Here is a 115,343-nt window from a genome sequence, read left to right as displayed (position 1 = left end):
CTCCCTGCAATGGTACGTTAATGTCGGTTCTCTCTATTACTGGAAGGACCTTCTGCTGGCGTTTGGCGTGTATTCGTTCGTCGGACTGTATGCCGAAGTGCTCGGCGCGGCCAGGCGGCTGCCGCTGCGAATCGTCAAAATCGGACTGCTCCTCTATGCGTTCGCCTGCCTGATCGCCGGTCTGAACCGTCCGACGCTCTATTGGAAAATGCTGACCACCGGCTTTCCCTGGCTCGCGCTGCTTGCGGTCGGGGTCGTCACGTTCGCCATCGTCCGGTATCCGTCCGAAGGACAGTCGGCGGGCGAGAGAAGATGGCTGCTCAGAGGGTACGCGGTGCTGGTCGCCGGCGGCCTTGGGCACATCCTCGCCAATTACGCCGCGGAATTGAACCTGCTTTCGTCCGCTTACTCGTACTCTATCCTCGTGCTCACCAATGTGCTGGCGAACGGCCTGTTTCTGTTTATGCTCGGCATGACCATGATTTTGGTTCATCGGGTAAGCCGCGTCTATGTGGAGTCGGAGCGGAACGCCAGGGACCTGCTGGAAAAAAATAACGAGCTGGAGCAGTTCCATCACAATCTGGAACGGTTGGTGGAGAGACGTACGGAACAGCTGGAGGAAGCCAATCGTTTCCTGTCCGTCACGCTGCGCGAGAAGGCGGAGACGCTGGCCGAAGTATCCGTGCTGGAGGAGCGCAACCGGATCGCCCACGAGATGCACGACGTCGTCGGACATACGCTGACCGCGGCGATCGTGCAGCTGGAGGCGAGCAAAAAAATAGCCGAACGGGAGGACAAGCTCCCGCTCGGCAAGCTGGACACCGTCGGCGGTCTCGTGCGCAAAGGTCTCGACGACATTCGCAAAACGGTGCGCAGGCTCAAAAACGAGAAAATACCGGACAAGCTGGAGGACGCCCTGCGCGAGCTGATTCGCGAAACGATCGAGACGATGGAGGTGGAGATCGAAGCGGAAATCGTGATTCCGCTGCCGCTGGGCAAGCCGGCCGAACAGGTCGTCTACCATGCGCTGCAGGAGGGACTGACGAACGGCATCCGGCATGCGCAGTGCAGCAGATTTCGCTATTCGCTGCTTCCTGTCGGCGACGCGTTGGAAATTCGGCTGTGGAACGACGGGAAGCCGTTCGCCGATGCGAGGCCCGGCTTCGGCCTGACCGCGATGACGGAGCGTATCCATCTGCTCGGCGGCGCTCTCTCCGTCCGTTCGTCCGAGAATGCCGACGGAGAACCGATGGGCTGCGAGCTCGCCATCACGCTTCCCCTGCCGGAGCCGAACGCCGCGGGTTAAGCCGCGGCGGCCGCGCCGCGATCAGACCGCGGTCCTCCGGGTCCGCGGCAGAAGCTGAATGACGATCGCGCCGAGAAGCTGCATGCCGATCTTGACGAAGATTTGTCCGGCGACGGCGTAGCCGACCAGGCTCCAGGGCAGGAAACCGGCGCCGAGCGGAGACAGTCCGACGACAACGAAGACGACGCTGTCGACCGCGCCCCCGACGATGCCGCTGTACATGACCCGCAGCGACATCGGCAGCTTGAGCCGGGTATAGATTTCGGTGTCCGCCGTCTCCGAGAACAGGAAGGTGAGAGCCGAAGCGCCCACGATCCACAGCGTGTCGTCCAGCAGGAACGAGCTGAGCGCGGAGATCGCCATCGCCGTCACGATGACGATGTAGGTGTTGCGGCGTCCGATGACGTTCTGCACGAGATCGCGGAAAATAAACGTCGCGCCGATCAGGAACGAGCCCGCGGGAATGATCAAGTAGCCGAGCCGGACGGGCGCGTATGCCGCGGTGACGACGTTGGCGGCGACGATGGCGAGCAGGTAGAGCGCGATCAGCGATACTTTTACCCCATAGCCTCTCTTCATCGGTTATCCACCTTCTCCGGGTACAGGTCGTGGTTGAGCAGCCGGTGCTCGGCCATCCGCTCGTACTTGGTGTCCGGCTGTCCCCAATTGCAGTAAGGATCGATCGAAATGCCGCCGCGCGGCGTAAACTTGCCCCACACCTCGATATAGCGCGGATTCATCAGGGCGATCAGATCGTTCATAATGATGTTCATGCAGTCCTCGTGGAAGTCCCCATGGTTCCGAAAGCTGAACAGATACAGCTTCAGCGACTTGCTTTCCACCATTTTCCGGTCCGGGATGTACGAGATGTACAGCGTCGCGAAATCGGGCTGGCCCGTGATCGGGCACAGGCTGGTGAATTCGGGGCAGTTGAACTTGACGAAGTAGTCCCGTCCCGGGTGCTTGTTGTCGAACGTCTCCAGAATGCCCGGATCGTACGCGAACGCGTACTTCGTTCCCTGATTGCCGAGTTGCGTGAGGTCCTGCATTTGTTCGGGCTTGCGCATAAAAAAATCCCCTTCCTTGTGTGAAGAAAGAGAATTCGCTGGTCAACCGTTCCGCTACAGCAACATGAAAAAAACGGCGCTATACCGACGGCTAAGGGCTATCCCGCGAGCAGGCCGGTGGCTTCGGGTCTATCGCCGATCCCGGCAGGCGCTTGCTTCGCCTGCCGTTCAACGATCCTCCGCGGCCGTTCTGCTCGCAAGACAGCCTTCTGTCGGCAATCATGCGTTCGTTTTCCTTAGTTTTTTATAGAGGGAGTTCGCGAACCTCTCCCGGCGCGCCGCCAGGGCGTTCCGGATTTTCTTCTTCGGTTATGGTTATTGGCGTTACCTACGTACTATACCACAGAGAACTTCGGCAGCCAATCCCCGTGCGCCTCGATCAGATCGTCGCACAAGGAGACGATGTCGTCCATCGACAGCTCGGCGGACGTATGCGGATCCAGCAGCGCCGCATGGTAAACGTGCTCTCTCTTGCCCGTGATCGCGGCTTCGATCGTCAGCAGCTGCGTGTTGATGTTCGTGCGGTTGAGCGCGGCGAGCTGCGGCGGCAGATTGCCGACATACGTCGGGTTCACGCCGGAGCGGTCGACGAGGCACGGCACTTCGACGCACGCTTCGCGCGGCAGGTTGGCGATCAGGCCGCCGGTGTTCATCACGTTGCCGCCGATCTTGAACGGCACGTCCGTCTCGATCGCCTCGAGAATGTAGGAGGCGTATTCGTGGGAGCGCTCGTGCGTCAGATTGGAATCGTGCAGCAGCTCCTCGCGCATTTTCTCCCATCTGCTGATCTGCTCGACGCAGCGGCGCGGATATTCGTCCAGCGGAATGTTGAAGCGCTCGATCAGCTCCGGGTAATTGCGCTTGATGAAGTACGGATGATACTCGGCGTTGTGCTCGGAGGATTCCGTAATGTAGTAGCCGAATTTCAGCATCAGCTCCAGGCGGACCATGTCGTGATGCTTCTCCTTCTGCTTCTCCGCCGCGCGGCGCTTGATCTCCGGATACAGGTCCACGCCGTCCTTGGTCACTTCCAGCAGCCAGGCCATATGGTTGATGCCGGCGATCTTCGACTTGACGCCCGCCGTATCCATGCCAAGATTATCGAACAGGTCGCGCACGCACACCTGCACGCTGTGGCACAGGCCGACCGTGTTGACGCCGCCGTAGGTGTTCATCACGTTCGTCAATACGGCCATCGGGTTCGTATAGTTCAGGAACAGAGCGTCCGGACATACCTCGCGCATGTCCTTGGCGAAGTCGAGCATAACCGGGATCGTGCGCAGGTTGCGGAAAATGCCGCCGATGCCGACCGTGTCCGCAATCGTCTGGCGCAGGCCGTACTTTTTCGGCACCTCGAAGTCGGTGATCGTGCACGGGTCGTAGCCGCCTACCTGGATCGCGTTAACGACGTATTTCGCTCCGCGAAGCGCTTCCTTGCGGTCGCTGAAGGACTGGATGACGCAGGTGCTTCCGGATGTCTTTTTGATGTTATTGAGAATATTCTCGGAGTCCTTCAGACGGACCGGATCGATGTCGTAGAGCGCAATTTCGAAGCCTTGCAGGGCAGGCGTAAGCATGACGTCTCCGAGCACGTTTTTGGCGAAAACCGTACTTCCTGCACCGATGAAAGTAATTTTGGACAAGTTCATAACCTCCGGTTGAGAAAAGTGATTGGCTACTCCCAATGTAATGCAAGCGCACCCGTAAGAGTATGGAGGCATCGCGCATCTATATGGACATTTGTCGTTTGTTTGCTATAGTGAGAGTAAACCTTCGAGGCAGGTGGCCGCGATGACTCCGGAACACGACGATTACGTCGTCAGCATCAATCCTTCCCCTTCGGACGGCGAGCTTGCCGTGCTGTTCAGCGGGGAGGCCCAACCGGTTCCCCTTCATAAGATGGGCCCGACCATTCACGATTATTATTTGATCCATACCGTGCTGTCCGGGCACGGGGATTTCACGATCGGCGGCGCCCGTTACCGCTGCGGAACGGGGGATTCCTTCTTTATCTTTCCCGGCGAGCTGTTCTCGTACCAGGCCGACGAACGCGCGCCGTGGCGTTACGCCTGGTTCGCCTTCAACGGCCCCGGCGCGGCCGCGGCGATGGAAGCGATCGGCGTCACTCCGGAATCCCCCGTCGTTCCCGGCAGCCTGAACCCGCACCTCCGCAACGCCTACGAGCAGCTTCGCCGCTGCTTCGAGGCTTCGCTCGGCGCGGAGCTGTCCAATCTGGAGGCCGAGGGCTGGCTTCGTCTTCTGCTGCACCAGCTCGGCGCCGCCCGCGCCAAGAACCGGCTCTCGCCTTCCGCTGCCGCCTCTTCGGATTCGGATCACGTCGTGAAGCAGGCGCTGCAATATTTGACGCTGCAGTACGCCCGGCCGATCTCCGTCTCGGGTATGGCGAGCATGCTCGGCTATCATCGCACCCATCTGTGCAAGCTGTTCAAGCAGTCGACCGGCTTGTCGCCGATGCAGTATTTGCTGCGCATTCGCATGCAGCGGGCCGTGCTGCTGCTCGCCTCGGACATGACGATCGAGCAGGTCGCCTCGTCCGTCGGCTACGGCGACGCGCTGTACTTCTCCAAGAAGTTCCGCTCGTGGAGCGGACTCTCTCCTTCGGAGTACCGCAAGGAGCTTCGTAAGATTCCGTGAAAAGAGGAGCGGTTCTATAGAAGAAATATCGCGAGGGGCGGGAGGGGGCCGACGCTTCCCTGGCTGGTTCGCATCGTTGGGACGGATCGTTAGGGGGAGGCAAACAAAACGCTCGCGCACACCGAAGGCTTGCAAGGTGTGCGCGAGCGCCGTGGTCAATCGTGCAGAACGGGCCGTCTCGCCGAGATTATTCCCCGATCGTCTGGCGGTCGGGCGCCGAATACATGATCATCATGCGGCAGGGCTCCCAGCTCGTGACGGTCGCGTTGTGCGGAACGCCGCGGGGAATGCGCAGCATCATGCCCGGCTCGAGGTGAAAGCTCTCGTCGCCCAGCGTATGATCGCATTCGCCGGACAAGACGAAGATGTACTCTTCGCAGTTCGGGTGAACATGGCGCGGATTCGTCTCGCCGGCGTTAATGAACACCATCCCGAAGGTCATCTCGCAATCCGGATCGATCTCCTGGCCGCAAAGCCATTGAATTTTGCCCCAGTCCATGTCCAGCACATGCCGGTGTTCTCTTAAATCGGTAACTGTAGCCATCTTGGATGCACTCCTATCTCTATTTTGGTCTATACGCTCTTCAGCTTCAGCCCCGAGAAGCGGCGAATCTGTTCTTCGATCGCGAGCTCGGTCGGAAGCCGTTCCATGCTCGACGCGCCGTAGAAGCCGTCGACGCCCGAGGTGCGCTCTAGGACGTACGACACGTCCTCCGGCTCGGACAGCGAACCGCCGTGGCAGAGCACGATGACGTCCGGGTTGATCCGGCGCGCGGCGTCGGCGATCTCCTGCACTTTGGCCGGCGTATCCTCCAGCGACAGCGCCGTTTTGGCGCCGATTGCGCCCTTGGTCGTCAGTCCCATATGCGCGACGATAATGTCCGCGCCCGCGTCGGTCATCCATTCCGCCTCTTCGGGATTAAACACGTAAGGCGACGTAAGCAGGTCCAACTGTCTGGCCTTGCGGACCATGTCGACTTCCAGCTTGTAGCTCATGCCGGTCTCCTCCAGGTTCTGGCGGAACAGACCGTCGCACAACCCGACCGTGGGGAAGTTCTGGATGCCGGCAAAACCTCTGTCCCGCACCTCCTCCAGAAACCGTCCAATATCCCGGAACGGGTCCGTTCCGCACACGCCGGCCAGCACCGGCGTCTGCTTGACGATCGTCAGCACCTCGCCGGCCATTTCCATTACTATGGCGTTCGCATCGCCGTAAGGCATCAGCTCGGCCAACGATCCTCGTCCGGCCATGCGGAATCGACCCGAGTTATAGATGACGATCAGATCGACGCCGCCCGCTTCCTCGCACTTGGCCGACAGCCCCGTGCCCGCGCCGGCTCCGATTACCGGCTCGCCCGCCGCAATCTTCTTTTTTAACCGATCGATAATTTCCTGTCTGCCAGAAGCCATGATCTTCATCCTTTCTTCAATGCCGCCATTCCGTCCGGCTTAAGCCAGCATCTCCAGCAAAGCTTCGACCGCCCTGGCGGAAAACCGGGGGTCGTTAATGTTAATGTCCAGCTCTTCGACGGGAATCCGCTTGTCGAGGCCGCTCTTGAGCGCCTCGAACATGGCCGAATCCGCTTCGGGCCACCAGAACGGCTGGTCTTCGCCGTCCAGAATGGAGACGCCTTTCAGCGGAAGCAGCACGCGAACCTTCCCGCCGGAAGCATTAAGCTTCTCGGCGAAAATCTCCCCGAGCCGGCGGTTCTCCTCGACGTTCGTGCGCATCAGCGTGACGGACGGATTCCATACGACCAGGTTGCGGTCGGCGTAACGGCTCGGAACGGTGTCCCTGGCTCCGAAATTCACCATATCGACGCAGCCGGGCACGACCAGATGGGGGATGCCCGCTTGCCCGGCCGCATCCAGACGGTCCTCCCCGGCGGCGAACACGCCGCCGCACAGCTGGTCGGCCCATTCCGTCGTCGTAATATCCAGCACAGCGGCGATCTTGCCGTCGCGCACAAGATCCTCCATCGTCCGACCGCCGACTCCCGTACAATGGAAGACGAGACATTCGTACCCCGCTTCGGTCAGCTGCTCGACGCAGCGATTGACGCATTCGGTCGTATTGCCGAACATCGTCACCGCCACGATCGGCTTGTCCTCGCGGCTCTCCTCCGGCTGCTGCTCGACCATGCCGCATACGGCGCCCGCCGCCCGGCTGTAGATCACCCTGCTTATGCTGTTCACTCCGGCAACGTCGACAACGGACGGCACCAGCGTAATATCCTTCGTTCCGACCATTGCCCGCGTATCTCCGCTGGCCGCGGTGGACACAAGCACCTTCGGAACGCCGACCGGCAGCGCCCGCAGCGCCGCGCTGATCACCGAGGAGCCGCCCGTGCCGCCCATGCCCAGCACGCCGTCGAATCCGCCGCTGTCGTACAGCTCCCTGGCCAACGCCGCGGCCCCTTCGCTCATCACCGTCATCGCATGACCGCGATCCTTGCGGCCGCGCAGCTCCTCCAGCGTCGAGCCTCCGGCCGCGGCCACGCGGTCCGCGTCCCAGTCGGGGACGATGCCGCGCGGCTCGCCCATGACGCCGATATTCATCGCCGCCGTCTCATGTCCCCGGGCTTCGATCAGCCCCTGAACGAAACGGTATTCCTCCCCTTTCGTGTCGAACGCTCCGATCAGCAATATTTTTCCGCGTCTCGTCATTGCGCCCCTCCAGATGTTGAATTATTTTAATCAATATTTAATTTAATTCAACTTTATTGAATTGTCAATCCGGAAACTTTATTGAACAACCTTCAATTATGAAATATACTCAAATGAAAATATCGCAAGGATTCAGGAGGATTCATATGGATATCGGAAGCCGGATCAAATTGATTCGCAAGCAGCAAAATCGAACGCAGGACGAGATCGCGCTTCAGTGCGGATTCACGAAAAGCCTGCTGTCCAAAATAGAAAACGGCAAAACGATGCCCCCCGTCGCCACCTTGATGAAAATCTCCGAGGCGCTGGGCATCCGGGTATCCGACCTGCTGGAGGAGCAGCCGCGGCCGGGAACGATCTTCAACACCGCGGACCAGACCCGCGACCCGAACCGCTGGGTCAAGACGGACAAGGGCTATTCCTTCTATGCGTACGCGTCGGAAAGAAGGGACAAGGCCATGCAGCCCTACCTGTTCCGCGCCCGCAAGGACGAGGTCAAAGCCCATTCGCTGTCCCATCGCGGAGAAGAGTTTATCTATATGCTGTCCGGCATTATGAAATACCGGATCGGCCAGGTCGAATACACGCTCCATCCCGGCGACGGCATCTATTTCAATTCCCTGGAGGACCACATGCTGATCCCCCAGACGGACACCGTGGAATATTTGGCGCTGTTCGCGGACGACCGGGATTAACGGAGCCCGCCCCGGCGGCGGCCGAACAGAAAAGTCGGCAAGTCGATTCCATTGACAATTCAACATTATTGAATTAAATTTTATTGTATTGAATTATAGTCAATGGAGGCTGACCAATGGTCAAGTTCACGATGTTGAACAGCATGGCGTCCGCGGACTTTGCCGAGTCCCTGGACATTCAGCAAGCGCTCGGAATCGAAGTGCTGGATCTGAAGGATTCCATCTTCGGCAAGCCGCTTGCCGATCTCACCGTATCCGAAGCCCGGCAAGCGGCCGAAATGATCGCCGCCCGCGGGCTGTCCGTCTATTGTCTCTCCACGCAGCTGTTCCACGAGCCCGCCGACAAAGGGAAGGACGCCTTCGTCCGGCACGATCTGGAGGGCGTCGACCGCGCGATCGCGATCGCCGATATTTTGCAGCCGGTCTGCATTCGCCTGCTGCCGGCCATCGTCCGGCCGGAGCGTCCGGGAGGGCACGTCGAGCAGGTGCGCAAGCATTACCCCTGGCTGCCGGGCCTGTATCGGGAAGCCGTCGACCGCATTGCGGGCTCCGGCTACCGCGCGGTCATGGAGAACGAATACGGCTCTCTGCTCGCGTCGCCGGAAGAGATTCTGGAATTTTTCGAACTGGTGGACCGGCCGGGCAAGCTGCACCTGACGTACGACGTGCAAAATCTATGGCAGATGGGCACGTACCCTTCGCTGGAGGCCTACCGCACGCTGAGGCCGCTCATCTCTTATCTTCACGTCAAAGGCGGGCAGGAGGACCCGGTCTCCAAAAAGCTGAAATGGAAGTCGTCGCTCGAGGACGCGACGTGGCCGATCGCGGACATCGTGCGGGAAGCGATCCGGGACGGCTGCAGCCCGGTCATCTGCCTGAATCCGTCGCACGGAGAGCTGCGGGACGGCTACGATTACCGGAATTTGGAACGGCGGGATTTCGTCTATTTGAGAGGAGTCGCGTCTTCGATATAGAATAGAAACGGAGATCGGACAGCGAGGCTGTCTCAAAAGACGGGATCCTTTTGAGACGGCCTCGCTGTTTGCACTGTCCGGTCGAGAACCGGGCGAACGGATCATATACCCAACGGTTAAGGGGGAGGCCGCGGCCGATGAAGAGAAAGAGAAACAACCGCCAAATCCGGCAAAGCTACTACAGCAAAATCTTCCGCATTTATTTCTTGTTCCTCATTCCGATCGTCTTCATCAGCTTGTTCTCGTACAGCTATATCAAGCGCAGCTTCATCAGCGAAACGAACAGCTTCAACAACAACAACTTGCGCAATATCGCCGAGAATATCGAGAACGATATTTACGAGCTCGAGCGGCTCAGCTATTTGGTTATCAAAAGCATGCATCGCGACAATATCGAGAATCTCACCATCGGCTACGAAACCCAGAATCCGAACAACATCTACAAGCTGCAAAATACGCAAAACCTGCTCATCTCGCTCAAGTCGGCCAAGGAAAACCTGCAGCGCGTGCTCATTCATTTACCGAAAAGCGATCGCCTTATCTCGGACGACGGCGTGTACAGAGTCGGCGAGTATTACGATATTTTCCCCAATTTTCGGGAAGCGGACGAGCCCTTCATCCGGCACGAAACCGACTCGATCGAATATCTCAAGGTGCTCGGCACGACTCGCATCGCTTACGACCGAAGCGACGATTACGCGGACGTCGTCCCGATTACGATCTCCTACAAAACCTTCGAAGGCATCCATGCGAGCGTGTTGATGAACATGAAGGAAGCGTACCTTGCGGGCGTATTGAACAATACGAAAATGATTCAGGGCACGCAAACGTTGATTATGGACGATACCGGACGGCTTGTCTCCCATACGAACCACGAGATGCTGTACAGCAACGAGACCTACGAGAAGCTTGTCGGACTGACGAATCTGGAGGAGAAGGAAGGACAAGCGATCGTCGTCGACGGCAAAAAATTTATGCTGTACGGCAGCGAGCTGTCCTTTCCCCGTTGGACGGTTTACTCTCTGGTGCCGCAGGACGAATTTTACCGCCAGCTCAACTTCATCAAGGTGCTGCTCATTTTCGTCAACGCCGCCCTGCTCGGCTCCGGATTGATCGCGGCTTATTTTTTCAGCAACAGGCTGTACAGCCCGATCCGGAACTTTATCGCCATCTTGGCGAACAACGAGACGAAGGTCGATTTCGACGAAATCGAATTTATCAACGAGAATATGAAAACGCTTAAAAGCGCAAAAAAAGAGCTGGAGGCCAAGCTCGACAACATTAGGCCGATGATCAAGGAAAATATCGTCAAAAACATCGTGCTGTACGGAGACGCCTCGGTCACGGAGCAGGAGGTGCTCCAGCTGCTCAGCGAGCACGATATCCGCATGGACCTGCCCTTCTATTTGCTGGGCGTCTGCCGCCTGTACTACAGCAGGGCGTTCGGCATCGATTTTCCCGACGAGGCGCAGAAGTCGATCCGCAAGAAGATGGCTTCGATTATCGGCAGCTTCATCCGCTCGTCGGTCTCCGGACAGGCCATGGTCATCGAGATGGAGGATTTCCGCTTCCTCATCGTGATCAACAGCGACGATGCCCGGCTGCGGGAACGCTTGCTGGCCGCCTTCGACGAAATCAACGAGCTGATCCAGGCGGACCGCGATTATTTGCGGCTGACGCTGTCGGTCAGCGAGCCGCTCCCCAGCTTGCTGGCGCTTGCCGACGTCTACCGCGAGATCGAGGCCAGAATCCAGTATGCGCATCCGGACGAATTTCTCGTCGACGAGAACGCGCTGAACCGCAATCCGGCGCTGCATTGGCCGCACAATTTCGAGGAACGGCTGAAAAACGTCATCGCCTACGGCTACGAGCAGGATATCCGCGAGCTGGTCGATCAGGCGCTGGAAGCGAACCTGCGCCAATCCTGGACGCCTTTTACGTTTAACCGCGTCGTGAACGTGCTGTTCTACGAAATCGAGAAGGCGATGCAAAATTGCGGCTTGTCCGTCGAGCTCGGCTTCCAGTACCGGCTGGACCCGCGGCTCCAGCAGTACGACAAGGAGGAGGCCAAGGCGCTGTTCGTCTCTCTGCTGACGGACATGAACCGGCTGCTCCAGAGCAACAACCCGGCAGCCACAAAAAAAACGCTGCTCGAGGAGTACATCGAAGCGAACTACGCGAACGAAAATCTGGATCTGCAGGTAATGGCGGATACGCTCGGCTTTAACCCGAACTACCTGTCGCGTCTGTTCAGGGAGCAGACGGGCAAGACGTTCACGGATTACGTCGTCGAAGCGCGCATCGACAAAGCCAAAACGCTGATGTCGGAGACCGACCTGTCCGTCGAAGAGATCGGCAGGCTGGTCGGCATCGGCAACCGCCGGACGTTTAACCGCACGTTCAAAAAAATAACCGGGCTGTCTCCCAGTCTGTATCGGATTATGAAAAAGTAAGGTCATCAAATGACCGCTCCAAGGTCACCAAATGTCCCCATGACGCCCGAATCCCCCTTCCGGACCGCGCAAGTCACATGCTGACCGACGGGTGAAGGACTGTCTATTTTGCCCGCGGCCCGGCTGTGACATACTCAAGTCATTGGCTGGCCAGCCGATCAACGACCACGAAAGCCAAAGGGAGGATCCGAATGAAAAAGCTCCATAAAAAAGGCGCGGCGCTCACGCTTGCACTCGCCCTGCTGACCGCCTTGCTCGCCGCCTGCAGCGGCGGCAACAACGCCAAATCCGGCAACGAAGGAGGAGGCTCCGCCTCGTCTCCGGCCGCAAGCGCTTCGGAAGAATGGCAGAAGACGGCGCCGGGCTCCGGCGGACAGGCGCTTCCCGTCACGCAGCAATTAAAGGAATATACGTTTATGGCTCGCGAATTGGGCGGTGTGCCCTTCAAGGATTCCTTCGTCGTGCTCCCCGAATTGGAGAGACGGACGAACGTCAAGCTGAATTTGATCAAAGTGCCCGAATCCAATTACGGCGACAAACTGAACGTAGTCATGGCTTCCGGAGAGCTGCCGGACCTGATCGCCGGCGTCAACATCAACGTGGCCAACGAATTCGGACCGAAGGGCCTGTTCCTCAATCTGTGGGACTATATCGACATTATGCCCAACATGAAAAAGGCGTTCGAGACGTATCCGGAGTTCAACGATTACAAGTACAGCGACACCGAGCTGTATCAGGTGCTGAACCAATGCGCGCCGGATTCGGACCCGCAGGGCTTCGGATTCTACAAACAAATTCCGATGATCCGCACGGACGTGTTGAAAACGCTTAACCTCGAAGCGCCCAAAACGTTCGACGAGCTGCGCGACACGCTTGTCCGCATCAAGGAAGCTTATCCGGACTCCCGTCCGTGGATCAGCGACGGCCGCGGCTTCGAATTCCTGCAGCAGGTGCTCGCGGGCTGGAACGGCAAAATTCTCGAGCCGAACTATTATTATTCCGCTTTCGATCCGGAAGCCGGACAGTGGGGCTTCGCTCCCGAGCAGGAAGGCTTCAAGGAGCTGGTGGAATATATGCACGGCCTGTACGCCGACGGCCTGCTGGACAACGAGTTTTTCCTGACCAACAACTCGCAGTCGACAGAGCGCGCCGTGAACGACAAAGGCTTCTTCTACTACTCTTACTGGAACAACTCGGCGACGATGACGCTCAGAGGCCAGGAGAACGGAAATCCGAACTTCTTGATGTCGGGCATTCTGCCGATCGTCAAGGACGGCCCGAGCGCGGCCGTCGTCCGCAACGCCTGCAGCAACTTCTCCGCCGTGAACGCCAAAGTGTCCGATCCGGAACCGCTGCTGAAGGCGCTGGACTACTGGCTGTACAGCCAGGACGGCACGATGCTGGCCAACGCGGGCATCGAAGGCGTGAACTTCGTCTGGGAAGAGGACCAGAAGATTTACAAGCTGGTCGATCCGAAGCTGGAGAAGCCGGACAACGAGACGCACAAAGCCGAATTCGGCGTGCGCTACGACTTCATGACCGGCTTGCGTCCGGACCACTTCGACATTCACAACAAGCTGGAAGATCCGGATAACGACATGTACCACCAGCAGTTCCTGCTCTACAAGGATCATGCGATCAGCCCGGGACCGGTGAAAATTTTCAAGGACCCCGAGGATTCCAACACGATGAGCGAGATCGGCGTACCGATCCGCGACTACGTAGAGCAGCAGTTCATTAAATTCGTCATGGGCGCGGCCAACATGAGCACCTGGGATCAATTTATCGAAACCTGCAAAAAGATGGGCTCCGACAAAATGATCGAGCTGCTGAACAAATAAGCGATCACGAAAGGCCGGGTCCCTGCGCGACAGGCGCATACCCGGCTCTATAAGGCAGGTGCTTCGAATGAACCGACAGGAAGTTTGGAAAAAATTGCGGCAAGACAAAGTGCTGTACTTGCTGCTTCTCGTTCCGCTGCTCCACATTTTCGTATTCCGATACTTGCCGATCTTCGGACTCTCGATCGCGTTTAAGGATTTCAACATTATCGACGGAATCTTCGGCAGCAAGTGGGTAGGCTTCAAGTGGTTCCAGAACCTGTTCGCCAGCGGCAACTTCGAGCAATTGCTGCGCAACAGCCTGCTGCTCAGCTTCGCCACGCTGCTGTTCACCTTTCCCGCGCCGATCGTTCTGGCCATCAGCTTTAACGAATTGGGCGGCAAGCTGTTCAAGCGGTTCGCGCAGACGGTCAGCTACCTTCCCTACTTCATCTCTCCCGTCGTTGTCGTCGGGCTGATGTCCGAGCTGCTGTCGCCGAATTCCGGCGTCGTCAACGCGCTGCTCGGCAAGCTCGGCATTGATCCGATCTTCTTCATGTCCGAGGCCGGCTGGTTCAGAACGCTGTACGTTTCGTCCGAGGTGTGGCAGACGACCGGCTTCATGGCGATCATCTACATGGCCGCGATCTCCGGGATCGCGCCCGATCTCTACGAAGCGGCCGACATGGACGGCGCGGGGCGTCTGCGGAAAATCTGGCACGTCACCCTGCCGGGCATCGCGCCGACAATCGTTATCCTGCTGCTGATGAAGCTGGGCAATTTCATGGACGTCGGCTTCGAGAAGGTGCTGCTGATGTATTCCCCGGCCACTTACGAAACCGCCGATATTTTCGACACGTTCGTCTATCGCCGAGGGCTGGGCGGCATGGATTACAGCTTCGCGACCGCGACCGGCCTGTTCAAATCGCTGATTGCCTTCGTGCTCGTGGTGACGGCCAACCGGATCAGCAGAAAAGTGACGTCCTCCGGATTATGGTAGAGGGGAAGGAATCGAGATGAAAGCTTTATCGATACGCAACGCGCTGTTCCATACGGTGAACATTCTGTTTATTCTGTTCGTCATCGCGGCGGCGCTGCTGCCGTTCCTGAACGTGCTCGCCACGTCCTTCAGCAGCTCGGCCGCGGTCATCGCCAACAAAGTCACGGTATTCCCGGTCGACTTCTCGCTCGACACGTACGCGACCGTCTTCGATAACCCTTATATTTGGGGCGCTTATCGCAACACCATTCTCTATACGGTGCTGTTCGTGTGCAGCAGCATCGTGCTGACTACGCTGGCCGCCTACCCGCTGTCCAAGCGGGGGCTGCTGTTCCGCAAGATCATTATGTTTTACATCGTGTTTACGATGATTTTCTCCGGGGGCTTGATTCCGCTCTATCTGGTCGTCAAAGCCGTCGGTCTGATCAACTCCATGTGGGCGGTTATCCTCCCCTATTCGTTGACGGTATTCAGCATCATGCTGCTGCGGACGTTCTTCGAGAGCTTGCCCGTCGAGCTCGAGGAGGCGGCGAAGATCGACGGAATGGGCGACCTGGGCATCATGCTCAAAGTGTTCATTCCTCTCGCCGTCCCGATCTACGCGACGCTTGTGCTGATTTTCGCCATCGATCAGTGGAACAGCTTTTTTCCCGCCCTATTGTATTTGAACCACCGCGAGATGTACCCGCTGCAGATGGTGCTCAGAGACATCGTCCTGATCGGCAATATGGATTCTTACCGGGAATTCACGGAGGACGTCACGCAGCTGCCGGTCACCCAATCGCTGAAGGCGGCGACCATTATCGTCGTCATTACTCCGATTATTATGATCTACCCGTTCCTGCAAAAATACTTCATGAAAGGCATGATGATAGGAGCGGTCAAAGGCTGACGCAGGGAACTCTCGTTCATTCGCATAGAGAAGGAGCTTATCGATGAGAATCGGATTTAAAGGCAGATTGGTAGACGAAAAAGAGATTCGCGCGGCCGTCATCGGATGCGGCTCGCACTCGTTCCGCAACATATTCCCGACCTTTCAATTCGCGCCCGTCCGGCTGGTCGCCACCTGCGACTTTGTCGAGGCGCAGGCCAAGGCGTTCGCCGAGAAGTTCGGCGGCGCGGCCTGGTATACCGATCACCGCGAGATGCTGGAGAAGGAGGACCTGGACGCGGTGTTCATCATCGTCGGCAACGACGAGCGCGGGCGCCCGATGTACCCCAAGGTGGCGGTCGACTGTCTGCGGGCCGGCTGCCACGCCTGGATCGAGAAGCCTCCGGCCGCTTCCTGCGCCGACATCGAAGCGATGATGGCAGCGTCCCGGGAGTCCGGCAAAAGCGTCATGGTCGGTTATAAGAAAATGTTCGTGCAGGCCAACCGGAAAGCGAAGGAGCTCGCCTATTCGGAGGACTTCGGCGGCATTTCCATGGTTACGTTGCAAAATCCGGAAATCATCCCTTCCCTGGAAGACCTGCGCCTCTTCCTGGTCGAGGAGCGGAACGTCGCCGACGTCCGGAATTTCCTGGAGCATCTCTGCCACCCGGTCGCACAGATGCTCAGCCTGCTGGGCGCTCCCCGGACGATGATGTACGACCGGAACTCCATCGGGGCCGGCGTCGTCGTATTCAAGTTCGATTCGGACGTCATCGCCACCATCAACCTGACGGCCGGAATGGCCTTGAACGGCGGCGTGGAACGCACCTTCATCATCTCCAGAGGCGGCGTCGAAGGCGGCGGCCGTGGAGCCGGACGGCATATTATTGTGGACAACAACCTGAGAGTCAGCTACTGCCGCAACGCCGATTTCGGTTACGGCGACGAGCCGAACTTTTACAAGGGCACGCCCGATCAGAACACCGCCGTCTGGGAGCCCGAGTTTTCCCGCGGCCAGCTGTTCAACAAAGGCCTGTTCCTGCTGGGCTACTACGAGGAAATCAACGAATTCGCACGGTCGATTCTGGAAAACCGGCCTTTGAAGGACGGCACGCTGGAGCAGGCCTGGCAAGCGACGCAAATCTTCGAGAAGTTCGTCGAAGGCCCCGGCAAAGTCATTGCGCTGAAGGAGGGACCGGCATGATCGCGGACGTTCTGACGAATTATCGGCTGTATACAGGGATGCACCCGAATCTGGAGAAGGGCTTCAAGGCGATCGAGCATTGTCTTGCGCAGCCTCTGCCCGAAGGCAATCAGACGATCGAGGTGGACGGCCTGTCGGTTGTCGTGCAGCATTACCGCACGGTCGACCGTTCCGAGAAGAAGATGGAAGGCCATCGGCGGAACCTGGACATTCAATATATGGTGCGGGGCAAAGAAATCATCTATTGGGAAAATACCCGCGGCCTGACGCCGATCACCCCCTACAACGAGACGAGGGACCATCTGAACTACGGCGACGGCACGGGCAGCAGTCCGATCCATCTGGCCGACGGCTTCTTCGCCGTCTTCTGGCCGGAGGATTCGCACAAGACCGGCTGCCAGTGGGACGAACCGGAAGACATCGTCAAGCTTATCGTCAAGGTACGGTTGGATCAGGAATAGAGAAAAGATAGATTCGCTCATCAGGAGAGGATGGATACGGAATGGTAAACATAGTTATCGTCGGAGCGGGCGCGATCTCCCGGGCCCATATTTCCGCACTTCGCCAAATCGCGAACGCCAACGTCGTCGGCGTGGTCGACGTCAATCTCGAGAACGCGCAGGCGGCGGCCGAAATGTGCGGCGCAACCGCCTACGGGAAGCTGGATGACTGTCTCGACCAGGCGGAAATGGTGTTCGTGCTGACGCCTCCGTCCACGCACAAGGATATCGCCGTGCAGGCGATGCGGGCGGGCAAGCACGTCGTCGTGGAGAAGCCGATCACCGCGTCCGTCGAGGACGCCGAGATCATGGTCGAGGTCGCGCAGGAGTGCGGAGTGAAGCTGATGGTCGGCTTTAATATGAGATTCCGGACGGGATTCAAGCGGCTTCGGGAGATTACGGCTTCGGGCAAGCTCGGACAGCCGCTGACCTACTGGTGCCAGCGCATGGGCATGCGCGTGGACCCGAACAACAAGTGGAGCACCGATCCGCTGCTGATGACCGGCATGAGCATCCAGTCGCTGTCGCACGACATCGACATGATGAGATGGGTTGCGGGCGAGGTGAACGACGTCAAAGCCCATGTGCTGGAATCCCGTCCGCAGCTGCCCGGCTTCGACGACTTCGCCAATGCGGTGTTTACGCTGGCCAACGGCGGAACCGCCGTCTTCCAGGCCAGCTGGACCTCTCACCTCGAGATGAATTCGCGCGGCGTCATCGGCACGAAGGGCACCGCTTATATTCGCGGCGCCAGCCTGTGGAATATCGACAGCTTCCACTGGAAAACGGAGGATATGGAGTACGAGCAGAGTGAAACCCTCAACGACATCCACGACGTTCGCTCGTTCCTGGCGGAGGACACGTACTTCATCGACTGCGTGGAGAACGACATCGAGCCGACGATTACCGGCGTGGACGGCCTGAAGGCGTTGAAGGTTTCCTACGGCATCCTGGCGTCCAGCCGGGACAATGCCGTCGTCCGCCTGGACTATTAAGCCGTCGTATACGCGACAATTACCGCAAAAGATGTTCCTCAAGCCGATCGGCGCTCTTCTCCGACGGCTTGGGGGCATCTTTTTTTCTATCTGGCGATGGATCGGATACGGGCTGGGCTGTCGACTGTGTCGACTGTGTCGGCTGTGTCGGCTGGCGTTCCTCTAACGGCGACCGGCTTGACACAAATAGATTACAACTGTAATCTATTATCGTAGACTACAGTTGTAATCTTAAATCCGATCGTCGCCGGCGACGATCGAACGGAGGAATCGACATGCCCGAAGCTCCTCCCATTACGGACGCGGAATGGGACATTATGCGAATCGTCTGGCAGGCCTCGCCGTTGACGGCCGCCGACGTCATTTCCCGCCTGAGCGGGACGAAATCCTGGAAGCCGAAGACGGTCAAGACGCTTATCGGCAGACTGGTTCAGAAGGGAGCGCTCGGCTTCCGCAAGGACGGGCGGGAATACGCCTACTTCCCTCTGGTGAACGAAGAGGAATGCGTAAGGGAGGCAAGCCGTTCCTTCCTCGACCGCATCTACGGCGGCGCGCTTAAGCCGATGATGGTGCATTTCCTGGAATCCGGCAAGCTCTCGCCCGAGGACATCGAGGAGTTAAAGGAACTGCTCCGGGAAAAGGAGAAGTGACCGATGGAGCATGCTGTCCATTTGTTCGGGCAGGTGCTGGCCGGCTCGGCGGAGGCCGCCCTGCTGGCGCTGCTGATCGCGGCGGCGCTGCGGCTTGGCCGCAAGGCGCTGTCTCCGGCCTGGAGCTATGCGCTATGGTTTCTGCTGCTGGCGAAGCTGCTGCTCCCGCTGCTGCCCGGCGATATAGGCAGCCAGCTCCGCTGGCTTCCTCTGGCCGATGCGGTCGAAGTCCGCTGGCCGGCCTTCGAGGCGGTTGACGCGTATGCCGGCGGCGTATCTCCGCCAGAGGGAGCGGAAGCTTCGGAGCGGAACGCCGGTCTCTTCGCCGTCGAAGACGACGGAGACGCCGCCGCCGAGCCGAACGGGATCGGCCGGACGACAGCCGGAGCTGCAGCTCGAACCGCCGCGCTCGTATGGCTGTCCGGCATCGTTCTGGCGCTGCTCCTCCCATTATGCGAACAGCTGAGGATGGCTCGCGCTCTTCGACGAGAGCCCGTCTTCGCCGTCCCGCCCGAGCTGGAGGCGCTGTTCCTGAAGATTCGTTCGGACAGCGGCATACGGTCCCGCATCGGGCTGCGCCTGACGTCCCTTGTGTCCGGGCCGGCCCTGTACGGCGTCTTGTCTCCGGTCGTGCTCGTCCCCCGGGATTTGGCCGGCCGCCTGAACGAAGCCGAGTGGGAGTGCGTCCTCCGGCACGAATTGACTCACCACAAGCGCCGAGATATTCCGGTCAACCTGCTTGCTTACGCGCTGGCTGCCGCGCACTGGTTTAATCCGCTGGCGTGGTACGGACTGGGAAGAATGCGCGCCGCCCAGGAAAACGCCTGCGACGCGAGCGTACTGAAAGCCTCGGACCTTCGGGCCGCGTACGCGGCCTGCATGGTAAAACTGCTGGAAATCGGCGCCGCGCGGCAAACGGCGTTATCGGGAGTCGGTTTCTTCGGAAGCAAAAAACTGATCGCGAGGAGAATTGTGATGATCCGAGACTACAAACCTGCTGGAAGAAGAGCCTCCTATATCGGGGCGGCCCTGTTCGTTCTGGCCGGAGCGTTAATGCTGCCGTCGGCCTTCGCGGCGGACAAGAGCAAGCCGGAGACGAAGCCGCAGCCCGTTCAGGTCGTCAGTTCGAACGGGAACAGCGCGGCGGCCGAGATTGAGCTGTTCCTGCGGATTCCCGAAGATGCCAAAATCGGCTCGCGCTACGGCTACCGCATCCATCCCGTCACATCCGCCAAAACGCTGAACGACGGCATCGACGTCGTCGGCAAAGCCGGAACGGATATTTTCGCCGCGGGGGCGGGCAAAGTCGTGCAGGCCGAATACGATACCGCCAAAGGCTTGACGGTCACAATCGCACACAACGAGGCATGGAGCACGGAATACCGGCACCTGGACAAGCTGGAAGTCGAAGCCGGGGACGAAGTGAAGGCCGGAGATTTGATCGGAAGGATGGGCGGCACGGGCCAATCCACCGGCTCCCACTTGCATTTCTCGGTGCTTAAGCAAGGCGAGTACGTCGATCCCTTGACCGTTACCGTAATCGGAACCAAGGCGCAATAAAAAAAGAAGGAGCGGTCCGCGATTACGGCGCCGCTCCTTCCGTCGTTTCCATGCGCGTCAGAGCCGGGGCGGGCTCGCGCTTCTTCTCCGTGCTGATCCAGACGAGTCCCGCCGCCATGCAGACGGCTCCGACGATCTGCCAGCCCGAGATCGACTCGTCGAAGAACAGCAGTCCGGCGATCACGGCCGTGGCGGGCACGACGTAACGGAAGAAGTTCGCGCGGGCCGCACCGATCTTGAACATGCTGGCGTTCCATACGATAAACGCGGCAACCGTGCAGACGATCACGTTATAAGCGACCGCCGCGTAATGTCCCGCTCCCAGGCCGCTCCAATCCACCTTCCCCCAGCTCCCGAGCGTAATCGGAATCATGAACAAGGCGCCGAACAGAATAAACCACGCGCTTACGCGCAGAGGAGAATACCGCTTCATCAGCGGCATGCAGCTCAGATTAAACAGCGCTCCGACGGCGCTGACCCCAAGTGCCAGCAAGTTGCCGACCATGTGGCCGGAGGACAGGTCGAGGCCTTCCTTGCCGCCCAATATAATGAAAGTAACGCCGACGATCGCCGCGGCACCTCCGACCGCAAGGCGGCGGGTAAAGCTCTCCTTCACGAACAGCGGCGCGAACAAGGCGGCGAAGATCGGCCACGGGGCCACGTTCAGCAGAGAGGCGTTGGCCAGCGTCGTATACTTGATCGAATACATGACGGCGATCTCCAGTCCGGTAACCCCGACCAGGCCGATCGCGGCCAATTGAAGCATCACTTTCGGCGGCAGGCCTACGCTGCCTTCCTTCCATTTCAACAACAAAAAGAAACACGGCACGGCCAGGCCGAACCGCAAAAAAACAAAAAGCGCCGGATCGAAGGTCTCCATCGCGTTGCGGGAAACGCCGAAATTCGCTCCCCATATCGCGGCGACCGCCACAAGTCCGGCATAGGATTTCCATTTTCCGTCCATCTGAATCTATCGTCTCCGTTCTCTCGCCAGCGCGTCATGGATGCGACGGAAAGGCGGCTGCCGCCGCCTTTCTCATACCGCATCGATTGTACCACAATCGCGGCCCGAACGGATCAATCCAATTCAAAATCGGCCAACCCGAGCGGCAGCGGAGCCGGCGTGTCGCACGTGCTCTTCATGACGTAATGCGCGCCTTGCTCCGACGCGTCGTGGAAGCCGTGCATCGCCTCCAGCACGTGGAAGGCCAGCTCGCCGCTCGCGCGATGCTTGCGGCCCGTCTGAATCGCCCGGGCCATATCCGCGGCGCCTACGCCCCGTGCGTTCTCGACTTTGCCATGCGTATGCGGAAGTTCCGACCATTGCTTGGCCCCCGCCCGCCAGACGCTGACGGTGCCCCCGAAGCCGTTCGGGTCCGGCACAAGCAGCGTTCCCCCGCTCCCGTACACCTCGATGCGCGGCAGCGTGGAGGCGCCCTTCGTATCGAAGCTCGTGAGCAGCGTGCCGATCGGTCCGGCCGCGAAATCCATAATGCCGGCGACATGCGTCGGCACCTCCACCTTCACCTTCTGGCCGAACTTCGGCTGGCTCGTAATCGTTCTCTCCGGGTACGAGATGCGCGCCGAGCCGGTGACCCGCGAGATCGGCCCCAGCATGGCGATCAGGGCGGTCAAGTAGTACGGCCCCATGTCGAACATCGGTCCGCCGCCCTTCTGATAATAAAATTCCGGGGCAGGGTGCCAGCTCTCATGGCCGCCGCTCGTCATAAACGCCGTAGCCCCGATCGGTTCACCGATCCAGCCGTCCCGAATCATCTTGATCGCCGTCTGAATGCCGCCCCCGAGGAACGTATCCGGCGCGCTGCCGACGAGCAGCCCTTTGCGCGCGGCCAGCTCCAGCACCTTCTGCCCTTCTTCCCGGGTTGCCGCGAGCGGCTTCTCTACGTAGACGTGCTTGCCCGCCTCCAGCGCCTGCAGGCAGACCGAGGCATGGGCCAGCGGAATCGTCAGATTGATTACCATCTGAATGTCCGGATCGGCCAGCAATTCCTCGACCGAGCAGCCGCGCACGCCGAATTCCTCCGCCCTTGCCTTGGCCCGTTCCACATCCAGGTCGGCGCACGCGACGACCTCCATCGAGTCGAACCGTTTGCCGTTCTGAAAATAAATGCCGCTGATATTCCCGGTACCGATGATGCCGACTTTGATTTTCTCCACGTTGACTCCTCTTTCCCGCGATTAAAGTTGGTTGTCCTGCATGCCCGTGTAGGCCTGCGCCGATTCTCCCGCAGGAGCGAGCGCCTTGCCTTCCGCGCACCAGTTAAAGCCTCTGCGCATCAATTCCTTGACGACCGGAATTTCCATGATGTTCGCTTGATGGCCGAGCGAATTGTAATAGACGCGGCCATGGCCCCAGCGCTTCGTCCAGACGACCGGCATATCGACCGCCTTGTTCGTCGTATGCGGTCCCGGCGCTACCGGAAAACGCGTCGTGGCAAGCACCTCATTCGCCGGATCGACGTGCAGGTAATACTGCTCCGTCGATACCGTGAAATCCTCGATCCCGTCGACCAGCGGACTGGAGCCCGCCTTGATCTCGATCGTGTGCTCCGTGCCATCGTTGCCCGGATGCGCGATCCATTGTCCGCCGGTCATAAACTGCCAGTCCGTGTTTTCGCGGAACGAGTCGCACATGCCGCCGTGGCAGCCCGCAAGCCCGACGCCGCTCTGCACGGCGGCCGAGACGTTGTTCACCCACTCCTGCGAGATGCGCCCCATCGTCCATACCGGAACGATCAGGGCGAGCCCCTTCAGCTTCTCTCCGTCGGCGAAAGCTTCCAGCGTATCCGACACCTCGACATCGAAGCCCTCTTCAACGAGCTGGCCGCGGAAAATTTCCGCCACTTCCTTCGGCTGGTGTCCGTCCCAGCCTCCCCATACGATCAATGCTTTTTTCATCCGTCTTCCTCCTGTTGAATTAGTTGCCGCTCGATTTGCGGATGACGAGCTCGGTCCGCAGCTTCTCGCGAATAAGCGGCGCCGGAGCGTCGGTCTTGTCTCTGTCGGCAAGCTGCTTCAACAGACAATCCGCCGCCAGCCTGCCCATTTCGTAGAACGGAACCCTCACCGTCGTCAGCGGAGGCTCCGTAAAGCTCGCCGCGTCGGAATCGTCGTAGGCGACGATCTTCAGATCGTCCGGCAAGCTGCAGCCCAGCTCCCGAAGCCCCTGCATCAGCCCGATGGCCATCCGGTCGTTGCTGACGAAGACGGCGTCGAGACGGCCGAGATCCCGATACACCTGACCGGCCGCCCTGCGGCCGCTCGTGCGGCTGTAATTGCCTTCGTAGACGAGCATCTCGTCCTCGGCGACTCCGGCCTCCAGCAGCGCTCTCCGGTAACCCGCCAATCTGTCCCGACTGTTCGAATACTGCGGAGCGCCGTTCAGAAACCCGATTCTCCCGTACCCTTTGTCGATCAGATGCCTGACCGCGTCGTAGCTGCCCTGTTCATGGTCCGCGGCCACGATGTTCAGCAGCGGGTGGTCGAACCTCTGGTCCATCACGCAGTACGGCAGCCTCTCGTCCGCCAGCCGGTGCACGGCCGTCCTCTCCGCTTCGACGGCGCTGGAGCCGAGGATGATGCAGGCGTCCACGCGCTGCGTCCGGTACAGGGAGACGTAGTCGTAGACGGCGGTCGGGTCCCGGAACAGCAGCAGCAGTCCGTACCCGCCGGAATGAACGGCTTCCCCGATGCCTCCGAGCAGCTCGGAAAAATAATACGTCGAGAACAGATGAACCTTCGGCACATGGGGCAGCACGACGCCGAGATTACCGCTTCGGCCCCTGGCGAAGCTGGACGCCACCGCGTTCAGCTCGTAGTTCAACTGCTTGGCCGCCTGCAGCACCCGCTGTCTGGTGGAATCCTTCATCGGCCCGATCCCGTTCAATACCCGGGATACGGTCGCTTCGGACACGCCGGCCAGCTTCGCGACTTCTTTACGGTTCGTCAAAATGATCTTCCTCTGAAAACGATTAATGTACGCGTGTACATTATGGCACGACGAGCCGGGAGCGTCAAGTGAATTTCGCGAAGAGAGTCGGAGGACAAACAGCCCGCTCCGGCATCAGATGGCCGGAGCGGGTATGGAGGGCCAAGCGTATGGTCAACAATGAGTTTAGACCCTATAGAAAGCAGGAAAATCCGATGAGCAGACGGCGCAGCTGGGCGATCGCACTCTCCGCCTTATTCATAGCCGGCATAATCCTTTTTCGGGATGCGTTCTCCGATCGCGGGAATGCGGAGATGCGAGTATCCGGGGAGACCGTCGCGGCGCTTCCCGAGAAGCCGGAGATCGGCTACCCCGCTCCGGGCTTCTCGCTGACTGCGCTGGATGGCGGCGCCTATTCGCTCGAGACGTCGAAAGGCCGTCCGATCGTACTCAACTTCTGGGCCTCGTGGTGCGGACCTTGCCGGGACGAAGCTCCCTTGTTCGCCAAGCTGCACGAGCAATACGGGGAGTGGCTGAGCATTGTGGCCGTAAACCTGACGGCCGTGGACAGCGAGCAGGAAGCTCGGCGGTTCGCCCGCGAATACGGCTTCAAGTTCCCCGTCCCGCTCGATTCCGACGGCGCGGTCGCGGCCAAATACCGGATTCGTCCGATTCCGACCACGATCTTCATCGACAGCCGGGGAATCATCACCGGCGGCGTCCTGGGCGCGCTGGACTGGGACCTGCTCCATGGACGCGTTCTCCGTCTTCTCGAACCCTCTGCGCCTCTCGCTACGCCTCCCGCCGACCGCAATCGGAACGCCCGCCAATAAAACGTGCTGTTACGACGATGCTCGAATGGGGCCGTATCGTGGGACGTTACTCGAAAACATCGCACATCGGCGCTCGAATGGGACGGAATCAGGGGACATTACTCGAAAGAATAGCACATCGCACCTCGAATGGGACGGAATCGGGAGACGATACTCGAAAAATCCGCACATCGGGCCTCGAATGAGACTGAATCGGGGGACGATACTCGAAAAATCCGCACAACGGGCCTCGAATGAGACTGAATCGGGGGACGATACTCGAAAAATCCGCACATCGAGCCTCGAATGGGGCGAATAGCTCCCAGATAATTTCCAGATTCTATCCATACTCCATCGTTTGGGCCTAAATCGAACTAAGTTGTATGATTTTTCACACAAACGTCCGTCGTTTAAGCCTGAATCGAGTTAAGTTGTATGATTTTTCACACAAACGTCCGCCGTTCGAGCCTGAATCGAACTAAGTTGTATGATTTTTCACACAAACGTCCGCCGTTCCAGCCTGAATCGAGTTAAGTTGTATGATTTTTCACACAAATGTCCGTCGTTTAAACTTGACTCAAGCTGCGTTGCACGATTCTCCGACTGCCGCCCCCTCGCGGAAGTCCCTTTGTAAGGCGTAGACTTGCAGATGCAAGCAAGGCGCCGTAAAAAGTTAGCCGGGAACTTCGGGAGACGAGATGATGCGGTCGATAATGCCGTACTCCAGCGCCTCTTCGGCCGACATGTAGTAATCCCGCTCCACATCCTTCTCGATCCGCTCGAGCGGCTGACCGGTCCGGTCCGCGAATATGCGGTTCAACTTGTCTCTCGTCCGCAAAATTCGCTTGGCGGTAATCGCGATGTCGCTGGCCTGCCCCTGCGCCCCGCCGCTGGGCTGGTGAATCATAATCTCGCTGTTGGGAAGGGCGAACCGTTTGCCCCTGGCTCCCGCCAGCAGCAGGAAAGCGCCCGCGGACGCGGCCATCCCCATGCAGATCGTATGAACCTCCGGTTTGATAAACCTCATCGTATCGTACATGGCGAACGCCGACGAGATCGAGCCTCCCGGCGAGTTGATGTACATGCTGATCTCCTTGTCCGGGTCTTCCGCCGCCAGAAACAGCAGCTGGGCGACAACGCTGTTGGCGACTTGATCGTCGATCGCCGAGCCCAGGAAGATGATGCGGTCCTTCAGCAGCCGGGAATAGATGTCGTACGACCTCTCCCCCCGGTTCGTCTGCTCCACGACATACGGCACGTAATTCGACATGCTCATTCCTCCGTTTTCCTGTTCGTATTAAGAATCGCGATTCACCCCGTAGACGAACGGATAACCGGAAAAGATACGGGCGGCCCCGCCGTCGTCTTTGCCCCGCGGCGAAAATCGAATACACTGTAAGGAACGGAGGCGTTCGATTTTTGCTCGTTCGGCCGTTCTTTTTGCTCGTTCGCTCGTTCGCTTCCCCCTCGCCATTTTTTTGCGATGGCGCGTATCCTTTCGCGCACTTCGTTCGTTTACGATAGCAAGACGAATTCCGCCCTATTCCAAGGAGGGACCGACATGAACGCGAATCCATCCGCAAGCGCGCGCGACTCCGAAGCGCCGGAGGCGACAAGAGACATTGCCGAGCTTCACGCCGCGCTGCGAAAATATTGCCTGTCCCTGGCCGAGTCCGCATGGGAAGCGGAGGACCTGGCCCAAGACGCCTGGCTCAAGGCGCTCGACGGCCCCCGCTTCGACGCGCATCCGAACCCGGAGGCGTACTTGCTGCGGATTGCGAAGAACGCGTGGATTGATCGCGCCCGCCGCAGCGCCAAGCTGGCGCGCATCCTGAGAGCCGAGCGCCCGCCGGAAGCGGAGGCGGCCGAGGGAGGCACGCTGGAGATCGAAGCCGCTTTCCGCGCGCTGGCCGAGCATCTGCCGCCTCTGCAGAGAGCGGCGTTCCTGCTGCGGGACGTGCTCGGTTATTCGAGCGCAGAGACGGCCGCGCTGCTCCGCGTAACGGAAGGCGCGGCCAAAGCCGCCCTGCATCGGGCCAGAAGGAACCTGCCGCGCGTCCGCGAGGAGCTGGAGACCGCGCCGGACAACGTTCAGCCCGGCTTGGCCGCCTGCCTGCGGGCGATTGCCGCCGCCTACGAGTCCGGCGACGCGGAAGCGATGCTGGCCCTGTTCCGGGTGATCGACTCCGAGCCGGCCGCGGCGATCGGGATGCTGCATTCGAGGCGGCTTCGGGCATACGGCTCGCGGCGGACGGAAGCTCCGCAAGCGACCCTTCGGGCATATGGCGCGCGATGGACGGAGGCTCCGCAAGCGACCCTTCGGGCATACGGCTCGCGACGGACGGAGGCTCCGCAGGCGATCCTTCGGGCATACGGCACGCGATGGACGGACGCTCCGCAGGCGATCCTTCGGGCATACGGCTCGCGATGGGCGGAGGCTCCGCAAGCGACCCTTCGGGTATATGACGCGCGATGGACGGAAGCTCCGCAGGCGGCTCCTCGGATTCCCGGATCGAGATGGGCGGACTCACCGCAGGCAGCCTTGGCCATGGGGCTGCTCGCCGCCTAATCCTTGCCGGCTTGCAAGCAATCGCATATTTGTCCAAACGCTCCGACGCTTATCCGCATAGTCTACAGCGAGGTGAGCGCCATGCCGTTAAACAACGGAACGGTCGTCTGGTTCGTCGGGCTGTCCGGCTCGGGAAAATCGACGATCGGCAAAATCGTGGAGCGGCATCTGCGGCAGCACGACATCCCGCACGCCCTGCTGGACGGAGACGAGCTGCGCCGGGTTCTGAGCCCGGACCTGGGCTTTTCTTACGAGGACAGAATGCGGCATATCCGGCGCACGCTGCTCGTCGCCAAGCTGCTGTCCGGCAACGGAATCGTCGTCCTGGCGTCGCTCATTACGCCCTACAGGGAAATGCGCGAGGAATGCCGCAGAGAGCTGCCCGCTTATGAAGAGGTCTACGTCAAATGCCCGCTCGAGCGCTGCGTCGAGAGAGACGTAAAGGGGCTGTACCGCCGGGCCATCGCCGGACAAATCCCCCGGTTTACGGGCATTACCGACAGGTTCGACGAGCCCGACAATCCTTCCCTGATCATTGAGACGGACAAGGAGTCGCCCGAATCGAGCGCAGATCGGGTCATTCGGCTGCTCCGGAAACGCGGGGTGCGGCTAACATGAAGAACGTACTCCCGGGCCGCCCCCCGCTGCTCTTCTTTATCCACATTCCGAAAACCGCCGGCTCGAGCATCCACCAGATTCTGCATCGGGCGTACGGCGCACGGCTCGGCATTTACTACGATCGGTCCCCGGCGGAATGGGAAATGACGCTGGCGCGCCCCGATCACGGACTGGACTGCGTGTTCGGCCATTATTGGTTCGGGCTTCATGCCCATTCCGCCCGCCCCTACGAATATGCGACCATGATGCGGCACCCCGTTGAAGCGATTCTATCCTATTACTTTTACATCGCCCGTCAGCCCTCCCACTGGCTCCATCCTTATGCGCTGCAGCTGTCGATGAAGGATTTTTTCCAGCTTCCGGGCGGCATTCTGGATCCTTTTTTCCGCAATTATCAATCGGTCTACCTGCTCGGCCGGGCCCCCGCCTCATGGGAGGCGACGCTGCGAATCATAAACGGGCATTATCCGATCATCGGGGTATCCGAGCTGTATCACGAATCGGTTTATTTGTTGAAAGACAGATACGGCTGGGCCTCTGCGGAAGTATTCCGGGTCAATGCGACGCCGAACCGTCCAACCCTCGACCAGATCGATCCCGAGGTTATTCGCCTGATCACGGGCTTGGTCGGGCATGATCTGCAGCTGTACAGGTTTATCCGCAAGCGTCTGGAAAAAACGATCGAACGCTTGCCCCGCTGGAAAATGAAGCAGCTCGAGCGCTTCAAGAAGGAAGATCGTCTGGATTAAGTCCAATTCCCTCAAGCTACTGCAGGATCTTGACCGCTACCGTCGCCCTCCGGAATCGCAAGGACTTGCCGAGAGCGGTCCGTCTCTTTATGATGAGGGGAAAGACAACGAACGAACGAAAGAGGCGGAGACATGACGATCCGGTCGCTTGACGAGCTTATGCCTACGGTTAATTTCGCCGGCAGGGCGACGACGTCCGCAGATTCGACGTGGGGGCGGCGCGTCATTCCCGACAGCCAGCTTTTCTACGTCGTGTCCGGCTCTGCGGAGCTGATCATCGGAGAAAAAACGTACGGAATTCGCAGCGGAGAGTGCGTGCACTACGGACCGGAATGTCCGCACGAGCTGTTTGCGGCTAGAGGGACGGACTATTACAGCATTCATTTCCATTGGCGGCACGAATCGACGGCTCCGGTCCATCCGGGACTGTCGATTCGCGCCGCCGACCGGGAGGAGTCCGCCGGACGGCCGCTTCGTCCGGCCCCGGACATTCCGCCTTACGGACCGACGGCGCTGCCTACCCATTTTACCGTGTCGGGGCTGGAGCCGGTTCTGACGAAGATCGTTAAGGAATACGAGCTGGAGCAGCCGGGATACGGAGCCGCGCTGAGAGGGCTCATGACCCAGACCGTGACGGACATCTTCAGGCAGCTGCTGAACGTGCGGGCGGCGTCTTCCGTCTCCGGCGGCAAGATCGAGCCCGCCATCGCGGCGATGCGGGAGGAGCCCGGTCGAAATTGGACGGTAACCGAGCTGGCGGCGATGTGCGGCTACCATCCGATTCATTTCTCCAAGCTGTTCAAGGAGGAGATCGGTCTTCTTCCGAAGCAGTACGTCATCGGGGAACGAATCAAGCAGGCCAAGCGGGCGCTGCTTCAAGGGGAGAAAATCGAGGCGCTGGCCGAACGGCTGGGGTTTACGAGCATTCACTATTTCAGCCATCGGTTCAAGAAGCTGACCGGGCTGACTCCGACCGAATTCCGGATGCAGGGCAAGGACGCTTAGCGGCCGGCCGCGAGCCTGAGCCCCTCTTCCCGGCGATCCGGCGCTTCGATCGGTCGATGCGAGCCTTGCGGGACATGGATCTCCTCTCACTGTTCTCCGGGAGATCCGTGTCCCTCTTTTCCAATCGATAGGTCTTCCTATTCCTTCTTCTGCACGACCGGCATCATCATGCCGTCCTCCATGCCCATCATGCGGACGCTGTCGCCATCCTCGCTGGCTTCGGACAGGAACACCTCCGTGCCGAATACAGGCTCCGCGTAGGGCAGATGGGTGCGGCCGCGCGCCAGAATCTGCCTGTAGTTGCCCGATTCGCCTTCGTAGCCGTCATGATCCCAGGGCACCCAGGAACGGGCGTTGCAATAGTGGCATACATAGGAACGGCGGAACCGGTCCGCCGTCCGGTTCGGATACGACCGATGCAGCAGATGCGAATGAAAAAACAGCACGTCGCCGGGCCGCAGCGGAACCGAAATCGGCGGCGGATACTTCGCCACCACCCGCGACAGCGTGTTCGCTTCGTCGTCGAGATGGCTGACGTTCTCCACGCCGTGCAGATCCTTAAACGCGTCGACGGCGTGAACGCTGCCTGAATACTGCCCCTCCGGGGGATAGATCGGCTCGTGATTCGAGCCGGGAACGACCCACAGGCAGCCGTTCTCCTCGTCGGCGTCCTCCAGGGCGATCCATGCGCCCAGCATCGTGTCCGGGTGCGTCTTGATGTAGTACGAATCCTGATGCCAGCCCTGCCCGCCTCGTCCGGGAGGATTCAGGAACATCATCGATTGCAGCGCATAGACGTCCGGCCCGATCAACGCTTCGGTCACGTCGAGGATGCGCGGGTGCAGCATGCCTCGCTCGGCGGCGGCGTCCCGTCTCGAAACCATATGAACCCGGGTCTGCTCGGCGAACTCCCGCTTGAGCGGATCGTCGTCCCGCGCGGCCGCTCCGTCCGTCTTCGCCGGACCGAGCCGCGTGCGCTCCGCCAAATCGTACAGCTCCGCGATATCTTCTTTGGACAGCAAACCCCTTACGATCAAATAGCCGTTGCGCTGATAGTGGACGTAATCGTCCACGCTGACCAAATACCGGTTATCGTGCTCGCGCGATTTCGGCGTATAAGGAATTCCCATTTGCTCAACCTCCATGATCGACGTTGCCTTTATTGTGCAATAAGGCGAGTGGCCCCTCAATGGACGGAACCTCGATTACGGGGTGTTTATTTGATCTGTTCGTTCACGAGCACATATCGGTTGGCGGATACGGAAGCTACCGTGTCGGGAGCCGGCAGCGCATGCCTGGCCAGAGAGCTCTCGCAGCGCTCGATATAAGCGGAAGCTGTCATTCCCCGCAGACGCTTGTACATTTTGGAGAAATGATGCTCGTCCCGGAAGCCGACCCGATACGCGATCTGCTTGACGTTCCACCGCCCGCTCTGCATCAGCAGCTCCGCCCGCCGCAATCTTCGCTCGAGCAAAGCCCGCTTCGGGGACATGCCGACGGAAGCGACGAACACGCGGGTGAAATGCTCGTGGGACCACCCCGACTGGCGGGCGATCGCTTCGATCGTAATCGGCTCTTCGAGATGGTCCTCCATATACGCCAACGCCTGCGAAATCGGCAGCGGAAGCGGCCGGGCCAGCTCCTCCAGCGCGTTGTCGGCGGAAGCGCACAGCTCCTCCAACGCCGTCGACAGCAGCGCGGACAGCCTACGCCTCCAATAGGCGAGCTGGAAGTCGGCGATTCTGACCATCTGGCCGAGCAGCGCGGGCAGCAGGCTGTTGCCGCTGACCGGAAGATAAGACGAGCCAGCGAGCAGCGAATCGAAGCGCGCGTCGCCCCGCCGAAGCTCCTCGTAATCGAAGTGAACGAACAGATGCCGGACGTTCCGGTCCGGATCGAAGCGGTAGCAATGCCGCTCGCCCGGCCGGCTAAAAATAAAGCACGGCTTGTCCAGCTTGCAGGTCTCGCCGTCCGTGTCGTAGACCGTCGACGATCCCTCCGGAAAGTAGACGAGCTCGTAGTCGGTCAGCGTTCTTTCTCCGAGAGTCGAGCCCGCCGCGGCCCATACGTCCCCGACGCTGTGAACGAACGGCCAAGCGCGCGGCATGCCCTCTCCGTCTCCGTTTCTTCCCGTCATCCCGTTCGCTCCCTTTTCTCTCTATTTTCTCTATCGTAAGGAATAAAATCCGTTCCCGCAAATGGCAAAAGCCCTCCGTCCCGAGCGGGAGGAGGGCTCCGGTCCGCGGTCAGTCCGCGCCGACGGACGAATAGACGACCGGGAAGTGCTGCCCTTGCAAAATATCGCCCTCGTTCACGCCGACGTAGGACAGCATGACATGGCCGCTGGACGGCACGTACCGCGTATGGCCCGGCATGTAGTGAACGGCGATCGCCCGGCGCTTCCTGTCCGAGCGGTTGTTCGGGCTGCCGTGCCAGGTCAGGCTGTGATGGTAGCCGACCTGGCCTTTCTTGATCTCGAACGGCACGGCTTTGACCTCCGCGCCTTCCGGCAGCAGCTCCGGGCGGCGGTGATAGGGCATGAACTCCTTGTCGCTCGCCAAATATTTCTGCTGATCGCCCCACTTGTGGCTGCCCGGCACCATCCACATGCAGCCGTTCTCGATGACCGCGTCGTCGAGGGCGACCCAGGCGCTGACGAGATCGGCCGGCTGGATGATCGGCCACAGCGGGTGATCCTGATGCCAGGCGGTCGGCCCGCCCGTCACCGGCGGCTTGTACTGGATCTGGTCGTGCCAGATGCGCACCGTATCGGTGTTGCACAGTTGGGCGATCTCCTCGACGATCGTCTTGTTCGCGGCATGCTGGAAGAACGCGTCGCTGGCCATCCAGATGTTGACGATCTGAATGACTTTCTCGTTCACGATCATTTTCATTCCGTCGTAGGGGGTTGCTCCCTCATCTCCGGCGCCCAGCATGTTGTGGGCCAGCACGGGCTTTTTCACCGATTGCCCGGCCATGACCAGCTCCAGCTCTTCGCGCAGCGTCTCTACCTCGTCGTCGCTTAGCACGACCCCGCCTTTCAGAAAACCGTCGCGCTCGAATTCGGCCAATTGGCTATCGTTCAACATCGGACTTCACTCCTCAGCTCTATTCGGATGCTTAGATCCATGGCTTTATCATAAGAGCTTTGCGAGCCGGTGTATTTCCGATAAACCAAGTTTCGTTTGCGTTTTTCTTGTCTCTTGGGATATTCAGCCGACAATCCGGTAATCGGGCTTGACCTTGTCGAAGTTGGGATTTTCGCCGCTGATCATCAGCCCCATGCCCCAATCGAAGTGCACGTTCTCTGTCGGAAAATCGGCCGGGTCGCGGTATTGGAACAGCACGTTCCGCCGCGTCCGCTCGCTGCGGTTGGCCGACGAGCCGTGAATCGTCAAATAGTTGAAGAACAGCACGTCCCCGGCTTCCGCCTCGCACAGCGTGCCGTCCGAAAGCGGATACGCCTTGTGATCGAGATAATATTTGCCGACGTGCGGAAGCGGTCCTTGCTTGTGCGAGCCCGGCACGACTCTCAGACAGCCGTTCTCCTCGTCCGCGTCGTCCAGATGAATGCTGGCCGCCAGCATCGTATGCTTCTCGTGCGGGAAATACGGCTGATCCTGGTGCATCGGGAAGGCCGCGCCGTTCTCCGGCGGCTTCACGAGCATTTTGGAGTGGTGGAGCTGCACGTTCGGACCGATCAGCTTCGACAGGGTCGCGGCCATGTTCGGATGGATCGCCGCGCGCATGAACGCCGCGTCGTGGTAATGAACGTCGTGAAATCCTTTCAGCACGAGCTTCTTCAACTGCTCCGGAGGCAGATAATCGCCCTGCCAAGCCGCGTTCTCGTCCCGGTTCGCCGAGGCCGCCCTCCGAATAATGCCGTCCACCGCCTTGCGCATCTGCGCGACCTCTTCCGCGTTAAAGACGCCTTTGACCAGCAAATACCCGTTTTCTTTGTAAAATTCCGCATCCTCCGTACGAATCATGCCGATTCCTCCCTGGATCAAGATGAGCTTGATTGGTTTCGTATTCGGCTTTATTGTATAGCTATCGGATGGGATCGGTCTTTGACCGCAGACGACCGGTTTTTGCACAATGAGGCCATAAGATTTGAGCGGAGGCGTGAAAATGGAGCCGGGAAACGAAACGCCCGCGCTGCTGAACGAACTGGCGGCGAAGGTGACGACGGGGAACGGGGCGGAATTCAAAATTCATTACTGGGACGTCAATCCCCGGCATTTCAGCAATTCGGTGCATAGGCATTCCTTCTTCGAGATCTGCTACGTTATGGAGGGGGAAGGAGAGTATTCGGAGAGGGGCAACGATTATTCTCTGCGGCCGGGAACCCACTTCTGCTCCAGACCCGGCATCGATCACCAGATCCGCTCGCGCGACGGAATGTACTTGCTGTACGTCGCCTTCGAGCCGGATGAACGCGGCTCGCGGGATGAAGCGGTCGAAGCGTTCCAAGCCCTTGCCGGACACGGCGAAACGTGCGTATACGACGACGGCGGGGTCATGCCCGCCTCGCTGTTATGGAAGAGCCTGCTGCTGCGCGAGGACGGCCGGGGCCGCTTGTCTCCGGACGCCCTGAGGGCGGTGGCGGGGGCGTTGCTGCTGAGCTTTCCCGGCCTCTTCGGCAGCGAAGCCCCCGCGCCGGCCCGGGCCGCCGGGAGCGCGGACGTTCTGCTTCGCCAGGCCAAGCTGTATATCCGGGACAACTTGGCCCGCGATCTGAGCCTGCGGGAAATCGCCGTTAACCTGAACGTCTCCGAACGCCATCTCTCCCGCCTGTTCTCCGGCGGCATTGGGGAGAATTTCACCCATTACGTACGGAGCGAGCGCGTTCGAAAGGCGGCGGAGCTGCTGGCCGCAAGCGATCTCCCGATCAAGGAAATCGCCGAACGGACGGGCTTCTCGTCGGTCCACTATTTCTCGCGCGTCTTCCTGCGGGAGAAGAGGCTTCCTCCCGCGCAATTCCGGCGCAAGCATGGCGGTTCTCCCTCGGCGTTCTAGGGCGTGTATGCAAACCCGCTCAGAGGCATCTATCACCGCCTTTTCGCCCCCTGCTTCGACCCTTTGACGTACCCCCGGTACGCCTTCTCAAAAGTTCCTTGCATGAAACGAAAATTCGGCAATATCTGCTATCCTCGGAGTAGGCATACACGCCCTATCGGCGACTGGAGACCCGACCGGGAAAGTTCAACGGCCTCTTCTTGGCGGCGTGGGAACCGCGTACGGCTCCAGCTCGAGCGCCGCGTCCGAACGAGGAAAGACGCTGCGGGCCTGCTCCTCCAGCAGGGCGAGATCCTCCCGTCCGTACCGCGAGCTGAAATGGGTCATCAGCAGCCGGGAGGCGCCTGCGGCCCGGGCGATTTCGGCGGCCTGCACGGACGTGGAGTGGCCGTACAGCTCGGCCTTCTCCGCCAGATCGGCGCCGAACGTCGCCTCGTACACGAGCGCGTCGGCCCCTCTGGCCAGACGGACCGCGCCTTCGCACGGCCGGGTATCGCCCATCACGGCGACGACGCGCCCCGGAATCGGGTCGCACAACACGTCGGCGGCGCGAACGATCCTCCCGTCCTCCAGCACGAGGTCTTCCCCCGCCTTCAGCCTGCCGTACGCCGGGCCGGGCGGAACTCCCGCGGCCGCGAGGACGTCGACGCAGAGGGCGCCGGCGCGCGGCTTCTCCGCGACCCGATAACCGAGGCAGAAAATCCGGTGATCCAGCGGAGCGCATTCGACGGTATACCCTTCGCCGTCCAAAACCAGGCCCTCCTCCTCGATCTCGCGAACGTTAAGCGGATAGTCGAGATGGGTGCCGGACAGCCTCAGCGCGGTATCGATAAATTCGCGCAAGCCCGGAGGCCCGTACACGTCGAGCGGCTCGACGCCGCCGAGCGAGGATCTGCTGCTCAGCAGGCCGGGCACTCCGAACAGGTGATCGCCGTGCAGATGCGTTATAAACAGCTTTGTCAACCGGCTGAGCTTGAGCGGAGATTGGAGCAACCGATGCTGCGTTCCTTCCCCGCAGTCGAACAGCCAGAACGTCCCTTTGGGCCGGGTCAGATTCAGCGCGACGGACGTGACGTTCCGCTCCGCGATCGGCATTCCTGCGCTCGTTCCCATAAACCACAGCTCCATATGTACCGCCTCCTTTCTTAGATCAGCATTGACGAACGATTTCCGCTTTAACCCGCGCGGCCGCCCGCCTTGAAGCAGGCGGTTCAGCCTGCCAGCTTTAATCCGACGACAGAGAAAATAATGCCGAGAATGCAGCCGATCCGCAGCCAGCTTTTCGATTCCTTGAAGAAAAGCATCCCGACGATAGCCGCGCCGACCGTTCCGATCCCGGTCCATACCGCATAGGCCGTCGCCAGCGGGATCGTCTCCATGGCTTGCAGAAGCAGCTGAAAGCTGATCACGAATCCGCCTATAAGAATGAGATTATTCGTCCAATTGTTATTTTTCGCCACGCGTTTGATTCCGATCACCCCGACGACCTCCAACAGCCCCGCCGCAACGAGCCAGATCCAATCCATTACCCTTCACTGCCTTTACCCGATAATTTCAAGCCGATGATGCACGCCAGCAGCGTTGCGATAAACACAATCCGCAGCGCGCTGACGTCGCCTCCGGACATAACGATCTCCACAATCGTAGTACCCAAAGTTCCCATCCCCGCAAACACGGCGTATACCGTACCTACCGGCAGCGTCTTGGTCGCCCGGATAATCAGATCGAAGCTGACAAGCAGAGAGGCAAGAACGACAATGCCCGGAATTGCCTCGTATTTGAATCCGCTGGCCCATACAATCTCCAATAATCCGCCCAGCACGACATAAGTCCACGCTCTCTTCTCGCTGATTGGCTTAGCCGTTTTTTCCGCCTTTTCCACCTTGTCCGTCATCCTCGTTATCCCCCTCGACCATTCGATCGACGTAATCCTTTCGAAAACCAGTATACATTCTCCAGTATACGTGAGAGTCGAGCTTTTCACTATGGCGCGAAAACAACGCAAAAACCCCGGTCATCCACATGACCGAGGTTCTTAATTACGCCACGCAATTTCGGCAGGTTCGTCAGGCTTGATCAGCTCGACGTCTTCTTGCGTCCCCAAGGCGTGCCAAGGAGCGGCAGCGCCCATCTGTCCAGCCCGTACCAGCCCGCTACTTTCCAGCCAAGCACGATCCACGTCGCCAGAATGAACAGCAGCGGATTGGAGCTCAGCGTTCCCGCGAACAGGAAGCTCGCGTTCATGAAAGCTCCGAAGAACGCCGCCACTCCCGTAAGCAGACCGAGGATCAGGCCGAGGCCGACCAGCAATTCTCCGAACGCGACCATGTAAGAAAATACTTTGGCGTTGGGCAGCACGGCATTTTCCAGGAACGAGGCGTACCATCCGGTTACGTCCTTGCCATCCGCGGCTTTGCCGAGCGCGCCGTTAATGAATCCGGTCAGTCCCGCTCCGGCATTGCTTCCGACCCAGGCGTCGCTCGTCACCTTGTGCCAACCGGCGTCCACCCAGGCATAGCCCAAGTACAGGCGCACGATCAGCCACAGCAGGCCCGATCTCGTGTTGTTGAATAGAAAGTTCGATACCGGGTTATCGGGGATGATGATGTTTTTACCCTTCAATTCCTCTTTAATCGTCACAGTCTTCATCTCCTCATAGGCTTATATACCCTTACGTTAGCATAGAAAAATCGCGCAAACTGTAAACAACTTCTCATTTGGGCGATTACCCAAATTATACACAACCGTCCGGGAATAATCGACTGAAATCGTATTCAAGGCCATTCCGCTTTATCCCGGCGGCTAGATCGCTTGCGCGGCCCACAGCCCGGCGTTCAAAATCAGCCGGCGGTAATCCTCCGACTCGAACGCGGACCGTCTATGCCCCGGCATGAGATAGACGACTCTCCCGAGCCCGAAATCGTGAGTCCAGGCCGCAGGCCAATACGCTCCGTCATGCTCGTATTCGGCGAAAATCGTCGTGCGAATATGCGGGTTGAACTCGAAGCGATAGGGCTCGTCCTCCACCGTAAACGGCTTGACGCGGTCCGTGATCCGATGGTTCGGCTCGCGAATGCGGATCGGGAGAGCCGTATATTCGGGATGGCTCATGAATTTGCCGCCGAGCAGCGCCGCAAGCTCCTGATTCCTCTGCAAGGAAATGCCGTTATGAATGGCCAGCAGGCCTCCCCCTTTGGCCACGAACGACAGCAAAGCCCCGGTGCGCCCGGCCGACAGCTTCTCCTCCAGAAATTCCGTATACGAAATAAATAGCCGGTAAGGGGCCAAATACTCCTCCTTCAGCATCCCGTAATCTCCCGTGCATCTGACGTCGATTCGCTCCCGGAAAATTTGCCGCAGCTCCTCGTCCACGCCCGCGAACGGATGATAGATCGCATCCGAGTAGTTGCCCAGCGCCAAAGCCTGTATTTCGTTTCCCATGAATCCAGCTCCTCTCGCATTCAAGCCTGTCTATTCACTTATACCCGCATATCGATTGCGGAACCTGCGTCTTCGTCCGTACCTCCGCCCCCGCCTCCCGGATTGCCGGCGATCTCCCGGCCGGCCTGCCGAGCCAGCCCCAGAACGAGCAGCTCGGAGACGATCGTGCATACGGCCAGCGCAAGCGCGATCGGCAGCATCTCCCGCAAGGACCGATTCATCTGAAAAGGAAGCAGGAACAGCATCGCGGCGCCGGCCGCGAAGGCGAAATGCCAGCGAAGCCTCGCGAGTCGAGCCAGCCGGTTCCTGCCCCGCTTCAAGGCGTCCAAACGAATGCCTTCGCACAAGCCGTAGAGCATTGTCAATTCGACGACAAGCGTCGCCGCGCTCAGTCCGAGCATGTTAACGGAAGGCGTGCCGCCGCCCGTTAACGAGAAGCCCGGCTGCGTCCATCCCAGCAGCGCCAGAACGGACAAGACAAGCTGAACGACCGCCGCGTTCCGGGCGAGCCGATAGCGGCCGTTCCTCGGGCCAAGCTTCGATAGCCCCGCCGCCAGCAAACCGTAGCCGATGACATCGGGGAACAGATCGAACGAGTTGATCGTAAAGTCGATCAGCGCGAATCCCAGCCCCCAAGCGATCCGGGCATAAGCTCTCCTCAATCCTTCCTCCCCCTTATCTCCCGGACGTAAGCGCGCATCTGGGCATCGGTCGGATACGGCGTGTAGTTGGCGAAGACGGTATAGATGTAGGAATCTCCCCCGGGCTCCTCGTATCTCTCTCTAAGCTGCACGTTGTAGACGGACAGAGCGTCGCTTGTCCCCTGCATGCGGAACCGATAGTCCAGCGTCACCGCCTGGCCCTCGCTCAGCTCCAGCGGGGGAGAAGCGTCGCTTGTTTGGGGCGTTTCGCTCGCTGCGGTCTTAAGCTCGTATCGGAACGAATCGCCCAGCTTCTCCAGCCACGCGGAAGTCAGCCCGGTCAACGTTACCTGCCGGTTTACCGATACGACGGCGCGGCCTCCGTGATCGCTTGAGCTTCCCGCCATGCTCATCCGGACCGGAGGCTCCTTCGACGTCTCCGGAGGCCAGACTGGACGATAGACGATAATCTCGCCCACGTTTTCCTCGCTCATGGTGCCGTCGCTATAATAAACGGTTACCGAGTTCAGCCTGAGCGGCTCCTCCGCCTCCTCAGACCTCTCGCTCATCCGGTTCACGTCGAAATACCCGCGCAAAATGTAGATCGTGTGGCTGCTCAGCTCCTGATGAACCTGTACGGGGTAAAACAGCAGCGCCTCCAGCCCTTTCGCAGTCACCGACGTCGGCTTGCGCAGATCGTCCTTGTTGGCGACGTACAGCAGATCGAAGGCAACCGAAGGCGTATACGTCGTCTCGATGTAATGGCGGAGAAATCCCGGCTCCGGCAGCCGGTAATACCGATAATAACCGTAATTGGCCAACCAACTGCCCGCAATCAGCATAACGACGATCAGATAAACGGCTTTGGCTCTCATCGGCTTCTCCTTTCCGGATAATTCCTCTTCTGTATCAACTATACACGATAACGCGATGTCGAAGGGGAGTTTATCTGGAAATTTGATTCCTCACCTTACCCTCTCAAAGCCTCGCATTGCGAAAACGATAGGGGCCAATTGCCGTTCCGAGTCGAACGTTTCCGTTATTCCCCAACATTATGAGTTCATGCATGCCAATCGGAATTTGGTTTGTTTGACATAACAAAAAAATTTGAGATATTGGAGATAATGAAAAAAGGGGATGGTGTTATAGTGTCAAATCCAATAAACCTTCGCGTAATAGCTATGATTACATTCTTATTAGCTATTATATTATTCCTATTGGACGGGTTTTATTTTGATCATAGTCAATGGTTTGATGGAATAGGATTAATCTCTACTTTTATATTGCCGCCTGTCGGTATTATAGTATCGTATATACAATTAAGAAAATCGAATTCCAAATATGACCTCATACTCATTATCTTAAATGTCATAGCCCTTTTAACGTTTTTTCTATACATGTTTTTTGGAACATTATTTTTAGGTCCGTGAAACCGATAAAAATGGCCCAGTCAACGCCAATGACTAGGCCATTTTTAATATCAATCGACTTAAAGCATCCTTTATCAGTCGCAAACACCAACAACTTGAGCTTCAATGAAATGCTCTTACCATAAGCATCCATGGTCTATCTCCGCGAACGGGCTGTTCGCTCCGCGTTGTTTTGTTACAATAAACCTATCCGCACACCTATCAGCCTGCCTGATTGGATAGACGACACACTTCACTCGCCGGAAGAAGGATGGAGCCGATGAACCGTTTTCTCACCTTTAAGCAAAAGCTCATTTTGACGTATATGGTCTTCATCGTTCTGCCCATGTCCGTGCTCGGTCTGGGCGCTTACGGGCTGTACAGCAACGCCATGGAAAAAAAGGTCAGCGGCTTCGCCCAGCAGGTGGCCGTCAGCACCGCCTCGAACATCGAGATGTACATTCGCGAGCTGGAGCAGTTCACGCTTATGCCTTACTATAATCCCGATTTTCAAGATCTGCTGACCGACGACAAGCAGCTGGATTCGCTGCTAAGCCTCGAGCTTAAAAAAACGGTCGAGAAAAACTTCAGCTTCTGGCAGTCGCAGCGGGACAGCGTGGAGAACATCTCCTACTTCAGCAAACCCGGAGTGGGACAGAAGCGCATCTACAGTCTCGGCTATCTCCCGCCCGATCTGACCGCCGACAAGCTGCCGTGGTACGATGCGTTCGGCAGCACCGATCAGCGCGTCACCTTTCTCAGCCTGCATCAATCCGCCCAGGATGAGCCGATCCAGAACACGCCGCCGCCCAAGGTATTCTCCCTGATCCGCAAAATTTACAAATCCTCTACTCTCCTGGTCACTTCAGGTTATTTTCAGGTCGATTTTACGCTGGAGGATATCGAAAGAATTATGGGCCGCGTCAATGGCGAGAAGAACGGCTCCTTCCTCCTCATCGACCAGGACGACCAGCTGGTCTACGCCGGCGATCCGGTGGACGAACGGCTGATGTCCCACATCGCCGAGCTGCCGTCGGACAGCCAAGAGCCGCAGATCGTCACCGCGGGCAAGCAAAAAAATATCGTCGTGCATCATCCCGTCGGCAAGATGGGCTGGACGGTCGTTGGCTACGTACCCGTATCGCAGCTCGTATCGGGCATCATCCAGGTGCGCAACTCGATGATTCTGATCGGCGTCGTCTGCATCGTCTGCGCGCTGCTCGTCTCCACCGGCATTTCCTATCAGATTACGAAGCCGATCTATAAGCTGATCTCCCTGATCAAGCGGGTCGAAACGGAAGACTTCCAGATCGAATACGACAATCCTCCGCGCAATGAAATCGGCCAATTGATTCGCAGCTTCATCCGCATGAGCCGCAAGCTGGACGAGACGATCCGCAACCTGTATCAGGCGGAGATCGTTCGCAAGGAGAGCGAGCTCCGGGCGCTGAAGTCGCAGATCAATCCCCATTTCCTCTTCAATACGCTGGAGACGATCAAGATGAAGGCGGAGATCGACGAGGCGGACGCCACGGTGGATATGATCACCGCGTTGGGCAAGCTGGTCAAAACCTCGCTGAACGCGGGCAACGACTTCAACACCTTCCGGGAGGAAAAGGATTATCTGATCAACTACTTCTACATTCAGGAAAACCGCTACTCGTCCCGCCTGGGCATGACCATCGACGTGGAGGAGGGGTTGATGGACTTCTATATTCCCAAGCTGCTGATTCAGCCGCTCATCGAGAATGCTTTCTATCATGGACTGGAGATGAAGCAGGGCAAAGGAAAGCTCGCCGTCTCCATCGCCCGGGAAGGAACGTTCGTGAAGGTGACCGTCGCCGACGACGGACTGGGCATGCCGCCGGAACGGCTGCAGCGGCTGAGGCAGAGCTTCGAAGCCGGCAAGCGCGGACTCTCCCAGAACGAGCAAAGCATCGGACTGGTCAACGTATTCTCCCGAATTCGCCTCTATTTCGGCGATCCCTACACGATGCTCATCGACAGCCGTCCGGGCGAAGGCACCGAAGTCGTGCTGCTGCTCCCCCTGATCAAAAGCGAAAGCGAGGTTAACGTCTATGTATCGCGTCATAATCGTTGATGACGAAGCTTATATCCGCCAGGGCCTTCGTAAAATTTTGCAGCGCTTCGCCCCGCAATGGGAGCTGGTCGGAGAGGCGGAGGACGGCGAGTCCGGACTGCGGCAAATTTTGCGCCTGCAGCCGGATCTGGTCATTCTGGACTTCCGCATGCCGGGACTGAACGGCATCGAGTGCTGCGAGCGGATCGTCGAGCAGGCTCCCCGCATTCACCGGATTCTGTTGACGGCGTACCAGGATTTCCAGCTGGCCAAGCAGGCGATCCGCTGCGGCGTATTCGAATTCATCACCAAGCCGCTGGACCGCGGCGAGCTGCTGGAGACGCTCCGCAAAGCCGAGGCGCTGATCGACAAGGAGCGCAGCGAGCAGGCCCGCGTCCTGTCGCTGCAGCAGACCGTCCGGAAAGCCGCCCCGCTCGCGCAGAAGCTGTATTACCAGCACTTCATCTTCGGACAGGATTATCACGAGCTGACGCAGTTTATCGTGGAGGCCGGCTACCCGCCGTTAAACCCGGACAGCGGCGCGCTTATTCTGCTGGCCGTCAGCCCGGACTGGATCGAAAACAATGCGTACAGCACCTTTGACGTGGAGCTGTTCCGCTACGCGCTGACGAAATTCATCCAGGAATGGTATGCCAAGCACGATTATGCATACGTGCTGCAGGACCATGTCGGCCAAGTCGTGGTCGTGCTGAATTATGCCTCCGGCGAAGCTTCGGCTTCCCTGAGCGCCCGCGAGTCGGCGTGCCGACTGCAGCGGGACATCGAGCGGAGCTTCAAGCGAACGGTTACGATCGGCCTCAGCGGTCTGCGTCCCGTGGCCGACGCGTCCCGAGCGTATCAAGACGCCTCTCTTGCCGTCACCTACAGATTGATCTGTGGAGGCGGACAGATTCTGTCGCTGCCCGCGCTTCGCGCCGACAGAAGGATGTCGGCCCCCGTGCTGGAGCAGGTGGAGAACTCGCTCGAGCAGCTGCTGCTCGGCAACGAGCAGGCCGCCTTCTCGATCCTCGACGACCTCGCCTCCTCCGAGCTGGTCATGCCCGCCGAGCTGCAGCGGATGATCACGCACTATATGCTGCGGCTTGGCGCGCAGTTAAAGCTGATGGAGCTGGACATCCGCCGGATCAGCGGCAAATCTCTGGAGGAATGGGTTCACGAGCTGGAGGGAACCGTCCTGCGCTCGTCGCTGATGGACAAAATCGGCCTGCTCCTCCGCGACCTGTGCCGGACGATCCGCCAGGAACGCAGCTTCTCCGACACGCCGCTGATCGAGAAGATCAAGCAGCACGTCGCGCAATATTTGGCCGAGGGCGTCAGCCTGCAATCGGCCGCGGACCGCTTCGGCATGAATCCGAGCTACTTCAGCCGCTGGTTCAAATACGAGACCGGCCGGAACTTCGTCGCCTTCCTCAAGGAATGCCGCATCGAGAAAGCCAAACATCTGCTCGAACACAGCTCGCACAGCCTTCAGGAAATCAGCGAGCTGGTCGGGTACGCCGACATCAAGCATTTCTACCGGGTGTTCAAGGAATTCACGCATTGCTCCCCGTCCGAATACAAGCGGCTGCATACGCGCTAGGGCGTGTATGCATACTCCGAGGAAAGCAGATGTTGCCGAATTTTCGTTCCATGCAAGGAACTTTTGTGAAGGCGTACCGGGGGTACGTCAAGCAAAAGTGACGAAGCAGGGGGCGAAAAGGCGGTGATAGATGCCTCTGAGCGGGTTTGCATACACGCCCTAAGAAGGCCAAAGTAAAGAAATTCATCCGAATGTAAAATCTACACCCCTATTGACGCCTCCGACCGTGAATTAAGATAAGACAGAACGCACGAATACGCTTGCAACAATCACTTTGGGGGGATTGCAATGAGCTTGACGACGAATGCCAGAAAACTGCCCGCGGCTCTGCTCGGACTCGGACTTGTTCTCGGCGGCTGCGGAGGCGCCAACAACGCCGGAAGCAGCAGCAGCCCAGCGGAATCGGCTCCGGGAACCTCTTCCGCTGCCGCGCCCGCCGGCTGGCAAGGCACGATTACGATGTACGCGCAGGTGTACACGCCCAACTCGAAAAACATCGCCGGCCTGAAAAACCAGACCCAGCTTCGCGAGGTCGCCGACGAATACGAGGCCGCGCATCCCGGCATCAAAATCGAATTCATAGACGAGGAGTTCAAGGATTACACCCAGACGGTGCGGGTCAAAGCGGCGGCGGGCGAAATGTTCGACGTATTCTGGGGACAATGGGCCGAGCTGAACAATACGTTCCCGAAGGGAATCGCCGAGGACCTGACGGAATACTTCGACAAGCCCAACCCCTACATTCCGGACAAGCCGACCTGGAGAGAAGCGATGAATCTGACCGTCGTCAGCGAGACGAGGTCCCCGGACGGCAAGAGCTACAACATTAACGGCGACTATGTCGCGACCGCTTTCTTCTATAATAAGGACCTGTTCGAGAAGGCCGGCATCTCGCAGGCGCCAACCAGTTGGTCCGAGCTGATCGCCGCCACGCAGCAGTTGAAGGCGGCCGGCATTACGGCGATGTCGCAGGCGCCCGATTACGACTGGTTCCAGCGCCACTTCCTGTCCGACTTCTTCGCCAAGGAATACGAGACGATCGCCGCCTTCGACGACAGTCCGGGGGTATCGTCCCTGGACCAAAGCGTCGCCATCGTCAAGGGGATGCTGAACACCTCCGACGAACGCTTCATGGGCTGGTGGCCGCTGTTCAAGTCGCTGACCGACAACTGGAAGCCGGATCATCTGTCGTCCGATCCCGGCGTCGTCGGCAGCAGCGCGAGGAACGACTTCCTCGCCGGGAAAACCGCCATCTTCTACGACGGAAGCTGGCTGCCCGAGAATGCCAAGGACGCCAACGTCGCCTTCGAGCTCGGCTCGTTTAACTTCCCGGTGCTCACGCAGGCGGATACGCCGTACACGACGGGAGAAGACGTCTCCGGCGCGGTCGGAGGCCCGAATGCCGCATTCCAGTTCGCCGTCGCTACCAAGGAAGCGAACGCGACGATGAAGGAAGCGGGCAAGAAAGAAGCCGTCATCGACTGGCTGCAATTTCTGGGCACGCCGGCCAACGTGGAGAAAATCGTGAACGAGCACGGCACCTTCGTCCCGACCTGGCCGGATACGAAGCCTTCGGAAAGCATGACCGAGCTGGCCAATCAGGCCTCGAACAAGCTGAAGGCGCTGGGCGTAGGCGGCTCCTCGCCGAACCTGACCAAAAACATGCAGCGCATCTTCGGCCTGTACCTGAGCGGCAATATCGATTTCGACAAAGCCAAGGCCGACGTACAGAAGGAGCTCGATGCGGCGATCAAGGAATACCAGTCCAAAAACAGCATCGACTTCAGTCAATACTAGAGCTGGCCGCGAATCGCAATACAGTAGAAGGGGAGCCGCTGCCTGAAAGCGGCTCCTTCTTTTTCATCCCCTATCGAGAAAGGATGATTATCCGATGGCCGGCAAAACGAAAGCCAAACTCAAAAGCGCGCTTACCGGGTACGGCTTTATCCTGCCTACCTTCGTCTTCCTGATCTGGTTTATGTATTACCCGGTCTACCAGGCGCTGAACGGAGCGTTCACGGATTGGGACGGCTTTAACGCTCCGAACTACATCGGTCTGGACAATTTCGTCCGCATGTTCGACGACGAGGCGCTCCGGCAATCTGTCGTCAACGCCTTGATCTGGGTCGTCCTGTCCATCGTGCTGGCGGTAATCCCGCCCTTCTTCGTGGCGGAGCTGATTTTCCATCTGAAGAACGAGCGAGCCCAGTATCTGTACCGGACGTTGTTCGTCGTGCCGATCGTCATTCCCGGCATCGTCACCATTTTGCTGTGGCGGTTTCTGTATCAGGGAGACGGCGCTCTGAACCAACTGCTGGACCTCGTCGGACTCGGCTCCCTGAAGCAGCTCTGGCTCGGCGATCCCAACATCGCTTTATATTCGATCATTCTGATGGGCTTCCCCTGGATCAGTGCGTTTAACCTGCTCATTTTCTATTCCGGGCTGCAGAGCATCTCTTCGGAAATTATCGAAGCGGCCAGGCTGGAAGGCGCCACCGGCTGGAAACGGGTGCGGACGATCGACATTCCGCTGTCTTACCCGCAATTGCGGCTGATTGTCATTCTGACGCTGATCGGCAGTCTGCAAAACATCATTCCCCCGCTCATCATGACGAACGGCGGACCGGGATACTCCACCTACGTGCCGATTCTTCATATGTACAACGTATCCACCGTGAACGGAGAGTTCGGCTACGGCATGTCCATCGCGCTCGTCATGTTCGTGATCATCCTGCTGCTCACGCTCCTGAATATGCGGCTGATCAAATCCGATTCCTGATCCAGAGGAGGTTTAACCGATGCGTATCTTCCGGCTTACCGGCGCGGGACAGTGGTGTTTGCTGCTATTGCTCGTGTTCAACTTGCTGCCCATCTATTTTATTATGGAAAATTCCGTCAAGTCGCCGATCGAGTTCGCCTCCAGCACGCTGAACTTCCCGCAGCAATTCCAGTGGAGCAACTATGCGGTCGCCTGGGATAAAATCAGCACGTCCCTGCTGAACTCGACGCTCATCATCGCGGCCAGCGTTGTAGGCATCGTCGTATTCGCCGCCATGAGCGCCTACGCTTTTTCCCGGCTGCGTTTTCCGCTGCAAAACACGCTGTTCCTGCTCGTGTTCGGCCTGCTGCTCATTCCCGGCTTTCTGACGCTGATTCCGCTTTATTTGCAGATCAAGAAGCTCGGTCTCACCGACAGCTACTGGGCGTTGATTCTGCCCTATATCGGGGGCGGCCAAGCGTTCAGCATTTTCGTGCTGAAAACGTTCTTCGAGCAAATGCCCGACGAAATTTTCGAAGCCGCCCGCATCGACGGCGCCGGCAACATTCGCATTTTCTCGACGATCGTGCTGCCGCTGTCCGTCCCGATCTGTACCACGGTCGCGATTATCAACATCACCAGCCTGTGGAACGATTATTTGCTGCCCTCGCTCCTCCTGAACCGTTCCCACCAGACGGTCACGATGGCGCTCGTCTCCTTCGAGGCTTCCGCGGGCAACTACGGGCTAAGCGATTACGGCGGCATGATGGCCGCTTACCTGCTCGCTTCCATCCCTCTGCTGCTCCTGTTTTCCTTGCTGATGCGGAATTTCGTGGAGGGGATCTCCAGCGGCTCTATCAAAATGTAACAATGGAAAACCTGCTCCGCAAGGTGAGGCGTGCAAGATGATCGATGGAATAAGGCAAGTCGCATCTATCTCCTTCCGCTGCAAGATCGGAGCTGTCTCATAAGTATTTCAAGTTGCTCTAAAGGATAATCGATGAACAAGGGGCAAGGGGGATGTATCTCCTTACGATGCTATACGCGCCCGAAATGGGAAGGGTTAACTCGTTAATCCGTGATTTCAGGAGCGTATGAGGCTTCTCCAGGAGATACATCCCCATTATCTTTGTCTATCGATCTTTTCCCTGCCGCTCCTGATTCTGACCCGGTTCTCCCCTCCCCCTTTGTAACTTTTTCGTGACATTCACGACTTTTTAACAAATTGCTGCTTTCCAACTAACACCCCATTGATACGGACCCGCTATGCTGGTGGTGATGGCCCAACTTGTCCAAAATGGGAGTGTGTAAAAACATGATCGAAAACCAGAAAATGGACCGCCGCAAATTTTTATCCTATCTCGGAACGGGCGCAGCCGCATTGGCCGCCGCATCCGCCGGGCTGGGCACGCTGGAGGGCAAAGCCTCCGCCGCCTCCAAGACGGCCGATCATCTCTTCGGCTTCCAAACGAATCGGGTAAGCGGGTTTTTCGAGCCGATTCAGCCGTCCGACGTTGACCAGCTCGTCCTGCCGAAGGGCTACCAGTACGATGTCGTAGCCGCGTTCGACGACGTGATCAACGGCGCGGGCGACAAGTTCGGCCAAGGCGCGGACTACAACGCCTACTTCCCGATCAACGGCTCCAATTCGCACGGCCTGCTGGTGACCAACCATGAATACACAAACCTTTTTCTCCACGGGGAAATCAAAGACGGCAAAATGACGGCGGCGCAAATCCGCAACGAGCTCTACTATCAAGGCATGTCGGTCATCGAGATCAAGCAGGGCGAAGACGGCGTATGGAAGCTGGACGCGACGTCCAAGCACGCCCGCCGCATCAACGGCTTCAGCAAATTCGAATTGACCGGTCCGGCCCGCGGCGCCAAAGCGGTCGGCGGCGTTTCCTCCGTAACCGGAACATTCGCGAACTGCTCGGGCGGCGTTACGCTGTGGAACACGGTCATGTCCTGCGAGGAGAACTTCGAAGCGACTACCGAAGCCGCAAGCCTGAACGCGGCGCATTACGGCTGGGTCGCGGAGATCGATCCGTTCGACGGCACGTTCCTGAGAAAGCATACGGCTCTGGGCCGTTTCCATCATGAAAATACAGCCATGGGCATCGCCAAAGACGGCCGCGTCGTCGTGTACATGGGCGACGATGTGAAGGACGCGTGCGTCTACAAATTCGTCTCCAAAGGCAAGTACGATCCGGCCGCGGGACGCCGCAATTCCGACCTGCTCTCCGAAGGCACGCTGTATGTCGCCAATCTGAAAAGCGGTCAATGGATGGAAGTTACGATCGAGGCGGTACGCAAGGCTGTGGAGAAAGAAGGCTTCAAAGCGCCAAGCGGCGTTAAGGGAACTCAGGAAGAGCTGCTGAAAAAATACCAAACCCAAGGCGACGTCGTGGCCAACTGCGCGGAAGCGTCGCTGCTGGTCGGCGGAACGCCGACGGACCGTCCGGAGGACGTGGAGATTTCTCCGTTCGACAACACGATCTTTATTTGCCACACGAACAACGACAACCACGGCAACATTCACGGACATATTACCCGCATTTTCGAAAAGGACGACGATCTGGGCGCAACGGCGTTCGACTTCGAAATTTTCGCGGCAGGCGGCCGCCAATCCGGGTTCAGCTCCCCGGACAATCTGGCGTTCGATTCCAACGGCAGCCTGTGGGTCGTGACAGACATTTCCTCCGGCAGCCTGAACAAGGGCGTGTACACGCATTTCAAAAACAACGGCCTGTTCGTCATCCCGACGGCCGGACCGAGCAAGGGCGAAGCGCTGCAGTTCGCTTCCGGGCCCCGCGAATGCGAGATGACCGGTCCTTTCTTCGCGCCGGACGAGCGCACGCTGTTCCTGTCCGTCCAGCACCCCGGCGAAAACACGACGGACGTCGGCAAGCCGACAAGCATGTGGCCGCACCGCAAGGGCGACAAAATTCCGCGCGAAGCCGTCGTGGCGATCCGCGGCTTTAAGCTCGGCTAGCGCGGAGTATGCATGCACACCTAATCTATCAATAGCGAGGAGTCTTGATTATGCCATTCGGAAATATCGGGATCGGCGGTCTTATTCTTATTCTGGTCATCGCGCTTATCATTTTCGGACCTTCCAAGCTGCCTGAGCTGGGTCGGGCCTTCGGCCGCACGCTGAGCGAGTTCAAAAGCGCCACGCGCGGCATGATCGACGGCGACAAGGACGACAAGGACAAAGCGGAGACGCCCGAGCCCCCCGCCAATTCGGAACAGAAGCCGCGCCTGACCGCGGTCGAGTCCAACAAAGGCTGAGGAGGCGCGCCATGAAGGCCGAAAGCTCTGAAAGCAGCTTCGTCGGCCACTTGGGCGAAATGCGCCGCAGAATCATTTTTACGCTGGTCGCGTTTGCGGCTTCGCTCTGCGGCGCTTTCGTGTACGTGAAGGAGATCTATCGCTGGCTCGTCCGCGATCTGGATTTCAAGCTGGCGATTCTGGCTCCGTCCGACGTCATCTGGGTTTACTTGAAGCTGGCGGGCGTTGTCGCCATCGCCGTCACCCTGCCGGTAGCCGCCTACCAGGCCTGGCTGTTCGTCAAGCCGGCCTTGCAGCCTCGGGAACAGCGGGCCGCGCTGGCGTATATTCCCTGGCTGCCCGTTCTGTTCGCGGGCGGGGTCGTCTTCGGATATTTCGTCATCTATCCGATGGTGCTGCAGTTTCTGGAAGGCATGTCCGGCGAATTCGCCACGATGTACACGGCGGACCGGTACTTCTCCTTTATGCTGAGCATGACCTTGCCCTTCGGACTGCTGTTCGAAATGCCCGTCACGGTCATGTTCCTGACCCGGATCGGCCTTCTGAGTCCGGCCCGGCTGGCGAAGGCGCGCAAGCTGTCTTACTTCGTCCTGACCGTCACCGCCGTCATGATCACGCCGCCGGATATTATGTCCGACATACTTGTGATCATCCCGCTTTTCATTTTGTACGAGGTGAGCGTCGGGCTGTCCAAGTGGGTATTCGCCCGTTCGGGTGCGGCTCTTCGATAAGCCGGCCATCCGAACACTGCCAAATGAACAAGAGGCTGTCCCGGAAGAAGTTAGAGGCTCAACCCAATAAAATGATCGATTTAATACCATGGGGATATATCTCCTTCCGCTGCAATGTACCCCAGAAAGTGACGAGAAGCTTCGCAGCTTATTCCGATTACTTTCCGGGGACCCCGAAGCGCGGTCATGAAATCAGGATTTGTTTAAACCGCAACAGGGTAATTTCATGACCGTATGAGGCAGGCGCTTCGCTCTACAGGAGATATATCCGCATTCTTTTGTGATCATTTTAGTTGCCCTCGCTTGCTTACGGGAAAGCCTCTTATACCTCGTGCAAGTTGTCCGCGAGAATGCCGGACCGTCACCGTCCTCGGAAGGCGCTTTCCGTTATCCGTGCCGCTCCCCTCACCCCGGAGTAAAGCTTTGCAGCCCGTATCCGTAAGGGAATAACGGATTCCCGAACGTCGTCGGCACCGGCTGGTTGTTATTGATCAGGTTGCGGATTTGCGTCCTTTCCGCTTCGGTCGCGCCGAGATCGTAGGGAAGATCCCACTTCTCCAACTGATTGCCGACCGCGTCGGTGCCGATCTGATCGACCGAGCGCGGCAATTGGAACGGCAGCCGCCCCTTCGGCAGGAAGTCGCCGAACAGCAGTCCCGCCGTGGCGACGCCGCCTCCGTTGCCCGGACGATACAGCAGGACGACAGCCGAGCATTTGTCCATAATGTCCGTCAGCACGTAAGGACGCGGAGAGATGACGGCGCAGACGACCGGAATATTCCGGTTGTAGAACTTGTCGATCTCCGCCACCTGGTCGGCCGGAATGTTCGGATTTTTGTCGAGCCATTCCGTGCCGTGCGTGTAGCTTCTCTCGCCGATCACGACGACTGCGGCTTTGGCTGCCGCCGAGTCGTTCAGCACGACGTTGACGCCGGTTCCGGCCCGATCCCGAATCGCTTGAAAATACGATTTGGCGGCCGGGTTGTCGTGATAGATCGATTGCCAGATGACGTTGGCGATATTGTCGTTGGCATTATCGTCGCTCGTCGCGCGCGGTCCGGCTACGACGATCGTCTCGCCCGCGTTCGGCCTCAGCGGCAGAACGCCGTTGTTCTTCAGCAGCGTCAGCGACTGGCGCGCCGCCTCGGTCACGATATTGTTGCTCTCGACGCTGTGCCAGATCGTCGTCGGATAATCCGGGTCCCCGTAGGGATTCTCGAACAGGCCCAATCTGAACTTAAGATCCAGCACTCTTCTTACCGATTCGTTCAGCCTCGGCCAGCCCACAGCGGCGATCAGCGTATTAAAGTCGGTGCCGGAAGCGACCGCTCCGCCCATGACGTCGCTGCCCGCGCCTATGCTGCGAACGGAAATGTCCGTCGAAGAGGCAAGCCAATCCGTCATGACAATCCCGTTGAACCCGATCGTATTCCGCAAATAATCGAGCGTCGGCTTGCTCGTGCCCGCGCCGTTGCCGGCCGGATCCAGGTACGGAGAGCCGCCGTAGCCCGGCATGACGGTGGCGGCGTTCGCGTCCATCGCCGCGTACCACGGCTTCATGTGCCACTTGATTGTCGCGCTGTCGTAGACGATGGACTGCTCCCCGCCCGCGCCCTGACTCGGCCAGTGTTTGACCGTGATCATCATCGATTTGGGATTTACCTCCGGGCCTCCCTGCATGCCCGCGATAATGGCCCGCATCATCGCCGCCGAATAATCGGCGTTCTCGCCGGTCCCTTCCTGGAACCGGGGGTACAGCACCTTCGTGTTCACTTCGGACACCGGAGACAGCGAGCCGGTGAAGCCCCATGCCTTATGCTCCCTGCGCTGAAGGTCGCCGACCTGCCAAGCCAGATCCAGGTTGCGCGTAGCGGCGAGACCAAGCTCGGTCGGGAACGCCGTCTTCCAGCCGTCAATCTTGTCGCCGGTAAAGGCGATCGGGATGCCGAGCCGCTGGGTGGCGGAAACCTTCTTCTGGGCGTCCGTAATGAAACCGGTGACGCCGTAGGAGAACACGAAACCGGCCATCTGGTTCAACCCGTCCAGCGATTCGGGCGAGAAGAAGAGCTGGTTGATCTTCTCTTCGTTCGTCATCCGGGACATGAGATCGTCCACCCGCGCGGCGATCGGATTGTGCCAGTCCTCGTAGGGCTCGATCGTTCCGTTCTTGTTCAAATCGCGTATGCCGTTGATCAGATTGATGCCGTCCGCCACCTGCTCCACGTAGGGCAGATAGACGCTGAATTGGCCGATGGAAGAGGTGCTGCGTCCGCCGCCGCCATCGACGGCGACGACGTACCATTTGTACGTCCAACGGTCGACGAGCGAAGGCGCGGCGATCGTCGTGCCCGTTGTCTCGCCGATTTTGGTGTAGCGATCCAACAGGTTGCCCGAAGCGCTCCAGTCGTAATCGGTTCTGGACAAGTTGACCCACACTTCGTATTTGGCCGTGCCGGGCTTCGCCTCCCACGCGAGCGTCGGCGTTCTCGTGCTCGTCACCATCTGGCCGTTGGCGGGCGAAAGCACTTTGAAGGCGCTAATCGTATACGTCGAGCTGGACACCGCCGAATTCGTCATGTCGGCTTTCGTCGCGATCGCTTTGATCGTTGTCGTGGCCGTGACGGGGATCGGTCCCGTGTAGGTCGGAGAAGCCGCCGTCGGCGTGGAGCCGTCCGTCGTATACTTGATCGTCGCGCCCGCCGTCGCGCTCGACAGCGTTACGCTCTGCGGAGTCGTGAACTCCCCTCCCGCCGGCGAGAAGACGGGGGCCGACGCTTGCGGCGGCAGCGGCGTCGTCTGACCGTATATCTCGAACTCCCACAGGGAATAGCCGTAGACCGTGCTTCTCTCCGTGCCGTACATCCTCACGTAACGAGCGGTGACGGGGGCAATCGGGATCGTCTCGATGCCGCCCGTGCCGTATGCCTGGGTATAGACGTCGTCCCAAGCGTCCGCGTTGCTCGATACTTGAATTTTGTACGCTCTCGCGGCGGCCGTCTCCCAGTGGAGCTTGACGCCGGTCACCGTATGGTTCGAGCCGAGATCGACGTAAATCCATTGCGGATCGCTGAACTCGGACTCCCAGCGCGTCTGGCCATTGCCGTCTACGGCTGCGCCCGCCCCGCTGCCCGCGATGAACGAACTGGCCCTCGCCGTCTTGTTCAACGCGAGATTGACGTTCGCGGAACCTATCGTATACGTCCCCGTCGAGACAAGCGAATCTGCCAGCCCCGACTTGATCGCGACCGCTTTGATCGTCGTCGTGGCCGTGACGTTAACGGGTCCCGTATACGTCGGAGACGCCGCGGTCGGCGTCGAACCGTCGGTCGTGTACTTGATCGTCGCGCCCGTCGTCGCGGTTGTCAACGTTACGCTTTGCGCGGACGAATACGCGCCCGGGGCCGGAGAGAACGCCGGCGTTTCCGCCCGTTCCGTCACGATGACGGCAATCGCCGAGCCCGGATGAACGGCGAACGTCAACGGATTGCCTTGAACCGTATGGCCTCCGGCATCCGTCGTGCGAAACTCGACCTGCTTCTGTTCGACCATGTAATTGACGCTGAGGGTGACCGTCGTCCCGACGTTGTACCGGAGCGTGTGGTTAATCGTTGTGTTTTGCGTTTTTAATGTCGTCGTTTGGTTGAGATCGGCGGGAGACAGCCCCATTTCCAAATATTGCGCATAGGGCCCCGCAACCGGAATATCGACTGCTTGAGGCTGCGCCGTCTGTCCGTAGACCTCGAACTCCCATAAGGAATAACCAAAGCCCGTATTGCGCGTCAAGCCTTCCATTCTCACGTAGCGCGCCGACACGGGAGCGAACGATGCGGTCTCGTAGCCCCCCTGTCCGTTCACTTCGGTATGCACGTCCGTCCAGGCATCCGTACTGTTCGAAACCTGGATTTTGTACGATTTCGCACTGGCGGTCTCCCAGTGCAGCCGAACCGAGCTAACCGTCTGCGCGCTTCCCAGGTCGACGTAAATCCACTGGGGGTCCGCAAACTGCGACGACCAGCGCGTCTCCTGATTGCCGTCGAAGGCAAGTGCAGGGACAAAGGCCCCCTCGGTGGTATAGGCATACCCGGTCTTGCCGAGAGCGAGGTTTACATTGCCGCTTCCCGGGTTGATCGTATACGTTGCCGCAGACACCGCCGAATCGGTCAGCCCGGCTTTCGTCGCGATCGCTTTAACCGTTGTAGTCGACGATACGGGGATGGCTCCCGCGTATGTGGGGGAAGCCGCCGTCGGCGTCGAGCCGTCGGTCGTATACTTGATGATCGCGCCTGGCGTCGCGGAAGCCAGCGTCACGTTCTGCGCGGCGGCGTAAGCTCCTCCGGCCGGAGTGAACGTCGGCGCGGACGCTTGCTGAGTCGGCGCGGCGGATGTTACGTTCAGCCAGTTGAAGTTCCAGCCGTTCGTCACCGCATGGACGCGCAGCGTCTGGCTGCCCTCGGCCAAATTCACGCTGGCCGTCACCGTCTGCCAATTTTGCCAGCCTCCCGTATTCGGCACCGTGACCGCGGCCAGCGTACCCGCGCCGCTGCGCAGCTCCAGCTTCGTCGCGTCGTACGGACTGGATACCCGCAAATCGATGGTGTACGCTCCCGCGGCCGGGACGTTGATCGCGTAGTCCATCCAGTCGCCCGCATCGATATAAGCGACATTTAATCCGCCCTCCGAGCACGTCTCCGTCTGAATGCCGTTCATCGCGGAGTAGTTCTCCGCTTCGATCCTGCCCGGATCTCCCGGGGCCGCCCAAGTCGGACCGACAGAAGCGAACAGACTGGCGACCATGGCCGCAATCAAGAGCGGCATTAACGCCTTTTTTCTCCTCAACGTAACTGCCTCCTTTATTTTTTTCGCTCCGCGTCTCTCGTTAAAAATCGATCGATTACCAACCGACAGTGACGATCAGGGCCGTCGGGTCGTTATGCTCCAGATAGGCGGCTTGCGTATACACGTCGTCGTAGCAAAATCCGTAGGACAGTCCGTCGATGCTGTGGTCGTGCCAGAACTTCGCATAATAATTGCTGGGCGCAATTTTGTAATATTCGCTTGTGTCGGTCCATGAAGCCGGAGTCGCGAATACGCCCCTGTTCAGAGCCGCGCAGATCTCGGGATCGGAGGCGGCGCCGATGCCGAGCAGAATATCCTGGGTCGTCGGCTTCGGTCCCGGCCTGTTCCACACTTGATTCACATAGCTGTCAAAATAGTCCGCATAAGGGCCGCCGGCTTTGAAGCCGCCCTTCGCGGGAGCCAGAATTCGGTAAGGCGCTTGCACAAGCGTCTTGAATTCCGCGGGCACCTCGTTCAAATAAGCGGCGAACAAGGCGGCGCGCGTCTCGGTCTCGCCGACGGTCCGGTCGTAGCCGTCCGCGCAGATCAGGCGGTGCGTGATCGGGAATCCGAAGGCGTCGACCCGGGTCGTATTGCCGTGGTATCCGCCCGCGTCGAGCGTGAACTCGATAAAGTCCCAGTACACGTCGTTGTTCGGATCGGTCGGGTTGTTCACGTCGGGACCCGCATAGCCGTCGTTGTACAGCTTGATGTACAGCGGGCTGCCGATGCTCAAGAACATCCGTCCCGAGCTGATGGCGGGCACCGATACGATCGGAACGTCGCTTACCTTGTGGTAGATGTTTGCGTAATTATTGCCGTTCTTGGTCAAATGTCCGGGGGCGTCGTTCAACGCGGTCGATGTCGGAACCAGGTTTCCGTTCGCGTCCAAATAGCTGAGCTGATTGGCCGCATTCAATCCCAGTACCGCCCAATAGATTTCGTTGTCCGCGAAGTTCCCTCTCGTGCCGTTCTGAATGTGGAAGTCCATCGCTCCGCCGTTGACGGATATTTTATAAGCCGCGCTCGCCAGGTCCGAATCCGTCATGCCGGCCTTCATGGCGATCGCTTTTACGGTGGTTGTCGTCGAAACCGAGATCGGTCCCGTATACGTAAGCGAGGCGGCAGTCGGCGTAGAGCCGTCCGTCGTATACTTGATCGTCGCGCCCGGCGTCGACGTCGCCAAGGTGACGTTCTGCGGCGTCGCATAGGTGCCGCCGGCAGGCGCGAATGTCGGGGACGCAACTTTGGCCGGCAGCGTTCCCGGCGTAAATTGGAACCAATTGATATTGAAGCCGCCGGCACTCGCGAATAGAGTCAACGTTTGACTGCCCGCTTCCAGCGTCACGATCGAATCAACCGTCGTCCAGGCTTGCCAGCCCTCCGTGTTCGGGACGGCCGTCGTCCCCAGCACGGTCGATCCGGACTTTAATTGAAGCTGGCCCGTCGCGTTCGGACTGGATACGCGATACTGCACCGTATACGTTCCCGCTGCCGCCACGTTGACGTTATAGCTCATCGAGTCCCCGGTATCGATCCACCCGACATTTAACCCGCCTTCCGAGGAAGGCTCCGTCGCCACTCCGATCATGGCATCGAAGCTTTCCGCTTCGATCTTGCCGGGAATCGATTTACCGTTGGGCAGATTGATCGTGTACGCGGCCGTCGACACCGCCGAATCGGCAAACCCGGCCTTCATCGCAACGGCTTTAATCGTCACGCTCGCCGCCACGTTGATCGCTCCCGTATACGTCGGGGAAGCCGCCGTAGGCGTCGAGCCGTCCGTCGTATACTTGATCGTCGCCGCCGGTGTTGCGGACGCCAGCGTCACGCTCTGCGCGGACGTATACGTTCCGGCAGCCGGACTGAACGTCGGCGCGGACGTCATCTGCGTCGGCGCAGCGGACGTAATCTCCAGCCAGTTCAAGTTCCAGCCGTTCGTGACCGCATACACGCGAAGCGTCTGATTGCCCGCCGTCAGATTAGCCGTAGTCGCAACCGTCTGCCAGCTTTGCCAGCCGCCCGTGTTCGGCACGGTCGCCGCAGCCAGCGTCGTTGTCCCGCTTCGCAGCTCCAGCTTCGTTCCGGCATAAGGGCTGGATACCCGAAAAGAGACGTTGTACTTTCCGGACGAAGGGATGTTGACCGCATAATCCATCCAGTCTCCCGCATCGATGTACGCGACGTTCTGTCCGCCCTCCGTGCTCGCCTCCGTCTGAATGCCGCTCATCGCGGAGTAGTTTTCCGCTTCGATCCTGCCCGGATCTCCGAGCGCAGCCCAAGCGGCAGGCGTAAGCGCCAGCATTTCGACCAACAAAAACAAGATCATGAAATAAGCGCGCGCTTTTTTCCCGTTCATTATCTCGCCACCCTTTCGTGTACGCTCTATGAGCGAAATGATCAAGAACCCTCTCTTTTTGGGCCTGAAGCCCGATCGACCGACAGTGCGCACGTGCTTTTTCCGACACAAAGAAAACGGTTTCATTTCGGGCCGTTCCCGGATACAATCAAAGGCACCACCTCCTTCATATCGCATCTTTTCTTTCGGTTTACCGGAATCTGTCTCGCGAGAATCGATTGGAAGGTTGAGAGAGCGCGCATGCATGGCATTGCAAGCAACGGGTTAGAGAGTGTGAAGGGATTACGAAACGTCGGATTGGAATTCGCAACGTTATGGAGGTTCCAGAGAGGAAATCAGCCGTGGCCGAAAGACGTCGCGAACGACAACTATTCACCCTAACCACAATGAATTACCCATTAGGATGGAATATTGTGAAAAAATTGTTATTCGTGCGTTCATTATACCGCTCTCCCTGCAAATTGGAAGATGACAAACTAAAGAATGTTATGACGTTTTTTCAATATTGTCGAAATAAACAGAGACCCGAGTGCGGAGACTTGAAATCAGTCTTCCTTCTCGGGCCTCTTGCTTCTCCTGCCGGCATGTCCGCATGCCGCAACTACTCGGCCTGCTATGGCCTTCGCTCAATCGAGCGCCTTGTCTTCAAGCAGAACCCCGGCGGACGGGACCGTTCACCGGTTGTTGATCGGCTGGCCGAATACGCCCTTGAACGCGGTTTGCTCCAGCGGACGGCGCGGCGACGGAACCTCGCGCGCAGCCATCGCTTCGGGAAGCGCGTCCTTGTCCCCCTGGTAGCCCAGAGCGACGGCCGCCTGAATCGCAAAATCGTCCGGAACGTTCAGCGTCTGGCGGGCCAGCTCGAAGTCGAAGCCGGTCATCGCATGGGTTGCGAGACCTTTGCGCACCGCCTCGTGCGCCAACGCGCCCCAAGCCGCTCCCGCATCGAACGCGGCCGACGGGAACGGTCCGTTCTCCGAGGAAGTTTGAGAGACGATCAGGATGAGCACCGGCACTTTCGCGCACCAGCCGCGATTGAATTCGTTCAGGAACGGCAAAAACCTGGCGCGCTCCTCGGGCGTGCGCGCCACGATAAATCTCCAAGGCTGAAAGTTAAACGCAGAGGGCGCATAGCCGGCCGCTTCCAATACGGCGAACAGCGTTTCCTCGGGAACCTCCTTCTCCTGAAAGGAACGCGGCGACCAACGGTTAACGTTGATCGGATCGATGTCGTAAACGGTAGGACGGACTTGGGCGGCGGCTTCTTGAACTGTGGTCATTTCGTTGTGTTACCTCCTGCGTTTGCATGGTCTAGTTGGATAAACTCCACTTTCTTTATTTTAGCGCAAAATTCGATAAAACCCTAATTTTCAGAGACCGCATCCGTCTAAGAAACGAGCCAACTGCCCCAGAAATCCGCCGCTTGCCCCACCTGACCCGAGACACGCTAAGTAACCTGCTATTATCCACCGTTGCCCCGCCATTTGACACGAGATGCTCGAAGAAACCTGTTATTGCCCTTCGAAAACCCGTCGCTTACCCCGTGATGTTCTACAGAATCGGTTATCCCCACGCGAAAAGCTCATTTCCGGGCCGCGATGTTCTACAGAATCGGTTATCTCCGCGCGAAAAGCTCATTTCCGGACGGCGGTGTTCTACAGAATCGGTTGAGACGATATTGCTGGCCAGCCTCCAGCCAGTACGTTAGAACCGCAGCGTCAGCTCGCGCCCGTCCGCGCGAAAATCGATGCCGTTCGAGACGGCCGTCATCCGGGCGGTCGAATGCACCCGGTACGAGTGGCCGTGATACGTGTAGTCGATCGCCCCGGGACTCAGCTTTATGCCCGGCAGCTCGGCCGTTTCTCCCCATGACAGCCGAAGGCCCCAGCTCGGACGCTCCGAGATGAAGCTTACGCTCCTCTCCGCGCAGCGAATCCGCAGCTCTTCCTCCCCATCCAGACGGATGAGAATCGTCAGCTCTCCCGGCACGGATTCGTCCGTCTCCATCGAGCGGGCAGAGAGCGGCGCTTCCTTCCCTTCGTCGTCGTACAGGACAGGAGCGATTCCGGCCGCCCCCTCTCCGACACTCCAGAGGGCGCTGTCGACAACGGGTAGCGTGTCGTACCGGCTATACCTGTCCGGACACGTCTCCCGCAAATATCGTTCCTCGTAACACTCGTCGAACAGATGAATATCCCGAATCCGGATCTCGCCATTATTGTTCAGCAGATTCAGCCGGTAATAGCGGTTATAGAACCAGACCGATTGCCGCCCTTCGTCCCTCCAGTCGGTCAACGCGCTGATCGAGGAGGCCGGCGTAAGGGGATACCGCCTCCTGAACCAGCGGCCGGAATCCGCCAGCGTCTCGACGCGCAGCTTCCCTTCCGTCCGGGCGGCCGCGAGCAGCTCGACCTGATCGGTCAGCCCCTCTTTCATCGCCGCCCAGCCGAAAGAATTTTCCTGGCCGACCTGCGTATAACCGAAGGAAACCTGCTCCGGGCGAAAGTTCACCTCGTAAAACCACCGCACCCACTCCGGTATGCCGCCTCCGCCCTCGTCGCCCGAATATACCGGCTCCAGAGTGATGACGCTCTGCCCGTTGCCGCCCAGCCGGGCGTCGTATTGATAGATCGGATCACTCCCGAGCATGCGGAACACGGGGACCGGGATTTGGCCCGCTTCGGTCTGTGCCGGCATAAAGCCGTTCCTCCGGCTGGGGTAATACGCCTGATTGTAGTAGCCGCCCCACAGCGTATATCCGTCGGTCCCCCATTGATCCTTGCAATTGCAGGACGCGACAATGCCGTACTTGTCGGACAGGTAGGCCAGCGTGTGCGCATCAAGGAACCAGGAGCCGACCGACTGCGGATAGGCGCCGAACCGGGCCCGAAACTCCTCCATGAGCGCGTCCGCCAGCTTCTCCCGCTCCGGTGGCGTATAGCCGACGGTAAAGGCGATATGCGCGTGCCAATCCCAGGCATAACGCCCCCGCCACGGAACCCCGGCCTTGTCGGCCAAAGGCTGCACGACCTCGAACCAGACTCCGATCTCCTGGGTTTCGTCCGCCTCGCGAAGAAGCAGATCGGCGAAAGCCGGATCGATCAAGGCGTCGTACTGGAGCAGCCACGTCGCCGGGAGCCCATGCTTGCGTACGAGCGCCAACTGCTCCCGGACCGGCTCGAGCAGATCGATCGGCTCTCTCGGCTCGAAGCCGCGGATAAAGTTAATGATGTTGACGCGATTCGGATACAATGCCGCTGTGTTATTCATTGACCGCTCCTCAAATTTTACTCCCCGATAACGACCGGACTGTCGTTATAGACGTTGCGGGGAACCGTTCTCTTGATATCGACCGTGATTTTGCCCGCCGGCGTTTCGCTGTAAGCCTGATATTCCTGATTGAATTCGGCAATCGTCTCCTCGTCGTGGCCGCGAACCTTCATCTCGTTCAGAAATTGCTCGTAAGCGCTCTCGAACTCCTTGTCGCTCTTCGCCAGCAGCATTTTCGCGTAATACTGCATGCGAATATCGCTCTGTACCGGAGTGTACTTCTCTACCATGCCGCCGATGACCGGCTTGATACGGCTTGCCGTAGTCGTAAGTCCGAACGTTCCTTGCTCGTGATTGATCTCTTCGGCCTTGTACAGCATCGCGTTGTACGCCGGCCAAGGCGGTTCCACCGTCTTGATATGCGTGCTTCCGACGCTGGCGAAGTTTTTCCACCACCAGAAGCCGTATTGGGTGACGCTCGCCATGCCTCCGTTGTCTCCGCCCCAATACTTGGGTCCGCGGAATACGTCGTAAACCTCGGCTGCGGCTCCGTCTTCCATTTTATACGCGCCCATCTCCTCCGTCCCGTACTCCATGAGCAGGAAAGCCTCTTCGGTCTGCATCCAGTCGATTCCCTTCATCATGCGATCCGGGTCCTTGACGTTGGCGCTGATTCCCGTGCCGTTGGAACCGAACGGATTGTAGTTGGCATATTGGGCCAATTTCACCCCGGACTGTGCAGGAAGCGGCGTCGGGAAAAACCATCCTTCGGGAAAACCCCTCTTTTCCAGCTCGTTGTAGGTAATCGCTTCGGGGATGCCGCTGCCTTTCAGCGTCGTCGTATTGGGATTGTCCCATCCTCCGAACAGCATGGCGCCGAAACGCAAATTGTTGACCTTTTCCTTAAACAGATCGTTTTTCTGGAACGCCGTCTCCGGATCGAGCAGACCGTTCAGATACTGGCGGTTCAGCCACAGGAACGCCTCCTTGAAGCCCGGCAGCTTGTAGTCCGGAACGACCGTGCCGTCCGCCTGCTCGTTGTAGCCGTTGTCCGAGCTGCGAACGCCGAACATCGACATGACGATCTCGAGACCCGCGAAATTTTCCCCGCCCAGGGACAGCGGAATAATGCTCCGTCCTTGACTGTCCTTGAATCCTTTCATGGCGTTCAGATAGCTCTCGAAGCCGTCAAGCGTCTGCAGGTCGTCCGGGGTCATGCCCGCCTTCTCCAGCAGCGTGTTTTGCACCCATAGTCCCTGCGCGTTGCCCTGCCATGCGGACGGCTCGTCGATGACCGGCTCGTAGGCGGAAGGCACGAAGTAGATGTGACCGTCGCTTGCCCGCCAGTAATCGATAATGCGCTTGTCGATCTTGGCCAGATTCGGGTACTCCGCCGAATTGTCGAAATAATCGTCGAGCGGCAGCAGCTTCTTCTCGTCGACCAGGCGCGACCATACGAGACTGTCGGAGGGCAGCATGATCGCGTCCGGAAAGTCGCCGGCGACAAGCTTGAGATTGATCTGCTGGGACAGATCGGCGCCGTTGCCGATCTCGACTTTGTCCCAATTGATGCCCGATCTTGTCATGACTTCCTGCGTAATGGGACCGTCCAGGTTGATCGGTGTCGTCATCGCCGGAGCGTACAGCTTGTAATGCGTCAGCGACTCCGTAACGGGGGAATTGGCGCTCGGGCTCTCTCCTCCGCTGTCCCTCTGGGTCTCGTTCCCCTTGCTCGCGCAGCCCGCAAGCAGCGCCGCCGCCAACGTCAGCGATAATACCGATTGGGTTCCGACTTTCCATCCTTGCTTCATATCGATGAATCCCCCTCATATTGGAATGGCTTAACATCGCCGATCATTGATTTTCTTCCTCTATGTGATCAAAGAACGCGGCGAGAGGAGCCGGCCGAGCGACAGGATCCATGCCGCCCGCGGGTACGCTCCCGCATTCGTTGGTTATCCGCGCCATAGCGCTATTCCTTGACGGAGCCGATCAATACGCCCTTCACGAAAAAACGCTGGAGAAACGGATAAACGAGCAGAATCGGCAGTACGGCAATCATGATCGTCGCCATGCGGACCGACTTGGGCGTAATCGCGTCCGGGTTGTACAGGCGGGCCTGATTCATCGTTGTCATCTGGCTGGCGCTGATCATCTGACGCGCTTCGATCGTGCTCAGCATCCGCTGCAAGTAGGTCGGAAGCGGCTGCAGGTCGATATCGTGGACGAAAAAAGCGCCGGTATACCAGTCGTTCCAATGTCCCACGGCCGTAAACAGGCCCAGCGCCGCAAACAGAGGCATAGAGAAGGGCAGCACGATGTAAAAATAAATCCGCATATAGCCTCCCCCGTCCAGTTTGACCGATTCGACGACGCTTTCCGGGATGTTGTTCTGAAAGGAGGTTTTCATGACGAACATATTCCAGATGCTGAACAGGGACGGGACGACGTACACCCAAAAGTTGTTGATCAACCCCAGATGAATTAACTGAATGTAGAAAGGAATAAGACCGCCGCTGAACAGCATCACGAACAGGAAGACGAGCAGCAGCGGCTGCCTGCCCGGCAATTCCTTGCGGGACAAGGCGTAGGCGACAAGCGAGGTCACCAGCAATGAGCCGAGCGTGCCGATGACGGTCCGCTGCACCGTAATCCAGAAAGCGTTGAGAATCGTGCGATCGGACAGCATTACGTAATAGTTGTCCAACGTGAAGGTGCGGGGCCACCAATAGATGCCGCCGAGGCTGGCATCCCTGCCTTCATTGACGGACAGGATCAAAATGTACCACAAAGGATAGACGCATAGAAAAGCGAACGTTGCCAGCACAACAGCGTTGCCGATTGTAAATGCTCTGTCCCCCAATTTGTAACGTCCCATACCTAGCTTCACTCACTTTCTACCAGAGGCTTTCTCCGCCGATGCGCTTGGACAGCAGGTTGCTGAACACCAGAAGGATTGTCGCGATCACGCTCATGACGAGCCCGATGGCGGTCGTCTGGGAATATTGCGCCTGCCCGATGCCAAGCCGCAGAACGTACGTATCGATAACCTCCGCCACACCGATATTCGCCGGATTGATCATGGCGTAAATCTGATCGACCCCCACGCTGAGCAAGCCGGGAACCGTCAAAATCAGGACGACGGATATGATCGGAACGATGCTGGGCAGCGTAACGTAGCGCATCTGCGCGAATCGGCCCGCTCCGTCGACGACGGCGGCCTCATACAGCACGGGATTGATGCCGGAAATGGCGGCCAGGTACAGAATCGTGCCCCAACCTACTTCCTTCCACATGCTGCTAAGCACGAAAATGGGGCGAAACCACGTCTCCGAGCCCATAAAAGCGATCGGCTCCATCCCGAAGCTGCGCAGCAGCGAGTTCGCGCCGCCCCCGTCGATCGACAGGAAGGCGTCCAGAAAACCAACGACCACGATCCAGGAAATAAAGTGCGGCAGGTAGCTCAGCGATTGAACGACGCGCTTGAACAGGAACGACCGGACTTCGTTGATAAGCAGCGCGACGACGATCGTAGTGGGAAAAACGAACAGCAGCCGCAGAAAAGTCAGCAGGAACGTATTCCCGGTCGCCCGCCAGAAGTCGTTGCTGGCCGCGAATTCCCTGAAATTCTGCAAGCCGATCCACGGACTCCGCCAAATGCCGTCGCTGAAGCTGTAATCCCGAAAAGCAATCTGCAGCCCCAGCATCGGAATGTAGTTAAACAGCACGATCAGCGCCGCTCCCGGCAAAATAAACAGGTACAGCGGAAGATAACCTTTCTGCTTCAGCATCCATAAGCGATGCATGGCTCCGACCTCCTTTCTCTCGATGTCATAATGCTTATCCTGAATATAAGCCAGCCCTGAAGCGCTTACAATTGTCGGAATGCACGATTAGTTCTGCTCAGACGCTTTCATGTTTTCACGCAGGCAAAAGAGGCTGTTCCCTAAGCGCTTCAAGCTGCATTGAAAGATAATCGATGAACAAGGTGCCAGGGGGATGTACCTCCTTCCGATGCTATACGCTCCTGAAATGAGAATGATAAACCCGTGATAGGGTGATTTCAGGAACGTATGAGGCTTCTCCAGGAGGTACATACCCCTTCTTTGTCTATCGATCCTCTCCAGCAGCTCTGCTTAGGGAACAGCCTCTTCGCCGGTCGAATCAATCGGAATCGGGGGCAGAATCGGCGTCGGGGCCAGAGCCGGATTCGGAAAATCCGTGAAAATCCCGATATTCCTTGGGGCTGAAGCCCGTTATCCGCTTGAACAAGCCGGTAAAATAGCCGATATTCTGGTAGCCCACCCGTTCGGCGACCTCGTACAGCTTGAGCTCCGGCTGCTGCAGCATCTCCTTGGCCTTCTGGACGCGAATGCGGATAAGCTGGTCGGTGAAGGAAATGCCCAGCTCGGTCCTGAACAAGGCGCCCAAGTAGTTGGGACTCAAATAGACGGAGTCGGCGACCGAACGCAGCGAGAGATTGTCGGAATAACGCTCGTTCATATGGTCCAGCGCTTTCTGCACGACGAGGAGCGTATGGCTCTTTTTTCTCGCCGCGATAAACTCGCACATCCCGCTTACGATATGGATCGTCTCCTGCAGCATCTCCGGTTCCTCCCGGCATTCGAGAAGACGCTCCCACAGTTTCTTCTCCGGGCCGAACTGGCGGCCGACGTCTCCGATCTCCGCCGCGGTCCGATAGGCTCCGCTGACGAGCTGCAGACAGAGACTCCTCAATTCGGCGCCATGGACTTGGAGCTTCCCGGCGACGCCGCTCAAAATTTCTCCGAGCAGACTTAAGCTGCTTTGGCTGTCCCCGGCTCCGAGCACGTCGCAAAACTCGCCGACCCATTCCTCCGGACTTTTCTCCGGGCCGTCTCCCCGCTCCGTCAGCAGCTTCCAGCTGTACGCACTCTCGCCGCCGCCCAGCAGTCTGTGGTTAACCGCCCGCTGCGCCAGCCGGAAGCTCTCGCTCAACCGGCTCAGCTTGGAGACAAACGGTCCGATCCCGATCGTCGCCTTGCACCCGGGAAGATGGGCGAGCTCGGCGCTCAGACGCCGGATGCAGGGCTCCGTCTCGCGCTCCGCCTCGTCGTCGAAAGATCCAAAACGCAGGATCAGCACGATATTGCCCCGCGGCGATGTCGTTCTCTGCTCCAGCAGCGACCCGCAGGTGGCTTCGACCGCTTGATCCAGATTGCCCTTCACGCGCTCCAACTGCGCCTCCCTCGGAAGAGGAGAGGAGGGATCGGTATCGACAACCAGAGTAAGCACGCAGCGCAATCCTTCGGCCGCGAACAAGTCCAGCGCATCCGCGCGAGCGCGGATCGTCTCCTCGCCGACGACGAGTCCGTTCAGAATCTCCTGCAGCAGCTGCTCCTGCGCAATCGGCTTAAACGTGTCGAGCTGCGCTTTCATCTGCTCCTCTTCCCTCGTTTTCGACTGCTCCGTCCGCTCCGAGAGAGCGATCCGATCCAGAACCGCGTTTAATTCGTCGAACAGAATCGGCTTGACCAGGAAAGCGTCCACTCCGATATCCAGCGCCGTCTTGGCGTATTGAAACTCCTCGTAACCCGTCACCATAATGACGCGCAGACGGGGATTCAGCTTTCTCATGCGGGAGGACAGTTCGAGTCCGTCCATCCCCAGCATGCGAATATCCGTGATCAGCAGATCGGGGGGACAGCGGCCCGCCTTCTCCAGCGCGCCGTCGGCATCCTCCGATTCTCCGATCACGCGCATATGATGCCGATCCCACTCCACATGTCTGACGATCGATCTCCGCTGCCGTTCTTCGTCATCCACCACGAGCACTTTGATCTCCATCTGTGTCCCTCCTTAACCGGTCGGCGCGACCTGCCCGGCGTTCTGCGGAATAAGCAGCTGAACCGTGGTGCCCTCGCCCGGCGCGCTCTGAATGCGCAGCCGGCAAGCCTGTCCGTAGTGGCGCCTCAACCGCTCATTCACGTTGTATATTCCGAAGCCCTGGCGATCCGTGCCGCTGTTCGCGTGCTTCGTCAAGCTGTCCAACTGCTCCTTCGTCATGCCGGAGCCGTTATCGGCGACCGTTACGCACAGCATGTCCCCGAGCAACCTGCTGGTCACGGTGAGACAGCCTCGACCGCCGGTACGCACGAAAGCATGCAGCAAAGCGTTCTCCACGATCGGCTGCAGCGTAATTTTCACAATATTACATGAAAGCGTCTCTTCCTCGATATCGAACACCGCCGTAAGCCTGCCCGGATACCGCGATTCGTGGATATCCAGATAAGCTTTGACATGCTCCAGCTCTTCCCTGAACGTCAACATGTCGACGCCCCGATTCAGCGCCAATCTGAAAAATCTGGCCAAGGCGTCGACGGTGCTGCCGATTTCGGAGGAGCCGACGTCCATGGCCATGCTTTTGACCAGCGCGAGCGTATTGTAGAGAAAATGGGGATTGATCTGCGCTTGCAACAGGTTCAGCTTCTCCGTCTCGGTCCGGCTTCTGGCCTCCGAAATCTCGCTGAGCGAATGCTCCAGCCGGCTGGACATATTGTTGAATTCCACTTCGAGATCGGCCAGCTCGTCCTTGCCGTGAACTTTAATCGTAAGTCCCATGTCTCCGTCTCGTACCCTTCTCATGCTTCGGATCAAGGAATTGAGCCGCTTCGTCGTTCTTAGCCCGAACCCGGCCAGCACGGAGAAGGTCAGGAGCACGAACAGGACGCTGACGGTGATGGCCGCGTTCTTGACGAGCTGCAGCCTTTTCCATAATTCCTCCTGGCCCACGATGGTCACGATCTTCCATCCCAGACGGTTCGTATCGTAGACGACCATACTTTGCAGGCCGTTGATTTTCGCCGAATACCAGCCGTGCTCCGACTCGTAGATTTTCTCCAGGTAGGGCAATTCGCCGATATCGCCGCCATCCCTGCGGTCCATATAGTTGGACAGCACCTTCCCCTTGGCGTCCAGCACCAGAAACCCGCCCTTTTTCGCGGTTAACGGGTTCGTAATTTGATCGAACAGCGCCCTGTTCGTCACCTCGACGTGGATCAGCCCGAACCTCTCGTTCGACAAGTAATCCACCAGCCACTTGCTGATATGCAGGGAGGGCTCGGAATGATCGTTTTTCCATTCGTAATACCAGTAAAATTGCCGGGTCTTGTCCTCCATCGGCGCGTACCAGACTTCCTGCTCGGCCTTCTCCAGGTTCAGGACGGTTCCGCCATCCTCGTGCAGACTGGCGTTGCTCTTATAGAATTGAATCGTCTTCATCGGAAAATAGGAGCGGATTCTGTTGACCGCGGAATTAATCTGCTGCAGCCCCGTCACTTCCTCCTGAAGCGACTGATACTGCTGCGTAAGCGTCGTCGTAATTCCGGAATCGAGCGAGAGCTGCATCAGAATGTTCTGATAGCCAATAATCCGATACTCGATATTCTCGTTCAACTGGTAGGAAACCTTCTCCAGCATCTCGCGGCTTTCCCTCTGAGCAAGCAGCAGACTGCTGGAAAACAAGTAGTAACCGATGATCAGAACCGGAACGATCAGGAACAGAATCACGATCAAAATCAGCTTTTGCAGCAGTCGAACCCGGTTCCAATAATCGGCAACCATCCTCGTTCTCCCCTTTTTTGCAAACGCTTTCTAACAAGTCGTTTCGGACCGGCTCGACGTGGATTCAAGGTAGAAAACCTCCCGTCCGGCTGGATGTTTTGTTCTTCATTTACACTTTACCAGAGGAGGGGAGGTTTTTCTATTGGGAGTTCAGAGCGTGTTTTTGTACACCGCCGCGTCCTTCATGATAAAACGAATATTGTCGGGATCCGCCAAGATGGCCAGATCCTCGACCGGATTTCCTCGAACGATAAGCAAATCGGCGAACGCCCCTTCCTCCAAGACCCCGATTTTGCCTTCCGGATACGGGTTCAGAAAAGAAGACAGCTTCAGCATTTCATGCGCATTGCCGGTTGCCGCCACGAGACCGCGGAAGCTGCCGAACCGCGCCTTGTACAAGCGGAAATCGTCAAGCTGAATGGCCGCGGCTTTGCCGATGTCGCCGAGGACGTCGGTTCCGTACAGAATAGGCAGGTTGTACTTGTCGATCCACTCGGCCGAGCGTCTTTCGCCTTGACGAAAATCTTCGAACAGCTTGACAACGGCTTGCGGAAGCCCTGTCAGCGGGTATTCCCGACCGAGCTGCGGACCCGGCGTGAGCCAAATCCCTTTGTCGGCGACTATTTTCGCGGTTTCTTCGTCAAGCAGCGTAGCGTGCTCGAAGCACTTCACGCCCGCTTCGGCCGCGCGCCGCATGGACTGCGGGGTATACAGATGGGCCATCACATAGGTGCCGTAGTCGGCGGCGGCACCGACGGCGGCTTTCATTTCCTCCAGAGTAAACTGCACGGTCGGAATCGGATCGTAAGCGGAGCTGAAGCCGCCTCCCGCCATGAGCTTGATCTGGGAGGCTCCGAGAAAAAGCTGCTCCCTCACCGCCCGGAGCACCTCGTCCGCGCCGTCGGCAATGACCGATATTTTGCTATTCAGATCGGCGGAGGCGTAGATGCCATCCGTGATTCTCTCTTCCGCGCGGCTTGCGCGAATGTCTCCGTGTCCGCTGGTCTGCGAAATCATGGCGTTGGAGGGTAAAATTCGGGGCCCTTCGAGAAAACCGTTATCGATGTTTTTCTTCAGACCGTAGGTGATGCCGCCTGCGTCGCGCACGGTCGTGAAACCGCGCAGCAGCATTTCCTTCGCGAACCGGACGGAACGAACCGCTTTCTCGTCGATCCGCCAGCCGTCCGACAGCGAATGACCCGTGATGGACAAATGCACGTGCGCGTCGGTCAATCCGGGGATCACGGTTTGGTACCCCGCATCGTACACCGCCGCGAAGCCGTCTTCCGGCAAGGCTGCGTCGACAATATCTGTGACCAGCTTGTCCTCGATGACAATGCTGGCGTTGTGCCGCAACTCGGCATGTTTGCCGTCGAATACATTGGCGTTCTTAATGAGCAGCCGCATCATACGCACCTCCGAAAGGTTGTTCCCCGTTCCGCTGCGGATAAGGGTCGTCCAGCAAACGACGCCAGCGGAACGTTCCGTCCAGCGTCTGGTACAGTTGAAGCAGCGCGGCGGCAATGCCCGCAGAGCCGTGCATATACCCTTTGTTCAGCGTAATTTTGTCCGGCTCCAGCCGGGTTTCCGCGAGGGGCCAGGCAATCGCGCCGTTGCCGATGTCTTCGGCTTCCCCGAGCAGCACTTTGGCGCAGCGGATTGCCGCATCGAGATAATGCCGGTCGCCGAACGCCGCGAATAGCGCAAGCTGGAACTGCAAAATCGCAGCCGTGCCGCAGCAGATGCAAGTGTTGTTCCAGTAGCCGGAAGATTGCGTTTCCGGTGCGCCGAGACTGAGAAGGCCTTTGCTCATGTCCTCGATCGCGCGCTTGTAGCCGGCATCCCCCGTCATGCGGTAAAGCTGATAGAACACTTTGGAGGTTCCTCCCGCTCCGTGACAGGCGCCTAAATAAAAGGTGCTGTCCGCCGGATCGTCCGTCAGCGGAACGAGCGCCCCTTCCTTCAGCGGTACGGATATGGCGTTCAGATAGTCCGCCGCCGCCCGGGCGGAAGCGAGAAATATTTCGTCGCCGGTATAGGCGTGGAATACCGCCATCGCATATCCGATGCCGGAGGTGCCGATGACGAAATTGGGAAAGCTGTGCGGATAATCGGGAGGTTTAATCGCCCACGCTTTGCCTCCCCTTACGCTCGGGGTCTGATTCTTTACGATGGTTTTAGCGGCGGCAACGGCCAGCGAACGCCATTGCGCCTCATTCAGCGCAACCGCAATCCTTAGCAGCAGAAGGGCGATCCCCGAATCTCCCACGGCAAAGTAAGGCAGCCCGGTCCAGCTCACATCGCCGTCCTTCCGTTCGGCGGACAAGGCCAAATGCTCGGCGATTTCCCGCAAGGCAATCCGGCTGTCGGCATCTTGCGTTTCTTCATAATAAGCCAACAGCGCGACGGCGATGCTGCCCACTCCCGAATTGACATTTAACTCGTAACCTTTCGCGGTCAGGTTTGCTATTCGCAATTGACTCCGCCAGTGCCGGCCAACATAACGAAAGCCTTGCTGCGCAATCCGCAGATCGGCATCGTGCCGGGTGGATTTGTACCGCATCAAATAAAAATAGGCAAGACCCGCCGCTCCGTTCTCGAATCCGAGGTCGGGGTCCGTATCGACGGACGTGTCGATCCAGCAGCAGCCGTCGGAGCCGGACACGCGAAATCGCTCGATGTACCGGTGCGCTTGTTCAACCGCCGCAAGCAGGTCGGACGCTTCCGTCCGCTCGGCAGTCGCAAAGGATTTTCCAATGGCATGCGTATGGTCGCTCATCTGGCAGCACCTCAAATGTTGAATTCTATCGGTTCCAAAATTCTGCGCAAAAACTGCCGCGTTCGTTCTTCTTTAGGGCGAACCAACACTTCTTCCGGCGCGCCTTGCTCCACAATGACACCGCCGTCCATATAGATGACTTTGGATGCCACATCGCGGGCAAACGAGATTTCATGCGTGACGATGATCATCGTAATGCCTTCGCTGGCGATCTTCTTGATCAGCGCAAGCGTCTCGCCGATCAATTCCGGGTCCAAAGCCGATGTCGGCTCGTCGAACAGAATCACTTCCGGGTTCAGCGCCACCGCCCGGGCGATGCCGACGCGCTGCTGCTGTCCGCCCGAAAGCTGGGACGGATAATAGTCGTTCCGGTCGGACAAGCCCACTTTGGCCAGCGCGTTCCGGGCGATGGCCACCGCTTCCGCTTTCGGCATCTTTCTCCCGACGATCAAGCCCTCGGTCACGTTCTCCAGGGCGGTTTTATTGATGAACAGGTTGTGGTTCTGAAAAACGAAAGCCGTTTTTTTGCGAAGCGCCAGAATATCCCTTTTTTTCGCTTTGCCGAACGAGACGGTTTGATTGCCGATCGTCAGCGTCCCTTCTTCCGCGCTTTCCAGAAAACAGACGCATCTGAGCAGCGTCGTTTTGCCCGAGCCGCTGGCGCCGAGAATGACGACCACCTCGCCTTCATCGACATGAACGTCCACGCCGCTCAGGATCTTGTTTTTCCCGAACGATTTATGCAGATTGGCAATGCTGATCATGCGGCTTCACTCCTGTACTTTCCGATCTTCTTTTCCAACGCTTTGCCCAGAAACTCGATGCCGGCGCTCAGTCCCCAATACACGAGGGCGGCGGCCAAATACGCTTCAAAATAACTGAAATAGAGATTGGCGTATTTTAACGCGCCGTTCAGCACATCGACGACGCCGATCAGGATCACAAGGGACGTCGCCTTCATCAGCGCAATGACGATTCCCGTCAGGGAAGGCACAAACACAAGCATCATCTGCGGAAACACGATACGCCGGAAAGTCTGAAAAAAAGTTAATCCGACGGTATACCCAGCTTCGTATTGGCCTTTCTCGACCGACAATAACGAACCGCGTATATATTCGCTCATATGGGCAATCGCAGGCAAAGAAAGAGCGAAAATACCGACGTAAACGCGACTTACATCCCGCACGGTTACGGTCAAATGCAGGAATTTCGCAATGCTGGCAAAATGCGTGACAAACAGGATGCTCGCTACGACCAAAATCAGGTTGATCGGAATTGCCTTGAAAGCGACGACAAAAGCATCGGCCGCATGCGAGACGACCGGAATGCGGTAAGTCCGCAGGGCGGCGACAAAAATCCCGAACACGAGGCCGATCGCGACAACCGCCAGCGTCAGCAGCAGGGTTACGTGAATATAGGAGAGGGCGCTCTTGAAGGCGGCAATAATAAATTCCGGGTTAATATTCATGCCGGCCCCTCCGCCGGGTTCCTCCCATAGTTCATTTTCCGGATCAACAGGGAAATGCATTTCTCAAGCACGACGCTGGCAGCGACAAAAATGATCGCGGCGTCCGCATACCCTTCCAGCGAATGGTACGAGCTGTAGCTGATGACGGTGACCATGCCCATCATATCGATAATGCCAAGCAAATAGGCGAGCGCAGTTGCCGGCAGCAGCCCGACGACCATCGCGCCGAGCCCGGGCAGCAAAACCCGAAAGGCTTGCGGCAGTACAATCCGGCGAAAGGTCTGCAAGCTGGTCAGCCCGACCATGCTGCCGGCTTCCGTCTGGCCGCGGGGAACGGACAGAATGGCCGCACGGATATGTTCCGCCAGATAGGCGCTCTCGTTGATGCCGTAGGCCAGAAACACAAAGATCAGCTTGTTCCAGCCAGATACGAGGTTGCTGCCGAACAAGGCGTTCGAAAGCAGAGGAATGCCGTAATAAACGAGAAAGATTTGAATCAGAATCGGCGTCCCTCTGAAAAATGAAATATAAATACTGGCCAATTGATGCAGCGCGGGCAGTTTTTTAATCCGAATGACCGCAAGCACCGTTCCCATGACAAGCGCCAATGCGGTCGAAACCGCGACGATGTACAGCGAAATCGGAAACTTGGACAGGATTTTGGGAAAATAGTCGATCATTCGTTCCAAGGAGAAAAAATCGTCGTTCATAGCGGCTTGACCGTGACGTCGATGCCTAAAATCTCCAGGGACAGCTTGCTGAGCGTTCCGTCCGCCAGCAGCTTGTTGATTGCGGTATCCAGTTCCTGCTGCAAAGATTCGCTGCCATAGTTGTATAGCAGATAAGTGCCGTTTTTCTTGGCGGGATCGTAAAACAGATTGTCGCCGGTCACATCGAATGCATCTGGCCCATAGGCTTCGAGCGTCGCTTGGTCGTTCAGCTTCTCGCCGAACAGCCCGTCGACCGCTCCGCTTTTCAGAATGGCCAGCTGCTGCTCGAGCGTTCCGGAATCCCAGACGATTTCGATCGGATTGTCGGAATGCGTTTCGTTGAATTTTTCAGAGAGGCCGGCAACCGAAGTGCCGGGCGGTACTGCGATTTTCAAGCCCCCCAGATCCTCGTCGCTGTTGACGACAATGCCGGATCCCTTTTTGACCCTGAGTGTATAACCTGAATTCTCGTAATGACTGGCTTCGCCCAGAAGGTATTTTTGCGCGCGTTCTTCCGTCCAACTGGCATGGATGGACAGTATATCGTACGCTTTCGTATCCAGTCCGACGAAGGCGGCCTGGAAATCGGTGATCGGTTCGTATTTGAACACATACTGCGGCAAAATTTCGTCGATTTTGGTCAACACTTCATAATCGTAGCCCTGCCATTTGCCGTTCTCGTCCAGCACGCTGATTTTCGGAATGCCGTTGGCGAGAGCGATGACAAGCGTTCTGGGTTCGGCATTGTCGTTGTTCGCGCTTGCCGAGCCGGATGCGCCGGATTTGTTGCTGCTTGGAGACGAATTGCCGTTATTGCCGCAAGCGGCGACGGCAAGCGTCAGTGTCAGTGCGAGAGCAAGTCCTATTCTTCTTTTCATCATTCGGTTCCTCCACCTGTCGTTTGTCATTAAACTTAGTGTTCGAATAAATTTACTTGGTTTTAGAATACACCGATATTATTTTCGCATGAGCTCGTAGCGATTTGGGATTCTAGAAAGAATGATATTACCGTGAATAAATAAAGTCAATACCAAAATAAACAAAAACATTACCAAAGTAATGTATTACTGTTTCTCCGTTAAATGAATTATAATAAGGGCAAAGGAGTTGGGGGCAGCAGATGAGTGCGAGAGGCGCAACCAAAGAAGCCATATTGTCCACAAGCATCAGCTTGTTTAATCAATACGGCTTCGAGCAGGTCACGATCAATCAGATTTGCCAGGAAATCAATGTGACCAAAACCGCGTTCTACTACCATTTCAAATCCAAGGACGAGTTGATTTCCGAGGTTTTCTCGATTGACAATATCGTTTCCAACGACGATTTGTTGAACATCCTCACCGTGACCGATTTTGCCGATCAAGTCATGAAAACGATGGGGATTTATGTGAAGCATATGGTTCGGTTGGGAGTTGAAATGACAAAGGAAAATTACAGGGTTCATTTGCGCAATCAGATCCTTCCGCTGGATAAAAGCAAATCGCCGCTGCTGAGCGATATTATTCCGACGCTGATTCAACGGGCCAAAGATGAGGGGCAGATCCGCAATCCGGCAAGCGCCGAAGATTTGCTTGAATCGATGTGCAACCTTGCCAATGGAGTTATTTTGAAGTGGGCCGTCGAGGGCGGCAGCTTCGATGTGCTGGAAGAAACCCGCAAACGGTTTGAAATATTGCTGGTCGTGAACAGAGAATAAAGTCGTAAATGGAATGCCTGTGGAATGCCTGACGCGCCGCTCAAAGGGGCGCGTTTTTTTGTTGTTCTTATCGGCCGACGCAAAATTATATTTACCTTGGTATTTACTTATCTTTACCACGGTAATATAATATGGGCATTCGTTCATCCAGAAGGAGAGATATCGCATGGCAATCGATGAATCAAGGACAATTTTGGTCGTAGGCGGCACAGGCACCCAAGGCGGCCGTGTCGCACGGGAATTGTTGAAGCACGGCCATCGTGTGCGGGTTCTGACCCGCAGCCCGGAGTCGGCCGCGGCCAAAGCGATCGCAGCGCAAGGAGCGGAATTGATTCGCGGGGATATGGCCGATGCGGCGTCGCTGGAAGCGGCGATGGAAAATGTATCGGCGATTTTCTCGGTGCAATACGCCGACCCTTACGATCAGACGGTCGAGCCGCGCAACGCCGCGAACATGGTGCAGGCGGCAAGAAAAGCCGGCGTCGGGCAAGTCGTCCACACCTCCGTCGCCGGCAGCAATCTGTTCCCAAGGTGGGACAAATACCCGTATTTGACGCAAACCTGGGAGAACAAATATGCCATCGAAGAGCTCATCCGTCAGGGCGGCTTCCGATATTGGACGATTTTGCACCCCTGTTGGTTTATGGAAAACTTCTTGCCGCCTCTCGCGGCGTTTATGGCGCCGGAGCTGAATGGCGGAGTGTTGTTCGGCACACTTAAAGGAGATACCCCGTTAAAGCTGAATTCCGGGGAGGATACGGCCAGATTCGCCCGCGCGGCTTTCGAAGACCCGGCGAAGTTTCACGGCCAGGACATCAATATTGCCAGCGACGAGCTGTCCATGACGGAAATCGCGCAGACGCTAAGCCGCGCGCTGAACAAAAAAGTGATTTTCGAATCCGTAAGCGCCGAGGAAACCCGAAAGCGAGGCATGCTCGAGGGAACGGTTTATTTTATGGAATGGCTGGAGAGCGTGCCCGGTTACGGCTTCGATATTCAGGAAACCAAGCAATACGGGGTTGAACTGATTTCCTTCTCGGAGTGGGCGGAGGCGAGCAAGGAGCGGTTTGTTTCGTCCATAGGAGGATGATCGCATGACCCCCCTTCGCACGCTGCGGTTCTCGTCGATCGCCCTCCCGCCCGGCGGCCATTTCGCCGCATGGCGGCACCCTTCAGCGCAGCGGGACGCTGAGCTCAACCTGGCCACCCTAGCCGCCTATGCACGACGAATCGAAGACGCCGGGTTCACCGCCTTGTTCGTCGCCGACGACGCGGCGATGCGGGGCGAACAGTTCGATTCGCCCAACCGCTCGACGCAGGCGAACTCGTTCGAGCCGCTGACGCTCCTGTCGGCCCTCGCTGCACTCACCGGCCGAATCGGGCTCGTGGCCACGGCCGCTACGAGTTTCAACGAGCCGTTCCACGTAGCCCGTCGCCTCGCGAGTCTGGACCATATCTCCGGCGGGCGGGCCGGATGGAACGTCGACACGAGTGTCGTGCCGCGGAGAGCCGGCGGATTCCTCCGCGATGAGCACGATGCGCACGAGGACCGCTATGAGCGCGCCGAGGAGTTCGTGCGCATCGTGCGGGAGCTGTGGGACAGCTACGCCGACGACGCGATCGTCGCCGACAAGAGTTCCGGGCTGTACTTCAGGCCCGGAGGGCGGCGTGCGCTCGATCACGTGGGCAAGCACTTCCGGGTCGCAGGCCCCCTGAACGTGTCGCGGTCGCCGCAGGGGTATCCCGTCGTCTTCCAGGCCGCCGCGAGTGCCGCCGAGATCGCGCTCGCCGGCCGGCAAGCCGACGTCGTGCTCACCGCCGCCCGGTCGATCGACGACGCCCGTGCCTTCCGGGCACGGCTTGATGAAGCGCTCGTCGCCGCCGGCCGAGCGCCGGGAAGCGTCCAGGTGTGGCCGAGGCTTATTCCCATCGTCGCCTCGACCGAGGACGAGGCGGCAAGGCGGCGCGACGAGCTGCAGCATCTGCTTCGCGACGACACGCAGCGCCCGGTCGCACCGGACGACGCCGGCGGGCTATTCGTCGCGGGCACGCCCGAGCAGGTCGCCGGCCGGATCGGGGAGTGGTACGAGGCGGGCGCCGCCGACGGGTTCGCCGTGCGCTTTCCGCTGATTCCCGCCGACGCCGATCCCTTCCTCGACGAGGTGCTGCCGATCCTCGCTCGCCGCGGCGTATTCGCCCCGCCGGAGGGCGCGACGCTCCGCGACTCACTCGGCCTATCCCGACCGGAGAGGAGTGTCATATGAGCGTGAAGAAACAAGCGCGTCTTGTTGCAGCCACCCATTCGACCGGCTCGCACCTGCGCGGATGGCGGCATCCGAACAGCCCGGACCGACCGGCCACCGACGTGCAGGCGTTCATCGAGGTCGTACAGGAACTGGAACGCGGTCTCTTCGACGCGTTGTTCCTGGGCGAAACTACCGGGACGATGCCCGGCCCCGACGAAGCGCACCAGCACGACTCGATGGTGAACGATTCGCTCGATCCGACGCTGCTCCTTTCGGCGATTGCAGCGGCGACGAGACACATCGGTCTCATCACGACCGCGTCGACGAGCTTGACCCAACCCTACTCGCTCGCGCGGCTCCTGGCCTCCCTCGACCATCTCTCCGGCGGTCGAGCCGGCTGGAACGTCGTCACCTCGCGCTTCGAAACGGAGGCGCGCAACTTCGGAATCGCCCCCAGGCTGCTGCGCTCCCCGGTGCGTTACGACGTTGCCGCCGAGTTCGTCGACGTCGTCAAGCGCCTGTGGGACAGCGTCCCCGACCTGGAGCCGGGACAGGAGTTCAATCCCGAGAGGACCCGGCCGCTCGACCACCGCGGCGCGAACTTCCGGGTGACCGACTCACTCGGCATCGCCCGTCCGCCACAGGGGCACCCCGTCATCCTGCAAGCCGGGATGAGCGAGGAGGGACGGGAACTCACGGCGCGCGAGGCCGACCTGGTGCTCGCACCCGGCGGCGCCCGGCACGCGCGGGAGGTCCGCGAAGACATCCGCCGGCGCGCCGCGGCGAACGGGCGCGATCCCGACATGCTCGTCGTGCTCGCCGTGCTCCCCTCGGTGCTCGTGGCAGACACACGCGCCGAGGCCGAGGCGCTGCTTCGGGAGTTTACGGCTCTGCTGCATCCGGCGGAACGGCAGCAGCATGGCATCCTTGCCGGGACGGCCGACGACTTCGCCGACCTCATCGAGGACTGGCTCGACGGCGGCGCCGCCGACGGGTTCGCTGTGGGCTTCCCTTACCTGCAGGGACCGACGGCGGCTTTCACCCGCCTCGTGGTCCCTGAACTGCAGCGGCGAGGCCGTTTTCGTACCGCGTATACGGGCACAACGCTGCGTGAGAACCTCGGCCTGCCACGACCGTCCGCCCGTCGCGCTCCAGAGTAATCCCGCTCCGGCCGTAGGCAAGCGGGAACGGCATGCCAAGACTGAAACACTAGGACAAACAAATAAGAAAGGCCGCCTTCATTCTGATTCGAAGGTGGCCTTTTATGTCGAGCTGTTGTGATTACGATATTTTTAAGATAAGTGGGCACATCTGGACAACCAGAACAACTATCCTGATTTACATTTGGGAAGTCCTTCAAAACCAAAGTCGTATGTATATCTAATCGCCCAGTTATTCCAGGGTTTTAAGAAATCACATGCACCAACAATTGTTTGACGTCTAGAGTAAGTTTATAAAATAATAAACTAGCTACTCCTCTGTGAGCATCATTGCAAAATCCGCCACAAGCGGTACAATGTAAGGTACAATTTTGACTAAGTATGTTCATGATAACGTTTGACGAGAAACCTTGGCAGAATACCTTCTATATATTAATTTTAATAAACAAAGAGGGCGCTATTTGCCTTCTTTGTTTTTCTCGACGGTCTTCATTAATTTATTTATTTTGGAATTAATCGATACAAGATATCCAATTATTATAAGTATTGGAGTTAAAAACAATACGATTATTATATCGGTAGTCAAGTTTCACCTCCTAATTCTGATAGATATTTGTTACAGCCCTCTGTATTATCTCATAATACAGTTGTGCTTTCTTTTGTTTTATTTATTGGAAAACAAACCCTGATCGAATAATTGTTTGCCCAGAGACCGTCCAATCCGTTTGCTCTGATATAAGTTTTTTAATGCTGATTTTCGGAAACAAAATCATCAAGCAATTGATAAAATGCATCAAAAGCTGCATCATCGCTATTTGAATAAAAAGTGATGATTTCTGCCCAACTATGTGTAGTCTCCATCTTAAATCGCCCTTGAATGTATTGCTGGAACTGTGGGAGAAAAAAATAATTCTGCTCAATGTTCACTTCATTGTGATAAGCTACGTAACCATTCAAATAAGCCTGAAGTAAGAAGAGGGACGGTTTTCCAATATACATACCAGGTCTTTTTTTCACCTGCTGAACCTTATTGTATAGTATATCCGTATTTTCATCCCCCTTATTATTTGCCCTTTATTTCACAACCCCTTTGGTTACAGCCCTTACCAACAGCGGTTTGCAAACATGTTTCCTTCGACCTCACCACCTCAAATTTTCCATACCTTTACAGAGAAAAGAAAAGATCCTGGGGAAAAGCCCTTGATGGTTACGAATTTGCGATTTCTTCATTACTCTTTTTAATATCTTCAATCATTTTATCCATTCTCGCAACCTCAAAAGCATTACTTCTATTACCAGCTAAAAAATATAATTTTAACCAGTATGCATTATCCGCCAGATAAGATTCCACCGCTTTTCCAATGATTTCTTCAGTTAATTTCCGAACAATGATACTAGGTGGTGCAGCACTGATGAAATCCGTTTTTTCTTTATCCATTAGCCTGTAATAGTTATTTGGTGTAGTAACGACAAGAGAATAGGTTAGTCCATCGTCTAATGTAACAAAAACATCTACATTATCATTTTCTACGTCTTGGATTTTAGATAGGTCAGTAGGAAAATCAATTTTTAATATTTTCAAGACTAATTCCTCCAGCAGATTATTTTTCATATATCGCCTTAAATAGCAATAACTATTGAAGACAATCGTGCAGGCAGTAAGAGACAAAGCAATTAAACTTATTATTCCCATTGAAGGAATGAAGAAATCCCGAATATATGGTTCTATTCGCTTGAGGATTCTTTTTCATAAACTTCATCTAAAGTTTTATAGGTCCTAAATATTACATCATCAAATTCCCCTGCTTTTATCGTACCTTCCCAAATCTCTTCTGAGGCTAGGTTATTCACAACAAAACGCGCCTCATTTTTTTGTTTCCACCATAAATATTTTCCAATTATCAAAAATATCGATAGGAGGACAAACATTGAATTGTGCCCAGGTTTCCTCAATAGCAATGCTATCATACTTACTGGAGTCACCATATAAAGCCTCATTTAGACGATTGAAGAACTCTTTATAATCTAACATAAATAAGTTTTTGTTCGAACGATTCCCTTGATCTCTAACTAAATCTTCTATTAAGAATAATACATCACGCAACGAAGCTCCAGATTCATAATCCCCAATACGAGCGCCATTAATCCAATAGCAAAACCTACCGAACATCCAAGCGCCGCCATAATTATTATTGAGTTCAAATTCCGTAGCAAAACTTTCTGGATTGCCTATTAGCATAAGTTCCCCCTTATCTTATTCCTAACTGCTCTCGGATATCTTTTGTCAATTTATCTTTCTTGATCTCTCCTGCAAAATGAACGCTACCCGCATTATCACTAAAAAATTGATAGATTTTCCCGCTATCATTGACTCCATACCATGTTCCCATACCGCCACGAACAGATTTATTATAAACATCTAATGCATCCAAGGGCTCTGGTGTCTTATTAGGATTATAATACGGACTTCTTCTATCATGAGCAGGATTTGCTTTATACGGAAGTCGGATTCTTTCTAAGATACTCTATCTTATCCTCTTGAGACATCATTATATTGTTATAGAAGCTATTTGCCTGAAACTGTGAAAATTCCAGTATAAAATTGTTTGCTGTAGCTAGTTCTTCCAACCACTGCGGAGTTTCGTAGAAGTAATCGTTTTTAGTTTCAGGGATACCATGTTTCATTACTATTGCTTCGAGTAAATGTCCCGTCGGATCTTTTGTATCTAAATGGATTATTATACACGTATGTTCGTAATAATCCGTTAAAGTATGTTGATCCATCGGGTCTCAATCCAGCAGCAGCTTGTTTAATTCCTCCAATAGGTGCAGCTTGTGCAGCCGCAGCAACGGCTGTTGCTGAAGGCGAATTATTTATTCTTGGAGTAATAGGTATTGAGTTATGGAGAGATTCCCAATCTGAAGAATTCGATACAATTCAGGATGGGCAGAAAGTTATTCAGCAATCAGCGGTAAATCAAGGATATACCGTACTACAACAGTCTTGGTTTCAAAGTGGTTCAGGGGTTTATCAACAAAATAAAATTCGCATTATGCCGAAAGAGCAATTGGATTTAGCTCCCGCGAGCGTATAGGGTATCATCCTGGGTTCAGGAGTAATCCTATTTGATGTTGGTGAGTTTAAGCATAGAATTGAACATTTAAATTCTAATGGGAGTAGCTGACGTGAGAAACACAGCTAAAGTTATTGCCGACGCCAAAGGTCTCGTTAAAAGTTCAGGTTTAACAAAACTCAATAACCGAGATGTTTACCTTGATACAGCAACCGGAAATCTTTATGCTGTGGATACTCAGCATGGCAAATTTGAACTTACTAATAGTAAAGGAAAACATCAGGAGAAGTGAATTTCAACTTTAAACCAACGAAACCGGCAGACCCTTCTGGAAGACACAATTTAAATGTCAGATGACGATGGGGTGTGAAGTTTGAGAGAAGTTGTAGTACAGACCGTTAAACGTTATTACGAAATTGGAGACAAATCGAGTTATGTGAAAAACTGTGAAAGCATATGGGAGATGCCTACTAAAATACTAGATTTCTGCAAGATAAGAGGGGTTGAAGTTCAGCAACTTCTGCAAAACAAGAATCAAGTATGGCCGAGTGCAAAATGGCTATTTACAGTTCCGCACTCTCAATGGACAAACGAAATCGAAGTTATTTTTAGTAGTAACTTTATGGTTTCAAAACTTGCCCCAGTGTATTATATTCAACATGAATTCTCGTTGCCCAATTTGGAGCGCGAGTCTTTAAGCCCCGTTCTTGATGGCTACGGTACACAGGCATATACATTTATACAACAGGACTTAGAGGACATGATCTCCGCTCAGTTGGGTAATATGGGGTATGAAAAAATAAGTTACGCAGAGCTGCATGAAGTTGTATGCGCCTTGGAATTTCCTAAAGGAGTATCTGTCTTCGGACCACAAGTTTCAGTAGAATACGCATTGTTTCACGATTTACTGGACCATTGTTGATTATTTTGTTTTGAAGCATTAAGACCTGCTATACGCTTGGGCTATGGCGCGGCTGTCGCCAGGTCAGTAAAATCTAACCCAAGCCTTGCGGCAGCATAAAGAACCTGACCCTAACCGGATGACCCGAGCAAACGGCTTGCCCACTTGTTGATTCTCCCGCAGGAGTGGCTTGCAGCCTTTCAATTTCGTTGGATAGAATCTCTGTCTCCAACGTTTAGAAAGGCTGTAAGCCGCCCTGCGGCTCATGAATCAACAGCGGGCAAGCCGTTTGTTTCATCAGGTTTGGGCTATGTCGCAAGTTTGAGGCTTAAGTTTGTATTTGGGATCCAAAGTCCTTTAACTTATGGGTGTAATGCTTTTTGTTATCAAAAGCCACATATTCTATTCCTTCACAGTAGGAGAGATCGCCATCGATTACATTGGTCTTAGAGAATACAAGAAACTTCAACTTGGGTAGATTTTTCACGAAACTCAAGTTTGGAATCGAACCACTATCAATTAATGAAAGTTTCTCTAAATTTTTTAGCCGATGTAAAAAATCAAAATCAATTTTTTTACATGATTCAATTCGGAGCACCTTTAGCGTGTCCACTAACTCGGCTAGTTGACTGAGGTCTTCAAGCTTGCTCATGTAATTTAATTCGACTTGTTCCAAACCATTCATTCGATTACAACCATCTAATGATACAAGTGAACTTTGAGTTATTGCTATTGAACTTAAATTTGTAAGGTCTGACAATTCTATAAGATTATTTTTCTTATACTTCCATATACGTAGTTCTTTTAGCTGTGTACACTTCTCCAAATTCAGTACGTGTTTATTCATCTCGATAGCCATTTCTTCCACAGACTTCATACGTATGAGATCAATTGGCCCTGTGATATCGCCTAGCAATAGTAATTTAATACTTTCGTTTGATCTGTATAAACCATCAAAATTTGATATCGCTGCTCCAATATTTATAGTTTCAATGTTCTGTAGTCTTTCTAGACAATCAACATTATCCAGATGATAGTATCCGGAATTAAAATAAATCGATCTTATATCATTCTGGTTGATGTATTTGACATAATCGTCAATTCTTTGATCTTCAATTATAATGACATTCCTATTAAGAGGACCTAAAGCAAATTTGAATCCATCCCGGTCATTATTCAAGGTCATCTTCTCCTTTGTTTTTCTTGTTCATACAGATATCTCGCTCCAAGGCTATTAATCCTGTTGTAATTTTGACTAATACGTGGGCCACCAGAATCACGAATACGAATAGCTTCCTCAATATATGCCGCTCTTCAGTCGACGGCAGGTGTAAATGCTTTACTTACTACAGGATCACTGTTAACACTTGACCGATATCTTGCAGACTCGTTCATACGACTGATTGGTCCAACTCCATGATAAACTGTTCCACTTTGAAAAGTAATCGTGTATGTGCCAACCTGGCAGTTATGGAGTTGTCAAAAAAAGTGCAGTTTGAAAACACCCATTTTGTTAAAAATACATTTATCGCCGCATCAAGTAGTAATGATGAAGAAATACTATCATTACTATCCAGATGGGGATGTCTGTATTCTCATTGTCGTTGTCTGCTAGACAACTAGCGACACAATCATCAAGTATATCTCAAAGTGCAGTGGTTATTTTCAATTACAAAAAGAAGGAGTAGATATAGGATATATGGTAGTAGACACAAAGATCACTAAAATAACAATTGATTACTCAACAAGTAATGGTTATAGATATAAAACCGTTGAAATAAATACGGGGCTGATTCTGTCCGGCATTTCTGATGGTGCGATTACAATCACTAACATGAGTAAATGACATTTAGGAGGTTTAATTTGTTTAAGCAGAAGGCATTATATTATTTGGTTTTCTATTTTTTTGGTTATGTAATGTCTTTGATAAATACGGGGATACCTAATTATGTATATTTAATTCCGGTCAAAGTGGTTGCACTAGCATTCACATTAATCGCAGGTAATGCGAGTTTCTATGTTATTGTTCAGAGACGCACAATTGCTGAGGCTGGTGTTCGTACAATTAAGTATTGTTTCATCGCTGTTGTATTGCTATTCTTCTTTGCGTTAATCAAATCAATAATGATAGGGTTTGGAATCGATATAACCCCCCTCATTGGGATGTAGCGTTTTGGCCAGAGACATGCCCATAAGTTGATTCCTCCGCAGGAGCAGCTTGCAGCCTTCCACTTTCCGTTGGACAGGGTTTCCTGTCTTCAACGTTTAGCAAGGCTGTGAGCCACCCTACGGCTCGTGAATCAACAGCGGGCAAGCCGTTTGTTTCCATCTGGTTGGCTATCGCGCGGCTGTCGCCGGGCAACAGAACCTAATCCCTAGCCTCGCGGCAGCATAAAGAACCTGACCCTAACCTGATGACCAGAGCAAACGGCTTGCCCACAAGTTGATTCCTCCGCAGGAGTGGCTTGTAGCCTTTCATTTTCGTTGGACAGAGTTTCTGTCTCTAACGTCTAGAAAGGCTGTAAGCCGCCCTGCGGCTTATGAATCAACAGCGGGCAAGCCGTTTGTTTCATCCGGTTCGGGTTTATTAAATTTCAAATATTGTTTTTCCGCTATGCCGATTGATATATTTATACTGCCCATCCTGCAGAACAAGTACCACACTACTGTCCAAGTAGTAAGACTGAATATCTACATAATCGTATTGTTGCATAGGGGCGACAAGGTCACCCTTCTTATCGATAAAACCAGACTTATCACCAATCGAGACAAGGGCAGTTCCGTTTATGAACGGAAGAGCTTCATCATATGTTCCCTCTATAACGAGATGGCCTTGGGAATCAATGTATCCCATCTTCCCGTTATTGACGATTACAGTCGTTAGGCCTTCGGAAAAAGAATCGGGGTTGGATAGACTAAACGCTATAATCAATTGTCCGCTTGTATCGATAAAGCCTGACTTCAGACTATCGATGTCCCTTACTGCTGCCATCCCTTCCGAGAAGGAATCAGGAATCATATAACCTGGCAGTTCAATAGTTGTAGTTCCAGAGGAATCAATAAAAGAATAGCCGCCATGATCAGACTTCACCCATGCAAGTCCATTACTAAACGTCCCAGATTCTACATACTGAGGTGAAATAACCATGTCGCCGGAAAGATTGATGTACCCGAATCGCTCTTCATGCTGAATTTTAATCAACTCTTCGTGTGAAGCTGCCTGTTCAATCGGTTCGTCTATCTCGAAGTCTCCTGCAATTGTTTTAATTTGGAAGCCGCTTTGATCAATTAAAAAATATCCTTCGGAGTTCTTAACGATAGATTGTCCTTTAACAAACGGACCAACAAAGCGGTACTCTGGAATAACGACTACAGAACCTTCCTCGTTAATAATTCCCCAGAAATCAGAGATTCGAACGCCAGCAAGGCCTTCGCTAAATGCATCCGCATCATCATAAAGGGGTTGGATTTTTATGTTACCTTCTTGATCAAAGTAGCCCCATTTCCCATCCCGTTCAAACGGAATTAGTGTGCGTTTGAGACCGATAGGATAAATACTCTTTAAGTAATTCTCCTGTACTGTTTTCACTTTGTCACCGCCTTTAATCTGTATGTCACCAAGAAAATGCTTCTTTAAATAGGGCTCGTACTACAGCTCCTGCACCCTGAGCAACTCTACCTGCAACACTAAACGCGCCTATGACTCCCGCCTGAGCTAGTCCAGCATTTCTGCTTCTTTCTGCATACTCATTATTTGCATAACTTCTAGCCTCGATAACACTCATATTCGTTGTCTTTCCATCTTGCTTTAGATTCAAGGAGTAGTTGACAACTCCCGGTGAAGTAAAGTAAACGGACATGAACAAGTTCCCATACAGGTGAAAATCTTTAACGGGGTCCAGTTCCTTACCTCTAATATAGTTTCCTTCTTCGGTATAAGCTTTTAATTGTTCTTCCGCACTGGTTCCGAAGGGTTTAACCTCCCAAATCTGATCTTTCCACATAATATCGATTTCTCGGCCGCTCTTTAATGGTACTTCAAGTGCGGGCATCAGTACCCGTCCTCCCGCAAAAGCCTTATAAACTTGTTTTGCAGCAATAATTTGAGCAATGTCATGGAAGACGGTCACATTCTGTATCCCTTTTGAGGATTCTAATCCATTGGCAATAAGAACCATTGGCGCAAGATTACCATTAGCAATTCGGCCTAAGTTGTATCTATTAGAGATACTCTGTAGTGCTTTTACTTGCATATGCCCACTTGGGTCCACATGCGTTAAAGGATTGTTGCTCACATAAGTATAAAGGTTCAAACTCAGCGGATTATTAATGCTGCCCTCATAGCTATCCTCATTAATAAATCGCCCCATGCTTGGGTCATACCATCTGGCTCGCAGATATCGCAGATCGTTCGTTTAATCCCATAATTCTCCGCTGTACCTGAAAGGGTTGGGGACGGTTTCTTGCGCTGTTACCGGATTTCCCCACAGATCATAAGTATATTGGTTAAGGACATTTCCAGCTTCATCCGCCAACCCAACTACGTCACCGTGCCCATTATAATGGTAATACGCCTTAGACCTGTTCGCAGAACAAGCGCGATCAACTCTGTAACGTCAGATTGATTTCGTTCATTATGTTGGTATGCCATCACGATACCGAATGGATGGGGCATCTTGGTGTGCATGCCTTCGGCATCGTATTCATAATGCGTAGTAGCGAAAGATTTAGCGTCAGCAGACTCCGCCAGAAACAGGTAATACCTCCCTCGATCACATTACACTTAATAGTAACAAGAAAGCCAAATGGGCTCTTTTGAGAACAACCCCAAGGCTCTTGTAAAATTTATTTTTCTTGTTTATAAACTACAATACATTTCCATGAGGGATGTTCTTCGTTAAATTTGCTTAATAGACTAGTCAAAATTTGCGAGTCTTCGGGTAGAACGGTTTGTAGTTTATCCCATCCTTCAAAACTAATAGTCTTCGGCAATTCAACTAATCCCGTAATTGCATCCCAAAACGCGTCCCAGCTCATTCCGTAGAAGTCCGGAAATTCAAGTTCTTTCTTCAGTAGAGAGTGAAGCTCCTGTGAATCATGAATACTACCAACGTTTAAAGACACTGTTGCTTTTCTTAAATCATCTTTATATGAGGTCACTTGTTTACCATACCTTTCCATGTAAGTTCCGATAAAGAAAAAATGTTTCATAGTGGTCCATTGTAATGTACGTTGTCCATCGTTCGTTTGCTTCTAGACATGTTATTACTAACGGTTACCATCTCTAATTCCGGAGAATTCCTTTGCAAGAATGAGCGCATGTAGAATGCCTTCATTTTTCGCTAGGTTTCAAATGTTACTCCTCACACAGCTCTGGTGTACGGCTTCAACTCCTCCGGTATTTTCGTCTTCGCCCAGGCTATGAGCGTGGCTGGAGAGCATTTCACGCGATAACGCTCGACGTGCAACGGACGGATGGAACGGTAGCCTCGACGCACCTAACAAGCTTCTCGCGGAGCGGAATACCGACGAGATACTTTAGCGGCAAAAAGAAAACCACATAAAGTTGTTACACTCGCATGTGGCATTCACAAAGCTCATTTAAGTAGACCTGCGTGAGAGTTTCCTGTTAATCAGCATTTTCAGAGAAGAATTCATCTAGCAATTTATAAAAATTATCAAATGCATTTTCTTCGCTGCTGGAGTAGAAAGAAATCAGAGATACCCAATTATGTGTCGTACTGATATTATAGCGTTCCTGAACAAATTCCTGAAATTTTGGAAGAAAAAAATAATCAGGTTTATCGCTAATTTCATTGTGATATTCTATATAGCCATCTAGATACGCTTTAAGCAGGTGCAAAGATCTTTTTCCAAGATGTATAATCGGATTTTGTCGTATTTGTTGAATTTGGTTATATACTTTGTCCACTCTGAATCACTCCATTTGCGAGGCTTTCCGACGCTATTCGCGCCAACGTTGAATGACTCAACTTAATCCGTTATTTAATTGTTGCTATCTTAATTATAGACGATGGGCCGTTGTCAATAGGTTACAGAAAACCTTTTTCAAATCAGAATAACGTTATGTTTTTCACTTCTGGTTCCGACCATATCTTTTCTGCAGCGTTCCATTTCCCAAAGAACTCTCGCTTTCTTAGAATGCTTTGATATATAGGTTCCAAGAAAGAAATGATTGCACCTAAGACGAACTCAAATTCAAGGACTTCATTGATTCCGATTCGTTTCAGAAAAGCATTCCATTGTCTAGCTCGACTATCATCATGAGCAATCATTCACGATTGGCTTGGCAAGGAAATCAACGTCTTTTGTAGAGCGAGTCAAATGCTTTTCCTGATTCTCTGGCAATATTCTTTAATCGTTCAGCGACAGAAACAGAGATGTTTTTAATTTCACTCATTAGACAAGTACCTCCAAATACTTCTGTAGTACCGTCCTGATCCTTAATTGGTCTGCATAGGCAACTAGCTTTGTTATATTTTTCTCTGGTGAGCGAAGGTAATTTCTCAGTCCTTCTTTCATGAGATCAATACCAAGCTTCTCACGATACCTGACAATGTCACAAATCGTTTTCTCTCGGTCATATATTCTGACAAATGTTCCTTGTACACGGACCTCACTTACCCCAAGTTTATATTGTGTATCCGCCAAATAAACCACTTTGATGGGGGGATAGTCAGGCAGCTTAGGCTTCTTGCTGCCGCGATGAATAGCAATTTGGTATTCCCAAGGGTTATAGGTTGTCAATTCATAATAGGAGAGAGCGGACAGAAGGCAGATGACCCCTTTGGGAACCAATTTACTGACTTCAACAATTTCGTCTGCTGTTCCATTAATAAACTCAACATGTCGATAGAGACCCTGCTTTACTCGAACGATTTCGCCTTGTGACTCTAACTTTTTTATATAGTATGGGGTAATCCCAGCGTTTAAAAAATCTCGTGTTCGGACAATTCCATTCTGACTTTGGAATATCAATTCCACTTTTGATTTGATCTCATTATCCACGTTTTCACCACCATTACTTCAATTTCTGTATTCACCCAAATGCCTTAGTTACTTATTCGTTGGTACCCTCACTATTCCTGCATTATTCACAAAAAGTTCTGCACTTAGACATAACTGCAGAATATGACCACTATCAAGTTTTGAAAATATCTCATTCGATGTACCATTCATCATTACGTTAAGCATTAAAGAGAGGGTACTCCGATGGCGTGAATTATTGATTTGTTGCAATCAGAAATAGCCAGAGGGATCAAACGAGGAGACAATGAGTGGCAATAAAGAAAAAATACGAGTTGAGCTAAAAGAATATACGGAAGAAGTATTCCGAAAGTACGAACAGCGAATTAATTATCACTTATCACAATGTGGTGTCAAAAAAAAAATAAAATCAAGGCTTCCCGCCATTCTCATTTGGGTGTGTTTCAAAATATATCGCATTCGAGATATAGTTTCGGACCGCTTTCTCACGGATAAACGACTGCTGTGCAATGTCGCGGGTTGTCTTGTCCTGTACCAGCAGTTCGGTAAACTGCGCGTTCCCGATTGGTGAGTAGGAAATACGCTTCGCAAGGCGTTACTTCCCCCGCGAAGCGCACTTCATTGCTCAATAACGATTAAGGCTGAATGTCCAGCAGACGAAGGATGACGGTTACCGCTTCGGCTCGGGTGGCGGCGCCGGCGGGCTTGAATTCGCCCTGGCTGCCGACGACGAGGCCGAGCTGCAGCGCCTTGGCTACCGACGCTTTCGACCAGGCCGGAATCGCCGCTTCATCCTTGAAGCCGGGCAGCTCCGGCTGCGACGCATTCGTCTCCGCAGGATAGGCCCGCATCAGCATCGTGACCATCTCCGCCCGATTGATGAGCTGGTTCGGACGAAGCGTGCCGTCCGCATAGCCGGACAGAATGCCGGCGGAAGACGCCGCGGCCAGGCTCGCCTCCGCCCATTGCGGAATGGCGGAGCGATCCTTGAAGCCGGACAGGTCGAGCGAGCCGTCAAGGGCGAGCGCGCGAACGAGCATCGCCGAGAATTGGGCGCGCGTAATCGCCGTGTCGGGCTTCATGCTGCCGTCGGGATAACCGGTCAGTATCCCTCGCTCCGCCGCACGTGAAATCGCGCTCGCCGCCCAGTGATTGCGCACGTCCGGCCATGCCGTCGGCCCGGTCGGTCCGGCCGGCTGCGGATCGGCGGAAGTTTCGCCGGCGACAAGGTAGACCGCGAACGTGCCGATCTCGTTCGTCACGGCCGTAATGACTCCGTTCTCGGCGTATCCGCCGATTTCCAGCCACCGGCGGCCGGCTTCGTCCCACCGGAACACGGAAGCTCTCCCGTTGCCCGCTTTGCCGGCTTCGAAGGCGAAGGACAGCGTCAGCGGCTTGCTCAGCTTGTGCGCGCGCTCCATGTCGATGACATAGACGTCGCTCAGCCGTTCGAACGGAGCCGGGTTGGCCACCCGCTCCAGCTTGCGCAGCGTCAGCCGGATTCCGGCTTCCTCCTGCGGAATAGCGACGGTTAGCTCATCGCCCAGCTTGACCGTTTCCGCAGCGGACGGCGCGCCGCCGATCGGCCCTCCTCCGCCCCCTCCGCCACCGGAGCCGCCGGAAGCCTGCTGCCGGTTCACGGCAATCGTGTACGTCCGGTTGTCCGCCGTCCCGGCCGTACCGGTCTCGAGCCAAATGATGTTCGTCCCCGGCCGCAAGGAGATCGGCGTTCCGGCCCGACCGCTGGCTACGGTCTGATCCGCCCCTTCGGGCGTGCGGATTCGAATCGTCTTGCCGGCTTCCAGTGCGTAAGGGGTCACGACAATGTCGGATGTTCCGCCCGGCACGTTCACCTCATATTGCAGCCGTTGCGGAGCAAAGGCAGGAGACAGAGTGCCGGCCGACAGCCGAATGTCGCTCAAGCCCGACGCCGTGACGACAGACAGCGTGTACGTTCGGCTCGCCGATCCGTCCTCGGAAGTGACCGAGAGAACGAGGCTCGATCCGTTGCCCAGCACCAGCGGCCGGCTCGGCTCCCCGCTCTTCACGGTTTGCGGCTCGCCGTCGTCTACGCGTACGGCAATCGCGGCGTGAGCGTCGGCAGCTACAGGCGTAACGCGAATGCCGGATGCCCCTGCAGGTACAATGGCGTCATACCCATATCGGCCGGCCGTGAGGGCCGGGGACACGACTCCGGAAGACAGCGTCAGTCCGGTCAGCTCCGCCGACGTCCCCGGGTTGCGAACGGTCACGGCCGCATGCGCCGCATCCCCGTTGGCATTAACCGCCGTAATCGCAGCCGTGCCTGGACCGATCGCCGTTACGTAACCGGTCGCATCGACCCGGGCGACAAGCTCATTGTCGGAAGACCATACGACCGTCTTGTCGATCGCGTTCAGCGGCTTCACCGTTGCGGCCAACTGCGTTCCGCCGCCCAGCGGAAGATCCAGCTCGGAGCGGTCCAGCGCGATGCCCGACGCCGGCAGCGCATAGACGATGCGCAAGTACGGTCGCAAGGACGGATCGGTGTAGTCCTTTGTATGGAACTTCTTCGTGCCGGTCATGGTCGAATCGCTCGCATCCGGATACGTCAGCGGCTTCAGCACGACGCCGTAGTTGATTTCCGGAGCGTCGACCCAGCTCTGGACGATGTCCGGAATGTCGAAAGCGTACCATTGCGGATAAGCGTCAATGCGGACTTGAGCGACGGGCTCCGGCGCGAACGGATTCGTGCCGTTCGTAATATAGTTCTCCCATGTCGTTTCTCCCGGTTCCGCAGGCGATCCGTCGTTGGAATCGCCGCTGCCGCCCCTTCCTTCCGCCCATGGCGCATTCGCCTTGTGAACGAACAGGTCCCGGGCGCGGTTGGCACTGCGCTGCGCGTAATGATGCAGATTCAGGCTCGCTTCGCTGACGATCGCCCCTTCGGGAAGCGGCAGCTGATCGAAGCGGACCATTCCGTACTTCCGGTCGCTCACGTTCTGATTATAATAGCCGACCTCGAAGCCGTGCTGGGCTCCCAGATTGTATTGATAATATTTCGTTCCCGAGCCGCCGGTTCCTTCGGAAAGCTGGGTATCGGCGGTTCCCGTGTAGCCGTCCACGCCTTCCTGGTAAGCGACGGCGGCTTTCGGCACGGTAATTTGATAGGTTTTGACGCGTGCGCCGTTGTTGGCGGTCACCGTAATGACGATGACATTATCGCCGATTTCCAGCGGAAGCGGCTCGCTCGGCTGTCCGTTGGCGACCGGAATCGCCGGCCCGCCGTTAATGGCCACCGCAATTGCCGCCTCGTCGTCTTCCGCATACGGCGTCACCGCCAGATGGTTATACACTTCCGGAACGTTCGCCGCATACGCCGCCGTCTCCGGGAAGAACGCTTCCGTCAAGCCTCCGGCGCTCAGCTGCACATCTCGCAAAAAGGCGGTCGCCTGCGAACGGGTAACGATGACTTCTGCCGATGCCGTATGCTGGCCGTCGGCCGTCTTGGCCGTAATGACGGCGGTTCCTTGCCCGACGGCCGTCACCAGGCCGGTGCGATCCACGCGCGCTACCGTCTCATCGCTCGACTGCCAGGTTACGCTGCGATTCAGTCCGTTATCCGGCACGATGACGGCGGTCAATCGGAACTGCTCGCCCGCTTCCAGCGACAGCTCCGACGGGGTCAACGCAATGCCCGAGACGGGAATCGTATACGTGACCTCCAGCTTGGGCCGCCAGCCCGATACGGCGTTATCCGAAGAAGCGAAGGACATCGCCATGTCGCCGCTGTCCAGCAGCAAACCGAAGTTGGAGGCCGGATTGTCCTGCCATCCTTTGACCAATGCGCCGATCTCCAGCTCCTTCCAGCCGTACAGCTGCTTGTCCACGACGGCCGTAGCCGACGGCGCGCTGCGATAACCCGGTTGGTTCGCCCAGGTCGTCCACCGCTGTCCGTCCGGAACCGGGCTGCCGTTATTGCCGGTTCCGCCGCCTTCCGTCCATTCTTCCGCAATGGCGTGCGCGGCAATCGTCTGAACCGGAGACTCGCCCGAAGGGCCTGCCTCTACCAAATACAGCCCCAGCTTGGCGGAAGTCACCTTGGCTTCGGCCGGCAAAGAAGAGAGGTCGAACTTCAGCAGGCCGTAGCGGTGATCCTGACTGACCGGGAGCGCGGGCCTGGCCGCGCTTCCGTCGGACAGCTGAATTTCTGCCAGCTGCAGCAGCGATTCGCCGCGATTGGCGGTAATGTTGAGGCGATACCGGGAGTAGGCCGTATCGTTCGTGAAATTGCGGTACACCTTGGTCTGAAAACGTTCCGTAAACGTCTGCTCCGTCTTCCTGTCCAGCTCCGTCCAGTCCGTGCCGTTCAGCGAGCCTTCCAGGGTCCAGTCCTGCGGGTCCCGTCCGGGAGTATCGTTGGCCGACGACAGCGCGTATCCGCGCACGACGACAGGCTCGGTCATTTCGAAGGTGACGACGGACTGATTTTGCATCGTCAGCCATTTGGAGGACAGCGAGAAATCGTTCAGGTTGTCTTTGCCTTCGTTCTCGGGGCTGGAGCCGACAACAGAGATCGCAGCCACTTTGGCGTGAAGATTGCCGTCAATGACGGGCAGCACCGGCTGCTGCGGGCCGACTTTGATTTGGGCGTTTTTGCCGAAGTTGCTCGTATTGCCGTTGTTCTCCGGCAGCTCGACAATGTGCGTATCCGCCGCCCCCGCGTATCCGTTAAGTCCTTGCTGCAGCATGACGGTCTGGGTTACGCCCGTCGAAGGACCGTTTCCCCGTTCCTTCAAATACTGAAGCAGAAGCTCCGTCGTATCGGTCTGGATCATATCGATTCCCCGGTCCAGCAGCCACGGGAAGCCTGCGGTCGGATCGGACAGAAATGCGTAATCGCCATGTCTGCCCACCAGCCCGGGAACGGAAAAGATCGTATTGACCCACACTCTCGCGCCCCGATCGTGCATCTCCCGAATCAAAGCGGGGTCTACGATCGGCGCATTGTCGTCGTTAAAGCTTATTTCGAAGGCGTGCACCGTAAACGGCGTCGTCTCCGGATTCAAGAAGTCGTGCACGACAGCCGGATCGGAGGCCAGCTGCATGAAGAGCGGCTGAACGGCGGAGTCCTTGAATTGGGCCATCCAGCTTGCGGTCGAAGCTTTGCCCGCGCTTGTCTTGTACAGCGCGTGATCCGTCGTGTCAGTGCGGATTAGAATGTCCCACATCGTATCCCAGTCGGCGTTTTTGATGTCCAGATTGACCATAATATGGCCTCTGGCCAATGCCATCGCCTCCTCCAGCGTCGGGATCGTTTCGCAAGGATTGCTGATCGATCCGTCGCTGTTTTTAAGACATAACGACTTGATCTGCGCCAGCGTCAGACTGCTGACATTGCCGCTGCCGTTCGTCGTCCGGTTGACGCTGTCGTCGTGCATCAGCACCGGCACGCCGTCGCTTGTCGTACGAATGTCCAGTTCCACCATATCGACGCCTTCGTCGATCGATTCGCGAATCGAGTTCAGCCCGTTCTCGGGCATTCCGTTCAGCCAGTTGCCCCGGTGAGCGACGACCAGCGTGCGTCCGTTCGGATCGAGAAACTCGCGAATGATGTCGTCGCCCGCTCCTCCGGTCTCCCGGTGCTTCACCGTAATGACGTATTGTCCGGCGGCTTCGGGACCGGACGCTCCCGCCGGCCGGACGGTGATCCGAATGCGCGTCGTGCCCTGCTGAAGCCGGACCGGCAAGCCGGGGCTGCCGCTGACGACCGTCTGCTCGTCTCCCGTCTCGTCCGCGATCGTAATGACGGAGTCCGCTGCGAACGCCGTCGGCGTTACGCTCACCTGCCGGGCATTCAGCGGAACCTGCAGCTCGTATTCGTGCACGCCGGGCAGAAAGGCCGGCGCCAGCTCCGCGCCCTTGACGCTCAGATCCGCCAGCGTGCCCTCCGTATCCAGCGCCGCTACGGTCACCGGCACGGAAGCGGTGAAGCTGCCGCTGCCGCCGAAGGCGTCGATCCGAATCTCGGTCGTCCCTTCGCCGACGGGCGTGACGACGCCGGCGGCGCTCACCGTCGCCACCGTCTCGTCGGCGGACGACCATACCGGCGCTCCCGTCAGCTCCGCGTTCAGCGGCCGGACGAAGACGGCATCCGCCAGCGAGACCGGCAATTGACCTACGGTCAGAGACAGCGGCTCGCTGTCCAGCCGAATGCCGGTGAGCGGCAGCTTGTAGTTCAGCGCCAGCTTGGGCCGAATGGCCGAATCGGCATGCTGGGCGGATGCGAAATCTTTCGTCGACGGAACTGTCTCCTCATCGCTCGCACTGTCCGTTTCTTTGAGAATGACGCCATAGTTGGCGGTCGTTCCGCTGACCCACCGTTGGGCCAAGCCGGTCAAATCCCACGCATACCATTGATTCAGCGTCGTTCCGACCAGCTTGGAATCCAGCGCTATCGCTTCATCGAAGCCGGGCCTCGTGTTCCAGATGACGCCGGGCGCGCCGACCGTGCCGTCGAACCCGGTTCCGGTTCCTTCATCCCAGGCGCCGGTCAGCTCGTGCAGGTGCAGCACCTTGTCATAACGGCCGGCGCTGCGCGCTCGCGTGCCGACCAGGTTGAGCTCCAGCCGGGCTTCCGTCAAGACGGCGTCGGACGGAATCGACGACAGGTCGAATTGGAACAGTCCGAACTTCCGATCCGCCGCCAGCGGATCGAAGTAACCGACTTCGACCGCCTCGTGCGCCCCGGTGTTTTTATCCCGGTGCGTGCCTTCGCTGACATGGACATCCTTCTGTCCGGAATACCCGGCGCCCTGCTGCAGCACGACGGCGGTTTTGGTTATCCGGATCGTATACGCGCTCTTCGTCTCGCCGCCGCCCGAGATGACGCGGACGGCAATGACGTTGTTGCCGATTTCCAGCGGCAGCTCCGGACTGGCCGAGCCGCTGACGACCGGTACGGCGTTCTCGCCGTTAATGGAGACGGCAATTGCGGCGTCCGCATCCTCGGCGACAGGCGTGACCGCCAGTCCGTACACGCTGTCGGTGACGCTCGCGGCATACGTCGTCCGCCCCGGTTCGAATCCGGGCGACAGCGTTCCTTCGCTGAGCGACAAGGCGCTCAGCCTCGCGCTGCTTCCGGGCGCGGCGGAAGCCGCATAAGGGAACGCCGCGAGCAAAACGGACCACAGCAGCAGCAAAGACATCGCTCCAGTCAGCAAACGATTGCGGGAATAGCTTGTGGATTTCATGTTCTCCATCCCTCCGATTGTAGTTCCTCTGTTGAGCACGACTGCCGCTTGCGGGCGTCATCCGCCGCTGCGGCCCGTCCTTTCCCCTTCCGTCAGCGCCTGCCGATACGACTGCGCCATGCACGGAATGCATACTTCCGCGGAGCCTTCCAGCTGCTCCTGAATAAGCCGGACCTGCTCGCGCACCGTCTTGCCCATCGCTTCGGACGCTTCGATCCGCAGCTTGCCGCCGGCGATGCGCAGCAGCTCGGCCTCCCGTTCCGTCCAGGCGTCGGGATTCTCCATCCACCGTTCGAGCATCCCCGCCGCGACCGGCAGCTTGGACGCTTCCGCGAACAGCCGCCGCTGCGTCTCCGGCTCCAGCAGGTAGGCGGCGATTCGGCCCGCCAGAAGCTCGGTCTCCGGCTCGGACCTGAGCCGCGCCAGGCCGCTTACCCGGACAGCCGCCGCCTCGTTCCGGTCCCGGAGCGGAACCGGCAGCAGGCCGAATCCGAACGTGCCGCCGATATATTCCTCCAGCATGTTGCGAATATCCGACGGCGCTAACAGCAGACCGGCTGCCCCGTCGATAAAGCTGCTTAATGCCAAATGATGCTCCAGCGCGGGCATCGCCTTGTAGCGGAACACGAGATCGTGCCAGACGCGGAACAACTGGCCGGAGGACGCTTCCGCTTCCGCCGCCGCGCCGCCGCCCGCCGCAATCGCGCCGCTCAAATAGCGCGCCGCGTTCCCGTCCGCCACAAAGCCCCATATGTCCGTCACGCCGTCGCCGTTGACATCCTGCGTCATTTTCATCGCCTGCTCCGTCAACTGCGCCCAGGTCAGCTCGCCCGCGACGGCAGGCGACCCGGCAGGCCGACGAAGCAGGTTCTCGTTGTAATACAGAACGGACAGCACGGCGCCGTAAGGCAGCGCCCACAGTCGGCCGTCATGCCGGAACGCTTCGGCATAGCGCTCCTCTACCGCCGAAGCGTCTTCGGCATCCCAGGGCACGAGCGCGCCCGAATCGGCCAGCGGGCCGAGGCCCGGGCCGCTTCCGATCTCCGCCATATGCGGCGTGGCGTGCGTCGAGATGGCGGCGGCCAGCTCTTCATACAGCCGCTCCTCCGAGCGGAAAATGCGAATTTCGATATTGACTTCCGGATGCTGCGCCTGATAGTCGGACAGCAGCCGGGCGACCGGCTTGCTGTAGATCCACGCGGTCAGCGACACGTCCGTCTGCATGGCGAATTGAAGGGAACGGCTGCGGCCGAGCGGCTGCAGCCACGACAGCAGCAGACAGGCCAAGACAATCAGCGCGACCGCCATCCATTTCGCCGAACGTTTCGGCATAGCCGGTTCCCTCCGTTTCCAAGAAGCTCTTGCGCTTTATATGACAGTTTTCGAGCCTTTCGACAGCCAGTTGGCCGCGAGGAGCGACAGAATCGTACACGCGGACAGAATGGTGGCCAGCGCCGCGCCGGTTCCGTAGTTGGAGCTGAACACCTCGCTGTAGATGCTGACCGAGATCGTGGCCGTTGCTCCGTGGTAGAGCACGATCGAGGTGCTCAGCTCGTTGATGACGGCGACCCAACTGATGATCGCGCCCGACATGACGCCCGGAATCATCAGTCTGGCCGTCGTCTTGACGAACGTCTTCAGAGGCGGGACGCCGAGACTGATCGAAGCTTCTTCCACGCTCCGGTCGAGCTGCTGGAGAATGCCGACGCTCGACCGGACGGTATAGGAAATTTTCCGGACGACGTAGGCGATGACGAGAATGATCCATGTGCCGGTCAGAATGAGCGGCGGCTTGTTGTAGACGATAATCAGACTGATGCCGAGCACCGTTCCCGGAATGATGTACGGAACCATAATGAGCCCGTCCAGAAACGCGGTTATGCGCGACGCCCGCCGGACCAGCACGTACGAGACGGCAACGCCCATGACGATAATGACGACCATCGCGGCCAGAGAGAAACTGAACGTATTCGTAATCGCCTTCTGCACCTTGTAGCCGATCTGCACGTAGCTGTCCAGACTGAAGCCCCGGTGGAACACCGGACCCTTTCTTTTCAAGAACGATGTGAAAATGACGGTGGCCTGGGGCAGCAGCGAAATGGCGACAGGGGCGAAGGCGATCGCCGTCCACAGCCGGGTCATCCCCTTCGACAGCGGTCTGGTCTTGACGATTCTCATTCCGGAGGTGGCGTAGTTTCTGCGGGTCGACACGTAGCGCTGGATGAACAGCACCGCCGTCGAGCATACGACCATCAACGCGCTGACCGTGCTGGCCATGGACAGATTGCCGCCCATCTCGTTGACGAACTGTTCGTAGGCGAGTACCGGCATAACCTTGTACCCCTGCCCGAGCAGCATCGGCGTGCCGAAGTCGGCGAACGACTCCATGAACACGAGCAATGTGCCCGCGGACAGCGTCGGCAAAATCAGCGGCAGCGTAACGGTGAACAGTCTTCTCCAGGCCGGCATGCCCAAGCTTTCCGCCGCCTCCTCCAGCGAGGAATCGACCGTCCGCAGCGCCCCGGACACATACAAGTAGATGTGCGGATAAAACTGCAGGGCGAAGACGAACACGATGCCCTGCCAGCCGTAGATCGACGTAAACGGAATGCCGACGCTGTGCAGCAGCCGGGTAACGACACCGTTGTTGCCCAGCAGCAGTATCCAGGAATAAGCGCCGATAAACGGCGGCGACATCAGCGATAGAATGACCAGAATATGCAGCGCGCCCTTGCCCCGGATCGCATACCGGGTCGAGAGGTAGGCCAGGGGCAGTCCGATCATGACCGCGAACAGGGTGGCCAGCAGCGAAATTTTGAAGCTGTTGAACAGCGCCTGATAATAATACTTGAGTTGCATGAAATCCCGATAGTGATCGAGCGTCAGCTTGCCCGCCTCGTCATAGAAGCTGTTGACGAGCAGCGACAGGAGCGGATAAACGACAAATAGCGCCAGAAAGGCAAACGAGATCAGCGTCACGATCGACCAGATGTCCCATGCTTTCCCGAACGGCCTCCACCGCCGGAAGAAGCGCCTCGCCTTGCGGTCATGCAAAGTTGAGCGCCTCCTCCCCCCGGCCGTCGAACAGCACCGCATGCTCCGTGCGAAGCTCGACGAACACGTTGCGCCCTTCGCGATAAGGCTCGGACGGCTCGGACATCTGCTCCTCCACCTCGAGCGGGCCCAGCTCGGAGTTTACCTCGTAGTGCATTTTCCCGCCCAGGAACGTTGCCCGCGTCACGACGCCGCTGATCGGAAGCCCGCGTTCGGGACGCGCGCTTCCGGTCAAGCGAAGCTGCTCCGGCCGGACCGACAGCAGCGCCTCGCCCTCGTAGGCTCTGGCCAGCTTCATGCGCAGCGTATGCGCGCCCAGCCCGACGACGGCCGAGCCGGTCGCCGGCTCGTAGGCCGTGACCGTTCCCTCCACAAAATTCGATGTGCCGATAAAGCTCGCGACCGTCCGGTTGACCGGCTTCCGGTAAATATCGCGCGGCGCGCCAATCTGCTGGACAACCCCGCCGTTCATGACGGCGATCCGGTCGGAGACGGCCATCGCCTCTTCCTGATCGTGGGTGACGTAGATCGTCGTAATGTTCAGCCGCTGCTGCAGTGCGCGGATGTCCGATCTCATCTTGATGCGCAGCTTGGCGTCCAGATTGGAGAGCGGCTCGTCCATCAGCAGCAGCTCCGGCTCGATGACGACCGCGCGAGCCAGCGCAATGCGCTGCTGCTGGCCCCCGCTCATATCCGCCGGAGAGCGGCTGCGCAGATGCTCAAGCTCGACCATCTCCAGCGCTTCCGACACTTTGCGCTCGATCTGCGGCTTCGGCAGCTTGCGGGCGCGCAGACCGTATGCGACATTGTCGAATACCGACAGGTGCGGGAAAATCGCATAATTCTGGAATACCATGCCGATGTTCCGCTGATGGGCGGGAACGTCGTTCATCAGCCGGGGACCGAAGTAGAGATCGCCCCGGTCCTGCCGATAGAAACCCGCGATAATGCGCAGCAAAGTCGTTTTGCCGCAGCCGCTCGGTCCCAGCAAGGTGAAAAATTCTCCGTCCTCGATCGTGAAATCCGCTCCGCCGATCGCGGCCGCCTGACCAAAATATTTGCTTATGCCTCCGAACGCAACCTTCATTGACCGATGACAACCTTCATGAAGCGGTCTCCGATAGCGGTCTTGTTGGCCGTCACCCAGTCGTAGTCGTACGCGACCGTTTTGATATCGTTCACCGCCGGCAATCCCGAGATCGCGCTGGCGTCGGTGCGCACCGATCTCCGCAGAAACTCGTCCTGCAGCAGCGCCTGTACGTCCGTTCCGGCCGCAAAATCGATGAACGCTTTGGCGTTGTCCATATTTTTCGCGCCCTTGATAACCGCCATGCCGTCCGGCGTCACGACCGTTCCCTCGGCCGGGTACACGATGCCTACCGGCGCTCCGCCTTCCACATAACGCAGAGCCGCTTCCTCCAGCGTAATGCCGATGGCGAACTCCTTGTCCGCCACGCCTTTGTAGACGCCGCCGGAGCTGGGCAGCAGCTTGCCGTCCAGATTGGCGACGAACTTCTCCACGAACGCCCAGCCCTTGTCGTCGTCCTTGCCGAACGCCGTCAGCATCGTCGCCAGCTGCGTGAAGGAGGAGCTGGATTTGGCCGGATCGGCGAAAGCGATCTTGCCCTTCCATTGCGCGTCGAGCAGCGATTCCCAGCTGACAGGCTCCGACCCGGCCGGAACCAGTTCCTTGTTGTACATGATGACCATCGGCAGCAGCGTGAACGGCGTATACAGATTGCCTTCATGCAGGTAGGCGGGATTAATGCTCGCCTGCTCCTTCGTGGCGTAAGGCTCGAAGTAACCGCCGTAAGCGCCGAGAGAAGCCGTATCGCCCCCGAAGAACACATCGCCCAGCGGATTGTCCTTCTCCGCTTCGACCCGCTTCAGCAGCTCCCCGGTTCCTCCGGTAATCAGTTCGACCTGTACGCCCGTTCTTTCTTGAAATTCCTTGATGATCGGATTGTTAATGTCCGCGTTGTTCGGAGAATAGACAACGACTTTGCCGCTCAGCTTGTCCGTGCCCTCCGGCGCGGAAGGAGCGGCAGCGGGGGCCGTCTCCGCCGCCGGCGGCGAAGACGGAGCGCCCGTATTCGCGGCTCCCGTCCCCGACGTATTGGAATTGGCTCCGCAAGCGGTAAGCGCCATGCTCACGATAACCGCCATCGACAATCCTGCCATTTTAAATCTGCTCATGTTCAGCCTCCTGTTATTTGTGAGTCCCCCTTACTATAAAAGCCGGGGAAGCTCTTCAACAACGAGGGAGTTTTTCTTAAAAGTTCGTTATTTTTCCGTGGAAAAGCGCAGCTTCTGCACCTTCCTGCGGAAGCTCTTCTGCGTCTCGCCGGTCGTCTTCTTGAACAGCTGGCTGAAGTAACGCGTCTCGCTGTAGCCGACCCTTCTCGCGACGTCTCCGATACGCAGCTCCGGATCGAGCAGCAGTTCTTTCGCCTTGTCGATGCGCAGCTCCGTCACGTAATCCTGGAAGCTGACGCCGAAATGCCGCTTGAACTGCTTGCTGAAATTGCTCTCGCTCATGTGCAGCCCGGACGCCAGCTCGTACATTTTCAATTCCTCTGTAAAATGGGCGTCAATATACTCCCGCACCTCGTCCATCTCGTTTTTCAGCGGTATTTTGCTTTTGACATATCGGCTCTGCACTTCGATGACCATATTTTCCAGCCACTCGAGCACGGCTTCGTACGACGGATAGCGATGAATCTCCTCCACGACCTGCGTCATCTCCGGCAGCCCGCCCGTCTCCCGAAAATGCCGATTCAGCAAATGGTAGACGACAAACAGCAGCTTCATGCCGATCTGCCGCGGCTTCATCTCCCGGCCGCCGGAATGCCACAATACGGACTTATAGAAGGCGTGCAGCGCCTGTCGGATCGTTTCTCTCGTTCCCCATTTCATCGCCTCGACGAACTCCGCTTCGTTCCACTCGACGGAAGAGCGAACCTCGTTGCGAATCATCTCGTAATCGATCATGCGAGGGTAACCCGGCAGCGCGTGATGGAACCGGGCCAGCCCCGCCTCCGCATACGCCTGTCCGAGCGTCAGCAGGCCGTGATGCACATCGCTCAGGCTCAGCGTCGCGCCGACGATGTCCCGCTCCGGCAGCGCGGCCATTGCGGAGCGCCATTTCGAGCCGCCGGATTCGTTCAACAGAATGGCGTAGGAATGGCCGTCCAGGGCGATCGCTTCGGTCAGCGCGTGCTGCATGAGGACAAGGCCGACGGCGCTTTCCGGACGCGCGTCTCCGTCGGAGGCGGCGACGTCCACGATGGCGATCCGGTAGTCGTCGAACAGCTCCAAGCGGCCTTCCAGCGCCTCGTACAGCAAGCTCACCTCGTGAATCGCGGCCGTATCCATCAGCAGCCGGTACAGCACCTGATCCAGCACGAAGGGCTGGTTCGTCTGCTGGTACTTTTCCAGATTCCGCCGGTAATCGATTTGCTGCCGCCGGATCGTAATCTGGCGGGCCGCCTCCCCTACCGCGCGCCGCAGCTCCGCCGGATCGGAGGGCTTCAGCAGCAGCTCGAACGCGCCGAGCTTGATCGCCTCCTGCGCATAAGAGAAATCGTCGAACCCGGTCAGGAAAATCGTCATCACATCCGGCTGCTGCTCGTGAATGGCTTTGGCCAGCGCCAGCCCGTCCATCCCCGGCATGCGGATATCGGCCAGCACGATGTCGGGCTGCCGCTCGCGGAACAGCCGAAGCGCGTCCAGCCCGTTGTCCGCTTCGGCCACGACCTGGCACTGCATTTCCGTCCACGGAATGGTCAGCTTCAACCCTTCGCGCACGACCCATTCATCGTCTACGATCATAATCTTGAACATGCTCGTCCCCCGCTTGCTTGATTTGTGGAATCTCGATCACAACCGTCGTTCCGACGCCCGCTTCGCTTCGAATATGCAGCGAGGCGGCATCGCCGAATTGCAGCTCCATCCTTTTCCGCAAGTTGTCCAGTCCGATTCCGGTTCCCGTCCCCGGATCATCCTCCGTCCGGCCGTCCGGCCGCCAAGCGTCGAAGCCGATGCCGTCGTCTTCGACGACGAACACGATTTTGTCGCCGACTCCCTTGGCCCGAATACGCAGCGTACCCGGTCCGGACTTGCGCTCCAGTCCGTGCACGATCGCGTTTTCCACGACCGGCTGGATAAGCAGCTTTAACGTGTAGAAGGACATAATACGCTCGTCCAGGTCCACCTCCATCGACACTTTGTCTCTGAACCGGATGCTCTGGATCGCCAAGTAGTGCCGAATCTGGTTCATATCCTCGCTGATGCGGATAAACTGATTGCCCTTGCGAATGCTGTAGCGGAACAGCTCTCCCAAGGAAATGACCGTCCGGGAAATATCGTCGATCCGGTGAATTCTCGCCATCCAGTTGATCGAATCGAGCGTGTTGTACAGAAAATGCGGATTGATCTGCGCCTGAATGGCTTTCAGCTCGGCCTCTCTCAACTGCAGCACCTTCTCGTAATTTTCCTTGATCAGCGTATGGATTTTCTCGATCATCCGGTTGAAGCTCTGGCCGAGCTGACCGACTTCGTCCTTGTATTTGGCAGGAAACGCGACGTCGAGATCGCCCTTCTCCGCCTGCTTCATCAGTTGACGCAGCTTGCGCAGCGGATGGGTAATATGATTGGAGACGACGTAGGCGAACGCGAAGGCGGCGACGATTCCGGCGAGCAGAATGCTGGCGGTGAACGTGCGAATGCTGCTGCTCTCCTTGATCACTTCCTTGACGGGCACGACGCTCACCAGCTTGAAGCCGCTCATCTCCGACGTGTCGTAAATAATCATCTCCTCCTGGCCCTGCCGGCTGCGCGACTGGAAGTAGCCCTTCGTCCCCTGCAGCACCGTCGGAAGAAAGTCCGCCTGCAGCTTCGTGCCGATCTGATGCTTGGGCAGGCTGGAGATGACGTTGCCGAACTGATCGAGCAAATAAATCTGACCGTTCTCGACGAGATGCGCCTTGGCGTATTTGTCCACCAAAGCCGTCTCCATGATGTCGATGACCAGAAACCCGAGAAACTCGCCCGTGTCGATCTTTTTCAGCAGCCGTCCGTTGCCCAGCGCCGTTCCGAAATCGTACAGTTTTTTCAGCGTATAGTGGGTGTCCCATACCGAGTTGCCTTCCGCCAGACGGGCTTTGCGGAACAGTCCCCAGTTCGCATTGATGTTTCTGTACTGCTTGGGAAGCACGTCCGCCGTAAAAAACCGTTCGCCGTTTTTGCCCAAAAGGTAAATTTCGATGTCCCATTTCTTGAAGCCGACGAACGATTCCAGAATCGCCGATATTTTCTGCCCGTCCCGGTAGCGATCCTCGGCCGAGCGGTCGGACGAGCCCGCCGACAGCACCTGCTGCACGTCCTCGTTGCTGTAGATGTACATGGACAGCTGCTCGATGTCGTTCAGAAAATAGTTCATGCTGTACGTAATTTGCGACAGGCTTTCCAGCATCGTCTGGTAAACCTTCTCCTGAACGGTGTACGAAGCATGATTATAAGACAGCAGCCCGAGCGCGCTTAACGGCGCAATCGAGATGACCATGAACAAAATAATGAGCTTGTTCCGAAAGCCCATGTCGGCAATTCGCATAATCAGCTTGTCTCTCATATCTGCCCGATTCACTTCCCCGCTTGATGTCGATCGGCGTAAACCTCATTATAGGACACGCATATTTGACGAATGTGAAGTGAAATGCCGAGTTTGATTGACTGTGCGCAAACTTTGTCAATATAGGGGGAACACGAGTCATGCCGAACCCGTTATCGGGGTCCGACTTTTAGAGGAATGGAGGGATTATCCGTCTAATGTTGAATAATTCCTATAGATAAGAGCGGATGAACGCCCGGACGCGCATAAGTCTATCGTATGGAGGACGACTATGAGAGCGGAGATTACGGCTCCGGCCTTTCCCGGCGAACGAGAAGCACGCATGATGACGGCGTTGGTCTATGACACTTGCGGCTCGCCTGAGATTCTTCGAATTGAAAAGGTGGAGGTCCCTGTACCGGAGTCGATAAAGCGCGGATGCACGGAGGAGGTTCAGCCTAGGTCAGAGCCTCTGTCTCCTGGTGCTTGCGAGGAAGGAGGCGAAGCGTATGCGCCATGAGAAGTGGATTCCCTCCGGTACATTGGAGCCGCTTCGAAGCAACGGAACGAGAAGCCTATTATATATTGAAGACAATCGGGAAATCGGTCAGTGGGTCAAGGAGGAGCTGGAGCAGCGCGGGTATGCGGTACAGTGGCTGACGTCCGGGGAAGGCGCGGAACGGGAAGTGTACAGGCACGATGCGGTCATTCTCGATATTATGCTGCCTGGACTGGACGGGTTTACGGTCGGCCAGCGTTTGAAGAAAGCGGCGCCGGCGGTGCCGATTCTGCTGCTGTCCGCCCGATCGGCTGTCGATGACAAGCTGCAGGGGCTGCAGTTCGCCGACGATTACGTAACCAAGCCCTTTCATCCGGACGAGTTGGCTGCGAGAGTGGAGGTCCAGCTTCGCCGAAACGGAGTGGGACTTCCGGAATGTCTGAAGCTCGGACAGCACATCGTTGTGAACAGGACCGCGCATACGGTGCTTGACGAACGTACGGGAGAGGAAATCGTACTGACGGGCAAGCAGCATCAAATATTGATGTATTTTCTGAGCCATCCCAATCAGATTATGCCTAAAGAACAAATTTTTGAAGCCGTCTGGGGAGAACCGTATATGGAGGGCGACAAAACGCTGATGGTTCACATTCGCCACCTTCGCCAAAAGCTGGAGCAAAACCCGGACGCGCCGGAAATCATTGAAACGGTCCGCGGCATCGGCTACAGGATCAGGCTATGAGGCGCGCCGGATCGCTTTTCCGACGGTATTTGCTGTTTCATTTTCTGATCCTCATTACCCTCCCGCTTCTGGCGATTCTCCTCTTTCTCGGTGTATTCCCCTCGGCAGGGGAGCCGGACGCGCTGTACGAATTTCGCAGCATGACCGTCCTGGTCGGCCTTATCCTCACCGTGTTTTTTTCTATTTCGTGGCAGTTCTTCTATCGCCTTCGCCAACGGTTGATTCGCCTGCAGGAAGCGATGGCCGTCCCTTCCGACGGGAACCCGCTTCCCCGCCCCATGTCCGTCCGTACCGCGCGCGAGGACGAGATCGGCCAGTTGGAAGCCTCGTTTAATCGAATGGTTCTCCAGCTCGAAGATAGCCGTCGCCGGGAGTTGGAGGAGGAAGCGCTCCGACGGAGACTGATTGCGAATTTGTCGCACGACTTGCGAACGCCGCTGACCGTGATCCGGGGGCATGCCTCCAGGCTGCGCAAAGAGACCCTCAGCCCGCAAGGACGCGAATCGCTGGAGTCTGTCGACCGTACCATTACGCACGTTGGCGAATTGATGGACGATCTGCTGGCCTACACGCTGCTCACGTCGGGCAAATACCCGTATCGTCCCGTTCCGACAGACATCGTTCGGTTGGCGAGAGCCGCCATCGCTTCCTGGTATCCGGCATTTGAGCAGTCGGGCTTCCGCATCGAAGTCGATCTGCACGAGTGGGCAACATTTACATGGGATGTCGATCCGCAATGGATGACGCGCGTGCTCGACAATCTGTTCCAGAATGTCCTGCGCCACGCGGAGACCGGACGATATATCGGTATCGCCGTGAATGCGGAGCTGGAGCGACTGACGATCGAAGACCGTGGACCGGGCATGGACGAGCCCTCCGCCGACCGCGGCGCCGGGATCGGACTGGCAATCGCAACGTATATGCTGAAGGAAATGAAGCTGCAGGCGCATTTTGCTTCGGATGAGAACGGCACAAGGGTAACGATCGGTCCAATTGAAAAATTAAACGGGATTTAAACGGAACGCTCCCCGGCATTTAACTTGGCGCAACTATAATGGGAAGCATGACAGGAAAGGAAGATGATCTTGCATGCTTACCATTCATCAACTCGTCAAACGCCGCGGTTCCCGTACGATTCTAAACGGCATCAGCTTTCAAGCGCAGCCCGGCCGGGTAACCGGCTTCCTCGGGCCGAACGGCGCGGGCAAAAGCTCGACTCTCCGCATTGCACTAGGTCTTGACCGTGCCGATTCCGGCAAAGCGCTGATCAACGGAAAACCTTTCACCCATCTTCGCAACCCTCTCGCCACTGTCGGCGCGCTGCTGGACGGCTCCGGCGCTCACCGGGCTCGCACCGGCCAGGCGCATCTGAGCTGGATCGCCCGTTCTGCGGGCTTGCCTCGCTCCCGGGTCGACGAGGTGCTCGAGGTCGTCGGGCTGAGCGATGCGGCGTCCAGGCGTGTCGGCAGCTACTCGCTCGGAATGGGACGCCGGCTCGGGTTGGCCGCGGCGCTGCTGGGCGATCCCGAAATCCTCATTCTGGACGAGCCCGTAAACGGCCTTGATCCGGAGGGCATCCGCTGGATCCGCACCTTTCTGCGCGAACGGGCCGCAACGGGCCGTACAGTGCTGCTGTCGAGCCATCTGATGGGCGAATTGGCCGAGACGGTTGACGATGTCGTTGTTATTCACCAGGGACAGATCGTCGCCGACGGCACGCTTGCCGAGGTTACGGGCGCTCACAGCTCGCTCGAGGATGCTTTTTTCGCGCTTACGACTCGGAACGGCAGGGCCGCACCATGAGGGCGCTTGCTGCGGAATTGTCCAAGCTCTTCTCCCTTCCGTCCGTCTGGATCGCGCTGGTCACTGGGCTGCTCGTTCCGTCTGCCATTACCGCATTAAACGCTGTGGCACTCCAGAATGCGATCGCTCAAGGCAGCGAGACGGCGGCCGGGATTGATTTTGGCTATCAGGAATTGGCCTTCGGCGTCATCGGCGCCATCATTATCGGCGTTGTCGCGATCAGCAGCGAATACTTCACCGAAAGCGGCGAATCCGGCGGAGGACGCCAGATCACAACCAGCCTGACCGCCATACCGTCCCGCCTCCGTTTTCTGCTCGCCAAAGCCGCCGCCGTGGTCATGGTCAGCGCGCTGCTGGCCGCAGCCGCTGCTGCCGCCGCGACGGCAGCGGCCCGCATCGTCCTTGGCGAGCATGCGCCCGTCCCGGGGAGCGAGGATGTCCCCCGATTGATCGGCATCGTCTGCTACTGGGCGCTTACTGCGCTGCTGGCGTTCGGAATTACCGTCCTTACCCGGCACGGCGTCGTTCCGCTCTCTGTCCTGATCGTGAACACCTCTGTCGTCACCGTCACCTATCTGCTCACGCGGATCACGCCGTTGGCGTATTATTTGCCCGATATGGCCGGAATCCGCATGTTCATTCGCGAATTGGCCGATTCGACCGTCGAGATTTCTCCGCTCGTCGGCGGGCTGGTCATGTCCGTCTGGGTCGCGGCGCTGTTCGCCGTCGCCGCCATCGTGTTTTGCCGGAGGGACGCTTGAGCGCCGCGGCCGCCCGGCCCCGCAGCCGGGAAATCGTCCAGGCGCTCGCGGCAGAACTGTCCAAGCTGTGGTCGCTGCCAGCTGCATGGCTCATCGTCGGCGGTTCGCTGATCCTCAATCTCCTTCTGTCGGCCGCCTTCGCCAGCGCCGGATTGCAGGGCTTAACCGGTACGCGGGACGTACTCGATATCGGGCTCGCTTCAATTAGCTATATACAGGCCGGGTTCATCATTCTCGGAATCACGGCTTCCTGCTCCGAGTATGCCGGGGGACAAATTCGCACCACGCTTACGGCGATGCCCCGGCGCGGCCTTCAACTCGCCGCCTCGCATCTGGCTCTGACGATCCTGGTCGTCCCGGCTGCGCTGGTGACCGCCGCATCCGGCGTTCTGGTCGCCGCAATCGTTCTCGACGCTTCAGCTTCTTTCGACCCGGGCAGCGCCGTCGGTCCCCTTGCAGGCGTGACCGGTAGTCTTTGCCTGACTACGCTCATCAGCGCGGCCATTGGCGTTTTACTGCGTCGAACGCTTCCTGCGGCAGCCGTCGTACTCGGCTATTATTTCATCGCCGGCCCGCTCCTGCGAGAGCACGCGGCTTATGCCAAATACTTCCCCGATACGGCGGGAGTGGTCATGTGGTTCCCGCAACCGCAATCCGACGGCACGGGCGCTCTAACCCCGGCGCAAGGCGCCCTCCTCTTGATCGCCTGGACTCTCGCGGTGTTCGCGGTCGCTGCGGTCGTATACCGTTATCGGGATACGTAACGGCTGTCCGGAATACACTCCGCCCCTTTTCACGGCAGCATCACCGAATCAAGCGAAGTTGGGAAACCAATTTCGCTTTTTTCAGCCCCTTATACAAGGTTGACACTGATAATCATTCTCAATTATAATTTTTGTATCCGATTGTTATTTCGGTCCAATTTGTGCGTTCGATCGCATCGAAGAGGTGAGCAAGGGTGATTTCATTGGAACGTCTGTCAACGTTTCTTACGCTATGCGAATGCGGCTCTTATACGCTGGCAGCGAAAAAGCACTACTGTTCGCAACCGACCATCAGTCATCATATTCAGCAGCTTGAGGAACAGTACGGCGCCCCTCTCATCATCCGCGAAGGCAAAACGATTCGACTGACGGAGCAAGGCCAGATTTTACGGGAGTATGCCTCCCAGGTTCTTACGCTGGTTGAGGAATCGGAACGCCGGTTCAAGCAGTCTTTGCTCCGGCAGCAGCACATTTTGTCCGTGTATGTGAGCAACTATATTTCGGAGCATTTTTTCTCCGCTATTTTGGAGCGTTATTACCGGGATCGCGCGGACGATCTGCTGGAAATTCACAGCTATTGCTACAACGACCTGCGCAGCTTCCTGCTCGAAGGCAGAACGAATTACGCGATTATGCCCAACTATGCCCAGGACGAGCAGCTGCATCGGCATTTTCGCAGCGTTCCGCTGTTCCAGGAGCCGCTGGTTCTCGTTGTCCCCAAGTCCCACCCCTGGCAGCAGCGCAAGCTGCTCTACGCAAGGGATCTGAATCGCCAGACGATACTGATGGCGCAAAGCGATTTTCTGCGGGAGCAGATCATCGAGAATCTGCGGAAAATCCGCAGCCGCAACCAGTTTCTGCAGATGAGCAACTTCAACGTCATCAAGAAATCGATTATGTCCGGCTACGGCATCGCTTTTCTCCCTTATGAAACCGTAAAAAGCGAAATCGCACGCGGCGATCTCGCAATGATTAAAGTATCCGGACTGACGATGAGCCGGGAAAACAGCATCTTCATCCGCAACGGAGTCACGTTGGGCGAACGCGAAACATCGTTTATCGAGCAGGTTCGCCAGCATTTTCGTCTTCTCCGGCAGGAGGCTTCCTTCGCTTAGGGCGTGTATGCATACTCCGAGGATAGCAGATATTACACGCCCTAGAGCGAGCGGTCTTATTTTCTCTTGCGTAAGCTTCGGATCGCGAATACGGCTCCCGCCGCCGCAAGGCCGGCCGCCAGCGCGATCGTCCAGCGAAGCGCGGAGGCATTGTCCGATTGCGGCTGTTCGGACGGCCCCTCATGATGATGGGCATGTGCCGACGATGCGTCGTCGGCCGAAGCCGAAGACGCCGTTCCGGCTGCATCGCTCACCGCTCCGATCGCGTCGTTCGAGCCGCCGCGGAAATCGAGCAATTCCAGCTCCGCACCTTCCCCTTCGTCCGAAATCCACGATGCCGCCAGCTGAAGCCCGTCCCACAGCGCCGGGTCGCCCGGCGCATGAACGATACGCGGATGCGGGCTTAACGTCCACGTCCGCCCGCCGATCGTCAGCTTGTAGCCGAAGGCGGCGTCCGGATCGGACTCCGTCTTCACGATGCCCGCCGGCCCCGCCGCAAGCCCCGCGCGCTCCTCCAGCCTTTTCCCGTCCACCTGCGTCGACGCGAATGCGACGACAAACGCCGCGTACTGCTCGCGCGTCGCTTCGCGGTCCGCCGGATACGCGCCGCCGTTTTCCAACGTTAGCCGGCCGCGGAATACCGCCCGATTGATATCGCTGTACGTGGCGTTGCCCTCCAGCGTATCGACCAAGCCGCCGGTCAGCGCCGCTTGTCCGGCGGCTTCGGCGTCGTCCGCTTCCGCCAAGCCGTTAAACGCGGCGGCCCAGTGTGCCAGATCGGCGCGCCGCAGCGGCTCGCCCGGACGGAAGACGTCCCCGCTCTCTTCCCCGGCGATCAGACCCAGCCTGGAAGCGTAGACGATCTCGTCCTTATACGCCGATAACCCGATATCCGAGAACGCATTCCCCGGATGCACAATGTGCGCGGATGCCGCCGGCGCGCGCAAACCTGCCAGCACGCACGCAAGCGCGATAACGACAACGTACCGCCATTTTACGCCGTAAACGCGATTCATCAATCCAGCACCTCCCTCCGCTCTATACTGCGCCTTCCGCAATGTAAGGGAAGAAGCCGTCCAGGAACCGCTCCGTCGCCGGCATGAAGTAAGAGCCGAAATGATACTCGGGGTCGAGCGACATCACGATCCAGGTCCCGCCGCTTGCGGGCTTGTCGATATAGAAAATGGCGCCGTCGTTCTCGATGGACACCAGCGTCTCGGCGGTCGCGGGATTCGGATGGAACACGCCGTGCTGATGCCAGGTGCAATCCTCCAGCGTCAAGTAGCGGAACATCGGATGCTCCGGCCGATCGAGCACAAGCCCGCTCCTGGCGTTCTTGTCCAGCCACCACCAGAAGTTCGTCGGCCGATGCTCCCAGCGCTGCTCCGGCACGACGTCTCCCGCCAGCGGCCAGAAGACGACCACGATGCCGCCGCGCTCCGCAAACGCCTGAATCCACGGCTTGATCTTCCGCAGCAGGCCCGCGTGCAGCCGCGAAGGAACGAGCACGACGTCGAAATCCTGCAGGCTCGCCTCCGTCATCTCCGGGATATAGACGATTTCGGAAATAAATCTGCGATATTTCGGAATGTTCCAGCTGCGGTGCTGATGGGAAATCCCCGCGTATAAAGCCGCTATTCTGCGCATTATCCCCGCACCTCCTCGCGCTCGTTCTCGTGCGCCCTGCGCTGCAGTCTCGCATATTCCTCGCGAATCCAGCGCAGCAGCCGCCCCGTAATCGGCCGGGTAGAATCCTCGAACCGGTCGAAGCCGAGCAGCGTCGCACCGGAGCTGACCAGCAGCGTCCCCCCAGTGCTGCTGCGGTCGACGTACAGCGTCGGTTCGCCGTCCGGCAGGGCGAGCAGCGGAATTGCGCCCTCCGGCAGCGGATGATGCCCGCGCGCGAAGAAGCCCGCCACTCCTTTGCGATAGGTCAGCTCAAGCGGGTTCACGCCCGCGAAGAAGGGCTCCTCCTCCACAATCGTAATGTGGTAGTCGGCATGGCTCCTGATCTCGCGCGGAATGAAATCCGAGCCTCCCGGCAGCCAGGGACGGAACAGATGCCCGCCGAAAACAACGATTTTCCCGTCGTCCAGGAAGCTCCGCACGATCTCCCGATGCCGGGTCAGAAACTCCTGATCGCACGATCCGCCGATAATCAGGCAAATATACGGGCGCAAATCCGCTTCGCCCAGTTCATATTGGTCAATCGTCGCAAAACGGGACTTCTCCCCGCTCTCGAACATCAGCTCCGCGCCCGAATCGAGCACGGCAATATCCCGATCATCTGTCATTTCGTTTGCTCCTCGCTTCTTAAGTAGTCCGTATGTCGTCAGTAGCCGGTTCTCCAGACAAGCCGACCGCTCTCCTGCTCGATATAGGCGCCCTCGTCCGTTCCGGTCGCCTCGCGCAACGATGCGTAAGACAGCCGGAACGTCGAATCCGCCATCTCCTCGAACGCGGCCTCCGGCACCATAAAGCCGTTATAAAACGCGCCTTCGATCGTGAACTGCGCCTCCTGCCGTCCATTGCGCAGCATCTGCGCCACCAGAATGACGTTGGCAAAATCGTTCTCGAACACGGCATAAATGTGATCCGGCCGAAAATGGTACTCGATCGCGCTGCGCTCGTTCAGCCAGCTCTCGGCAAGCTGCGCCGCTCCGTCCGTCTCGGATACGCTCAGCCAGTCCGCCCACTGCGCGGCGACAAGGTCCCGATCCGCTTCGAGCGCGGCGATCAGCTCCTTCTCTATCTCCGCCGTCCAGTCGATGTCCAGATAATACGCCTGCGTCTCCAGATCGATGTCGCCCATGCTCGCCAAGTAAGGCTTGCGCATCGCCAGATTGGCGTCGATGACGCGCAGCAGCCGCTCGTGCCCCGACAAGGCGTCCCGGGTCAAGCCGACCTGCAAATATTGCGTGCGCAGCGCCTGCAGCCGCTCCAGCTCGCGGTTAAGCTGACGCTCCGCCAGCCACTGGCCCGCCAGCGCGTCCGTGACCGTCTCGCCGGATCGCAGGAGCGCGGCCCACATATCCAGACCGCCGTTGTACCCTTCCAGCAAGCGTTCGCCGGCTTCGGCCCGGTCCTCGTCGAATTGCCGCTCCAGTCCTTCCAGCTGCGGGGCCAGCTCGGCGATTTTCTCCCGGGTTTGCTCCAGCTCGTCCTTCAGCTGCTGCGTCGTATCCTCGTTGTACACGGCCGCCAGATACGTCGAGAACGCTCCGGTGAGATGCGCCCGCGCCAGCGGCAGCCAGCCAACGATGCCCAAAAACAGACACGCCGCGCCAAGCCCGGCTCCGATCGCGCCCCCCGACAGCCGTCGTCCGACGAAGGGCGGCCACAGCGGCCACAGCGGCCCCCCGGACTTACGCCGCATGGCGAATCCACCCCCGCACCGCCGTATACGCGGCCAGCAGACCGAACAGCGGTCCGACGGCCAGCAGTACGGTTAACGTCGACGCGGTCGCGCCGGTCATACCCGCGAACACCGCCGGCCACTGCTCCCGACATGCGGCCGCAAGCGCTTCGTACCCGACGGCGGACACCGCCGCGGCCGGCGCCCCG

The 115,343-nt window shown here is 57.2% G+C and carries 102 protein-coding genes, 1 pseudogene and 1 riboswitch (2 of these 104 cut by a window edge); of the genes and pseudogenes, 42 read left to right on the top strand and 61 right to left on the bottom strand.

The genetic code is table 11. The features are described 5' to 3' along the window. On the top strand, positions 1-1,306 hold the 3' portion of the coding sequence (locus ACFFT4_RS11950; protein WP_378047879.1) for a sensor histidine kinase. It extends 680 nt beyond the left edge of the window; only the last 1,306 of its 1,986 coding nucleotides appear in the window; its start codon lies beyond the left edge, outside the window; it ends in the stop codon at positions 1,304-1,306. 21 nt (positions 1,307-1,327) lie between these two features. Here ACFFT4_RS11950 and ACFFT4_RS11945 read toward each other — a convergent pair whose 3' ends face one another. The 3 genes from ACFFT4_RS11945 to ACFFT4_RS11935 form a co-directional block, all read right to left on the bottom strand. Continuing rightward, positions 1,328-1,885 (bottom strand): VUT family protein, encoded by a 558-nt coding sequence (locus tag ACFFT4_RS11945; protein ID WP_378047878.1) that lies wholly within the window; start codon positions 1,883-1,885, stop codon positions 1,328-1,330. Next, positions 1,882-2,373 carry a preQ(1) synthase gene (gene queF / locus ACFFT4_RS11940; RefSeq protein WP_378047876.1) on the bottom strand — a complete coding sequence of 164 codons (492 nt, stop codon included), beginning with the start codon at positions 2,371-2,373 and terminating at the stop codon, positions 1,882-1,884. The genes ACFFT4_RS11945 and queF overlap by 4 nt, the downstream gene beginning before the upstream one ends. A 230-nt stretch (positions 2,374-2,603) precedes the next feature. Continuing rightward, a riboswitch (PreQ1 riboswitch) is annotated at positions 2,604-2,647 on the bottom strand. 61 nt (positions 2,648-2,708) lie between these two features. Continuing rightward, entirely contained in the window at positions 2,709-4,016 is a 1,308-nt protein-coding gene (locus ACFFT4_RS11935) for an alpha-glucosidase/alpha-galactosidase (protein ID WP_378047875.1), read from the bottom strand. A gap of 148 nt (positions 4,017-4,164) precedes the next feature. On the opposite strand from ACFFT4_RS11935, the gene ACFFT4_RS11930 reads away from it, so the two are divergent. Beyond that, a complete protein-coding gene (locus ACFFT4_RS11930) occupies positions 4,165-5,028 on the top strand; it encodes a helix-turn-helix transcriptional regulator (RefSeq protein WP_378047873.1) in 864 nt (287 codons plus the stop codon). A 187-nt stretch (positions 5,029-5,215) separates the two neighbouring features. Here ACFFT4_RS11930 and ACFFT4_RS11925 read toward each other — a convergent pair whose 3' ends face one another. The 3 genes from ACFFT4_RS11925 to ACFFT4_RS11915 are packed head-to-tail and all read right to left on the bottom strand — an operon-like array spanning position 5,216 to position 7,695. Beyond that, positions 5,216-5,572: a cupin domain-containing protein gene (locus ACFFT4_RS11925; RefSeq protein ID WP_378047871.1), complete on the bottom strand. Its 357-nt coding sequence runs from the start codon at positions 5,570-5,572 to the stop codon at positions 5,216-5,218. Positions 5,573-5,601: 29 nt separating this feature from the next. Continuing rightward, the gene (locus ACFFT4_RS11920; protein ID WP_378047870.1) at positions 5,602-6,438 is read right to left on the bottom strand and encodes a phosphoenolpyruvate hydrolase family protein; all 837 of its coding nucleotides are present in this window, start codon (positions 6,436-6,438) and stop codon (positions 5,602-5,604) included. A 39-nt stretch (positions 6,439-6,477) separates the two neighbouring features. Beyond that, positions 6,478-7,695 (bottom strand): Tm-1-like ATP-binding domain-containing protein, encoded by a 1,218-nt coding sequence (locus ACFFT4_RS11915; protein ID WP_378047868.1) that lies wholly within the window; start codon positions 7,693-7,695, stop codon positions 6,478-6,480. A gap of 146 nt (positions 7,696-7,841) precedes the next feature. On the opposite strand from ACFFT4_RS11915, the gene ACFFT4_RS11910 reads away from it, so the two are divergent. The 11 genes from ACFFT4_RS11910 to ACFFT4_RS11860 all read left to right on the top strand — a co-directional run bounded on the left by ACFFT4_RS11910 (position 7,842) and on the right by ACFFT4_RS11860 (position 20,417). Then, the gene (locus tag ACFFT4_RS11910) at positions 7,842-8,390 is read left to right on the top strand and encodes a helix-turn-helix domain-containing protein (RefSeq protein WP_378047866.1); all 549 of its coding nucleotides are present in this window, start codon (positions 7,842-7,844) and stop codon (positions 8,388-8,390) included. A gap of 116 nt (positions 8,391-8,506) precedes the next feature. After that, entirely contained in the window at positions 8,507-9,364 is an 858-nt protein-coding gene (locus ACFFT4_RS11905; protein WP_378047864.1) for a sugar phosphate isomerase/epimerase family protein, read from the top strand. A gap of 137 nt (positions 9,365-9,501) precedes the next feature. After that, entirely contained in the window at positions 9,502-11,817 is a 2,316-nt protein-coding gene (locus ACFFT4_RS11900) for a helix-turn-helix domain-containing protein (RefSeq protein ID WP_378047862.1), read from the top strand. 191 nt (positions 11,818-12,008) lie between these two features. Beyond that, positions 12,009-13,658, top strand: a complete 1,650-nt coding sequence (locus ACFFT4_RS11895; protein WP_378047860.1) for an extracellular solute-binding protein — start codon at positions 12,009-12,011, stop codon at positions 13,656-13,658. A gap of 94 nt (positions 13,659-13,752) precedes the next feature. Next, positions 13,753-14,637, top strand: coding sequence for an ABC transporter permease (locus ACFFT4_RS11890; RefSeq protein ID WP_378047858.1), 885 nt, complete (start codon positions 13,753-13,755; stop codon positions 14,635-14,637). A 16-nt stretch (positions 14,638-14,653) separates the two neighbouring features. Continuing rightward, a complete protein-coding gene (locus ACFFT4_RS11885; RefSeq protein WP_378047856.1) occupies positions 14,654-15,529 on the top strand; it encodes a carbohydrate ABC transporter permease in 876 nt (291 codons plus the stop codon). Positions 15,530-15,572: 43 nt separating this feature from the next. Further along, complete coding sequence (locus tag ACFFT4_RS11880; RefSeq protein WP_378047854.1) at positions 15,573-16,712, top strand: Gfo/Idh/MocA family protein; 1,140 nt, start codon at positions 15,573-15,575, stop codon at positions 16,710-16,712. After that, positions 16,709-17,173 carry a NanQ anomerase/TabA/YiaL family protein gene (locus ACFFT4_RS11875; protein WP_378047852.1) on the top strand — a complete coding sequence of 155 codons (465 nt, stop codon included), beginning with the start codon at positions 16,709-16,711 and terminating at the stop codon, positions 17,171-17,173. Before ACFFT4_RS11880 ends, ACFFT4_RS11875 begins: the two co-directional genes overlap by 4 nt. Positions 17,174-17,214: 41 nt before the next feature. Then, a complete protein-coding gene (locus ACFFT4_RS11870; RefSeq protein ID WP_378047850.1) occupies positions 17,215-18,207 on the top strand; it encodes a Gfo/Idh/MocA family protein in 993 nt (330 codons plus the stop codon). A 275-nt stretch (positions 18,208-18,482) separates the two neighbouring features. Next, positions 18,483-18,857: a BlaI/MecI/CopY family transcriptional regulator gene (locus ACFFT4_RS11865; RefSeq protein ID WP_378047848.1), complete on the top strand. Its 375-nt coding sequence runs from the start codon at positions 18,483-18,485 to the stop codon at positions 18,855-18,857. Between the two features lie 3 nt (positions 18,858-18,860). After that, entirely contained in the window at positions 18,861-20,417 is a 1,557-nt protein-coding gene (locus tag ACFFT4_RS11860; RefSeq protein ID WP_378047847.1) for a M56 family metallopeptidase, read from the top strand. Between the two features lie 22 nt (positions 20,418-20,439). Here ACFFT4_RS11860 and ACFFT4_RS11855 read toward each other — a convergent pair whose 3' ends face one another. The 4 genes from ACFFT4_RS11855 to ACFFT4_RS11840 form a co-directional block, all read right to left on the bottom strand. Then, entirely contained in the window at positions 20,440-21,381 is a 942-nt protein-coding gene (locus tag ACFFT4_RS11855; protein WP_378047845.1) for a DMT family transporter, read from the bottom strand. 113 nt (positions 21,382-21,494) lie between these two features. Further along, positions 21,495-22,595, bottom strand: coding sequence for a Gfo/Idh/MocA family protein (locus ACFFT4_RS11850; protein ID WP_378047843.1), 1,101 nt, complete (start codon positions 22,593-22,595; stop codon positions 21,495-21,497). Between the two features lie 21 nt (positions 22,596-22,616). Next, complete coding sequence (locus tag ACFFT4_RS11845; RefSeq protein WP_378047842.1) at positions 22,617-23,336, bottom strand: ThuA domain-containing protein; 720 nt, start codon at positions 23,334-23,336, stop codon at positions 22,617-22,619. Between the two features lie 19 nt (positions 23,337-23,355). Then, positions 23,356-24,387: a LacI family DNA-binding transcriptional regulator gene (locus ACFFT4_RS11840; RefSeq protein ID WP_378047840.1), complete on the bottom strand. Its 1,032-nt coding sequence runs from the start codon at positions 24,385-24,387 to the stop codon at positions 23,356-23,358. A 194-nt stretch (positions 24,388-24,581) separates the two neighbouring features. Here ACFFT4_RS11840 and ACFFT4_RS11835 point away from each other — a divergent pair, with 194 nt between their 5' ends. Continuing rightward, on the top strand, positions 24,582-25,199 hold the full coding sequence (locus ACFFT4_RS11835) for a TlpA family protein disulfide reductase (RefSeq protein WP_378047839.1): 618 nt from the start codon (positions 24,582-24,584) through the stop codon (positions 25,197-25,199). A gap of 652 nt (positions 25,200-25,851) precedes the next feature. Here the strand turns inward: ACFFT4_RS11835 and clpP are convergent. Beyond that, the gene (gene clpP, locus ACFFT4_RS11830) at positions 25,852-26,448 is read right to left on the bottom strand and encodes an ATP-dependent Clp endopeptidase proteolytic subunit ClpP (protein WP_378047837.1); all 597 of its coding nucleotides are present in this window, start codon (positions 26,446-26,448) and stop codon (positions 25,852-25,854) included. Between the two features lie 291 nt (positions 26,449-26,739). Here clpP and ACFFT4_RS11825 point away from each other — a divergent pair, with 291 nt between their 5' ends. From ACFFT4_RS11825 to ACFFT4_RS11810, 4 genes are all read left to right on the top strand, one after another. Further along, a complete protein-coding gene (locus ACFFT4_RS11825) occupies positions 26,740-27,747 on the top strand; it encodes a sigma-70 family RNA polymerase sigma factor (RefSeq protein ID WP_378047835.1) in 1,008 nt (335 codons plus the stop codon). Between the two features lie 72 nt (positions 27,748-27,819). After that, positions 27,820-28,365 carry an adenylyl-sulfate kinase gene (gene cysC / locus ACFFT4_RS11820; protein WP_378047833.1) on the top strand — a complete coding sequence of 182 codons (546 nt, stop codon included), beginning with the start codon at positions 27,820-27,822 and terminating at the stop codon, positions 28,363-28,365. Beyond that, a complete protein-coding gene (locus ACFFT4_RS11815) occupies positions 28,362-29,114 on the top strand; it encodes a sulfotransferase family protein (protein ID WP_378047831.1) in 753 nt (250 codons plus the stop codon). The genes cysC and ACFFT4_RS11815 overlap by 4 nt, the downstream gene beginning before the upstream one ends. Before the next feature lie 132 nt (positions 29,115-29,246). Further along, positions 29,247-30,119 (top strand): AraC family transcriptional regulator, encoded by an 873-nt coding sequence (locus tag ACFFT4_RS11810; protein WP_378047829.1) that lies wholly within the window; start codon positions 29,247-29,249, stop codon positions 30,117-30,119. Positions 30,120-30,256: 137 nt separating this feature from the next. Here the strand turns inward: ACFFT4_RS11810 and ACFFT4_RS11805 are convergent, their stop codons facing one another. The 4 genes from ACFFT4_RS11805 to ACFFT4_RS11790 all read right to left on the bottom strand — a co-directional run bounded on the left by ACFFT4_RS11805 (position 30,257) and on the right by ACFFT4_RS11790 (position 34,108). Continuing rightward, a complete protein-coding gene (locus ACFFT4_RS11805; RefSeq protein WP_378047827.1) occupies positions 30,257-31,249 on the bottom strand; it encodes a phytanoyl-CoA dioxygenase family protein in 993 nt (330 codons plus the stop codon). A gap of 86 nt (positions 31,250-31,335) precedes the next feature. Beyond that, the gene (locus tag ACFFT4_RS11800) at positions 31,336-32,256 is read right to left on the bottom strand and encodes an AraC family transcriptional regulator (RefSeq protein ID WP_378047825.1); all 921 of its coding nucleotides are present in this window, start codon (positions 32,254-32,256) and stop codon (positions 31,336-31,338) included. Between the two features lie 109 nt (positions 32,257-32,365). Next, positions 32,366-33,208 (bottom strand): phytanoyl-CoA dioxygenase family protein, encoded by an 843-nt coding sequence (locus tag ACFFT4_RS11795; protein WP_378047823.1) that lies wholly within the window; start codon positions 33,206-33,208, stop codon positions 32,366-32,368. A 123-nt stretch (positions 33,209-33,331) separates the two neighbouring features. Next, a complete protein-coding gene (locus ACFFT4_RS11790; protein WP_378047822.1) occupies positions 33,332-34,108 on the bottom strand; it encodes a phytanoyl-CoA dioxygenase family protein in 777 nt (258 codons plus the stop codon). A 142-nt stretch (positions 34,109-34,250) separates the two neighbouring features. On the opposite strand from ACFFT4_RS11790, the gene ACFFT4_RS11785 reads away from it, so the two are divergent. Then, positions 34,251-35,138 carry a helix-turn-helix domain-containing protein gene (locus ACFFT4_RS11785; RefSeq protein WP_378047821.1) on the top strand — a complete coding sequence of 296 codons (888 nt, stop codon included), beginning with the start codon at positions 34,251-34,253 and terminating at the stop codon, positions 35,136-35,138. A 186-nt stretch (positions 35,139-35,324) separates the two neighbouring features. Here ACFFT4_RS11785 and rnz read toward each other — a convergent pair whose 3' ends face one another. From rnz to ACFFT4_RS11750, 7 genes are all read right to left on the bottom strand, one after another. After that, positions 35,325-36,266: a ribonuclease Z gene (gene rnz / locus ACFFT4_RS11780; protein WP_378047819.1), complete on the bottom strand. Its 942-nt coding sequence runs from the start codon at positions 36,264-36,266 to the stop codon at positions 35,325-35,327. 83 nt (positions 36,267-36,349) lie between these two features. Continuing rightward, entirely contained in the window at positions 36,350-36,664 is a 315-nt protein-coding gene (locus ACFFT4_RS11775) for a DMT family transporter (RefSeq protein ID WP_378047818.1), read from the bottom strand. Beyond that, positions 36,664-37,032: a DMT family transporter gene (locus ACFFT4_RS11770; protein ID WP_378047817.1), complete on the bottom strand. Its 369-nt coding sequence runs from the start codon at positions 37,030-37,032 to the stop codon at positions 36,664-36,666. The genes ACFFT4_RS11775 and ACFFT4_RS11770 overlap by 1 nt, the downstream gene beginning before the upstream one ends. A gap of 182 nt (positions 37,033-37,214) precedes the next feature. Further along, positions 37,215-37,778 (bottom strand): DoxX family membrane protein, encoded by a 564-nt coding sequence (locus tag ACFFT4_RS11765; protein ID WP_378047815.1) that lies wholly within the window; start codon positions 37,776-37,778, stop codon positions 37,215-37,217. Between the two features lie 162 nt (positions 37,779-37,940). Further along, positions 37,941-38,579: a ThuA domain-containing protein gene (locus tag ACFFT4_RS11760; RefSeq protein WP_378047813.1), complete on the bottom strand. Its 639-nt coding sequence runs from the start codon at positions 38,577-38,579 to the stop codon at positions 37,941-37,943. A gap of 38 nt (positions 38,580-38,617) precedes the next feature. Beyond that, positions 38,618-39,241 carry a hypothetical protein gene (locus ACFFT4_RS11755; protein ID WP_378047812.1) on the bottom strand — a complete coding sequence of 208 codons (624 nt, stop codon included), beginning with the start codon at positions 39,239-39,241 and terminating at the stop codon, positions 38,618-38,620. Further along, positions 39,238-40,095, bottom strand: a complete 858-nt coding sequence (locus ACFFT4_RS11750; RefSeq protein ID WP_378047810.1) for a hypothetical protein — start codon at positions 40,093-40,095, stop codon at positions 39,238-39,240. Before ACFFT4_RS11750 ends, ACFFT4_RS11755 begins: the two co-directional genes overlap by 4 nt. Before the next feature lie 249 nt (positions 40,096-40,344). On the opposite strand from ACFFT4_RS11750, the gene ACFFT4_RS35425 reads away from it, so the two are divergent. Beyond that, entirely contained in the window at positions 40,345-40,650 is a 306-nt protein-coding gene (locus tag ACFFT4_RS35425) for a YnaG family membrane protein (protein WP_512699938.1), read from the top strand. Here ACFFT4_RS35425 and ACFFT4_RS11745 read toward each other — a convergent pair. Next, a complete protein-coding gene (locus ACFFT4_RS11745) occupies positions 40,589-40,783 on the bottom strand; it encodes a hypothetical protein (protein WP_378047809.1) in 195 nt (64 codons plus the stop codon). The genes ACFFT4_RS35425 and ACFFT4_RS11745 overlap by 62 nt on opposite strands. Positions 40,784-40,909: 126 nt before the next feature. On the opposite strand from ACFFT4_RS11745, the gene ACFFT4_RS11740 reads away from it, so the two are divergent. The 8 genes from ACFFT4_RS11740 (at position 40,910) to tatC (ending at position 51,092) form a co-directional block, all read left to right on the top strand. Next, complete coding sequence (locus tag ACFFT4_RS11740; protein WP_378047808.1) at positions 40,910-42,730, top strand: sensor histidine kinase; 1,821 nt, start codon at positions 40,910-40,912, stop codon at positions 42,728-42,730. Continuing rightward, the gene (locus ACFFT4_RS11735; protein ID WP_378047806.1) at positions 42,708-44,309 is read left to right on the top strand and encodes a response regulator transcription factor; all 1,602 of its coding nucleotides are present in this window, start codon (positions 42,708-42,710) and stop codon (positions 44,307-44,309) included. Before ACFFT4_RS11740 ends, ACFFT4_RS11735 begins: the two co-directional genes overlap by 23 nt. Positions 44,310-44,597: 288 nt before the next feature. Beyond that, the gene (locus tag ACFFT4_RS11730; protein WP_378047804.1) at positions 44,598-46,106 is read left to right on the top strand and encodes an ABC transporter substrate-binding protein; all 1,509 of its coding nucleotides are present in this window, start codon (positions 44,598-44,600) and stop codon (positions 46,104-46,106) included. 94 nt (positions 46,107-46,200) lie between these two features. Then, entirely contained in the window at positions 46,201-47,088 is an 888-nt protein-coding gene (locus ACFFT4_RS11725; RefSeq protein ID WP_378047802.1) for a carbohydrate ABC transporter permease, read from the top strand. A 19-nt stretch (positions 47,089-47,107) separates the two neighbouring features. Further along, the gene (locus ACFFT4_RS11720) at positions 47,108-47,935 is read left to right on the top strand and encodes a carbohydrate ABC transporter permease (protein WP_378047800.1); all 828 of its coding nucleotides are present in this window, start codon (positions 47,108-47,110) and stop codon (positions 47,933-47,935) included. Between the two features lie 447 nt (positions 47,936-48,382). Then, entirely contained in the window at positions 48,383-50,062 is a 1,680-nt protein-coding gene (locus tag ACFFT4_RS11715) for a PhoX family protein (protein WP_378047798.1), read from the top strand. Between the two features lie 50 nt (positions 50,063-50,112). Then, the gene (gene tatA / locus ACFFT4_RS11710) at positions 50,113-50,361 is read left to right on the top strand and encodes a twin-arginine translocase TatA/TatE family subunit (protein ID WP_378047796.1); all 249 of its coding nucleotides are present in this window, start codon (positions 50,113-50,115) and stop codon (positions 50,359-50,361) included. Between the two features lie 11 nt (positions 50,362-50,372). Continuing rightward, a complete protein-coding gene (gene tatC / locus ACFFT4_RS11705; RefSeq protein WP_378047794.1) occupies positions 50,373-51,092 on the top strand; it encodes a twin-arginine translocase subunit TatC in 720 nt (239 codons plus the stop codon). Between the two features lie 405 nt (positions 51,093-51,497). Here tatC and ACFFT4_RS11700 read toward each other — a convergent pair whose 3' ends face one another. The 15 genes from ACFFT4_RS11700 to ACFFT4_RS11630 all read right to left on the bottom strand — a co-directional run bounded on the left by ACFFT4_RS11700 (position 51,498) and on the right by ACFFT4_RS11630 (position 74,994). Next, positions 51,498-55,928, bottom strand: a complete 4,431-nt coding sequence (locus tag ACFFT4_RS11700) for a chitobiase/beta-hexosaminidase C-terminal domain-containing protein (RefSeq protein WP_378047792.1) — start codon at positions 55,926-55,928, stop codon at positions 51,498-51,500. A 55-nt stretch (positions 55,929-55,983) separates the two neighbouring features. Beyond that, on the bottom strand, positions 55,984-58,287 hold the full coding sequence (locus ACFFT4_RS11695; protein WP_378047790.1) for a carbohydrate-binding protein: 2,304 nt from the start codon (positions 58,285-58,287) through the stop codon (positions 55,984-55,986). Positions 58,288-58,961: 674 nt separating this feature from the next. Continuing rightward, the gene (locus tag ACFFT4_RS11690) at positions 58,962-59,567 is read right to left on the bottom strand and encodes a nitroreductase family protein (RefSeq protein WP_378047788.1); all 606 of its coding nucleotides are present in this window, start codon (positions 59,565-59,567) and stop codon (positions 58,962-58,964) included. Positions 59,568-59,991: 424 nt separating this feature from the next. After that, entirely contained in the window at positions 59,992-61,557 is a 1,566-nt protein-coding gene (locus tag ACFFT4_RS11685; RefSeq protein WP_378047786.1) for a polysaccharide deacetylase family protein, read from the bottom strand. A 17-nt stretch (positions 61,558-61,574) separates the two neighbouring features. Beyond that, complete coding sequence (locus ACFFT4_RS11680; RefSeq protein WP_378047785.1) at positions 61,575-63,368, bottom strand: type 2 periplasmic-binding domain-containing protein; 1,794 nt, start codon at positions 63,366-63,368, stop codon at positions 61,575-61,577. 161 nt (positions 63,369-63,529) lie between these two features. Then, entirely contained in the window at positions 63,530-64,435 is a 906-nt protein-coding gene (locus tag ACFFT4_RS11675) for a carbohydrate ABC transporter permease (RefSeq protein WP_378047784.1), read from the bottom strand. A gap of 19 nt (positions 64,436-64,454) precedes the next feature. Beyond that, positions 64,455-65,363: an ABC transporter permease gene (locus tag ACFFT4_RS11670; RefSeq protein WP_378047783.1), complete on the bottom strand. Its 909-nt coding sequence runs from the start codon at positions 65,361-65,363 to the stop codon at positions 64,455-64,457. Positions 65,364-65,721: 358 nt separating this feature from the next. Then, complete coding sequence (locus ACFFT4_RS11665) at positions 65,722-67,383, bottom strand: response regulator (protein WP_378047781.1); 1,662 nt, start codon at positions 67,381-67,383, stop codon at positions 65,722-65,724. A 12-nt stretch (positions 67,384-67,395) separates the two neighbouring features. Then, positions 67,396-69,159: a sensor histidine kinase gene (locus ACFFT4_RS11660; protein WP_378047779.1), complete on the bottom strand. Its 1,764-nt coding sequence runs from the start codon at positions 69,157-69,159 to the stop codon at positions 67,396-67,398. 150 nt (positions 69,160-69,309) lie between these two features. Beyond that, on the bottom strand, positions 69,310-70,566 hold the full coding sequence (locus ACFFT4_RS11655; RefSeq protein ID WP_378047778.1) for a metal-dependent hydrolase family protein: 1,257 nt from the start codon (positions 70,564-70,566) through the stop codon (positions 69,310-69,312). Beyond that, entirely contained in the window at positions 70,550-71,938 is a 1,389-nt protein-coding gene (locus ACFFT4_RS11650; protein ID WP_378047776.1) for a lanthionine synthetase LanC family protein, read from the bottom strand. Before ACFFT4_RS11650 ends, ACFFT4_RS11655 begins: the two co-directional genes overlap by 17 nt. 11 nt (positions 71,939-71,949) lie before the next feature. Next, complete coding sequence (locus ACFFT4_RS11645; protein WP_378047774.1) at positions 71,950-72,702, bottom strand: amino acid ABC transporter ATP-binding protein; 753 nt, start codon at positions 72,700-72,702, stop codon at positions 71,950-71,952. Continuing rightward, on the bottom strand, positions 72,699-73,406 hold the full coding sequence (locus tag ACFFT4_RS11640; RefSeq protein ID WP_378047773.1) for an amino acid ABC transporter permease: 708 nt from the start codon (positions 73,404-73,406) through the stop codon (positions 72,699-72,701). Before ACFFT4_RS11640 ends, ACFFT4_RS11645 begins: the two co-directional genes overlap by 4 nt. Beyond that, on the bottom strand, positions 73,403-74,116 hold the full coding sequence (locus ACFFT4_RS11635) for an amino acid ABC transporter permease (RefSeq protein ID WP_378047771.1): 714 nt from the start codon (positions 74,114-74,116) through the stop codon (positions 73,403-73,405). Before ACFFT4_RS11635 ends, ACFFT4_RS11640 begins: the two co-directional genes overlap by 4 nt. Further along, positions 74,113-74,994, bottom strand: a complete 882-nt coding sequence (locus ACFFT4_RS11630; RefSeq protein ID WP_378047769.1) for a transporter substrate-binding domain-containing protein — start codon at positions 74,992-74,994, stop codon at positions 74,113-74,115. Before ACFFT4_RS11630 ends, ACFFT4_RS11635 begins: the two co-directional genes overlap by 4 nt. A 242-nt stretch (positions 74,995-75,236) precedes the next feature. Between ACFFT4_RS11630 and ACFFT4_RS11625 the strand changes: the two genes are divergently transcribed. From ACFFT4_RS11625 to ACFFT4_RS11610, 4 genes are all read left to right on the top strand, one after another. Beyond that, on the top strand, positions 75,237-75,812 hold the full coding sequence (locus ACFFT4_RS11625) for a TetR/AcrR family transcriptional regulator (protein WP_378047768.1): 576 nt from the start codon (positions 75,237-75,239) through the stop codon (positions 75,810-75,812). Between the two features lie 166 nt (positions 75,813-75,978). After that, on the top strand, positions 75,979-76,902 hold the full coding sequence (locus ACFFT4_RS11620) for an NmrA/HSCARG family protein (protein ID WP_378047766.1): 924 nt from the start codon (positions 75,979-75,981) through the stop codon (positions 76,900-76,902). Between the two features lie 4 nt (positions 76,903-76,906). Further along, the gene (locus ACFFT4_RS11615; RefSeq protein WP_378047765.1) at positions 76,907-78,076 is read left to right on the top strand and encodes an NtaA/DmoA family FMN-dependent monooxygenase; all 1,170 of its coding nucleotides are present in this window, start codon (positions 76,907-76,909) and stop codon (positions 78,074-78,076) included. Beyond that, positions 78,073-79,218, top strand: coding sequence for an NtaA/DmoA family FMN-dependent monooxygenase (locus ACFFT4_RS11610; protein ID WP_378047762.1), 1,146 nt, complete (start codon positions 78,073-78,075; stop codon positions 79,216-79,218). Before ACFFT4_RS11615 ends, ACFFT4_RS11610 begins: the two co-directional genes overlap by 4 nt. 744 nt (positions 79,219-79,962) lie before the next feature. Here the strand turns inward: ACFFT4_RS11610 and ACFFT4_RS11605 are convergent. The 4 genes from ACFFT4_RS11605 to ACFFT4_RS11590 all read right to left on the bottom strand — a co-directional run bounded on the left by ACFFT4_RS11605 (position 79,963) and on the right by ACFFT4_RS11590 (position 81,650). Continuing rightward, a complete protein-coding gene (locus tag ACFFT4_RS11605; protein WP_378047761.1) occupies positions 79,963-80,235 on the bottom strand; it encodes a hypothetical protein in 273 nt (90 codons plus the stop codon). 190 nt (positions 80,236-80,425) lie between these two features. After that, on the bottom strand, positions 80,426-80,800 hold the full coding sequence (locus ACFFT4_RS11600; RefSeq protein ID WP_378047759.1) for a hypothetical protein: 375 nt from the start codon (positions 80,798-80,800) through the stop codon (positions 80,426-80,428). A gap of 282 nt (positions 80,801-81,082) precedes the next feature. Beyond that, positions 81,083-81,457, bottom strand: a complete 375-nt coding sequence (locus ACFFT4_RS11595; RefSeq protein ID WP_378047757.1) for an Imm42 family immunity protein — start codon at positions 81,455-81,457, stop codon at positions 81,083-81,085. A gap of 10 nt (positions 81,458-81,467) precedes the next feature. Next, a complete protein-coding gene (locus ACFFT4_RS11590; protein ID WP_378047755.1) occupies positions 81,468-81,650 on the bottom strand; it encodes a hypothetical protein in 183 nt (60 codons plus the stop codon). A 288-nt stretch (positions 81,651-81,938) separates the two neighbouring features. Here ACFFT4_RS11590 and ACFFT4_RS11585 point away from each other — a divergent pair, with 288 nt between their 5' ends. From ACFFT4_RS11585 to ACFFT4_RS11575, 3 genes are all read left to right on the top strand, one after another. Then, on the top strand, positions 81,939-82,313 hold the full coding sequence (locus tag ACFFT4_RS11585) for a hypothetical protein (protein WP_378047754.1): 375 nt from the start codon (positions 81,939-81,941) through the stop codon (positions 82,311-82,313). A 91-nt stretch (positions 82,314-82,404) separates the two neighbouring features. Further along, positions 82,405-82,584, top strand: coding sequence for a hypothetical protein (locus tag ACFFT4_RS11580; RefSeq protein ID WP_378047752.1), 180 nt, complete (start codon positions 82,405-82,407; stop codon positions 82,582-82,584). Between the two features lie 81 nt (positions 82,585-82,665). Then, on the top strand, positions 82,666-83,214 hold the full coding sequence (locus ACFFT4_RS11575) for a hypothetical protein (RefSeq protein WP_378047750.1): 549 nt from the start codon (positions 82,666-82,668) through the stop codon (positions 83,212-83,214). A gap of 307 nt (positions 83,215-83,521) precedes the next feature. Here ACFFT4_RS11575 and ACFFT4_RS11570 read toward each other — a convergent pair whose 3' ends face one another. Then, positions 83,522-84,373, bottom strand: a complete 852-nt coding sequence (locus ACFFT4_RS11570) for a leucine-rich repeat domain-containing protein (protein WP_378047748.1) — start codon at positions 84,371-84,373, stop codon at positions 83,522-83,524. 683 nt (positions 84,374-85,056) lie between these two features. Between ACFFT4_RS11570 and ACFFT4_RS11565 the strand changes: the two genes are divergently transcribed. After that, a complete protein-coding gene (locus tag ACFFT4_RS11565) occupies positions 85,057-85,362 on the top strand; it encodes a hypothetical protein (protein ID WP_378047746.1) in 306 nt (101 codons plus the stop codon). Positions 85,363-85,780: 418 nt separating this feature from the next. On the opposite strand, the gene ACFFT4_RS11560 is transcribed toward ACFFT4_RS11565, so the two are convergent. The 13 genes and pseudogenes from ACFFT4_RS11560 to ACFFT4_RS11500 form a co-directional block, all read right to left on the bottom strand. Continuing rightward, complete coding sequence (locus tag ACFFT4_RS11560) at positions 85,781-86,782, bottom strand: WG repeat-containing protein (RefSeq protein ID WP_378047744.1); 1,002 nt, start codon at positions 86,780-86,782, stop codon at positions 85,781-85,783. 25 nt (positions 86,783-86,807) lie between these two features. Further along, positions 86,808-87,590 (bottom strand): RHS repeat-associated core domain-containing protein, encoded by a 783-nt coding sequence (locus ACFFT4_RS11555; protein ID WP_378047922.1) that lies wholly within the window; start codon positions 87,588-87,590, stop codon positions 86,808-86,810. Between the two features lie 448 nt (positions 87,591-88,038). Continuing rightward, positions 88,039-88,404, bottom strand: coding sequence for a barstar family protein (locus ACFFT4_RS11550; RefSeq protein WP_378047742.1), 366 nt, complete (start codon positions 88,402-88,404; stop codon positions 88,039-88,041). 418 nt (positions 88,405-88,822) lie between these two features. Then, positions 88,823-89,125 (bottom strand): hypothetical protein, encoded by a 303-nt coding sequence (locus tag ACFFT4_RS11545; RefSeq protein ID WP_378047740.1) that lies wholly within the window; start codon positions 89,123-89,125, stop codon positions 88,823-88,825. Between the two features lie 488 nt (positions 89,126-89,613). Beyond that, positions 89,614-90,222 (bottom strand): type IV toxin-antitoxin system AbiEi family antitoxin domain-containing protein, encoded by a 609-nt coding sequence (locus ACFFT4_RS11540; RefSeq protein WP_378047737.1) that lies wholly within the window; start codon positions 90,220-90,222, stop codon positions 89,614-89,616. Between the two features lie 430 nt (positions 90,223-90,652). Further along, positions 90,653-90,818 (bottom strand): annotated as a pseudogene (locus ACFFT4_RS11535) (LuxR C-terminal-related transcriptional regulator); the annotation flags it as partial. Positions 90,819-90,836: 18 nt separating this feature from the next. After that, positions 90,837-97,433 (bottom strand): DNRLRE domain-containing protein, encoded by a 6,597-nt coding sequence (locus tag ACFFT4_RS11530; protein ID WP_378047735.1) that lies wholly within the window; start codon positions 97,431-97,433, stop codon positions 90,837-90,839. A gap of 57 nt (positions 97,434-97,490) precedes the next feature. Further along, a complete protein-coding gene (locus tag ACFFT4_RS11525; protein WP_378047733.1) occupies positions 97,491-98,765 on the bottom strand; it encodes an ABC transporter substrate-binding protein in 1,275 nt (424 codons plus the stop codon). A gap of 36 nt (positions 98,766-98,801) precedes the next feature. Further along, positions 98,802-100,487 carry an ABC transporter permease gene (locus ACFFT4_RS11520; protein ID WP_378047731.1) on the bottom strand — a complete coding sequence of 562 codons (1,686 nt, stop codon included), beginning with the start codon at positions 100,485-100,487 and terminating at the stop codon, positions 98,802-98,804. Next, complete coding sequence (locus ACFFT4_RS11515; protein WP_378047730.1) at positions 100,480-101,574, bottom strand: ABC transporter ATP-binding protein; 1,095 nt, start codon at positions 101,572-101,574, stop codon at positions 100,480-100,482. The genes ACFFT4_RS11520 and ACFFT4_RS11515 overlap by 8 nt, the downstream gene beginning before the upstream one ends. Next, positions 101,571-102,683 (bottom strand): ABC transporter substrate-binding protein, encoded by a 1,113-nt coding sequence (locus tag ACFFT4_RS11510; protein ID WP_378047728.1) that lies wholly within the window; start codon positions 102,681-102,683, stop codon positions 101,571-101,573. Before ACFFT4_RS11510 ends, ACFFT4_RS11515 begins: the two co-directional genes overlap by 4 nt. An 87-nt stretch (positions 102,684-102,770) precedes the next feature. Then, positions 102,771-104,330 carry a response regulator gene (locus ACFFT4_RS11505; protein ID WP_378047726.1) on the bottom strand — a complete coding sequence of 520 codons (1,560 nt, stop codon included), beginning with the start codon at positions 104,328-104,330 and terminating at the stop codon, positions 102,771-102,773. Then, entirely contained in the window at positions 104,302-106,116 is a 1,815-nt protein-coding gene (locus ACFFT4_RS11500) for a cache domain-containing sensor histidine kinase (RefSeq protein WP_378047724.1), read from the bottom strand. The genes ACFFT4_RS11505 and ACFFT4_RS11500 overlap by 29 nt, the downstream gene beginning before the upstream one ends. A gap of 488 nt (positions 106,117-106,604) precedes the next feature. Between ACFFT4_RS11500 and ACFFT4_RS11495 the strand changes: the two genes are divergently transcribed. From ACFFT4_RS11495 to ACFFT4_RS11470, 6 genes are all read left to right on the top strand, one after another. Then, on the top strand, positions 106,605-107,336 hold the full coding sequence (locus ACFFT4_RS11495; protein ID WP_378047723.1) for a response regulator transcription factor: 732 nt from the start codon (positions 106,605-106,607) through the stop codon (positions 107,334-107,336). Beyond that, positions 107,333-108,352, top strand: a complete 1,020-nt coding sequence (locus ACFFT4_RS11490) for a HAMP domain-containing sensor histidine kinase (RefSeq protein ID WP_378047721.1) — start codon at positions 107,333-107,335, stop codon at positions 108,350-108,352. The genes ACFFT4_RS11495 and ACFFT4_RS11490 overlap by 4 nt, the downstream gene beginning before the upstream one ends. 73 nt (positions 108,353-108,425) lie before the next feature. Then, positions 108,426-109,139 (top strand): ABC transporter ATP-binding protein, encoded by a 714-nt coding sequence (locus ACFFT4_RS11485; protein ID WP_378047719.1) that lies wholly within the window; start codon positions 108,426-108,428, stop codon positions 109,137-109,139. Then, on the top strand, positions 109,136-109,900 hold the full coding sequence (locus ACFFT4_RS11480; protein WP_378047718.1) for an ABC transporter permease: 765 nt from the start codon (positions 109,136-109,138) through the stop codon (positions 109,898-109,900). The genes ACFFT4_RS11485 and ACFFT4_RS11480 overlap by 4 nt, the downstream gene beginning before the upstream one ends. Continuing rightward, positions 109,882-110,664, top strand: a complete 783-nt coding sequence (locus tag ACFFT4_RS11475) for an ABC-2 transporter permease family protein (protein WP_378047716.1) — start codon at positions 109,882-109,884, stop codon at positions 110,662-110,664. Before ACFFT4_RS11480 ends, ACFFT4_RS11475 begins: the two co-directional genes overlap by 19 nt. A 194-nt stretch (positions 110,665-110,858) precedes the next feature. After that, the gene (locus ACFFT4_RS11470) at positions 110,859-111,779 is read left to right on the top strand and encodes a LysR family transcriptional regulator (protein WP_378047715.1); all 921 of its coding nucleotides are present in this window, start codon (positions 110,859-110,861) and stop codon (positions 111,777-111,779) included. Positions 111,780-111,835: 56 nt separating this feature from the next. Here the strand turns inward: ACFFT4_RS11470 and ACFFT4_RS11465 are convergent, their stop codons facing one another. The 5 genes in view from ACFFT4_RS11465 to ACFFT4_RS11445 are tightly spaced (at most 38 nt apart) and all read right to left on the bottom strand, a layout consistent with a single transcriptional unit that may run on beyond the window. Further along, positions 111,836-112,798: an S-layer homology domain-containing protein gene (locus ACFFT4_RS11465; RefSeq protein ID WP_378047713.1), complete on the bottom strand. Its 963-nt coding sequence runs from the start codon at positions 112,796-112,798 to the stop codon at positions 111,836-111,838. A 19-nt stretch (positions 112,799-112,817) separates the two neighbouring features. Beyond that, complete coding sequence (locus tag ACFFT4_RS11460; protein WP_378047711.1) at positions 112,818-113,426, bottom strand: hypothetical protein; 609 nt, start codon at positions 113,424-113,426, stop codon at positions 112,818-112,820. Further along, positions 113,426-114,073, bottom strand: a complete 648-nt coding sequence (locus tag ACFFT4_RS11455; RefSeq protein ID WP_378047709.1) for a phosphate starvation-inducible protein PhoH — start codon at positions 114,071-114,073, stop codon at positions 113,426-113,428. Before ACFFT4_RS11455 ends, ACFFT4_RS11460 begins: the two co-directional genes overlap by 1 nt. A 38-nt stretch (positions 114,074-114,111) precedes the next feature. Further along, on the bottom strand, positions 114,112-115,155 hold the full coding sequence (locus tag ACFFT4_RS11450) for a hypothetical protein (protein WP_378047707.1): 1,044 nt from the start codon (positions 115,153-115,155) through the stop codon (positions 114,112-114,114). Further along, positions 115,145-115,343 carry the end of a cell division protein FtsX gene (locus ACFFT4_RS11445; RefSeq protein ID WP_378047705.1) on the bottom strand. The gene runs 677 nt beyond the window's last position, so 199 of the gene's 876 nt are visible here — the last part of the coding sequence; its start codon lies beyond the right edge, outside the window — the gene reads right to left on this strand; the stop codon is at positions 115,145-115,147. The genes ACFFT4_RS11450 and ACFFT4_RS11445 overlap by 11 nt, the downstream gene beginning before the upstream one ends.

This window comes from Cohnella cellulosilytica (assembly GCF_042431195.1).
Taxonomy (GTDB): domain Bacteria; phylum Bacillota; class Bacilli; order Paenibacillales; family Paenibacillaceae; genus Cohnella; species Cohnella cellulosilytica.
This window is presented reverse-complemented; position numbering and strand designations above follow the sequence as displayed.

What these genes read in the sequence shown, in the direction of transcription:
- ACFFT4_RS11945 (WP_378047878.1), bottom strand. Translation starts at nt 1,885, where the DNA reads ATGAAGAGAGGCTATGGGGTAAAAGTATCGCTGATCGCGCTCTACCTG.
- queF (WP_378047876.1), bottom strand. Translation starts at nt 2,373, where the DNA reads ATGCGCAAGCCCGAACAAATGCAGGACCTCACGCAACTCGGCAATCAG.
- ACFFT4_RS11930 (WP_378047873.1), top strand. Translation starts at nt 4,165, where the DNA reads ATGACTCCGGAACACGACGATTACGTCGTCAGCATCAATCCTTCCCCT.
- ACFFT4_RS11925 (WP_378047871.1), bottom strand. Translation starts at nt 5,572, where the DNA reads ATGGCTACAGTTACCGATTTAAGAGAACACCGGCATGTGCTGGACATG.
- ACFFT4_RS11920 (WP_378047870.1), bottom strand. Translation starts at nt 6,438, where the DNA reads ATGGCTTCTGGCAGACAGGAAATTATCGATCGGTTAAAAAAGAAGATT.
- ACFFT4_RS11915 (WP_378047868.1), bottom strand. Translation starts at nt 7,695, where the DNA reads ATGACGAGACGCGGAAAAATATTGCTGATCGGAGCGTTCGACACGAAA.
- ACFFT4_RS11910 (WP_378047866.1), top strand. Translation starts at nt 7,842, where the DNA reads ATGGATATCGGAAGCCGGATCAAATTGATTCGCAAGCAGCAAAATCGA.
- ACFFT4_RS11905 (WP_378047864.1), top strand. Translation starts at nt 8,507, where the DNA reads ATGGTCAAGTTCACGATGTTGAACAGCATGGCGTCCGCGGACTTTGCC.
- ACFFT4_RS11900 (WP_378047862.1), top strand. Translation starts at nt 9,502, where the DNA reads ATGAAGAGAAAGAGAAACAACCGCCAAATCCGGCAAAGCTACTACAGC.
- ACFFT4_RS11895 (WP_378047860.1), top strand. Translation starts at nt 12,009, where the DNA reads ATGAAAAAGCTCCATAAAAAAGGCGCGGCGCTCACGCTTGCACTCGCC.
- ACFFT4_RS11885 (WP_378047856.1), top strand. Translation starts at nt 14,654, where the DNA reads ATGAAAGCTTTATCGATACGCAACGCGCTGTTCCATACGGTGAACATT.
- ACFFT4_RS11880 (WP_378047854.1), top strand. Translation starts at nt 15,573, where the DNA reads ATGAGAATCGGATTTAAAGGCAGATTGGTAGACGAAAAAGAGATTCGC.
- ACFFT4_RS11875 (WP_378047852.1), top strand. Translation starts at nt 16,709, where the DNA reads ATGATCGCGGACGTTCTGACGAATTATCGGCTGTATACAGGGATGCAC.
- ACFFT4_RS11870 (WP_378047850.1), top strand. Translation starts at nt 17,215, where the DNA reads ATGGTAAACATAGTTATCGTCGGAGCGGGCGCGATCTCCCGGGCCCAT.
- ACFFT4_RS11865 (WP_378047848.1), top strand. Translation starts at nt 18,483, where the DNA reads ATGCCCGAAGCTCCTCCCATTACGGACGCGGAATGGGACATTATGCGA.
- ACFFT4_RS11860 (WP_378047847.1), top strand. Translation starts at nt 18,861, where the DNA reads ATGGAGCATGCTGTCCATTTGTTCGGGCAGGTGCTGGCCGGCTCGGCG.
- ACFFT4_RS11855 (WP_378047845.1), bottom strand. Translation starts at nt 21,381, where the DNA reads ATGGACGGAAAATGGAAATCCTATGCCGGACTTGTGGCGGTCGCCGCG.
- ACFFT4_RS11845 (WP_378047842.1), bottom strand. Translation starts at nt 23,336, where the DNA reads ATGAAAAAAGCATTGATCGTATGGGGAGGCTGGGACGGACACCAGCCG.
- ACFFT4_RS11835 (WP_378047839.1), top strand. Translation starts at nt 24,582, where the DNA reads ATGAGCAGACGGCGCAGCTGGGCGATCGCACTCTCCGCCTTATTCATA.
- clpP (WP_378047837.1), bottom strand. Translation starts at nt 26,448, where the DNA reads ATGTCGAATTACGTGCCGTATGTCGTGGAGCAGACGAACCGGGGGGAG.
- ACFFT4_RS11825 (WP_378047835.1), top strand. Translation starts at nt 26,740, where the DNA reads ATGAACGCGAATCCATCCGCAAGCGCGCGCGACTCCGAAGCGCCGGAG.
- ACFFT4_RS11815 (WP_378047831.1), top strand. Translation starts at nt 28,362, where the DNA reads ATGAAGAACGTACTCCCGGGCCGCCCCCCGCTGCTCTTCTTTATCCAC.
- ACFFT4_RS11810 (WP_378047829.1), top strand. Translation starts at nt 29,247, where the DNA reads ATGACGATCCGGTCGCTTGACGAGCTTATGCCTACGGTTAATTTCGCC.
- ACFFT4_RS11805 (WP_378047827.1), bottom strand. Translation starts at nt 31,249, where the DNA reads ATGGGAATTCCTTATACGCCGAAATCGCGCGAGCACGATAACCGGTAT.
- ACFFT4_RS11800 (WP_378047825.1), bottom strand. Translation starts at nt 32,256, where the DNA reads ATGACGGGAAGAAACGGAGACGGAGAGGGCATGCCGCGCGCTTGGCCG.
- ACFFT4_RS11795 (WP_378047823.1), bottom strand. Translation starts at nt 33,208, where the DNA reads ATGTTGAACGATAGCCAATTGGCCGAATTCGAGCGCGACGGTTTTCTG.
- ACFFT4_RS11790 (WP_378047822.1), bottom strand. Translation starts at nt 34,108, where the DNA reads ATGATTCGTACGGAGGATGCGGAATTTTACAAAGAAAACGGGTATTTG.
- ACFFT4_RS11785 (WP_378047821.1), top strand. Translation starts at nt 34,251, where the DNA reads ATGGAGCCGGGAAACGAAACGCCCGCGCTGCTGAACGAACTGGCGGCG.
- rnz (WP_378047819.1), bottom strand. Translation starts at nt 36,266, where the DNA reads ATGGAGCTGTGGTTTATGGGAACGAGCGCAGGAATGCCGATCGCGGAG.
- ACFFT4_RS11775 (WP_378047818.1), bottom strand. Translation starts at nt 36,664, where the DNA reads ATGGATTGGATCTGGCTCGTTGCGGCGGGGCTGTTGGAGGTCGTCGGG.
- ACFFT4_RS11770 (WP_378047817.1), bottom strand. Translation starts at nt 37,032, where the DNA reads ATGACGGACAAGGTGGAAAAGGCGGAAAAAACGGCTAAGCCAATCAGC.
- ACFFT4_RS11760 (WP_378047813.1), bottom strand. Translation starts at nt 38,579, where the DNA reads ATGGGAAACGAAATACAGGCTTTGGCGCTGGGCAACTACTCGGATGCG.
- ACFFT4_RS11750 (WP_378047810.1), bottom strand. Translation starts at nt 40,095, where the DNA reads ATGAGAGCCAAAGCCGTTTATCTGATCGTCGTTATGCTGATTGCGGGC.
- ACFFT4_RS35425 (WP_512699938.1), top strand. Translation starts at nt 40,345, where the DNA reads ATGAAAAAAGGGGATGGTGTTATAGTGTCAAATCCAATAAACCTTCGC.
- ACFFT4_RS11745 (WP_378047809.1), bottom strand. Translation starts at nt 40,783, where the DNA reads ATGGATGCTTATGGTAAGAGCATTTCATTGAAGCTCAAGTTGTTGGTG.
- ACFFT4_RS11740 (WP_378047808.1), top strand. Translation starts at nt 40,910, where the DNA reads ATGAACCGTTTTCTCACCTTTAAGCAAAAGCTCATTTTGACGTATATG.
- ACFFT4_RS11735 (WP_378047806.1), top strand. Translation starts at nt 42,708, where the DNA reads ATGTATCGCGTCATAATCGTTGATGACGAAGCTTATATCCGCCAGGGC.
- ACFFT4_RS11730 (WP_378047804.1), top strand. Translation starts at nt 44,598, where the DNA reads ATGAGCTTGACGACGAATGCCAGAAAACTGCCCGCGGCTCTGCTCGGA.
- ACFFT4_RS11725 (WP_378047802.1), top strand. Translation starts at nt 46,201, where the DNA reads ATGGCCGGCAAAACGAAAGCCAAACTCAAAAGCGCGCTTACCGGGTAC.
- ACFFT4_RS11720 (WP_378047800.1), top strand. Translation starts at nt 47,108, where the DNA reads ATGCGTATCTTCCGGCTTACCGGCGCGGGACAGTGGTGTTTGCTGCTA.
- ACFFT4_RS11715 (WP_378047798.1), top strand. Translation starts at nt 48,383, where the DNA reads ATGATCGAAAACCAGAAAATGGACCGCCGCAAATTTTTATCCTATCTC.
- tatA (WP_378047796.1), top strand. Translation starts at nt 50,113, where the DNA reads ATGCCATTCGGAAATATCGGGATCGGCGGTCTTATTCTTATTCTGGTC.
- tatC (WP_378047794.1), top strand. Translation starts at nt 50,373, where the DNA reads ATGAAGGCCGAAAGCTCTGAAAGCAGCTTCGTCGGCCACTTGGGCGAA.
- ACFFT4_RS11695 (WP_378047790.1), bottom strand. Translation starts at nt 58,287, where the DNA reads ATGAACGGGAAAAAAGCGCGCGCTTATTTCATGATCTTGTTTTTGTTG.
- ACFFT4_RS11690 (WP_378047788.1), bottom strand. Translation starts at nt 59,567, where the DNA reads ATGACCACAGTTCAAGAAGCCGCCGCCCAAGTCCGTCCTACCGTTTAC.
- ACFFT4_RS11685 (WP_378047786.1), bottom strand. Translation starts at nt 61,557, where the DNA reads ATGAATAACACAGCGGCATTGTATCCGAATCGCGTCAACATCATTAAC.
- ACFFT4_RS11680 (WP_378047785.1), bottom strand. Translation starts at nt 63,368, where the DNA reads ATGAAGCAAGGATGGAAAGTCGGAACCCAATCGGTATTATCGCTGACG.
- ACFFT4_RS11675 (WP_378047784.1), bottom strand. Translation starts at nt 64,435, where the DNA reads ATGGGACGTTACAAATTGGGGGACAGAGCATTTACAATCGGCAACGCT.
- ACFFT4_RS11670 (WP_378047783.1), bottom strand. Translation starts at nt 65,363, where the DNA reads ATGCATCGCTTATGGATGCTGAAGCAGAAAGGTTATCTTCCGCTGTAC.
- ACFFT4_RS11665 (WP_378047781.1), bottom strand. Translation starts at nt 67,383, where the DNA reads ATGGAGATCAAAGTGCTCGTGGTGGATGACGAAGAACGGCAGCGGAGA.
- ACFFT4_RS11660 (WP_378047779.1), bottom strand. Translation starts at nt 69,159, where the DNA reads ATGGTTGCCGATTATTGGAACCGGGTTCGACTGCTGCAAAAGCTGATT.
- ACFFT4_RS11655 (WP_378047778.1), bottom strand. Translation starts at nt 70,566, where the DNA reads ATGCGGCTGCTCATTAAGAACGCCAATGTATTCGACGGCAAACATGCC.
- ACFFT4_RS11650 (WP_378047776.1), bottom strand. Translation starts at nt 71,938, where the DNA reads ATGAGCGACCATACGCATGCCATTGGAAAATCCTTTGCGACTGCCGAG.
- ACFFT4_RS11645 (WP_378047774.1), bottom strand. Translation starts at nt 72,702, where the DNA reads ATGATCAGCATTGCCAATCTGCATAAATCGTTCGGGAAAAACAAGATC.
- ACFFT4_RS11640 (WP_378047773.1), bottom strand. Translation starts at nt 73,406, where the DNA reads ATGAATATTAACCCGGAATTTATTATTGCCGCCTTCAAGAGCGCCCTC.
- ACFFT4_RS11635 (WP_378047771.1), bottom strand. Translation starts at nt 74,116, where the DNA reads ATGAACGACGATTTTTTCTCCTTGGAACGAATGATCGACTATTTTCCC.
- ACFFT4_RS11630 (WP_378047769.1), bottom strand. Translation starts at nt 74,994, where the DNA reads ATGAAAAGAAGAATAGGACTTGCTCTCGCACTGACACTGACGCTTGCC.
- ACFFT4_RS11625 (WP_378047768.1), top strand. Translation starts at nt 75,237, where the DNA reads ATGAGTGCGAGAGGCGCAACCAAAGAAGCCATATTGTCCACAAGCATC.
- ACFFT4_RS11620 (WP_378047766.1), top strand. Translation starts at nt 75,979, where the DNA reads ATGGCAATCGATGAATCAAGGACAATTTTGGTCGTAGGCGGCACAGGC.
- ACFFT4_RS11615 (WP_378047765.1), top strand. Translation starts at nt 76,907, where the DNA reads ATGACCCCCCTTCGCACGCTGCGGTTCTCGTCGATCGCCCTCCCGCCC.
- ACFFT4_RS11610 (WP_378047762.1), top strand. Translation starts at nt 78,073, where the DNA reads ATGAGCGTGAAGAAACAAGCGCGTCTTGTTGCAGCCACCCATTCGACC.
- ACFFT4_RS11595 (WP_378047757.1), bottom strand. Translation starts at nt 81,457, where the DNA reads ATGCTAATAGGCAATCCAGAAAGTTTTGCTACGGAATTTGAACTCAAT.
- ACFFT4_RS11550 (WP_378047742.1), bottom strand. Translation starts at nt 88,404, where the DNA reads ATGAAACATTTTTTCTTTATCGGAACTTACATGGAAAGGTATGGTAAA.
- ACFFT4_RS11530 (WP_378047735.1), bottom strand. Translation starts at nt 97,433, where the DNA reads ATGAAATCCACAAGCTATTCCCGCAATCGTTTGCTGACTGGAGCGATG.
- ACFFT4_RS11525 (WP_378047733.1), bottom strand. Translation starts at nt 98,765, where the DNA reads ATGCCGAAACGTTCGGCGAAATGGATGGCGGTCGCGCTGATTGTCTTG.
- ACFFT4_RS11515 (WP_378047730.1), bottom strand. Translation starts at nt 101,574, where the DNA reads ATGAAGGTTGCGTTCGGAGGCATAAGCAAATATTTTGGTCAGGCGGCC.
- ACFFT4_RS11510 (WP_378047728.1), bottom strand. Translation starts at nt 102,683, where the DNA reads ATGAGCAGATTTAAAATGGCAGGATTGTCGATGGCGGTTATCGTGAGC.
- ACFFT4_RS11505 (WP_378047726.1), bottom strand. Translation starts at nt 104,330, where the DNA reads ATGTTCAAGATTATGATCGTAGACGATGAATGGGTCGTGCGCGAAGGG.
- ACFFT4_RS11500 (WP_378047724.1), bottom strand. Translation starts at nt 106,116, where the DNA reads ATGAGAGACAAGCTGATTATGCGAATTGCCGACATGGGCTTTCGGAAC.
- ACFFT4_RS11495 (WP_378047723.1), top strand. Translation starts at nt 106,605, where the DNA reads ATGCGCCATGAGAAGTGGATTCCCTCCGGTACATTGGAGCCGCTTCGA.
- ACFFT4_RS11490 (WP_378047721.1), top strand. Translation starts at nt 107,333, where the DNA reads ATGAGGCGCGCCGGATCGCTTTTCCGACGGTATTTGCTGTTTCATTTT.
- ACFFT4_RS11485 (WP_378047719.1), top strand. Translation starts at nt 108,426, where the DNA reads ATGCTTACCATTCATCAACTCGTCAAACGCCGCGGTTCCCGTACGATT.
- ACFFT4_RS11480 (WP_378047718.1), top strand. Translation starts at nt 109,136, where the DNA reads ATGAGGGCGCTTGCTGCGGAATTGTCCAAGCTCTTCTCCCTTCCGTCC.
- ACFFT4_RS11460 (WP_378047711.1), bottom strand. Translation starts at nt 113,426, where the DNA reads ATGCGCAGAATAGCGGCTTTATACGCGGGGATTTCCCATCAGCACCGC.
- ACFFT4_RS11455 (WP_378047709.1), bottom strand. Translation starts at nt 114,073, where the DNA reads ATGACAGATGATCGGGATATTGCCGTGCTCGATTCGGGCGCGGAGCTG.
- ACFFT4_RS11450 (WP_378047707.1), bottom strand. Translation starts at nt 115,155, where the DNA reads ATGCGGCGTAAGTCCGGGGGGCCGCTGTGGCCGCTGTGGCCGCCCTTC.